The organism is Herbiconiux moechotypicola (genome assembly GCF_024979255.1).
In the GTDB taxonomy this organism is placed as follows: domain Bacteria; phylum Actinomycetota; class Actinomycetes; order Actinomycetales; family Microbacteriaceae; genus Herbiconiux; species Herbiconiux moechotypicola.
Genome location: NZ_JANLCN010000008.1, coordinates 56,219 through 168,373, shown reverse-complemented (window position 1 = coordinate 168,373; position 112,155 = coordinate 56,219). Strand labels below are relative to the sequence as shown.

The window sequence follows — 112,155 nt, the reverse complement described above, 5'->3', positions numbered from 1 at the left end:
TGACAGCCCACGGGGGGCGACCAGTGGCGTGGGCGGCGGTGAGGAGCGCTCAGCCGGCGTGTTCGGTCATGAAGGGCATGGGGTCGAAGCGGGCGCCGTCGGCGCCGTAGAGCTCGAAGTGGGTGTGCTCGGTGGTGGCGTTGCCGGTGCGGCCCGTGAGGCCGATCACCTGGCCCGCCGTCACCGCGTCGCCGACGCCGACCATCAGCGAACCGTCCTGGAAGTGCATGTACATGCTGCAGAGAGCCTGGCCACCCACCTTGTGCGCGATCGCGAGATACACCCCGCCAGTGCCCCCGTTGCCCGACGCGGCGATCACCGTGCCCGCCGCGATCGCGTGCACGGGCACCCCCGGGCCGTTGAGCATGTCGACACCCTTGTGGAACCCCTCGGCCCGAGGCCCGAACCCGTCGGACATGCGGAAGCCGTCGGGGTACACCCACGAGAACTCCGTGGCCTCGGGCGACGCGTCGGCGCCGGCCTGGCACTGCGCTCCCCCGTATCCGCCCTGAGACGAGACCGCCTTCGGCGTGGGAGTCGGAGTGGGGGTGTGGATGACGTAGCCGTCACGCGCCACCGCGGGCAGATCACCATCGCCCGACCCCGCGAAGACCTGGGCCGACGCCCCCTCGGCGTCGAACTGCACCGACCCGAAATCGCCGACCGTGGCCAGCGACGCGGCCGGCACGGAGGTGGCGACGGCGACCCCGAACACGAACGTCATGGCGACGACGCCGATCACACTGTCGCGGGCTCTCACCCGAACATTCTTCAACAGGCTCCCCACCAGCACAACCCGGCCCCTCGCCCCACCGTCTCGGCGATCAGGCCAGAATCGAACCATGCCCCTTCCCATCGAGGACTACGCCGTCATCGGCGACTGCCACACCGCCGCCCTGGTCGGCCGGGACGGCTCGATCGACTGGCTCTGCCTCCCCCGCTTCGACTCGCCCTCCACCTTCGGCGCGCTCCTCGGCGACCCCGACCACGGCCGTTGGCTGCTCGCCCCCACCCACGCGCAGGCCACGTCGAGCCGCGCCTACCGCGAGGGCACCTTCGTTCTCGAGACCCGGTGGGAGACGCCGGACGGCGTGGTCGTCGTGACCGACGCCATGCCCAAGGGCGACGGACGCGCCGACGTGGTGCGGCGCATCCGAGGTGTGTCGGGCACAGTGCGGATGCGCGAGGAGCTCACAGTGCGCTTCGGCTACGCCGACGCCCTGCCCTGGATGCGCCAGGCCCCCGGCCTCGGCGACAACGCGGTGGTCGGTGTCGCCGGCCCCGATGCCGTCGTGGTGCGGGGGCCCGCCCTGCACGCCGACGACGCGGCGAACGCGCACGTGGCCGAGTTCGACGTGGCGGCCGACGAGGTGGTCGACATCGTGCTCACCTGGTTCCCCTCGCACCGCACTCCTCCCGGCGCGCTCGACGTGTCGGAGCAGCTCGACGACACCGAGGCCTGGTGGCGCGAGTGGGCCTCCGCGGCGGACGTCACTGGTCCCTGGAGAGACGCCGTCGAGCGCTCGCTCCTCGTGCTGCGCGCGCTCACCCACGAAGACACCGGCGGCATCGTGGCCGCGGCCACCACGAGCCTTCCCGAGCAGTTCGGCGGGTCGCGCAACTGGGACTACCGCTACTGCTGGATCCGCGACGCCTCCCTCACCCTCAACGCCCTCATGGTGTATGGCTACGAGTCCGAAGCCAGCCACTGGCGGCACTGGCTGCTGCGGGCGATCGCGGGCGACCCGGCCGACATCCAGATCATGTACGGTCTCGCGGGCGAGCGGCATCTGCCCGAGTACGAACTCGACAGCCTGCCGGGGTATCTCGGCGCGAAGCCGGTGCGCGTCGGCAACGGTGCTTCGACCCAGTACCAGGGTGACATCTTCGGCGAGCTCATGATCGCCCTCCGCGAGGCCCGCCGCATCGGCGTCGACGAAGACGAGTACTCCTGGCCGCTGCAGCGGGCCCTGCTCGGCTTTCTCGAAGACACCTGGGACAGGCTCGACAACGGCATCTGGGAGATCAGAGGCCCCCAGCAGGCGTTCACGCACTCGCGCGCCATGATCTGGGCGGCGTTCGCCTGCGGGGTGGAGGCCGTCCGCCAGTACGGGCTCGACGGCCCGGTCGAGCGCTGGGAGACGCTGCGCGATCGCATCCGGGCCGAGATCGAGGAGAAGGGCTACGACGCCTCGCTCGGCACCTTCGTGCAGTACTACGGGTCGACCGAGGTCGACGCCTCGCTGCTGCTGCTCGCGCAGATCGGCTTCGTCGCCCCCGACGACCCGCGGATGCTCGGCACGGTCGCCGCCATCGAGCGCGACCTCCTGAAAGACGGGCTGCTCCTGCGCTACCGCACGAGTTCGGGGGTCGACGGCCTCGCCGGCACCGAGCATCCTTTTCTCGCCTGCTCGTTCTGGTTGGTGCAGCAATACGCCCGCTCGGGCCGGCTCGAGGATGCGCGCGCACTGATGGACCGGCTCGTGGGCCTCTCGAACGACGTGGGCCTCCTGTCGGAGGAGTACGACGTGGAGGGGGCACGGCAGGTGGGCAATACCCCTCAAGCGTTCTCGCACCTCGCGCTCATCAGGGCCGCCGACGCGATCGCACGGGCCTCGGTGTGAGGCACCGGGCCGCGGGCCGACCCGGTCGGCGCGGGATGGCTTAGGCTCGAAGGGATGCAGCCACTCACCGAGGCGGAGATCCGCGGCTCCTTCACGAACATCAGCGAGCACGACCTCGAGCGCATGACGCTGCCCGGACTGCACGAGATCGTGTGGGAAGACCGGGAGTTCCTCGGCTGGCGCGACGCACACGCGATCCACCGCGGGTACATCGTGTACTGGCGCGACGGTGTTCCCGTGGGCATCATGCTGAAGGCCGCCGGCGCGCGGTCACGGCCGGGAATCTCGGCGATGTGCACCTTCTGCCGCACTCCCCTGCCGGGTGGGCAGGTCACCCTCTTCTCGGCGCCGCGCGCGGGGCAGGCCGGGTTCGAGGGGTCGACGGTGGGCACCTACATCTGCAGCGACCTCGGGTGCTCGGCACTCATCCGCATCGTGCCGCCCAAGTCCGAGCTGCAGCCCGACCCCGACTCCGTGATCGCGCTCCGCGCCGAGGGCCTCTCCTCACGCTTGGACTCCTTCACCCGCTCGGTGCTGCGCGCGAGCTGACCCGCGCCCGCCCACCACAGCGGGCCGGCTCACCCACGTGCTGCCGCACCTCGCTGCGGGCCTGCTGCCGACGGGTGTCCGGCCGCTGTAGGCTGCGCGCCCGGGACTGCGGCGCAGGCGCGGACGGCGAGGCGCGGGTCACCAGGCGAGAGCCGGGCGGGGATCCGGGGCGGCCCGGCGGCCCGGCGCGGTGACGTCGCGGGAGGCAGTGAGCACCTCGGCGGTGGCCAAGGCGTCGAGGGCGGCCGCCGCGGCCTCGGCACTGGAGGCGGCGGCGCCGTACCAGCGGCCGCACGTGGCGACGATCACGCCGCGGTGGGTGAGGTACCACCCGCGGGTGCCTGGGCGGGAGCCCTGCACCGGCACGATCTCGAGTTCGCCGACCCTGTCGCGCAGCCGGAGCACGTGGGCTCGAGCTCCCTCGAAGGTGGGATAGAGGTGCGCCGAACGGCAGAGCTCACGGTTGTTCGTGGCGAGGAGCCGCCAGATTCCGGTGCGCGCGGGCGCCGCACCGGGCGCCGCCGCGGTGGGTGTGCGGGTCGATGCCCCCGTCACCCGCACGTGCGTCGCGCCCGCCGACGTGGGGCCCGGGACCGAGGCCGCGGCGGAGGACCCAGAGGCCGTCAGCACGGGAGCGGCGGCCGCCACCGACGGAGCCGCCACCGTTGAAGGCACCGCAGACGAGGGCGCCACCGACTCGCGGAACCGCCCCCAGGCGTCGAGCATCGGGTCGCCGCCGGGCCGGAACGACGAGAAGACGACGCGCGCGGTCTCGGGCATCCCGCTCCACCACCTCTGACTTTCCTGTGAATCCTCTTAGATCCTGGGACACCATCGAGGCCGTGGGTGACCGGCCGCCCCTCGCCCGGTGAAGAACGGGTGGACGGCAGATGAGCAGGTGGCTCAGCCGTCGTTCTCGACGATGACGTCGGCGTCGGTCGACACCTCGTCGGCCGGGTCTTCCGGCTCGTCGGCGACCGTGGGGTCGACCCCCGAGGGCACCGCCTCGGTCGTGGGGCCGTTGCCCACGACACCCTCGCCGTCGGGGTAGCCGGCATTGTCGGGGTACTCGATGTCGTGCAGATCGGGGTGGTCGGATGCGCTCATGCGGTGCACCCTACTCGCCACGAGCCCGGTGCCACCATGACCGCGGCACCGCCACGCACCCCATCCACGCACTCCCGTGGAGAACACGAAAGCCCCCGGCTTGCACCGAGGGCTTTCGCATGTTGTGACCCCAGCGGGATTTGAACCCGCGTTACCGCCGTGAGAGGGCGACGTCCTAGGCCGCTAAACGATGGGGCCGTTTGAACAACTCAACGAGTATGCCACACGCACTCGCCGCATCTCAAATCGAGCCCGGAACCGGCTCAGGCGAGCACCGCGAGCGCCCCCGGTACGAGTTCCACCGTGAGCGGCAGCTCGCCGAACCGCTCTCCGTCGGCGTAGCCCACGATGCCGTCTGCCGCTACCGAGACCGTCCGCCCGCGGCGGAACTCCACGATCGGCAGCCCCGCGTGCGTGCCTGAGAACACCTTCGGGAACAGCCGGATGAACCGCAGCCGCGACACCGGCTTCACGATGAACACGTCGAGCAGCCCGTCGTCGAGCAGGGCGTCGGGCGCCACGCGCATGCCGCCGCCGATGGTGGTGTTGTTCGCCACGGAGAGCAGGCACGAGTCGACCTCGACCGGCTCGCCGTCGATCTCGAGCCGGTACCGCCGCGCCTTCAACCCCACGAGCTCGGCCACGAGCGCGATCACGTACCGCGAGGCACCACGAGGAAAGCGCAGACCGTTGGCCCGCTCGTTCACCCGCGCGTCGAACCCGGCCGAGAGCACCCCGGCGAACCACCGCGGCTCCGCAAGCGAGAGCCCCGTCACCCGCGCCGCGTCGACCACCCGCGGCCCGCCGTCGAGGGCCGCGGCGATGCGGGCGCACGCGGCATCCGGGTCGCCCTCGGGCAGCCCCAGGCCCCCGGCGAAGTCGTTGCCCGTGCCGGCCGGCACGATACCGAGCGGGATGCGCGTGCCGGCGACGAGATTGACACCCAGGTTGACCATGCCGTCACCGCCCACCACCACGAGCGCGTCGGGTGCCGTGGCCAGCTCGGCGCGCACGACGCGCACGAGGCCGTCGAAGTCGGGGGCGCTCAGCGGCACCACCTCCAGCCCGTGCCCGCGGAGCGCCGCCACGACCTGGGGGCCGACGTGGCGGGTGGCCCCGAACGAGGCGTTCGGGTTGATCGCGACGACGACGCGCCGTGGGGTGTCGGGCATGCAGCCGATTATGGTGCATCAGGATGCGCAGGGGCGGCCCGGCCGTGTTGCGAGCGACGCCGGTTCGGTGTTGAGTCGGGATCCATGAGACTCACGAAGTTCGAGCACGCCGCCCTGCTCCTCGAGCAGTCGGGCAAGAAGCTCTTCATCGACCCGGGTGCGTTCACCACTCCCATCACCGACGCGGCGAACACCGTGGCCGTGGTCGTCACCCACGAGCATCCCGACCACTGGACGCCCGAGCAGCTCCGCCGCATCCTCGACGCCTCCCCCGACGCCGTGATCTTCGGGCCGGAGGGCGTGGTGAACGCCGCGAGCGACTTCGACGTGACGCGCGTCGACCCGGGCGACAGCGAGGAGATCGGCCAGTTCACGCTGCGCTTCTTCGGTGGCCGGCACGCGGTCATCCACTCCTCCATCCCCGTGATCGACAACGTGGGCGTGCTCGTGAACGACCTTCTCTACTACGCCGGCGACTCCTTCGCGGTGCCGGAGGGCGTGCAGGTCGACACCCTCGCCGCTCCCGCAGGGGCCCCCTGGATGCGCCTGGCCGAGTCCATGGACTACGTGCTCGAGGTGAAGCCCCGCCGCGCCTTCCCGACCCACGAGATGGTGCTGTCGGTGGCGGGCAAGAACCTCTCCAACGAGCGGCTCGGCTGGGCGACGACGCAGGGCGGAGGAGAGTACTTCCCTCTCGAGCCGGGCGATACGCTCGACCTGTGAGCAGCGCAGCCGACCCCACGGGTGAGTCACCCCTCTTCGACACCTCAGCCTTCCGGGAGGTGTTCGAGCACCACTTCACCTGGGCCTCCGCCGTGGAGCGCAACGTGCACCGCTTCGCCGCGCGCACCGCCCTCACCGACTCCACCACCGGCCGCACGTGGACGTACCGCGAGCTCGGCGCGGTGACCGGCGCCCTCGTGGCGGGCCTCGCCGCCCACGGCGTCGGACACCGTGACGTGGTGGGGTACCAGCTCACCAACCGGCCCGAGTTCGCCTTCCTCTACGTGGCGGCGCAGGGGCTCCGCGCGGTGTCGTCGCCGATGAACTTCAGGCTCGCGCCCGCCGAGACGGCGCACATCCTGAACCAGTCGCGCCCGACGGTGTTCGTGTACGAGACAGCGCTCACCGAGCAGGTGCGCACCGCCCTCGAGCTGGCCGATCACCGCCCGGCGACGCTCGTGGCGGTCGGTGCCGGCGAGGGCGCCAGCGACAGCGACCAGCCACTCCTCCCCGGCGCGATCCGCTTCGAGGAGCTCCTCCTCGACGGCGCCCCGAGCTTCACCGCCCCCGCCGACGGCTCGGTGTGGGACGAGACCTCGCGGCTCTACACCTCGGGCACCACCGGCATGCCGAAGGCCGTGCCGCTCACGAGCCTCAACGAGACCCTCAGCGCCCACGACGCCATCATGCACTTCCCGCTCGGCCCCACCGACAAGACCATGAACATGTCGCCCTGGTTCCACCGCGGAGGCAACTACTGCGCCGGCCCCAACACGGCGTTCTACGTGGGCAGCGAGGTGGTCACGCTCCCCCAGTTCGAGCCCGGACTCGTGCTCGACCTCGTGGAGCGGCACGGGCTCACCTACGTGATCGGCGCCCCCACCAACCTCGAGCGGCTCGCGGATGCACAGGAGGCCTCTCCGAGAGACCTCTCCTCGCTCTCGGGCATCGTGACGATGGGTGCACCCCTCGACCGCGCGGCGGCCCTCCGCTACCAGTCGACGCTCACGAAGCGCATCGCGAACGGCTACGGCACCACCGAGGCGTTCTGGAACACCTACCTCCGCCCCGAAGACCTCCCGGATGCGGCGGGCGCGGCCGGGCGGGCCTGCATCGACGACGACGTGGCGGTGGTGAAGGTCTACGACGACCGCTTCGCGGCCCCCGACGACCTCGCCGCGAAGGACGGCACCGAGGTGGGCGAGGTGATCATGCGATCCGTGAAGAGCGGTTACAGCTACCTCGCCAACCCGGAGGAGCAGGCGAAGAAGTTCCGCGACGGCTGGATGTACCCGGGAGACCTCGCCACCTGGACCGAGGACGAGATGATCACCATCGTCGGCCGCAAGGACGACATGATCATCTCGGGCGGCGAGAACGTGCATCCCGTGCAGGTGGAGGAGGCGCTGGCGGGGCACCCGGAGGTGGCCGACAGCATCGTGACCGGGCTCACCGACCCCGAGTGGGGCGAGCTCGTGGTGGCGTACATACTGCTGCGGCCCGGTGCGGGCGACCCCGGCGCGGCCGACCTCGTCGAGACCGCGCGCGAGCTCGACCGGTTCTGCCTCGCGAGCGACTCCCTCGCCCGCTTCAAGCGCCCACGGCGCTACGCCTTCGTCGACGAGCTGCCCTACACGGCCACGGGCAAGAAGCAGCACTTCGTGATGAAGCAGCGGGCCCCGCGTGACGCGGAGGAGGGTCTGTTCGTCACGCCGTGAACGTTTCATGCCCCCGCCGCGTTGTACCGGGTGGAGGTGCCATGAGCGACGAGCAGGCCGCGCTGCTGCGCGCGATCCACGACGCCCACGCGCCGTCGTTGCAGCGCTACGTGCTGCGGCTCACGCACGACCCCGAGCTGGCCGAAGACGTGGTGCAGGAGGCGCTGCTGCGCGCCTGGCGCTCCCCACGCATCCTGGAGCGGGGCGACGAGGAGGCGCGCGCCTGGCTCTACACGGTGTGCCGCAACCTCGTGATCGACGACCGCCGCAGCGCGCGCCACGGCCGCGAGTTCGCCACCGGCGAGGTGCCCGAGCGCCCCACCTCCGACCAGACCGACGAGCTGCTCGACCGCTGGTTGCTCGCCGACGCCCTGCTCTCGCTCTCGGCGGAGCACCGGCGCACCATCGTGAGCTCGTACTACCTCGGCCGGTCGGCGGGCGAGATCGCCGAGGCCGAGGGGGTGCCCGTGGGCACCGTGCGCTCGCGGGCGCACTACGCACTGCGGGCGCTGAAGCTCGCACTGCAGGAGAGGGGGGTGAGCCGATGAGCGATCACGGTGGGTTCAGGGAGTGGGACGCCGCGTACGTGCTCGGCATGCTGACGCCCGAGGAGCGCCGGCGCTTCGAAGAGCACCTCGACGACTGCCCGAGCTGTCAGGCCGCGGTGGCGGAGCTCGCGGGCATGCCCTCGATGCTGTCGCTGCTGACGAACGAGCAGGCGGTGGCCCTCGACGCCGACGAGACTCCGGATGCGCGGTCGCAGCCGGGCGGCGACACCGTCTCCGTGCAGCACCTGGCCCGAGCTGCGCGCCAGCGTCGCACCCGGGTGCGATGGCGCACGGCCGCCCTCGCGGTGGCCGCCGCGGTGGTGGTCGCCGTCGCCGGGGTGGCGGTGGGATCGATCGCGAGCGCACCGCCCCCGCGGGGCATGGAGCTGGCGATGGCGCAGGTCGAGCCGGGCTGGCTCGACGCCGACATCACCGTGTCGGAGAAGGGCTGGGGCACCCGCTTCGACTGGAACTGCAGCTACCGCGAGCGCCCGGCCTACGGCGGCGAACCGGCCGGGCAGCCCGAGGTCGGCACCACCTACGACCTCGTGGTGACCGACCGGGCCGGCGTGGAGACCCGGGTGGCGAGCTGGACCGCCTCGGGTGCCGAGGCGGGCAACCTGTCGGCCTCCACGAGCATCCCGACCGCCGAGATCCGCTCCGTCGACATCCGCGTGGCGGGCAGCGAACGGCCCCTGGTGCGCACCGAGCTCTGATCGCGGGCCTGCCACGGCACGGTGTCCACGAGGAGAACAGGCAGTGCCCCCTTCATATCGCCGAGACGGCATGTGGGCGTCTGCACAGGTGGCATCATGGAGACACACAACCTTTTTGATGCCCCTGTGAACGCGCCCGAGTGTTCCCCGGGCCGCGTTTTGGAGGTCACGCAGTGCACTTGTTCGTGAACGGGTCGTCGGGGGCGATCTCGGGGGAACTGAACATCCCGGTGTCGAAGTACCACGTGCATCGCGCGCTCGTGCTCGCCTCGCTCGCTCCCGGCCGGAGCGTCATCCACGGCCTCTCCGAGACACGTCAGGTGGTGTGGACGATCGGCGTGCTGCGCGCGCTCGGCACCCGCATCGAGGTGGAGGGCGACTCCTACGTGGTGCACGGCGGCCCTTACCGCACCGACGGCGGCGTGGTCGACCACGGGTCGAGCTCGGCGGAGGGCCTGCTCAACGTGGGCTCCTCGGGAACCACGCTCTACTTCATGACCGGACTCGCCGCCCTGGCCGACAAGCCGATCACGCTCACCGGCATGAAGTACTTCCGCCGCCGGCCCATCAAGGCGCTGCTCGACGCGCTCGGCCAGATGGGCGTGCGCTACGAGTCGACGAACGACTGCCCGCCCATCACCGTGCAGCCGGGCCGACCCACCGGTGGTCACGTCACCATCGCCGGAACGCTCTCGCAGTGGATCTCGGGGCTGCTGCTGCTCGCCCCGTTCGCCACTCGCGAGACGACGATCGAGGTGCTGGGCGAGCTCAACGAGCAGCCCTACGTGGAGCTCACGGTGCGCATGATGCGCCACTTCGGGCTCGAGGTCGAAGTCTCCGACGACTGGCTGCACTACACCGTGCGCCCGGGGCAGACGGCCCGCGCCGCCGACTACACCGTGCCGCCCGACATCGGGTCGGCGGCGTTCGGTCTCGCGGCCGCCGCCCTCCGCCCCTCCGACGTGCTGTTCAGGGGGCTCTCGGCCACCCGGGCGGCCGACACCGACCACCCCGAGGCCGAGTTCCTCGACATCGCGGCCGCGATGGGCCTGCCGATGCACCTCGACGAGGAGACCGGATTCGTGCGCGTGCGCCACGACGGAATCCGGCTCGCCCCGATCGAGCTGGACTGCCAGCCGATCCCCGACCTGCTGCCGGTGGTCTCGGCCATGGCGGCCTTCGCCGACGGCACCTCCCGGCTGCACAACGTCGCGCACATCCGGCTCAAGGAGTCCGATCGCGTGAACGCCATGCTGCAGCTCAACAAACTCGGCGGCCGGCTCGTCGACTCCGGCGTCGACCTCACGGTCACCGGGGTCGACTCGCTCGAAGGCGCATCGATGTCGTCGTTCAACGACCACCGGGTGCTCATGTCGCTGGCGGTGGCCGCCACCCGGGCCACCGGCGAGTCGCGCCTCACCTACCCCCGGGCGTACCGCATCTCGTACCCCACGTTCCTGCAGGCCATGACGAGCGTGGGGCTCGACATGAGCGTTCCGCCGCGCGAGACCGCCTCGGTGGCGGCGCGCAGCGAGGCCCTCGCCTCGTGAGCACGGCGGCGCCCGGCGAGGGCACGGGTGCGGGCGACTTCAGCGCCCTGGGCGGTCTCACCGAACCGGTCGACCTCCTGGCGGGCGGCACCACGGATGCGGAGGCCGCGGTCATCGAGGTGGGCGATCGCCCTCTCACGCTGAGCTGGGCGGAGCTCCGCGCCGAGGCCGACCGCATCTCGACACTGCTGCTCGAGCTCGGGGTGCAGCGCGGCGAGTCGGTGGCCTTCCAGCTGCCGAACTGGGCCGAGTGCGTGTCGCTGACGCTCGGGGTGCTGCAGATCGGCGCGGTCGTCGCCCCGATCATGCCGGTGTTCGGGGCGCGCGAGGTGGCCATGGTGCTCTCGCGCTCGAAGGCGCGGGTGCTCGTGGTGCCGCGGTCGTTCCGCAAGCGCCTGCACGCCGGCGAACTCGGAGCGGTGGTGGGCGAGGCGGCCGAGCGCGGGCTCCCGCTCCTGGTGGAGCACGTGCTGGTGCTCTCCGACCACGGGCCCGACGGCCGCGCGCGAGCGGGCGCCGAGGGCGTGGCCGAGCCTCTCGAGGCCGTGACCTCCACGACCGCCGCGGTGACCGCGGCCACCGGATGGGAGGCGCGCGACTTCGACGCCGCCCTGGCCGATGCCGCGACGCGGGTGGACGCATCCGCCCTTCTCGCACGTCGTCCCGGCGGCGACGACGTGGCCCAGCTGCTGTTCACCTCGGGCACCACCGGCGAGCCGAAGGGCGTGCAGCACCTGCACCGCACCCTCGGCACCGCCACCGCGATGGAGGTGGCGCACCTCGGGCTCACGGGCGGCGACCGCGTCTACATCCCCTCGCCGCTGGCCCACCAGACGGGCTTCCTCTACGGCCTCCTGCTCAGCTGGCGGCTCGGGGTGGCGAGCGTGGTGCAGCCGATCTGGAACCCCGATGTCGCGCTCGACCAGGTGTTCCGGCCACGCGACGACACCACCACCGTCGGCACGCCCGGAGCCGGGGCCGCGTTCGTGCAGGCGGCCACACCGTTTCTCATGGACCTCGTCGACCGGGTCGAGCAGGGTGCCGCCGCTCCCGCGACGCTCCGCATCTTCGTGGCGACCGGTGCCGCGGTGCCCCGCGAGCTCGCCGAGCGCGCCACCCGGGTGCTCGGCACCGCGGTCTGCGGCGCATTCGGGACCACCGAGACTTGCCTCGGCACGCTCTCGGCGCCCACCGACCCGCCGGGCTCCGCCTGGGGCAGCGACGGGCGTCCGCTCGCCGGCATCCGCATCCGTATCGTCGACGACGAGGGCGTGGAGCTCACCGCCGGCCGCGAGGGACACTACGAGCTGCACTCACCCACGATGTTCCTCGGCTACCTCGACCGGCCCGATCTCACCGCCGAGGTGTTCACCGCCGACGGCTGGTACCGCACCGGCGACCTCGCGATCGTCGACGAGGCCGGCTACCTGCACATCACCGGGCGCGTGAAAGACGTCATCAACCGGGGCGGTGAGAAGGTGCCCGTGGTCGAGATCGAGAACCTGCTGTTCGCCCACCCGCTCGTGCGCGACGTGGCCATCGTGGCCATGCCCGACGCTCGGCTCGGCGAGCGCGCCTGCGCGTTCGTGGTGCCCGCCGACCCCGCGCATCCGCTCGCCTTCGAGGTGATGCAGGCCTACCTGGCCGAGGCCGCGGTGTCGAAGTACTACTGGCCCGAGCGGCTCGAGACCATCGACGGGCTGCCGCGCAACCCGGTCGGCAAGATCCAGAAGAACCTGCTGCGCGAGCGGATCGCCGCGCAGCTCGCCGGAGAGGCGCGCGCCGCGGCCGGCGCGCGCGATGACACGGAACAGGAGAGCATGGCACTGTGAGCACCATCGACGAGGAGGCCTTCGCGGCCCTCAAGAGCGAGATCGAGGCGTGGGTGACCGGGCCCGGTGAGGCGTGGGCCGAGCGCATCGAGGCCGAGGGTGACGTGCCGCGCGAGCTCTATGAGGAGTTGCGCGACAACGGCTGGCTGAGCCTCGCCGCGCCCGCGGAGCTCGGCGGCCGCGGCATCCCGTTCTCGCGCTACCTCGAGCTGCTCGAGATCGTGTCGCGCTCGCACGGGTCGATCCGGATGCTCGTGCATGTGAACAACGGGCTGTGGCGCGCCCTCGAGCCCTTCGTCGACGAGTCGCAGCGGGCCGTGCTCGCCCAGTCGGTGTCGGGCGAGAAGCTCGTGGCGTTCACGCTCACCGAGGCCACGGCCGGCACCGGGGCCGACATCCGCTCGACCGTGCGCCGCGAGGGCGACGTGTACCTGCTGAACGGCGAGAAGCACCTCATCACCTTCGGCGTGAAATGCGACTACTGGCTGCTGTTCGCGCGGCTGGAGGGGACGAGCACGGCCGACGGCGCCGCCGGCACGGTCGCGCTGCTCGTGCCGAACACGGGGCTGCCGGGCGCCGAGGTGATCGACGACTCCGAGACCATGGGGGTGCGCGGCACCGACCACGCCATCCTGCGCTTCACCGACACCCCAGTGCCCGTGTCGGCGCGCATCGGCGAGGAGGGGCAAGGGCTCGACGTCGCGCTCGGCGGCTTCCTGCTGCCGAGCCGGGTGTCGGTGGCGATGAGCGCCGTGGGGCTCGCCGAGCGGGCCCAGGAGCTCGCGGTCGAGTACGCGCTCGCGCGAGAGACCTTCGGCAAGAAGCTCGCCACGAGGCCGGTCATCCAGGCCTATCTCGCCGAGAACTACGCCGACATCGCCGCGGCGCGGGCGCTCGTGCTCGAGGCCGCACGCGCCTATGAGGAGGGGCGTGCCGACGCGGCCGCGCTGTCGAGCGCGTCGAAGATCGTGGCCGTCGACATGCTCGCGCGGGTGACCGACAAGGCGCTGCAGGTGCACGGCGGCCAGGGTTACTGGCACCGCAACGCGATCGAGCGGGTGTACCGGGATGCGCGGGCGCAGCGCTTCGAAGAGGGCACGAACGAGATCCAGAAGACGGTGGTGGCGCGAGCGGTGCTCGCCGAGGCCGCCGCCGCAGCTGACACTGCTACAACCCGAAAGGCGACCTCATGACCGACGGCACCCCCGCATCCGCACCCCGCGTGGTGGTCATCACCGGAGCCTCGCGCGGCATCGGTCGCCTGCTCGCCCAGAAGCTCGGCGCGCAGGGTGCCGCCGTGGTGGTGAACTACAAGGTGAACGCCGACCTCGCCGAGGAGTCGCTCGCCGACGTGGTGGCCGCCGGCGGTTCGGGCATCACGGTGCAGGCCGACATCGAGCAGCCCGACGACATCGCCGCGCTCTTCGACCGGGTGGCCGAGGAGTACGGCCGCCTCGACGCCTTCGTGGCCAACGCCGCGGCGAGCGCCTTCAAGCCCGTGTCGCAACTGAAGACGCACCACCTCGACCGCAGCTACGCCACCAACACCCGCTCCTTCGTGCTGGGCGCCGTGCGCGCCGCCGAGCTGATGGACCGGGGCGGGCGCATCGTCACCATCACCAGCTACGGGTCGCTGCGCGCCTTCCCCACCTACGCGGCGCTCGGCGCGGCCAAGGCAGCGAACGAGGCCTACGTGAAGTTCATGGCGGCCGAGTACGGGCCCCGCGGCATCACGGTCAACGCGGTGAACGGCGGCCTCATCGACACCGACTCGCTCGACTACTTCTACAACCGCGTGCCGGGCATGGCTCCGATCGAGACGGTGTTCGAGAAGATCCCGCTGGGGCGCCCGGGCACGGCCGACGACATGGCCGACGCGGCCGACTTCCTGCTCTCGGCCAAGGCCGGCTACATCACCGGGCAGGTGCTGAGCGTCGACGGCGGGCTCACGGTCGTCGCGCCCCCGTACTGGGCCGACACCACCGGCGAGCTGCGCGCCGCCGTGTTCGGCTCCGGCGAGGCGTAACCTGAGCGTCATGCCGAAGCCGACGCCGGCGCTGGAGCGCACCTTCACGCCATGGCGGCTCAGGGCGCTCGAGCTGCCGCATCGGGTGGTGGCCGGCAGCATGCACACCGGCCTCGAGACCCTCGACGACGGCGGGGTCGCGCTCGCCGCCTACTACGCCGAGCGGGTGCGCGGCGGAGCGTCGCTGCTCATCACGGGCGGACTCGCCGTCAACCCGGAGGGGTGCGGCGCCCACGACTTCAGCGTGCTCGGCGACCCGGCCGGCGACGCCCGCTTCGCCCACGCTGCCGCGGCGGTGCACGAGGCGGGCGGGTTCCTGGCGGCGCAGCTCTTCCACGCGGGGCGCTACGCCCTGCTGGAGGGGGTGACGGATGCGGAGGGCCGGCCCGTGCATCCGGTCGCCCCGTCGCCGCTGCCGTGGCGGGCCGCGGGAGCATCGGTGCCCGTCGAACTCGACGAGGAGGGCATCGCGCGCACCATCGCCGACTTCGGGCGGGCCGCCGCGCGGGCGGTCGAGCTGGGGTTCGACGCCGTGGAGATCATGGCGTCGGAGGGGTATCTCATCAACCAGTTCTGCTCGCCGGTGACGAACCGGCGCGACGACGGCTGGGGCGGCGACGCCGTGCGCCGGCAGCGGTTCGCGGTGGAGGTGCTGCGCGAGGTGCGGCAGGCGGTGGGGTTCGACGTGCCCGTGATCGTGCGCCTCTCGGGTGCCGACCTCGTGCCGGGGTCCACCACGCCCGAAGAGACGGCGGCGCTGGCACGGGCGCTGGTGCGGGCGGGGGCGGATGCGCTGAACGTGGGCATCGGCTGGCACGAGTCACGGGTGCCGACGGTGCAGGCCGCGGTGCCGCACGGGGCGTGGCTGGGATACGCGGAGGCGGTGGCCGAGGCGGTGTCGCTGCCCGGCGACCCGTCGGCGCCGACCGCGGTGCCGGTGATCGCGAGCAACAGGCTCACCGATCTGCGCGACGTGGAGGCCGTGCTCGCCGGGGGACGGATCTCGGCGGTGGCGCTCGCGCGGCCGTTCCTGGCCGACGCGGCGATCGTGGGGCTCTCGCGGGAGGGACGCTTTCACGAGGTGAACTCGTGCATCGGGTGCAACCAGGCGTGCCTCGACCGGTCGTTCACGATGCAGCCGGTGTCGTGCCTGGTGAACCCACGGGCCGCGAACGAGTGGCGGTACCCGTTGCCGGCGTCGGTGGTGCGGGAGGGTGGCAGCGGCTCCGGGCGTCGGCGTGTGGCCGTCGTCGGGGGCGGACCCGCGGGATTGGTCGCCGCGGCCGATCTCGCCGAGCGGGGCGTCGCGGTCACGCTGTTCGAGGCCGCGCCCGAGCTGGGCGGGCAGTTCCGCCTGGCCGCGCGCATCCCGACCAAGGAGGACTACGCCCTCACCGTCGACCACTACCGCGACCGCCTCGCCCGGCTCGGCGCCGAGGTGCGCCTCGGGCACGCGGCCGACGCCGACGAACTCGCCGCGGCGGGATACGACTCGGTCGTGGTGGCCACCGGGGTGAGGCCACGCACGCTCGACATCGAGGGGGCCACGCTCCCCCACGTGCTGAGCTACGAGCGGGCGATCGACGAGGGCGTGCCCGAGGGGCGGGTGGCGATCATCGGCGGGGGCGGCATCGGGGTCGATGTGACGAAGCTGCTCGTGCTGCCGGGCGATCCGGCGGTGCGGGCGCGGGCGTTCGCGCGCCACCACGGGCTGCCGGAGGCGGGGGTGTCGCTCGAGGGGGCCGGACTGCCGCAGCGGGCGCGGGTCCGCGCATCCGTTCCACGGCCGGGTGAGCAGGTGACGCTGCTGCGGCGCACGGGCAAGTTCGGGGCGGGGATGGGCATCACCTCGCGCTGGGTCGCCCTCGGCGAGCTGCGGGATGCGGGGGTGCGCTTCGCGTCGGACCTCGCGTACGAGCGCATCACACCGTCAGGTGTCGAGGTTCTGCACGCCGACGGGCGGCGGGAGCTCATCGCCGCCGACACCGTCATCGTCTGCGCCGGGCAGGTGTCGCACGACCCGCTGAGCGCCCGTCTCGCCGAGCTCGGCGTCTCCCACGAACGCGTCGGCGGCGCCCTCGACGCCACCCGCGTCGACGCCGTCCGCGCCACCCGCCAGGCCCTCGACGCCGCCCGCCGCCCCGCCTGACCCGCCCGGGGCAGCCCCGCCGCGGGGGCCGCCGCACCGCCTGACCCGCCCGGGGCAGCCCCGCCGCGGGCCCCCGCCCGTCCCGCCTAGCTACGCTGCATTGCCTCCCGCACCTGCTCCTCACCCGCCCCATTCCCCCGCCGCGCCGCGCCGCGCGATCGACCCGTCACGAAGTGTCGCTTCGCGCGCAAAATGGCGGCATTTTGCGCCCTCTCGATCGGGAAGGGCCCGCGATCGGTTCGAGCCACGTGCATGGGGTGAGGCGAGAGGCTCGCGCGGGTGAGTGAGTCAGGCAGGCCGCGGGAGGGGAGAGGCAAGGCGGGAGGAAGAGGGGGCGAGTGGAGTGGGCGGGGTACTCCTGTGGGAGTAGGGCGGGGGCGCGAGGTGCGACGGGGAGAGGTGTCGGGGCAGGTGGGGCGGGGTTACGATCGTGGCATGCCGCATCCGGAGTCGCCGTGGTCAGGGCGGGGAGGGTGGAGCGGCGGATTCGGGCGGTGGTACGACGCCGACGGAGCGCCGCTCCCGGCACCCGAGCCCGGCAGCCCGGCCGCGGAGGCCGAGCAGCACAGGGCTCGCGTGGCGCGGCGGCTCACGCTGTGGGTGCCGGTGGTGGTGTCGTTCGTGGTGCAGGTGCCCGCGGCACTGTTCCGCTGGCGGCCGCGCGAATGGTTCACCGGGGCGGTCGACGACCCTGTGCAGTTCGCCGCGCGCCTCGCCCTCGCCGTCGTCGGAGCCCTCGCGCTGCTCTTCGCCCGCCGCTTCCCCGGCCCCACCTTCGCGGTGGTCTCCGCCTCGGCCGGCGCCTACGTGCTCGTCACGGCGGGCGAGTCCGCCCCGCCGTTCATCGCGCTCGCGTTCGCGATCGTGGGGGCCGTCGTGCGCGGCGCCCGGCTCTGGGCGTGGTGCTCGCTCGGCGCGGCGTGGCTCGTCACACTCGTGCTCGGGATCGCGCTCCGGGTGCCCTGGCAGCCGGCGCTCGTCGTGGCGGTCAGCCTCGCGCTGGTGCTGTGCGTGGCGGTGGGCGAGAGCGTGCGCACGCGCCGCCGGCGCTTCGCCGAGGCACGCCGGCTCGCCGCCGAGCGCCGCGCCACCGAGGCCCAGGCCGAACGGGTGCGCATCGCCCGCGAACTGCACGACGTGCTCGCCCACTCGCTCTCGGCCATCAGCGTGCAGGCGGGCGTGGGCCTGCACCTCATCGACTCCAAACCTGAGGAGGCGGCCAAGGCCCTCGCCGTCATCAAGGCCACCAGCCGCTCCGCGCTCGATGAGGTTCGCGCGGTGCTCGGCGTTCTCCGTGACGGGTCTCCGGATGCGCCGGCGGCCCGCGACGGCGACACCCACGCCCCTCTCGTGCCCGAACCCGACCTCTCCCGGCTGCCGTCGCTGATCGAATCCGTGCGAGCGCAGGGGGTGTCGGTGGAACTCGACGATCGTCTCACCGCAGCGGAGGCCCAGGCCGTCCCGCAGTCCGTGCAGCTCGCGGTCTTCCGCATCGTGCAGGAGTCGCTCACCAACGTGCTGCGCCACGCCCGCACGCCGCACGCCCGGGTGGCGCTCTCCGCCACCGCCGACTCGTACCGTGTCGACGTCGTCGACGGGCCGGATCGAGGTGCCGACCACGATCCGGATGCAGGCATCGATCGTCAGCATCACCAGGACGACCCGGCGGACCGCGCATCCGCAGCGTCCGCCGGATCCGGCCGCGGGCTCCTCGGCATGCGCGAACGCACCCTCCTGCTCGGCGGCACCTTCTCCGCCGCGCCCGTCACGGGCGGCTTCCGCGTCTCCGCGACTTTCCCCCGCGCATCCGCGCCGCCCGCCGCCGACGCACCCCGCGCATCCGCACCGCCCACCGCCACCGTACCGCCCGCCGCCGCCACCGCGCCGCCCTCCTCCCCCGGGGCCACCCCGTGATCCGCGTGGGCCTCGCCGACGACCAGCAGCTCGTGCGCGGCGGCTTCCGCGCCCTGCTCGAGTCCGAACCCGGGTTCGACGTGGTCGGCGAGGCCGGCACTGGCGCCGCCGCGGTCGAGCTCGTGCGGCGCCACCGCCCCGACGTGCTGCTCATGGACATCCGGATGCCCGACGGCGACGGGCTGTGGGCCACCGAACGCATCACGGCCGACCCGGCGCTCGCGGCCACGCGCATCGTGATCGTCACCACCTTCGAGCTCGACGAGTACGTGGCGCGGGCGATCCGCGCGGGCGCGAGCGGATTTCTCGTGAAGGACACCGAGCCCGTCGAGCTGCTGCGCGCCGTGCGGGTCGTGGCCGAGGGCGACGCCCTGCTGAGCCCCGGGGTGACCCGCCGCCTTCTCGAACAGCTCTCGCACGGCCTCGCGACGGCTCCGGATGCGGCACCCCTGGCCGTGCTCACGGCCCGCGAACGCGAGGTGCTCGCGCTGGTGGGCTCGGGCCTGACGAACGAGGAGATCGGCGCCCGCCTCCACCTCAGCCCGCTCACCGCGAAGACCCACGTGTCGCGCGTCATGTCGAAGCTGGGGGCGCGCGACCGCGTGCAGCTCGTGATCACGGCCTACGACACCGGTCTGGTGAAGCCCGGCCCGTGAGTGCTCCCGCGGGAGTACCCCCGTCGGGCAGATGACTCCTGCCGGCGGACGCCCCGTCCCGGCGCACCCGCGAGGCTCGTCGCACGGGTTCCGCCGGAGCCCGACTCCGACCGATTGGATCACCGTGATCACCGCCCTCGCCACCACCGCCGCCGTCGCCCACCCGTGGGGGTTCGGCGGCGGGCCCTGGTTCCTGCTCGTGCTCATCCCGCTGTTCTGGATCGCCGTGTTCGCGATCCTCTTCGCCACCGTCGGCCGCCGCTGGCGCCGCAACGCCTGGGCCTGGCGCTCAGGCGCCTTCGCCGCCGAGCAGCCCGGCCGCCGCGCCGAGGCGACCCTCGCCGAGCGGTTCGCGCAGGGCGACATCGACGAGGTGGAGTACCGCGCCCGGCTCGAGGTCATCCGCGCGAACAACCCCACGCCGCCGTCGTTCCCGGGCCGCTGAGCGGCGACATCCTGCCATTCCGCGACGGCAGACCGCCGGATGCGCGGTGCGGGGCCCGCAGACCGCGCCGCACCGCGCATCCGCTCGCCACACTGGAACCATGACCGCGCCGCTCACCCTCGCCGACCTCCCGTTCCCCGACACCGCCGCCGCACGCGGGGCGTACGAGGTGGCGGCACGGCACCACTCGCCGGCCATGCTGGGGCACGCCGTGCGGTCGTGGCTGTGGGCGGCGGAGCGCGGTCGCCGGGAGGGGCTCGCCGTCGACGACGAGCTGCTGTTCGTGGCGGCCCTCCTGCACGACGTGGCGCTCGAGCCGGCGTTCGACAGTCACACCGTGCCGTTCGAGTACGCGGGCGGCGAGCTCGCATGGGCGTTCGGTGCGGCCGCCGGATGGGCGCCGGAGCGCCGCGAGCACGCGCGCGAGGTGATCGTGCGGCACATGGGCGATCCGGTCGACCCGGCCGACGACGCCGAGTCGTACCTGCTCGAAGTGGCCACCTCGCTCGACATCTCGGGGAGGTCGCCCGAGGCGTGGCCTGCGGCGTTCCGCGCCGAGGTGCTGGGCGCGCATCCGCGGCTGGGGCTGCCCGGCGAGTTCCTCGGGTGCCTCCGCGCTCAGGCCGACCGCAAACCGGAGTCGTCGGCCGCCGCGGCTCTCGCGAGCGGCATCGCCGGCCGCCTCGCCGCGAATCCGCTCGACGCCTGAGCCTCGGCGACGGGCCGGCCGCGACCGCCCGCGCCTCCGTCCGCACCCGCCGACGAACGTGTGCTCGCGCAGCCGCTCGACGTGTCGCCCCGGCGCCGACCGCCGGCGACCGCCCGCGCCTCTGCCCGCGACCGCCGACGCCACCGCGCGCATCCGCCGGCCTGCACCGCTCGCCTCAGCGTCGGCCGAACAGCCTCCCGACCAGACGCCGGAGCAGCCCCCGGCGCGGGGCCGCCGCAGCCGGAACGGGCACCGTGCCCGTCCACCCGAAACGGCGCGTGAGCTCGCGGGCGACCACGGCGTACTTCTCCGGCGGGAGCGCCACGCCCGATCGCCGCAGCCCCCCTTGCCTCAGGCGGAACACCCGCTCCAGCCGCACCCAGCTCGGCCGGCCCGCCGCATCCCACGGCCCCGCGCCGATCGCGACGTCCCACTGGTCGTCGTGGGGCTTCGAGGTGAGCTGCAATCCGAGCAGCGACCCGTCGGAGGCCGCGGCCACCACGAGCACCGGGCGGTCCTTGCCCCGCCCGTCGGCCTCTTCGAACGGCACCCAGGTCCACACGATCTCGCCCGGGTCGGCCCTCGAGTCTGTGCGCGGGCGGTAGGAGATGTCGACCCGGCGCACCCGGCGCGGGTCGATCTCGATCGTCGCCGAGGCTCCTCGCCGGCCAGGGCTGTCCTCCGCACCCCGCCCTGCGGGCCCTCCGGTCGCTCTGCGCATGAGCCGACCCTATCGGCACCGGTCGATCGTTGCCCGAGCTTAACGATTCGCGAATTGCCGCGACCGGATGCGCGGATCACGCGGGACCGTGAGGTTGGATGAGGGGGCGCGGGCGCCCCGCCCGCCGAGTCCGAGGATCGATGAACCACCCCTCCCCGCCGTCCCGTTCCGGCCGAACCCCGAACCACTCCCGCCGCGTGTCGAGCCGCGCCGTGTCACGTTCCGGGCGCGCCGGTCGCCGCACGCGCATCCGCTCGCTCGCCGCGGGCCTGCTCGTGGTCGCCCTCACCGCCGCCGGCACCGTGCTCGGAGCACCCGCGGCCTTCGCCGACGACTACCCGAGCTGGGACGACGTGCTGGCGGCCCGGTCGAGCGAGAGCGCGAAACAGGACGAGATCGCACGCATCCAGGGCATCATCGCCGATCTCGAGCAGCGCGCCGAGGAGGCCAGGGCCCTCGTCGAGCAGCGCACCGCCGAGAACGAGGAGGCCGAGGCCGCCCTCGCCGCAGGTCAGGCGAAGGCAGATTCCCTCGCGGCCGCCAGCGCAGCGGCCACCTCGAAGGCGGAGGAATCGGAGCGCCGCGCCGCGGTGATCGCCGCCCAGTTCGTGCGCATCGGCGGCACCGATCTCACCTCGATGCTCCTCACGAGCACCTCGCAGCAGGCCGACGACCTGCTCGCCCAGTTGAGCTCGGCGGGCCAGCTCACCGAGGTGGTGAGCGCCGTCTACGCCTCGGCCGAGCTCGACAGCAACACCGCCCACACGCTCAGCGAGCAGGCCGAGGTGGCCGAGAGCGCGCTCACCGGACTGGCGGCGGCCGCCCAGCAGGCGCTGCAGGCCGCCGCCGAGGCCCAGGCGGCGATGGTGGCCGCGCTGCAGGAGCAGAACGCGCACCGAGAAGAGCTCGACGCCCAGCTGACCAGCCTGCAGCAGAACCTCGCCACGACCGAGCAGCAGTACCAGGCGGGGGTCGAGGCGCGCGCCGCGGCGGCGGCTGCGGCTGCAGCGGCGGCGGCTGCCGCGGCGGCGGCGGCCGCGCAGCAGGGGGGCGTGGTGGTGGGGCCCGTCTCCTCCGACGCGCAGGCGCTGGCAGAGGAGCTGATGGGCTACGTGGCGTCCGGCGCCTTCCACGGCTCGACCCCCGACCATGTGTTCGAGATCGCCTGGATCGCCCAGGGTCAGGATGTGTCGGGCTGCGGCATCGACGTCACCATCCTGCAGGCGATGGTGGCGGCGGTGCGGGCCTTCGGCAGCGCGGGCGTCTCCGACATCAACCGCCGGTGCACCGGGCAGATCGAGGGCGCGGGCACCGCGTCGGCGCACTACCGCCAGGGCGGAGGGCACGCCGTCGACTTCACCTCGGTGGGCGGCGTGCGGGTCACGGGCGCCAACGCGGCGTCGCTCCAGCTGATCGCCGTGCTCGATCCGATGATGCCGAACGGCTCGCGGGTGGGGCAGTCCAACTGCCGCTATGCCGCGGGCAACGAGCCGAGCTTCATCAACTTCGTCGACTTCGCCGACACCTGCAACCATCTGCACATCGATGATTTCTGACACCCCCGAGCGTGTCGAGGAGAAAGTGGCTAGAGTGTCTAACTAACCGGCCGCGTATCCTTCGGGGGAATCATGAGGCGCACCTACGACACGGCACTCGCCGACGTCGTCGTCGTGCGCCGTGAAGGCCCGAAGCGCTGGCGGCTCGCGGTGCACCGCTTCACGGGCGAGGTGCTGAGCACCACGGTGCTGCACGTCGAGGGCGACTTCCGCAGCTCGGTGCTGAGGCTCGTCGACCGCACGCTGGCCACCGTCGACCTCGGCGCGCATCCCGCCGCGTGGGTCGACGGCGGCGACACCTGGTCGGCTCCCCTCCGCGCCCTCGCCGACCTCCGCGGCTCGAACCGCGTGCTCATCTGACCGCTCCCGCCCGCAGCCCGCCCCGTTAGTCGACGCCCCGCCGGAGCCCACCAGCGCCACGCCCGTTCGGCCGCGCGCCAGCTACGGCCCACGCGCCATCCCGCCGCCGACGCGCCTCCTGGCGCGCATCCGTCAGTCACACCGCACCGGCGGACAGCGCGTTCGGTGGCGCGAGAATCACGCTCACCGGGGCACTCTGGGCGACGGACGCGCGGATTCCTGCGCCACCGGACGAACGGCGCGCGAGCGGAGCCGCGGTCGGCGGCGTGACAGAGCGCGAGCGCGCGACGCCGCCGACCGCGCAGCGCCGGCCGAGGGTCAGGCGAGCGTAGCGATGTCGATCACGAAGCGGTAGCGCACGTCGGAGGCCAGCACGCGCTCGTAGGCCTCGTTGATGGCCTCGGCCGAGATGACCTCCACCTCGGGCGCGATGCCCTTCTCGGCGCAGAAGTCGAGCATCTGCTGCGTCTCGGCGATGCTGCCGATGCTCGAGCCGGCGAACGAGCGCCGGTTGTTGAACAGGGTGAACACCTGGATGGGAAGCGGCTCCGGCGGCGCCCCCACGTTCACGAGCGTGCCGTCGAGGGTGAGCAGGCGCAGGTAGGAGGCCAGGTCGAGGTCGGCGCTGACCGTGTTGACGATGAGGTCGAAGCTGTTGGCCAGCTCGGCGAAGGTGGCCGGGTCGCTGGTGGCGTAGTAGTGGTCGGCGCCCATGGCGAGACCGTCGTCCTTCTTGCGGAGCGACTGCGAGAGCACGGTCACCTCGGCGCCCATGGCGTGGGCGATCTTGACGGCCATGTGGCCCAGCCCGCCGAGGCCGATGACGGCGACGTTCTTGCCGGGGCCGGCGTTCCAGTGCGCGAGCGGCGAGTAGGTGGTGATGCCGGCACACAGCAGCGGCGCCGCAGCCTCATAGGGGATGGACTCGGGCACCTTGAGCACGAAGTCCTCCACCACCACGATGTGGCTGGAGTAGCCGCCCTGGGTGATGGTGCCGTCGCGGTCGACGCTCGTGTAGGTCTGGGTGTTGCCGTTGAGGCAGTAGTTCTCCATGCCGGCGAGGCAGTTCTTGCACTCGCGGCACGAGTTCACCATGCAGCCGACGCCCACGCGGTCGCCGACGGCGTGCAGCGTGACCTCTGAGCCGACCTCGGTGACGACCCCCACGATCTCGTGGCCGACGACCTGCGGGTAGGTGATGCCTCCCCATTCGCCGCGCACGGTGTGGATGTCGGAGTGGCAGACGCCCGCGTAGGCGATCTCAATGAGCACGTCTTTCGGGCCCACGGCCCGGCGCTCGATGGTGACGGGGACGAGGGGCTCGGTGGCGGAGGGGGCGGCATAGGCTTTGACCAGCATGTCTTCAGCCTACGACCGGGCGGGACTCCCAGCGTGCACGGTGCAGCCGTTCGAAGGCGTCGAGCAGCAGGTCGAGGGTGAAGTCGAACTCGGCGTCGTCGTCGCAGGCACCGGTGGGGGTGCGCTCGGCGGCGCTCAGGGCGATGGCGACGACGTTCGGGAACCGCTCAGCCAGCTGCCGGGCGAGCTCGGCCTGAGCCGCGGGGTCGGGATGCGCGAGGCCGGCGGATGCGGCCGATGGCGACGCCGCGTCGCCCGCGGGCGGGGCGCTGAACGCTTCGGGGCTGAACCCCCAGATGCGGTGGCCGAGCGCGTGCATCGCGTGATGGGCGAGGTCGGGGCTGAGACCGCCGTGCAGCAGCTCGCCGGCCACCGCGTCCATGTGGCCCAGCACGGCCGGGGTGCGCACCGTGGCCGACTCGATCGCGGTGCGGAGCCACGGATGCGCGAGCAGCCCGGCGCGCGCCGAGTGGATGCGTGCCCGCACGGCGTCTTGCCAGCCGAGGCCGGGTCGGGGCGGCGCGTAGGCCTCGACGACGGAGTCGATCATGGCGGCCACGAGGTCGTCGCGCCCGGCCACGTGCTTGTAGAGGGCCATCGGTACGACGCCCAGTCCGGCTGCGAGCGATCGCATGCTGATCGACTCGAGTCCCTCGCGGTCGGCCCGCTCCACGGCGGCCTCGATCACCCGCGATCGATCGAGCGGCTGCCGGGTCATTGACACGGTGTACATCGTACACCTAGGCTCGGCGTCGAGAGGTGTACGCCGTACACCTCGCTTCGCCGCATCCGGGAGCCCACACCATGCCCAGCCCACGACTCGCCCGCCTCGCGGGCGTGCTGTACCTGCTCACCTTCGTGACCTCCATCCCGGCGCTCGCGCTCAAGACGCCCCTGCTCACCGATCCGGCATCGGCCGCGGCGGCGGGCCCGGCACGCTGGGCGGGGCTGCTCGAGATCGTGCTCGCGCTCGCCTGCGTCGGCACCGCCGTGGCGCTGTACCCACTCACCAGCCGCGTCGCCCCGGCGGCGGCGCTGGGCTTCGTGGCGTCGCGCGTACTCGAGGGCGCACTCGTGCTGGTGGGCGTGATGGCGCTCCTCGCGCTGGCGGCAGCCGCCACGGCGAGCGGGGCCGCGGATGCGGACACTGGCACGGCAGCCGCGGCGGCGGCCGATCCCCTGGCCGGCGCGCTCGTGGCCCTGCACGATCAGGCGTTCCTGCTCGGCCCGGGACTCCTCCCGGCGGTCAACGCCGTGCTGCTCGGCGGTGTGCTCTGGCGTGGGCGGCTGGTGCCGCGCATCATCCCGCTCGTCGGTCTCATCGGCGCCCCCGTGCTGGCCGCGTCGGCCGTCGCCTCGCTGTTCGGGGTACTGCCCCAGGTCTCACCCCTCGCCGGGCTCGCAGCCCTGCCGATCGCCCTGTGGGAGCTCGCCATCGGCCTGTGGCTCACATTCCGCGGTCTCCGCCTCTCGGCGGCATCGCCGACGGGAACAACGGGCACCTCCGCTCCGCGCCGAGGTTGAGCGCCGTCATCCCGAGTCAGGCCCGAAGGCCGCCTCGATGCGGCGGTGCCGGGCGATCACGGGCTCGAGCCAGCCGGGGTGCGTGACGGCGTAGCGCCGCCCGGCGCGCACGGCCTGCACGGCGATGTTCGCCACCTCCTCGGGCGCGAGCCACGGCAGCCCTCCCCCGTCACCCGCCGACAGATCGACGTCGACGAGTCCGGCCGCACCACCGCTCGCGGGACGGTTGCGCGAGCTCGACCCGAGCGCGGTGCGCACCGGACCGGGCGCGAGCAAGGTGACCGAGATCCCCTCGCCGGCCAGCTCGTCCGCGAGCACCTCGGCGTAGGCCGTGATGGCCGCCTTCGTCACGCCGTACCCGCCCATGCCCACGTCGGGCGCGAATCCGGCCACCGACCCGGTCACGAGGATGCGCCCTCCGGCGCGCCGCACCAGCGGGAGGAACTCCTGCACCGTGTGCGCCGTGCCGTAGAGGTTGACGCCGAGCAGCCACGCCCAGTCGGCGTCGGTCATCGCGTCGAGCCGCCCGGTGGAGGCGACGCCCGCGTTGCTCACGAGCACGTCGACCCCGCCGAACAACCGCTCGGCCTCGCCCGCCAGCGCACGCACGCCGTCCTGCGAGCTCACGTCGACCCGGGCCGCGTGACCGCCGATCGCCTCGGCGACCCGCTCCGCCGCAGCCAGGTCGATGTCGGCGGCGAGCACCCGCGCACCGTCCGCGGCGAACCGCTCGGCGATCGCGCGCCCGATACCGGAACCAGCCCCGGTCACCACCACGGCCTCCGGCCTGGCGCCCGCCGGCCCGGCACTCATCCGCCCGCCACCCGCCGGCCCGGCTCTCATCGCGCATCCCTTCGACTCGACTCGCAGTGGCGACACGCCTCGACGACTCGGCTCACCGCATCCGCCCGTCTCCGCCAGCCCCACCCCGCACGAAGTGCGGATACCATGGCCACATCCACGACCTGAACGCGGAAGACGCCGGCTGAGAAACACCCTCTCCACCGCGACGCCACACCACGCGACCCCGCGACGACGATGACGACGGAGAGCCCATGACCGCACCCGGCTTCAGCCTCCGCCAGCTCGAGACCTTCCTCGCCGTGGCCGACACGGGCTCGATCACGGCCGCCGCCGAGGCGCTGCACGGATCGCCCTCGGGCGTCGCCGCCGGCCTCGACGCCCTGGAGCGCACTCTCGGCGTGCAGCTGTGCGTGCGCCGCCGCGCCCACGGCGTGACGCTGACCGCCCGCGGCCGCGAACTGCAGCGCTCCGCCCGCGACCTGCTCGCCGAGGCGGCCGAGCTCGAACGCGCCATCGGCGGCGGCCGCACCGGGCTGCGCGGCGAGGTGACCATCGGATGCGCGGAGGAGATGGCCCCCGGCATCCTCCCGCCGATCGTCGAACGACTCGCCCTCGACCATCCGGGCGTGGCCCTCGAAGTGAGGATCGGGCTCGAGGAGTCGTTCTGGCCGCGGCTGCTCACGGGCGAGATCGATCTCGCGATCACCCTCGACCACCGGCAGCCGACCGAGCTGGAGTCGGTGCGACTCACCCCGCTGCCGCTCATCGTGGTGCTGCCGGCCGATCACCCGCTCGCCGCCGAGGAGCGCATCACACCGGCGCAGCTGCGCGACGAGCCCTGGGTCATGCTCGACACCGAACCGGGCGCCACCCACTCGCGCTCGGTCTTCCACGCCGCCGGTGTCGTGCCCACGGTCGCCTTCCGCTCCCCGAGCTACGAGCTCGCCCGCTCGCTGGTGGGGCGCGGCCTCGGCTACACCCTGCACATCCATCGCCCGGCCGGCGACCTCTCGCACGAGGGCCGGCAGCTTGTGGTGCGGCCGCTGGTGACGGATGCACCGGTCGAGTCGGCGACGCTCGCCTGGTCGGCGCGCATTCGGCCCTCGCCCCCGGCCCGCGCGGTCATCGCGGCCGCCCGCGCAGTGTGGGCCGACGGTCTCGCCCGAACCGATGGCACCCCGAAGCAGTCGGCCACGCCCGAGGAGCCGACCGCGCTCAGTGAACCAGCGCGGCGGGCACCCTACGGCGCGCACTAGACGACATCCTCGGCGCGTGCGGCGGCCTCGCGCAGCGGGTGCGCGAGCCCCGGCGGCCACGCGTCAAGGTGCCGACCGATGAGCCGCCATTCACCGCTGCGGCACTCCACCTCGTCGCGCAGGTAGCCGCTCATCTCGAACACGGCCTCGCCGGTGGCGGGGTGCCGCACGGTGGTCATCCAGTAGGCCCACACCGTCCATCCCTCCCGCGCGGCCGGGCCGGGCGCGGTGGATGCGGGCGGCAGCGGGGTGTAGAGCTGGTTCGAGAGGCGGTGCTGCCGCCCCGTTGGGCCTCCGGTGCGCGCGGCCGACACCGCACGGATGTCGTCGATGCCGCGCCACTCGTGGTGCACGCCGTCGGGAGCGACCTCGCTGAACACGGCGTCGGCCCAGTAGGTGCCGAGGTAGAGCTCGAGGTCGCGCGTGTCGAGCGCCCAGAGGCCCACCGCGATCACGTCGGCGATCGCCTGCCTGGCCTCCGGCGACGGCGACAGCGTCTCCCCGCTCATCTCGCCATCTCCTTCGCCGCGGCCTCCGGCCGGTCGAACGCGGAACGCTGCACCCCGAGCACCGTCGCCCCGATCCCCTGCATCCACGCCCCGTACTGCGCGGCCGCGTGCGTGCGGTACATCATCACGTCGCGGATGTACCGCTCGAACCGGCGCCCCGGCCTCGCCTCCGAGCTGCCTGCCGAGGCGAAGAGCAGCTCCACCGCCTCGGCCGCGAGCCGGCCCGCCTCGAGCGTGAGCCCGTTGAGCCGGGTGTCCATGCCGCGGGTGAGGGGCTCGCCCCGGCTCACGAACGCCTCCGACCACTCCGCGATCGTGTCGGCCACCTGCAGCAGGATCGCCTCGGCCGCGTCCGCCTTCACCACCGCCTCGCCGAACACCCGCTGGCTGGCCGGGTCGTGGTCGCGGGTGGCGAACGGCGGGAGCGGTGCTTTGCGCACCCGGGAGAGCTCCTCCCACTCGTCGAGCGCGGCGCGGGCGGCGCCCACGACCACTGCCGCGAGCTCCGCCCCGAGGAACGACTGCACGCTGCCGATGTACTTCGGGTCGCCGTGCAGCGCCGCGCCCGTGAGCCGGGCGTCGACCTCGCCCGCCCAGCGGTTGTCGACGAGGTGGTCGGCGGGCACCCAGACGTCGTCGAAGGCGACGGAGTTCGAGCCGCTGGCACGCATGCCGAGCACTTTGTCGCCGCCCCAGTCGTCGAGCAGCGTGTACGAGACCCTGGGCAGCAGGGCCTGCGCGGTGCGGGGCGCCCCCGACGCATCCGTCTCGCCCTCGACGGCGATCGAGACGATGGCGTGGGTGGAGTAGGGCGACCCGGACTGATAGCGCGAGACCCCCGTGAGCCGGTAGCCGTCGCCGTCACGCCGCGCGGTGCCGGCGGGGGCGAGGCTGTGCGAGGCACGGAAGTAGCCGGCCGCGTCGCCGAACGCCTCCACCTGCACCCGCTCGGGCCACGAGGAGGCGAGCTGCAGCGCGTGCGAGAAGCCGAGGCAGTAGCACCAGCCCGATCCGGGGTCGGCCGAGGCGATCTCGATCACGGTGCGGAGCCACGTGCGCAGCGACACCGCTTCGCCGCCGAACCGGCGCGGCGTGAGCAGGTGGCCGAGGCCCAGCTCGAGCATCCGCTCGTGCACCTCGGGCGGGTAGTGGCCGAGGCGCTCCGACTCGTCTTGGTGCTCGCGCAGCAGGTCTTTGAGCAGGCGCGCCCTCGCCACCGGGTCGAGGGCGGTGCGGGGGTCGGGGTGGGAACCGGGGTCCGGTCGGGTTTCGGGTGAGGTCATCGTGGCACTCCTTCGTGCTGGGTGGGGTGAGGATGCGCTGGGGCGGTGGGCGACAGCACTCCCGTGAGCTGGTGGGGGTCGTCGAGGGCGGCGTAGGCGCGGGCGGCGTCGGCGAGGCCGTAGCGCCCGGTGATGAGGGCTCGCGCGCTCAGGCGGCCGCGTGCCACGAGGCGCTCGAGGCGGGGGACGGAGCTGCGCACGTCTCCCCCGCCGCACTGGGCGCCCACGATCGTGCGCGAGCCGAGCGAGTACTGCAGGTTGTCGAGGCTCACGACGGCGCGCTCGCTCTCGAGACCGGTGGGCACGACCCGTCCGCCGTAGCGCGTGTAGTCGAAGGACTGGCGCATCGCGAGGGTGCTGCCGGCCGCCTCCATCCCCACGTCGACGCCCCGCCCTCCCGTGAGGGCGTGCACCCGGTCGACGACGTCGTCGCCGGCGTCGAGCGCGTGGTGCGCGCCGAGGGCCAGCGCGCGGGAGCGCCGCCAGGGGTCGGGATCGATCGCGACGACGGTCTCGGCGCCGGCGAGCACCGCGGCCTGCACCATCCAGAGACCGAGGTGACCGCATCCGGAGATGCCCACCGACTGTCCGGGGCCGACCCCCGCCACGTCGAACACGGCGCCCGCGCCCGAGGGTCCGCCGCAGCCGAGCAGGGCGAGCTCCTCGTCGGGCAGCGATCCCCGCACGCGCACGAGGTTGCTCTCGTCGTAGACCAGCCGGTCGACGTGGGCGCCGATCCCGCCGTCGCTGCCGATCTCCTCGCCGTCGGCGGTCTCGCCCACGCGGCGCTCCATGAGCGCGAAGATGCGGTCGCACGCGCCCGGCGCGCCGCGGCGGCAGAAGAAGCATTCGCCGCACTGGCGGGTTCCGGTCACGACGACGGCGTCGCCGGCCCGCACCCGGGTCACCTCGCCGCCCACCGCTGTCACCCGGCCGGCGGCGGCGTGGCCGAGCACCCGGCGCCGTCCGTCCGGCGCTCCCGCGACCGGGTCGGCGCGACGCCGGTCGATCGTCATGAGCTCGGTGCGGCACACCGCGGAGGCGCCGATCTCGACCAGCACATCGCGCGGCCCGAGCGGATCGAGCAGCACCTCCACGAGCTCGGGCACCGACCCGTCACCCCGCGCCACGACCGCGCGCGCGACCACTCGTGCCGGTCCCCGCGCATCCGCACCCGCGTCACCGCCCGGCACGTGTGTACCCGCCCGCGGTCCCCGCGCATCCGCACCTGTGCCCGCGTGCGCGCTCATCGCGGCCAGACCCCCTGCTTGCCCGGGGCGAGGATGCCCGCGGGGTCGACCGCGGCCTTGAGGGTACGGGTGAACTCGAGCAGGGCGTGGTCGTTCCACGAGAACTGCTCGGCCACGAGGTCCATGAACTCCAGGTGCGCCCGGTACTCGCCGTAGCCGGCCGCCGCGAGAAGCGGCACGAGCTCGGCGAAGGCCCGGCGCACCCGGTCGGACTCCGCGGGGTCAGCGGCGTCGAAGAAGATCATGAGCACGTTGACCGCGTGCCGCCCGGTGCCGAGCCAGCCGCCGATGTAGTCGAAGCCCGCCGCCTCGATGTGGTCGCGCATGATGCGGGAGGCGGCCGCCACGTGCAGCCCGGTGAACGGCGACACCGGGCACAGGCCGATGTGGGCGCCGGTGGGGCCGTTCGCCCGCCAGCGCACCCCTCCGGCCAGCAGCATGCCGGGGATGCCCGCCGCGAAGTGGTCCATCGGCAGCACCTCCTCGGCGGTCGCGGTGCCGTCGTACCGGTTGACCGACACCGCGCTGCCGGCGATCGCCCCGATCACCTCGCGCACCCGCCGCTCCTTGAGGTCGAGCAGCTCGTCGCCGCCGTAGAAGGCGCACTTCACGTTCCAGCGACCGAGGCCGAGGTCGGCGGCGATCACGTCGACCACCTCGTCGGGCACCACGCCGTCGCCGTCGAACCACCGCTCGCGTGACGACTGACCCGCCGCGACGCCGACCGCGTTGGCCGCGTTGACCACCCCGTCGATCACACCCTCGAGGGTGAGCTCGCGCATCGCGTCGACGAGCTCGGGCAGCCGCGCCTCGTCATCGATCGCGATGCGGCAGGCCGCGAAGCGCTCGGGGCGCGGAAGGAGCCACACCCCCATCTTCGTGACGATGCCGAGGTTCGACTGCAGGAAGAGCCCTTCGAGGCCGGGCCCGAAACCGCCGCGGTAGAGCGGCCAGGTCTCCGCGCCGGGCAGGGCCCCCATCCCGGTTCTGATCACCTCGCCGTCGGCCAGCACCACCTCGAGTCCGCACACGAACTGCTGGTGGTCGCCGTGGGCGGTGTAGCCGTAGCCGCGCTCGAGCGCGTTGCCCACGACGCTGCCCCACCCGAGGTCGGGCACCGAGGCCCAGAGCCGGGAGTCGCGCCGGCGCAGCTCGTCGTAGAGGTCGAAGAAGCTCACGCCCGGCTCGACGAGCGCGTAGGCCGACTCCTCGTCGACCTCGAGCACCCGGTTCAGCCGGCCGAGATCGACCACCACGCTGCCGGGCTGCCGGGGCGCGGGCCCGCCGTAGCCGAGGTTCTTGCCGCGGCCGATCGGCCACAGGGCCACCCCGGCCGCACCCGCCGCGCGCACCACGGCCTGCACCTCGGCCACGTCGGCGGGGCGCACGGCACCCGCGGGGCGGAAGGCGTCACGGTCGCCGAGCGCGTAGTCGTCGAGATAGGCGTCGACGTCGTCGCCGAAGGTCACGTGCTCCGCACCCAGCTCCACGGCGAGCCGCTCCAGCATCCCGCGCGCCGCCTCCGCCGAACCGGCACCCGCCGCCCGGCCCGCACTCGTACCGGCACCCGCACCCGCGCCCGTACCCGTACCGGCACCCGCACCCGCACCCGCACCCGCACCCGGCTCAGCCTCACGCATCCGCCCGGCCCTCCGCATCCGCCCGGCCCTCCGCATCCGCATCCGGCGCGACCCCCTCGCGCAGCGGGTGCGCCAGCACCCCCGGCCACCGTTCCACCCAGCGCTCGGCGAAGCGCCACCGCCCGTCGCGCAGCTCGACGACGTCGCGCGAGTGCCCCGTGGAGGTGAACGCCACCGACCCCGTCTCCGCATCGCGATGGGTCGTGAACCAGTAGGCCCGCACGGCCCACCGCCCCGCACCGGCCGCCTGGTACATCCGGTTCGACTCGCGGTGCTGATGGCCCCCGTAGCCGCCGAAGTGCGACGCCGAGAACTCCCGGATGCTCTCCGCACCCCGCCAGCTCTCGACCGTGCCGTCGAGCTGGGTCTCGCGAAAGAGCGCGTCGGGCCAGAACGCGTCCACGTAGAGGTCGATGTCCTGCGTGTCGAGAGCCCAGAGGTAGCCGTTGTAGAGGTCGTCGATCGCGCAGCGCTCCACCGCCGAGGGGGCGAGCGTCTCCCCGTCCGCGCCGCTCATCGCGCGCCTCCGAACCGCGAGAGCACCTCGCCCTTCCACGGCGCGATCCACCGCTTCACGAGCTTCCACTCCCCGTCGACGAGCCCGACGACGTCGCGGTAGTACCCGGCCCAGTAGAGCGTCGCGGTCTGCGTCTCCACGTCGAAGGCCGTGGCCGAGGTGTACGAGCGCACGGCCCAGTGGTCGGGCCGGCCCTCGGGGTCGGCGCTGAACAGCCTCGCCGTCTCACGGTGCTGGTGGCCGGGAAAGTGCGGATCGCCGTGGAACTTCAGGATGAGCTCCCTCAGCTGCTCCCGGCCGCGGCCCTTCCAGGTGGTGCCGTCGCGCTGGTCCTCCCACACCTCGGCGTCGGGGGCGAAGCAGTCGAGCCACCCCTCCGTGTCTCCGGTGTCGAGGGCCCAGAGGTACTCGCTGTACAGGTCGTCGATGGCGACCCGGTCGGCGAGCCCGGGCGCGGCAGGGCGGGGTGAGGTCATCGTGTGCTCCTTTGCGTGACGACGGGCGGCCGCGCGACGACCACCCGTCCTTCACGCTACGGAGCCGCCGAACCACGGTCAAAGAGTGCTTTGCGGTGATCTACCTCCAGAAGACCGTGGATAGGGCGAGCGGCTCCGACCCTCAGATGAGGATCGAGAGCGGATGCTCCACACGCTTCACGAAGGCCGCCAGCCACTGCGCGGCGAGCGCCCCGTCAAGCACACGGTGGTCGGCCGAGAGCGTGACGGTCATCACGGTGGCGACCGCCAGCTCGCCGTCGGTCACCACGGCGCGCGGGGTGGCCGCGCCCACGGCGAGGATGGCCGACTGGGGCGGGTTGATGATGGCCGAGAACTCGGTGATGCCGTACATGCCGAGGTTCGACACCGCGAAGCTGCCGCCCTCGAGCTCGTTCTGCTTGAGCCGCCCCTCCCGGGCCCGACCCGCCAGGTCGGCGACCGTGCGCGACACCTCGCTCAGCGAGATCTTCTCCACCGAGCGCAGCACCGGCGTCACCAGCCCGCCCTCGATGGCCACGGCGACCGACATGTCGACGGTGTCGTAGCGGCGCACCGCGGTGTCGCCCCAGGTCGCGTTCGCCTCGGGCACGTCGGTGAACGCCGCCGCGGCGGCCTTCAGCACGAAGTCGTTCACCGAGATCTTCACGGGTGACGACTCGTTGACCGTCTTGCGCAGCGCCAGAAGCTCGTCGACCCGGCAGTCCGCTACGAGGTAGAAGTGCGGCACGGTCGACTTGCTCTCGGTGAGCCGTCGCGCGATGGCGCGGCGCATGCCGGTGTGCGGCACCTCGGTGAAGCCGGCCCCGTGCGCGGATGCGCCCGACGGGCTCGCGGCGGCCGGTGCTCCGGATGCAGGGGCCGGGGCGGATGCGGACGGCGCGGGTGCAGAAGGCGCGGCGGCGGGCGTGGCGGTGCCCGCGTCCGAGCCGGCGGCAGCCGCGACCGGCACCGCGACCGGTCCGCGCTCGAGGTCGGCGCGCACGAGACGACCGCCCGGACCGGTGGGCCGGAGCATCGCGAGGTCGATGCCCCGCTCCTTCGCCAGGCGGCGCACGAGCGGGCTCGCGAACAGCCGACCGTTCGCCCCCGGCACGGCCGATCCGGTCGCGGTCGTGCCGGGAACGGCACCGGCGGAAGCCGCCGGCGCCCCCGCGTCCGGAGCCCCCGCCCCCGGTGCCTCAGCGCCCTGCGGCACCACTGGCGCTCCAGCCACGGGCGAACCCACCGGCTCGGGCGCCGTCTCGGGCTCGGGCGCCGGGGCCACGGGCTCTGCGGCGGTCTGCGCCGCGGAGGCCTCCGCATCCGGAGCCCCGCCCCCCGCATCCGCCGCACCCTCTGCATCCGGAGCCACGCCCTCGGCGCTCTCGCCCGGGGCACCCACCACCGCGATCGGGTCGCCCACGCTCACCGAGACGCCCTCGGCCACGAGCACCTTGAGCAGGGTTCCCTCGATCTCGGCCGCGTACTCCACGGTGGCCTTCTCGGTCTCCACTTCGGCGAGGGGCTCCCCCACCACGACGGGCTGGCCGACCTGCACGAGCCACGACTGGATGGCTCCCTCGGCGGCGCCCGCGAGCACCTCCGGCATGCGGATGAGCGTGGCCATCAGCGTTCCCCCCAACCCAGACGGATGCGTTCGAGCCCCGCCACGACCTCCTCGGTGCGCGCGATCGCCGCGCGCTCCAGCACCTTCGAGATGCTCGGCGAGGCCTCGGCCCCGGTGACCCGCTCGACCGGCTGATCGAGCCAGTCGAAGAACCGGCGCTGGATCTCGTCGGCGAGCCAGCCGCCGTAGGAGGTGCCTTGGGCGCCCTGCTCCACGATGAGCACCGAGTTCGTCTTGCGGATGCTCTCGCCGATGGTCTCCCAGTCGATCGACGCGCGGTCGAGCCAGCGCAGGTCGATCACCTCGGCGTCGACCCCGGTCTGCTCCACGGCCTCGAGCGCGTGACGCACCATCGAGAGGTAGCTGATGACCGTCACCTCGGAACCCTCGCGCCGCACGGCCGCCCGGCCCGGCGGGAGCACGTAGTCGAGCTCACCCTCGGGCACGCGGTCGGCGGTGCCGTAGAGGTCGACGTGCTCGATGACGAGCACCGGGTCTTCGAGGGCGAGGGCCGCGTTCATGAGGCCCACGTAGTCGGCAGCGGTCGAGGGTGCCACGATGCGCCAGCCGGGGCTCGTGGCGAACAGGCCCGCCGGGTCCATGAGGTGCTGCGAGCCGTAGCCCGAACCCATGGCCACCTTGGTGCGCAGCACGAAGGGCACCGGGGTGTTCGCGCCGAACATGTGGCGCGCCTTGCCGATCTGGTTGAACACCTGGTCGGCGGCCACCCACATGAAGTCGGGGTACATGAACTCCACGACGGGGCGGAACCGGCCGTCGAGCGCGAGCCCGCCGCCTAGTCCGGTGAACGCGTTCTCGCTGATCGGGGTGCCGAGCACCCGGCCGTGCGGGTCGTCGTTGGAGCCGTACTTCTTCGCCAGCCCCTTGGTGGCGCCGTTAGTGCCGCCGTTCAGGCGGTGCACGTCTTCGCCGAGCACCACGATGCGCGGGTCGGTCGCCATACGGCGGTCCATCACGCCCGAGACGGCGTCGACGAACTTGAGGTCGCGCCAGCCGCCGGTGTGCCGGGCGGGGTCGGAGTCGTCGAGGCCGGCGAGCTCGCTCGCGTCGCCGCGCACCCCCACGTCGACGTAGCCGGTGTCGGGCCAGAGCGAGGGGATGATGCGCCGCTTGCCCTCGGACTCGGGGTCGGCCTCGACCAGCTCGGCCACCGCATCCGCCATCGCCGACTTCGCGCGCTCACGGAGGGTCGCGATCGCCGCGTCGTCGACGAGCCCGAGCTTGGTCATCTCGCGCGCCATCCGGTCGAGCGGGTCGCGGGCGCGCCAGGCGGCCTCCTCGGCCTTGTCGCGGTAGCCGAAGGCGCTGCCCGGGTAGGGCCCGTTCTGGTGGAAGAAGCGGTACACCTCGGCCTCGATGATGGCGGGGCCCTCTCCGGCGCGCATGTGCTCCTCGGCGCGGGTCATGGCGAGGTGGACGGCGAGCGGGTCCATGCCGTCGACCCGCCAGGCGCGGATGCCGAAACCCTGCCCGCGCACCGAGAACCGCGTGTCGGCGGTGATCTCGTCGGAGCGGGTGGAGACCGCGTAGAGGTTGTTCTCGATGAAGAACATCACCGGCAGCTTCCACGCCGCCGCGAGGTTCATCGACTCGAGCACCGAGCCGATCTGGGCGGCGCCGTCGCCGAAGTAGTTGATGGTGAGGTCGGTGGTGCCCGAGTGCTTCTGGGCCCAGGCGTTGCCGGTGGCCATGGGGGCGCCGCCGCCCACGATGGCGTTGGTGCCGAGCGCTCCGGCCTCGAACCACTGCAGGTGCATCGATCCGCCGCGGCCCGAGCAGTAGCCCTGCGCGAGCCCGAGGATCTCGGCGAGCGTGCGCTGCAGCACGGCCTGGATGGCGGGGGTGACCGGCTCGGCCGGGTCGATGACGCCGCCCGAGACGTGCGTGAGCGCCTTGGCGAGGAACTGGTGGTGGCCGCGGTGCGAGCCGTTCACCGCATCCGTCGAGCGCAGCCCCACGATCGAGCCGACGGCGCCGCCCTCCTGGCCGATGCTCGAGTGGGCGGGCCCGTGCACGAGGCTCTCGCCGGCGAGCTCGAGCACGGTCTCCTCGAAGGCACGGATGAGGTGCAGCTCCGCGAGCATGGTCCCGAGCAGCGCGGGGTCGGCTGCCTTCCAATCGGCCGCGGTCGTCGTGAGCTCCTGCCACTCGACCCCGGTCTCCAGTCGACGCGTTCTCGGCATCTTCGCCATCCCTTCGCTTGCCGAGAACGATACGGATGATTGGATCCAATCGCAAGCTCCACCACGATCAATGGTCGCAAATTGCGATCATCCGGCGCATAATGGACGCAATCAAGCGTCGAGGAGGTCGCATGAGCAGCGCAATTCCCGGAGTCAGAGGGCTCGACCACGTGGGGTTCACCGTGCCCGACCTCGATCAGGCCGAAGAGTTCCTGGTGGGGGTGCTCGGTGCCGTGCACGTCTACACGCTCGGGGCCAAGCGCGCCGACGACGACTGGATGCAGGTGCACATCGGGGTCGACCCGCGCACCGAGATCCGCGAGATCCGCTTCTACCGCCTCGGCACCGGCACCAACCTCGAGGTGTTCCAGTACGACGCGGCCGGGCCGCAGGCACCGCAGCCGCGGAACAGCGACATCGGCGGGCACCACCTGGCGCTCTACGTCGACGACATGGATGCGGCGGTCGCCGCCCTGCGCGAGCGCGGCGTGGAGGTGATGGGCGACCCCACCGCCAGCAGGCAGGCGGCGGAGGGGCAGCGGTGGGTGTATTTCAGGAGTCCTTGGGGCATGCAGTTCGAGCTCGTGAGCTTTCCCGGGGGCAAGGCCTACGAGGTGGGGGCGCCGGTGAGGCTCTGGCATCCCGCGCACCCGGCAGAATGACAGCATGAGCCTCGATACCAGCACGACCGCCGACTCGAGGGGCGGGGCGGCCTCCACGGGTGCCGCCGATCGCGGCGCGCACGGGGCCGCGGGCGCCCGGGTCGCCGCCGAGCTGCGCGACGCCATCCTCGCCGGCGTCTACCCGCCCGGGGCGCGCATCCGCCAAGAAGACGTGGCCGGCCGGCACGGCGCGAGCCGGGTGCCCGCGCGGGAGGCGCTCCGGATGCTCGAGGCCGAGGGGCTCGTGACCGTCGTCGCGAACACGGGCGCCTGGGTCACCCGGCTCAACCTCGCCGAGTGCGAGGAGATCTACCAGGTGCGCGAGCGGCTCGAGCCGCTGCTGCTGCGCTACAACGTGCCGCTGCTCGGCGAGGACGGCATCGACGCCCTCGAGCTGCTCGCCACCCGCATGGAGGGCGCGGCCGACATCGAGGTGTTCCTGCGGCTCGACCGGGAGTTCCACCTCTCCTGCTACGAGGCGGCACCCACCACCATGCTCGGCGACACCGTGCTGCGGCTCTGGAACCGCACGCAGCCGTACCGGCGCGCCTACACCTCGGTGTTCCGCTCGGAGGGCGACCGCAGCGTGCACCACGAGCACCACCTGCTCGTGGCCGCGCTCCGCCGCCGCGACGCCGAGGAGGCCGAACGCGTGCTCGCCTCCCACATCCGCCGCACCCGCCTCGAACTCGCCCGCCACCCCGAGATCTTCGACACCCCCTGACCCCGCCCTGGCATCGAGTAGGCGCAATCAGTCGCATCCCGCGCGAGGAAGCGACCGATCCAGCCCACTCGCCAGCACCGGAGTGCGAAGTGCGGGGGTGGCAACCAACCTCGAGTAGGCACAATCAGTCGCATCCCGCGAGTCAAGACGACCGATCCAGCCCACTCGCCAACACCGGGGTGCGAGGTGCGGGGGTGGCAACGACCCTCGAGTAGGCGCAATCAGTCGTATCCCACGCGAGGAAGCGACTGATTGAGCCCACTCGAGGGGAGGTCAGTGTGGGGCGGGATGCGCGGGGCGGCGGGTCAGGGGACGAGGACGGGGGTGAGCTCGGTGCGGGTGCGGGAGGCGGTGAGGGCGTCGTCGATGCGTTCGAGGGGACGGACGGTTCCGAGCATCGCGTCGGCGTCGACGGCGCCCGAGGCGAGCCAGGGAAGGAACCGCTGCTGGTCGCGGCGCATGTCGAGGCGGCCGCTCTGCGAGCTGCGCACGTCGCGCCCGCGCAGGGCGAGGTCGAACAGCGGCAGCGCCACCTCGGAGTCACGGCGCACGTACGAGGTGACGACGACCGTGCCGCCCAGCCGGGTGCAGGCGAACGCCTGACCCACCGACTCGAGCGTGCCTCCCGCATCGAACCCGGTGTCGGCGCCGCGACCGTGCGTGGCGTCGAGCACAGCGTCGCGGGGCGCGACCTCGCCCGGGTCGACGGCGTGGGTGGCGCCGATCCGCAGCGCGAGCGCACGCCGTGACGCGATGGGGTCGACGGCGACGATCGTGGCGGCTCCGAGCATCCGGGCCGCCTGCACCATCCAGAGACCCTCCTGCCCGCACCCCACCACGACCACACTGCTGCCGGGAATCACCTCGCCCACGTTGACCACAGCGCCCATGCCCGAGACGATGCCGCAGCCGAACATCGCGAGGTGCGCATCCGCGAGCCCCTCGCCCTCGGGCAGCAGCGGGAACACCTGGATGTCGCGCAGCACCGTGAGCTCGGCGTAGGTGGCGGCGGCGCCGGGGGCACGCACCTCGCGACCGTCGGCGAGGCGGCCGATCACCGGCGGGGGCACGAAGAGCTGCTCGCACTGGTCGATGCGGCCCGCGCGGCACCAGAAGCACTCGCCGCACTCGGGCGTGGCGGTGATGAGCACGCGGTCTCCCGCACGATGCCGCGCGTCGCGGCCGGCCTCGACGACCGTGCCGACCGCGGAATGGCCGAGCACGACGGGGTACGGATCGGGGTCGAGCTCGGGCAGCCCAGAATCGCCGCGGAGTGCGATCCAGTCGCTGTAGCAGAAGGCGGTGGCGTCGATGCTCACCACGACGTCGCGCGGCCCGGGGTCGCGCAGCGCGACGGTCTCCAGCGTGAACTCGCGCGCGCCACGATGAGCGACCGCGGCCCGCACCTCGGAGCGGTCGACCGCGCTCACGGGAGGATCCCTGTCTCCGCCAGCGGGCTTCGACGGCGGGCACGGCGCGAAGACCGGCGCGGAGCGGAGCCGAGTCCCGCGATGCCGACCGCGGCCACCGCGAGCGCCGCCGCCACGATCGCGGCCGGGGTGAGGCCGACCGCGTCGACCGGCACCAGGAGGTCGAGCACGACCGCCGCGATGGCCTGACCCGCGGCGATGCACAGGATGGCGCTCAGCACACCGATGGTACGCACCGTGAGCGCGGTCACCACCCCGATCGCGACGCCGAGCGTGCCGCCCACCGGCGCCCACGGCGGCAGCGCCCCGAAGTCGATGGGCGCGACCGCGAGCGACACGAGCAGCGCGATCCCCACGAACACCCCCGAGGTGACGAAGTTGATGACCGACATCGCCGCGAACTCCCCCGTCACCACGATCAGCCAGCCGTTCGCCGCCTGCTGCACCGCGATCACGGCGCCGGCGAGCACGACCACCGGGATGACGAAGGCGTTGCCGAGGTCGAAGCGGCCGAGCGCCCCCACCACCACGGCGGCGACCGCGACGGCGAGCCCGACCGCGCGCAGCACTGAGAGCGGGCGACGCCCACCAGGGCCGAGCCCCGCCCCGTCGGCGAGCACCGAGCCGGCGAGCTGTCCGAGCGTCACCGCGACGGCCACCGCGACGACCCCGACCTCGGGGGTGACCGTGATGATCGCCAGCACGGCGACGAACCCCATCACCCCGCCGAGGAACCACCAGCGTCGAAGCTGCGCCCGCCGCGCTCTCAGATTGCGCGCCGCCCGCGGCAGCGCGCCCATCGCGAGCGCCACGACGAGGGCGATGAGCAACGCCGAACCGTGATTGACCGCGGTGGCGAGCACCGGCGAGCCCGTGGCCACGCTCACGTGCCCGTTCACCGAGGTCTGCACGGCGACCGCCGCGCCCGCCGCGAGCGTCGCGACGGTCGCCACCACCGCGGGTGCTCCCCTACCCGGGCGGCCAGACCGCGCATCCGGACCCTCGTCCGCAGCCGAGCCGCGCCCCGCGCCGCGCCCCGGGGCGACCCCCTCGGGCAGGGCCGCGGGCTGCTCCGAGGTCACGCCAGGGCCCGGGCCATCTCCGCCAGGTGCGCAGGCTCCGGCACGAGCTCGCCGCGCTCGATGCGGTGCGCGAGCTCGGTGACCGCGGCGTTCACCGGGGTCGGGATCCCGTGCACACGACTCCGCTCGACCACGTGCCCGTTCAGGTCGTCGACCTCGCTGTGCCGTCCCTTGCGCCAGTCCTGCAGCACGGTTGTGGTGGCGCCCGGCACCACGAACCCGGCGAAGAGCTTGTCGGTCATGATCTCGACCACCCGCTCGGGGTCGGCGATCTCCTCGGCGGTGAGACCGAAGATCGGCAGCACCGCGTGACCCTCCGCGCGCCCGACGGCGAGCGCCTCGTTGCCGGCCGCCACCATCAGCTCGCGGTACCCGGGCGTGTGCAGCGCGTCGAGCATGGGCAGCCCGAGCACCGCCGAGGTCACGAGCAGGGTGCTGTTGCTCACGAGCTTCATCCACTTCGCCGAGGCGATGTCGTCGAACCTCGCCACCGTGCCCGAGTGCGCGAGCAGCGCCGCCACCCGGTCGGCCTTGCCGGGGGCGGCGTCGACGGCGTACCAGGAGCGGTCGACGCCGGTGTGCCGGTGCACGATCCCGGGCTCGTCCATGGTCGCCGAGCACTCGATGACAGTGCCGACGGCGCGCTCGGCCCCCACCACGCTCGCCACCACCTCGGCGGTCATGCCGTTCTGCACCCCCGCCATCACGCCGTCGGCGGCGAGGTGGGGTCGGATGAGCTCGGCGGCCCAGCGGGAGTCGTAGGCCTTCATGAGCATGAGCACCACGTCGAAAGGACGCGTGAGCTCGGCGACCTGGCAGAGGTGGATGACCTCCGGCCGCACCCGCAGCTCGCTCTCGGGGGTGATGATGCGGAGCCCCTCGGCCCGCATCCGCTCCACGTGCGAGGGCCACTGCTCCACCAGCACCACGTCGTGACCGGCCACGGTGAGATCGGCACCGATCGATGCTCCGTTGGCACCGGCACCCAGCACGGCGATGCGCGGTCCGCTCATCCGCAACCTCCCTTGGTTTTGTCCGACAATACAGCAGAGATGTACACAAGAGGGTGCATCCGGGGATATTCTGGCCTCAACACCCCGGATGTGTAAGTCATTGCTGCACACCACCTCGACGAAGAGAGCTGAAGACGATGATCCTCCACCTCGCCGCTTTCCGATGGAAAGACGACGTCACCGACGATGACGTGGCGGCCCTGACCGCCGCCCTGAGCGAGATGGCGGTGGGGATCCCCGAGATCCGCTCCTACACCGCGGGCGCCAATCTCCACCTGCGCCCCGCGGGCGCCGACTACGGCGTGGCGGCCGTGCTCGACGACGCCGCAGGGCTCGACGCCTACCTCGACCACCCCGCGCACCTCGCGGTCTACGAGAAGCACCTCGGCCGCATGATCGCCGAACGCTCGGCCGTGCAGCTGCCGATCGAGGAGGGCTCGTTCCGATGAGCACGGCCGGCACCACCACCGCACCGGGCGGCACGACCGCCACGGCCGTGATGCCCTCCGCCGTGCTGCACGAGGTGGGCGACCTGCGCATCGGCGAGCAGCCGGTGCCGCAGCCGGGCCCGGGCGAGGTGCTCATCCGCGTGGCCGTGTGCGGCGTGTGCGGCAGCGACGCCACCGAGTTCGGCCGTGAGCTCGTGCTCGCCCGTCCTCCGGTGGCACTCGGCCACGAGTTCGCCGGGATCGTCGAGGCGGTGGGCGAGGGCGTGACCGCTCCCCCGGTCGGCGCCGTCGTGGTGAGCGGCGCGGGCATCTCGTGCGGCGAGTGCAAGCCCTGCCGCCAGGGCCGCACCAACCTCTGCCGCAGCTACTCCACCCTCGGTTTCGCGCACGACGGCGGGCTGGCAGGCTACGTGGTGTCGCCGGCCGCCATCACCCTCGACGTCACCGAGACGGGCCTCCCCCTCGACACGCTCGGGCTCACCCAGCCGATGGCCATCGCGGTGCACGCGGTGCGCCGCAGCGGACTCTCGGCGGGCGACGACGCGGTCATCGTGGGGGTGGGCGGCATCGGCGCGTTCATCACCGTCGCGGCCGCCGCCACGGGGGCTCGCGTGCTCGTGGTCGACCTCAACGACGACCGGCTCGAGCTCGCCTCCCGCCTGGGCGCGGCCGAGACCCTCAAGGCGGGCACCACCCCGCTGGCCGAGAGGCTCGACGAGCTGGGCATGGACGTGGACGTGTTCTTCGAGGTCAGCGGCTCCGCCCCCGGGCTGGCGTCGGTGCTCGACGCGGCGAAGCCCGGGGCCACGATCGTGCCCGTCGGCATCCAGCGCGGCGAACCCGCCCTGCCCCTCGGCCGCTGGACACTCAGCGAGTACACCATCCTCGGCACGGTCGCCCACGTCTTCCGCGACGATTTCCCCGAGGCCGTACGCCTCCTCGGCACGCGCGACGACTGGTCGGACATCGCCGGCGAGGTCATCCCCCTCGACGCGGTGGCGACGGATGCGCTGCAGCCGCTGCTGGAGGGCCGCTCGACCCAGATCAAAACGCTGGTCGACCCGTGGGCGACCGAAGCGCGCGCGGCGGTGCACGCGCGGGGCTGACCGCGGAGGGCTGGGCCGCGAGGCGGTCCGGCCCTCCGGTCATCCGGCGACCGGACGGTCCCGCCGCCCGGCGGCCGGCCCGCCCGCCCGGCACCGCTCAGGCCGTGAGGTCGTCCATCGCCCGCAGCACGTCGACCGCGGAGCCGGGCGGGGTCGCCGGCCCCGGCGCGGCGCCCGCGCCCGTCAGGCCCGCAGAGCCCGTGGGCGCATCCGGCATCGCCAGGTTCTGCTGCCGGCGGCCGAACACGAACCACACCCCCTTGGCGGGCACCGAGCCGCGGTTGGAGTAGAGGTGCGGGCGCACGGAGTCGAACTGCAGGGAGTCTCCCGGGCCGAGCACGTGGGTGTCGAAGTCGATGTGCAGGGTGAGCTCGCCCTCGAGCAGGTAGGCGTACTCCACCCCCGCGTGGCGCATGAGCTTGCCCTCGACCGAGCTGGCCGCCCCGGGCTCGTAGGTGACGAGCAGGGCGTCGATGGGCCCGCCGGCGCCCGCGGCGAGGCGCTCCCACCGCACCCCGTTCTCCATCTCGATGACCGGGTTCTCGGATGCGCGCTGCACGTCGGGCAGGGCGGGGCCGGCGTGGCCGAAGAGCTCGGGTGGCCGGGTCTCTCCCGCCGCGGGCTCGACGCTCGGCAGGCCGACGAGCTCGTCGAGCGACACGCCGAGGTGGCTCGCGAGGGCGTAGAGGGTGGAGACCGACGGCTGCGTCTTGCCGATCTCGACCTGCGAGATGAGCGAGGCGGAGACGCCGAGCGACTGGGCGACGCTGCGCAGACTGAGTCCGCGTGAGGTGCGGGCTTCGCGTAAGCGTGCACCGAGGCTTTCCGGCATAGAGACTCCCAAGGTTCTTCGTCATTGTAGAGCGCGAGGGCGGGTGCTGTAGTGTTAAGTAACACTGTACGCGCGTGCAGTGGGAAACGTCTCGCACACGCGTCGCACGAACCCCGACGAAGGAGGACTCGATGAAGAGCACCGGCACCACCGGCACGAACGCCGTCGACTGGGAGGAGCGGGTCGACTTCGACCGCTTGCGCGACGCGCGGCTGGCGCGCCTCAAGGCGGAGCTCGACCGGTCGGAGCTCGGAGCCGTGCTCGCGTTCGACTTCTCCAACATCCGCTACATGAGCGCCACGCACATCGGCACCTGGGCGATGGACAAGCTCATCCGCTTCGCCCTGCTCACCCGCAACACCGACCCCGTGGTGTGGGACTTCGGCTCGGCGGCGAAGCACCACAAGCTCTACAACCCGTGGCTCGACACCACCACCGCCGAGATGGACGCCGACCCCAACGCCCCGCACGAGGGCGCCAAGCGTCCCCGCCTGGAGACGGGCGCCCGCGCCGGCATCTCCACCCTGCGCGGCGCCTTCCCGCCCGAGGCCGAGATCGCCCAGGGCGTGGCGAAGAAGATCAAGCGCGAGCTCGAGAAGTTCGGGCTGGCGAACCAGCCGCTCGGCGTCGACGTGATCGAGCTGCCCATCCTGTTCGCGCTGCAGCAGGAGGGCATCCAGGTCGTCGACGGCCAGCAGGTGTTCATGGAGGCCCGGCGGGTGAAGACCCCCGACGAGATCCGGCTGCTCACCCAGGCCGCCTCGATGGTCGACGCCGCCTACGAGGACCTCTACCGCTTCCTCCGCCCCGGCGTGCGCGAGAACGAGGCCGTGGGTCTCGTGGCCAAGACCCTCTACGACCTCGGCTCGGAGTACGTGGAGGGCGTGAACGCCATCTCGGGCGAGCGCTGCTCCCCGCATCCGCACGTCTTCTCCGACCGGCTCATCCGGCCCGGCGACCCGGCGTTCTTCGACATCCTGCACTCCTTCAACGGCTACCGCACCTGCTATTACCGCACTTTCGCGGTGGGCTCGGCGAGCTCGGCGCAGCGCGACGCCTACACCCGCGCCCGCGAGTACATGGACCGCGCGATCGCCCTGGTGAAGCCGGGCGCCACCACCGCCGACATCGTGGCGGTGTGGCCCACGGCGCAGGAGTTCGGCTTCGCCGACGAGGAGGCCGCGTTCGCCCTGCAGTACGGTCACGGTGTGGGCCTGTCGATCTGGGAGAAGCCGATCTTCTCCCGCCTCACCTCGCTCGACCACCCCGAGACCCTGCAGGAGGGCAACGTGTTCGCCCTGGAGACCTACTGGCCCTCGGCCGACGGATGGGGAGCCGCACGCATCGAGGAGGAGGTCGTCGTGACCGCCGACGGGTGCGAGGTCATCACGAAGTTCCCCGCCGAGGAGCTGCTCGTGGCCGGCAAGCGCTACTACACGATCGACGGGCCGCTCAACCTCGAGCGCGACTCGCAGTCGCACCTCAACACCACCTGGGGGCGTGGGGAGGCGTGACCACGCTCGGATTCCTCGGCCTGGGCTCGATGGGCTCAGGGATGGCCCGGCGTCTCGTCGACGCCGGGCACGACGTGGTGGTGTGGAACCGCTCGGCGGCCGCCGCCGACGAGCTCGTGGCCGCCGGCGCGCGGCGTGCGGCGACCGCCGCCGAGGCGCTGGAGCCGGCCGTGTCGTTCTCGATGCTCGCGAACGACGAGGCCGTGGAGGCCGTGCTCGACGAGGCGGCGATCGCCGCCCTCGCCGGGCGCACCCACGTGATGATGGCGTCGATCAGCCCCGCGCTGGCCGAGCGGCTCGCCGGGGCGTTCTCGGACGCGGGGGCCGCCTACGTGGCGGCTCCCGTGCTCGGGCGCCCCACGGTGGCCGCCGCCGGGCAGCTCAACGTGCTCGCCGCCGGGCGCCCCGCCGACCTCGACGCGGTGGAGCCCTACCTCGCGGTGCTGGGCAAGCGCACCTGGCGGCTCGGTGAGCATCCGCCGGTCGCCAACGCCGTCAAGGCGGCGGTGAACTACAACATCATCCACGCCATGCAGGCCATCGGCGAGTCGGTCGCCATGACCGAGCGGCAGGGCGTCGACCCGGCGCTGTTCACCGAGCTGCTGTCGAGCACCCTGTTCGGCGGCGTGGTCTACACCGGCTACGGCGACCTCATCGCCCGGCAGGACTACACTCCGCCCGGCTTCCACATCGCCCTCGGCCGCAAAGACCTGGGCCTCGCCCAGCAGGTCGCCGAGGCCGGCGGGGTCACCCCCGCCACGCTCCCGGCCCTCCTCGCGGTGTTCGACGCGGCCCTCGCCGACCCCGAGCTCCGCGACGCCGACTGGAGCGCCATCGCCGAGGTCTCCCGCCGCGACCTGCTTTAGTCCCCTAGGTCTCATTCGAGTGGGCCCGATCGGTCGTCTCCCGGCAAGGGAAGCGACCGATCGGGCCCACTCGATGTGACAGGATGCGCGGCGCGGTCAGGCCCTGGGGCGGCGGAGGGTGGGGGTCGCGCGGCGGATGGCGGCGCCGCGCTTGGCGGTGCGCTCCCAGCGCGAGAGTCCCACGGCCGCCAGCAGCGCCACGCCGTTGAACAGGTCGCTCACCCAGTTCTGGGCTCCCAGCAGCTGCAGGCCCTTGATGCCCACGGCGAGCACGTACACCGAGATGACGGTGCCCCACACGTTGAATCGTCCGCCCTTGAACTGCGTCGAGCCGAGGAACACCGCGGTGAGCGCCGGCAGCAGCAGCCCCGGGCCCACGGTCGGGTCGCCCGCGTTGATGCGCGAGGCCAGCAGCACACCGGCGAGCGCCGCGATGATGCCGCCCGCCACGAGCGACGCGATCTGCAGCCGGGCCACGTTCACGCCCGAGAGCCGCGCGCCGTCGGGGTTGTAGCCCGCGGCGTACATGCGCCGCCCCACCGGGGTGCGCTCGAGCACGTACCAGACCACCACCGCCACGAGCAGCATGATGAACACGGGGTTCGTGATCTTGAACGCCGGGTTGTCGGGCACGAGCGGCAGACCGCCGGTGGCGAACAGCCGGAAGCCGTCTTCGAGCCCGATGATCTGCCGGTTCTCCGACAGGAACGCGAGCCCCGCGAGCAGGATCGAGCTCATGCCGAGCGTGGCGATGAACGAGTCGATGCGCCCCTTGGTGATGATGAGGCCCGACACGATGCCGATGAGCGCCCCCACCAGGATGGTGAGCGGGATGGCGATGCCCCACGGCAGCTGCAGCTTGGTCTGCAGCACCGCCACGAGGATGACCGCGAAGCCCACCTCCGCGCCGATGGCGAGGTTGAACACGCCGTTGACGAGCGGGATGAGCACGGCGATCGCCGCGAGCACGGTGATCGACTGGGCGTCGAGCAGCACGAGCCAGGTGCCCGGGGTGAGGAAGGTGCGCGGCGTGATGATCGCGAACACCGCGAACAGCACGATGAAGATGTAGATCGCACTGATGTTGCGGAACGACAGCGCGGCCAGCAGGCCGCTGCGGCGTTCGGGTGAGCCCGTCTGGGCGGGTTCCTCGACGAGCGAGATCGATTCGGTCTTCTTCACGGGTGGTCCTCGTTCTTCAATCCGTAGCCTTCCATCACGAGCCGCGTCTCCGTGAGCTCGTCTCCCGCCAGTTCGGCGGCGATCCTGCCGTCGCGCAGCACCAGCACCCGGTCGCACAGGCGCACCAGCTCCTTGGCCTCCGACGAGCACACCAGCACGGCGGCACCGCCCGCGGCCGCGCCGTCGATGGCGTCGTAGATGGCCTGCTTGGCACCGATGTCCACGCCCTGGGTGGGCTCTTCGAGCAGCAGCAGCTTCGGGTCGTTGCGCAGCCACTTGGCGAACACGATCTTCTGCTGGTTGCCGCCAGAGAACTGCTGGAACACCTGTTCCGCCCGGGGCGGCTTCACGTCGTAGGCCTTCACGAGCCCGGCGGCGTGCGCTTTCTCGCGCGAGGTCGAGATGGCCCCGAGGCGGTTCGTGAGCGACCGCAGCTCGGGCAGGGTCACGTTCTCGCGCGCCGTCATCGGCCGCACCGAGCCGAGCTTGGCCCGGTCGCCGGGCACGAAGGCGACACCGCGACGGATGCTCTCGCCCGGCGAGCGCTTGAGGTACGGCTTCCCCGCCAGGGTGAACCCGTCGACCTCGGCGTCGATCGACCCGAAGATCATGGCGGGCAGCGCCTCGCGGCCCGAGCCGAGCACACCGGCCACGCCCACGACCTCGCCTGCGGCCACCCGCAGGTCGACCCCCTCGAGGATCGCGCCGCTCAGCCCGGTGACCTCGAGCACGGTGTCTCCGTGCACGCGGGCGTTCTCGCCGTGCTCGGCCTCCCCCACGGGGATGCCGGTGACGTAGGAGACGAGCCGGTCGTGGTCGAGCCCGGCGCGCGGCTCGTCGGCCACCTTGCGGCCGTCGCGCAGCACGACGACCCGGTCGGCGAGGTCGAGCACCTCGTCGAGCCGGTGCGAGATGAAGATGACCCCGGCGCCGTCGGCGGCGAGCTTCTTCACCGCGTCGAACAGGATGCGCACCTCGGTCGCGTGCAGCGCCTCGGTCGGTTCGTCGAGGATGAGCACGTTGCGCGGGTGCTGCCAGCCGTCGAGCGCCCGGGCGATGCCGATGATCGACCGCTGCGCGGGCGCGAGCCTCGAGATCGGCACCTCCACGTCGAACGGCTCGCCGAAGCGGCCGATCAGCGCCCGCGCCTTCGCGCGCTCCGCCTTGCGGCGGAACGGCGCGAAGGACGCGGCGCCCTGGTAGTGCGTGATGCCGAGGTTCTCCACCGCGGTGAGCTCGTTGGCGAGCCCGAGGTCCTGGTGGATGATGTGCAGCTCGGTGTCGAACCCGCCCTGCGAGGCGAGCTCGACCTCTCCGCCGTCGCTCGTGTAGACCCCCGCGAGGATCTTCACGAGCGTCGACTTGCCCGAGCCGTTGTGACCCACCACGGCGACGATCTCGCCGCTGCCCACCTCGAGCGAGACGTCGTCGAGGGCCCGGTTGCCCGGGAAGTCCTTGATCATCCCGGTGATGGTGACCAGCGGCGAGGCGATGCCCGCCGCCGGGAGGGTCGGTGTGTCGACGGTCATCCGGCTACTTCCCCCACAGCTCGAGGAACTGGTCCTCGAAGCCCTCGAGAGCCACGTAACCGGCCGGGGTCAGGTAATCGCTGGCGTTGCGGATGGTGACGATGTGCGACACCGCCCGCGCGGCGGACTCCCAGTCGCCGTCGAGGTAGGGCACCTCCATGCCCTGCATCGCCCGCAGACCCTCGTCGACCTGCAGCCACATGAACATGTTGAAGTCGACCACGTAGCCGGCCACCTCGGTGCCGTCGGCGATCTGCTGGATGTTCTGCGGCAGCGACGACTGGCCCACGCCGAGCGCGTTCGTGAGCCCCGCGAGCTGCGCCTTCTCGTCGAGCCCGATCTGGTACTGGTCGGCGAGCGAGATGAAGAACTGGGTCTCGGGATGCGCCTGCAGGTCGCTGACGATCTTGTCGGCAGGGCTCGGGTCGGCGATCGAGATGTCGACGATGCGCAGGGTGCACTCGGGGCAGAGCTCGGCGAGGGCCGCGGGCACCGCCTCGTTCTGGATCTCGGAGGCCGGGATCTCGGGGATGGAGTACATCACGAACTCCGTCGCCGTACCGCAGGTGAGCGAGATGGCCGCGTTGGCGAGCACCTGGCTGTTCACCTCGATGCTGCCGGCGCCGCCGAGGGAGTCGCGCAGGCCGAACTCCTCGGCGTTGAGCTGCCCGCCGTAGACGATCGCGGCGCCCTGCTCCTCGAGCTGGGCAAGCTGGTCCTGGAAGAACCGGGCGTCGACCGACTGGTCGAACACGATGTCGGGCTGCATCTCCACCACCGAGTTGAGCGCCGAGTTGATGCTCTGCGCGTCGGTGCCGGTGTCGACGTTGACGAACTGGATGCCCGCCGCGTCGCTGGCCGCCTGGAGGCCGGCCTGGAACAGCGCCGCGATCGGCGTGCCGTTGTTGAGGTACACCGCCGTGGTGGAGGGGTCGATCGGCTCCTTCAGCGGCTCGGTGGCGAGGATGGCGGTGGCGGGCTCCTCGAAGGTCTCGACCAGGGCCTGCGCGGACTCGAAGTCGATGCCCTCGCGGGGGCCGGCGGCGCAGGAGCCGTCGTCGGCCATGTAGGTGAGCGGCACCTCGCCGCCCGCCGAGTCGCCGCCCGACCCGCCCGAGTCGGCCGAGCATCCGGCCGCCAGCAGCGCCACGGCGCCCAGCACGGCCGCGGCCCGGAGGCCGGTGGACAGACGGAGGGGACGGTGGCTCGTGATGCGTCGTTGCATGGGGAACTCTCTTTCTGACGTCGTCGTCGTGGTCGGGTCGGCCTATTTGCCCCAGAGGGTCTTGAAGTCGGCCTCCATGTCGGGGTAGGCGACGAAGCCGTCGAGGTACTCCCCGGCGTTGGCGGGGGTGAGCACCCGCGACACGGAGCGGTTGACGGCCTCCCAGTCGCTGTAGGGCTCGTAGACGCCCTGGATCTTGCGGAACGCCTCGTCGAGGGTGAGGTACATGTACATGTTGAGGTCGACCGCGAACCCGGCGGACTGCAGGCCGTCGGCCAGCTGTTGCACGTTCGGCGGCAGCGACGACTGGCCGAAGCCGTAGGCGTTGGTGAGACCGGCCAGCTGCGCCTTCTCGGCCAGTCCCACCTGGAACTGGTCGGCCGGGGTGACGAAGTAGTCGGTCTCGGGGTGCGACTGCAGGTCGCTCACGATCTTGTCGGCCGGGCTCGGGTCGGCGATCGAGATGTCCACGACGCGGAGGGTGCAGTCGGGGCAGAGCTCGGCGAGGTATTCCTGGGTCGACTCGAGCTGGATCGCCGAGAAGCCGAGCTCGGGGATGTTGTAGAACACGAACTCGTCGCCGGTGCCGCAGGTGAAGGCCACGGCTCCGGCGGCGAGCACCTTGCCGTTCACGAGCGAGCCGTTGAGGCCGCCGAGCGAGTCGTCGAGGCCGAAGTCCTCGGCGTTGGGCTGCGAGGAGTAGACGATGGCGACGCCGTTGTTCTCGAGCTCGGTGAGCTGGTCCTGGTAGAAGGTGGCGTCGATGGCCACCGAGATCACCGCGTCGGGGTCGAGCTCGACCACCGAGTTGAGTGCCGAGTTGATGCTCTGCGCATCCGTGCCCGTGCTGATGTTCACGAGGTTGATGCCCGCGGCGTCGGCCGCGGCCTGGATGCTCTGGTACATGATGCCGGCCACGGCGGTGTCGTTGTTGAGGAACGCGATCGTCGTGTCGGCGCCGACCGGCTCGGGGAGCGGCTCGGTCTGCAGCAGGCCCTCGGAGGGCTGCTGGAACGACTTGATGAGGGCGTCGGCGGTCTCGTAGTCCACGCCGTCGCGGGGGCCGGCGGCGCACTCGCCGTCGGGGCTCTGGTAGGTGAGCTCGACGTCTCCCCCGCCCGCGGCGGTGGTGCTGTCGGTGCCCCCGGAGGAACAGCCGGCGGCGAGGAGGGAGACGGCTGCGAGAAGAGAGGCGGTGCGCAGAGCTGCTGTGGTGCGTCGTTGCATGTGAATGCTCGCTTTCTGGGTGACATCATTGTCAGAGCGTCCGACAATAATTGTCGGACAATGGGATAATCATACACTCGCGGTGCACGAACACCAGGGCCAATTCCGCGGGTCGTGCACCCAGGCTTTACAGAGAGCGGGATGCGCGGGGAGCGTCGCCGCCGGAGGTGCGCAGCGCGGCGCGCAGGCGCTCGGTGGCCGCCTCGTCGACGGCCAGCCCCTCCGGGTCGTCGTGCGGGTCGCCCGTCACGACCACCCCGTACAGCCGCGCTGCACCCTCGATCGTGACGTACTCGTCGCGCACGTCCACGAGCACCCTCGCGGGCTCCCGCTCGAGCGGATCGCCCCACCCGCCGGCGCCGTTCGTGATGTAGCGCAGCACCGACTGCGGCGTGCTCACGTTGGCGCCGCCGAAGGGGTACACGTAGCGGCCCGCCGAGCTCGGCGCGTTGCTCTGCTCGTCGACCACGCCCGCCCAGGCCGTGCCCTCAGCGAAGGAGTCACGGCCGGTGCCGGGCACTCGGGCGTGCCCCGCTCCGTCGGGCGGGAACATCCACACCCCGCCGTTCACCCCGTGGCCGCCGCCGTGCACGCCGAACCCCGTCACCGACCGGTGCCGCAGCTCGATGATGGAGTGCGCCGCATCCGTCAGCCACAGCGTGTCGCGCAGCATCGCGTTGCCGCCGCGGTGGAAGCCGGGCCCCGCGGTGTCGGCTACCGGCTCGTGCCGCAGCATCACCACCGGGCTCTCCTTCTCCACCGCCTCCACCGAGGGGGCGACGCCGTTGGCGAGGTACGACATGCACTGGGTGTCGGCGTCGCCGTGCCGGTTCGCGCCGAACGGGCCGATCTCGCCGCCGCACTGCATCGCCGAGACCCAGGGTGTGCCGTCCGGATGCGCGCCGAAGGCGGTGTGCAGATTGGTGCCCGCGCGGTCGCCCGCGATGGCCCGCTCGCCCAGCGCCTTCTCGAGCGCCATGAGCACCGTGGCCAGGATGACCTGGCTCTGCTCGAAGTAGAGGAACACGGCGCCGTCGGGCGGCAGCGCCGACACCACGGAGCCCTCGGGGATGACCAGGTCGATCGACCGGAACAGCCCCGAGTTGAACCGGCCGCGCGGGTCGACATTGTATTTGAGCGCGACGCCGACGGCGGTCTTCACCTCCCAGGCGGTGGCGTTCACCGAGGTGCGGGCCTGCCGGTGGGTGCCCGAGAAGTCCACCTCCACCCGCGAGCCGCGCTTGCGGATGGCCACGTGCACGGGGTAGCTCTCGGTGTCGTCGATGCCGTCGCAGTCGATGCCGTGCTCGGCCTCCCAGTCGCCGTCGGGCAGCTCGGCGAGCCCCACCGCCATGCGCTCCGCCGCCACGTCGGTCGCGTAGCGCATCGCCCCGTGGAAGGCCGCGAGCCCGTAGCGCTCGATCGACTCGCGCACGAGGCTCTCGCCGAGCTCCAGGCTCGAGCACACCGTCATCATGTCGGGGTGGAGCACCTCGGCCATGCGCACGTTGTCGAAGATGACGTTCCAGGTCTCCGGCACGCGGCGCCCCTGATCCACGAGCAGTCGGGGCGACAGCACGAGCCCGTTCTCGAACACGTTCTGCTTGGTGGCGCTGAAACCGCCGGGCACGGTGCCGCCCATGTCGAGCTGGTGGGCGTTGAGCGTGACGAACGCGGCGATCCGGCCGTCGACGAACACCGGCCGCGTGAACACGAGGTCGTTGTTGTGGTTGCCCGTGCGGTAGGGGTCGTTGGCGATGAGCACGTCGCCCGGGTTCAGCCGGTCGGCCCCGTACTCGCCCACCATCGTCGGTACGGCGTCGATGGTGGTGCCAGCCATGAGCACGATGCCGTTGCTCGCCGCCGGCACCGGGAACCCGAGCTCCTCGGGGCCGGCGACCGTGCAGGCGAGGTCGTAGAAGTCGCGCAGCACGGGCGAGAAGGCGCCGGTGAGCAGCCGGGCGCTCATGTGCTCGACCAGGTAGTCGAAGCGGTTGCCGAGCACGGTGGCGGTGTAGCGGTCGCAGTCGTAGCGCCGGGCGAAGGCGGCCTCGTCGAGGTCGCGGATGAGCAGGGCGGAGTCGCTGCGCGAGGTGGAGCCGGTGCGCGGTGCGGTGAGGGTCATGAGGCGCTCCTGGTGATGACGAGCTCGCCCGAGCGGCCGACGACGGCGGTCTGGCCGACCGCGACGAAGGTGGTGCTGAGCTCCTCGCGGATGACGGCGGGACCGGTGACGGTGGCGCCCACGGTGAGCGCCGACCGGGTGAACCACTCCACCTCGACGGGTTCGTCGAGCAGGTGGCGCAGCGTGGAGGTGCCCTCGGGCACCGCCGGGAACGGCTCGGCAGCGGGGGCCGGCGTGTAGTCGACCTTCTGCGACGGCACCACGATCTCGACCCGGTAGGTGACGCCCTCCACGGGGAAGGCGTCGAAGCGGTTGCCGTTGCGCGCCTCGTAGGCGTCGTGGAAGGCGCCGACCACGGCGCCGATGCTCTCCGCCGTCACGGCGCCCTCGGGGATCTGCACGAACGGCGTCTCCCAGCTCTGCCCCACGAGCCGCCCGTCGAAACTCCGCCGCACCGGCAGCCCCTCGGCCACCGGGCCCAGCCGCTCGCGCAGCCGCTGCTCCATGCCCCGGTACACCTCGTCGACGCCCGCGGCGCTCTCCGGTCCGAACACCACGTAGGCGCTCTCGGCCTCGTAGTACACCTGGTCGGCCGAGAGCAGCCCGATCGCCGAGAACAGGCCTGGATGCGGGGGCACCACCACCTCGCGCAGCGGCAGCAGCTCGAGGGCGGAGGGCAGCAGCATCCCGCCCGCCGCCCCGTACGACATGAGCGAGAAGTCGCGGATGTCGACACCGTGCCGCACGGCCACGTTGAGGATCTCCTCGGCCATGTGCGCCACGGCGAGCCGGTAGGCGGTGCGCACCCGCTCGGCGAACGGCACCGGGCTTTCCAGCGCCTCGAAGGCCCGGCGCGACGCCTCGACGTCGAGCTCGAACTCGCCTCCCGCGAAGCCCGCGGGGTCGAGGATGCCGATGAGAAGGGCCGCATCCGTCACCGTCGGCTGGGTACCCCCGCGACCGTAGCAGGCGGGGCCGGGCTCCGCCCCCGCGCTGCCCGGCCCCACGAGGATGCCGCCCGACGACGACACCGTCACCAGGCTGCCGCCGCCCGCACCCACGCTCGACACCTCGGTGGAGAGCGCGTTGATGATGAGGTCGTGCTCGATCTCGAAGGTGTTCTGCACGAAGGGGGCGCCGTCGACGATGATCGACACGTCGGTCGAGGTGCCGCCGACGTCGGCGCAGAGGATGTCGCGCCGGCCGATGGCCGCACCCAGGTGCCCGCTCGACACCGTGCCGGCGGCGGGGCCGGCGAACAGGATGCGGAAGGGCCGGTCGAGCGCCTCCTCCCACGGCAGCAGGTTGGCCGCGCAGTCGGCGAAGTTGAGCTGGCCGCCGAAGCCGAGCCCGCCGAGCTCGGAGTGCAGCCGGCCGGCGTAGTCGGTGAAGAGGAGTTTCATCACCACGTCGATCACGGTGGTGGAGGCCCGCTCGTACTCCTTGGCCAGCGGCGAGGTGGCCGACGAGATCGACACCTCCACCCCGTCGCCGAGCACCTCGCGCACGAGCTCGCGCAGCCGCAGCTCGTGGCGGTCGTCGACGTAGGCGTTGAGCAGGCAGATGGCGACTCCGTCGACGCCGCAGCGGCCCAGCACGGCGATCTCGTGGCGCGCCTGCTCCTCGTCGAGCTCGATGAGGGTGCCTCCGTCGGCGGTGGTGCGCTCGACGATGCCGCGCCGGAGGTAGCGCGGTACGAGCGGCCGGGCCGCGTCGCCGAAGCTGCGCCGCCACGAGGGGTCGGTCTGCGCGCTGAGCGGCCGGTGCACCGAGCCGCGGTCGAGCACGTCGCGGAAGCCGTCGGTGGTGAGCAGCCCCACCTTCGGCAGGCGCCGCTCGAGCACGGCGTTCAGGCCCATCGTGCTCGCGTGGTTGAACACGGTGCTGCGGTCGACGCCGAGCCGGCGGGCGCCCTCCACCACCGATCCGGCGGGGTCGCGCCGGCTGCTCGGCACCTTCGTCACCTCCACCCGGCCGTCGGTGATCGACACCACGTCGGTGAAGGTGCCGCCGACATCCACTCCGATCATCACCGCCCCCCTCAGACCGTGGTGCCGAGCGGCACGAAGGAGCCGAGCGGGGGCGCGGGCGTGCGCTCGAGCGAGGCGAGGCAGTCCTGGCACTTCACCACGGTCCACCACCCGCCCTCGCTCAGCGCGCGGTACGACCGCACGTCGTCGCCACCGCACTCGGGGCAGCGCGCGTCGACGGGTTCGCGCGAGACAGCGAGGCGCTCGGACCTCGGCCGGGGAAAGGTGTGCACGATCGGTTTCTCCTTCGAAACGGTGCCATCGGGATGAGGTGGGGGCTGGTCACATGACCATGCCCCCGTTGACGTTGACGGTCTGGCCGGTGATGAACTGCGCCTCGTCGCTGCAGAGGTAGACGATGGTGGCCGCCATCTCGGAGGGCGGCACCACGCGGGCGATGGGCTGGAGCGCCACCATCGAGGCGAGCAGCTCCTCGTCGTCGGGCAGCATGGGCGTGCGGGTGGCGGCCGGCGCCACGGCGTTCACGCGGATGTTCTCGCGCCCCACGAGGGCGGCGATCGCCCGGGTCATGCCGAGCACGCCGGCCTTGGCCGCGGGGTAGGCGGCGGCGAGCGGATACGGGGCGAGCGCCCCGACACTCGAGATCGTCACCACCGCCCCGCCGCGCTCGCCGTTTCCGCGCAGCAGCGGCAGCGCCGCCCGCGTGCACACGAAGGTGCCGGTGAGATTCACCCGCAGCACGAGCTCCCAGGCCTCGTCGTCGATCGTGGCGGGGTCGGGGTCGCTGTTGCCCTGGGTGAGCCGCCACGGGGCGTCGGAGATCCCGGCCGCCGTGACCAGCGCATCCAGCTGCCCGTGATCGCGCCCGATGCGGGCGAAGGCGGCATCGACCTGCGCACTGTCGGCCACGTCGGCCGCGAGTGGAGCGACCCGGTCGACGCCCGACCACAGCGCTTCGAGCGCGTCGGCGGAGCGGTCGAGCGCGTACACCTCGGCGCCCTCGGCCACGAGGCGCTCCACCACGGCGCGGCCGATTCCCGAGGCGGCGCCGGTGACGGCGGCGACGCGGCCGCCGAAGCGGCGCGCGCCCCAGGTCGCGACGTCGGTGTCTCCTACCCGCACGACGGCGGGATGCTCGGGGGCGGGCGTCTCCGCGGCGCGGGTCGAGGCCGCGGGCATCAGACTGCGGCCCCGCCGTGGAGGGCCGACTCCCGCGCCTGCGACTCCTCGGCCCGCGTCTCCTGCGGCCGCCGGGCGTGGGCCCCGAGCGTGCGCAGCACGAGCTCCACGTCGCCGGTCTCGTACCCCTTCACGATCGCGCGGTGGTCGTCGTGCAGCAGGTGCGTGGCGCGGGTGGAGTGACGGATGGAGCGCTGCTCGAGCGCGGGGAGGCGCAGACCCTTGTAGGTCTCGGTGAGGATGACGCTGCCCGCCAGGCCCACGAGGTACTCGTGGAAGGCCGCGTTCGCGCGGATCCAGCCCTCGGGGTCGCTGAACTCCTCGTCGACCGTGAACTCGAGCGTGGCGTCGAGCAGGCGCCGCAGTTCGGCGAGCTGCTCCGTGTCGGTCGAGCCGACCGTCTGGGCCGCCGCACCGATCTCGATGGCGAGCTTGGCGGCGTAGTAGTCGAAGATCACCTGGTCGGGCACCGGCTCCACCTCGAAGGTGGCACCCGTGCGGCGCACCAGCCCCTCGGCCGTGAGCGCCACGAGCGCTTGGTAGGTGCGGCCCACCTCGATCTCGAGCGCGGCCGCGATGCCCTCCGCGTCGAGCGGCACCGACACGTCGCTCACCGCTCCCACCACGAAGTCGCGCACCGCGTGCAGCGCCGCCGCGTCGGGCGCCGTCTCCATGCGGCCGAACGAGCCGCGGAAGTACGCCAGCGGGCTGCCCGGGGTCGACGACACCCGCACCACCCGGGCGAGGAAGACGAGGTGGGTACCGCCGCGCACCGTCTCGTCGACGACGCACTCGAAGTGGGCGATGCATCCGGAGACCAGCGGCACGCCCGCGTGACCGCGCTCGAAGGCGACGGTCTCGAACTTGCCCGGCGCCTTGCTCGCGAAGCGCTGGGCGATGGGGGCCGAGTCCTCGGCGAGCACGTTGACGGCGAAGGTGCCGCTCTTCACGATGGCCTGCGCCGTGGTGGAGGTGACGTTGAGGCAGATGAGCAGGCTCGGCGGCTCGTCGCTCAGCGAGCTCACCGCGCTCGCGGCCGCCCCGTAGTCCTCACCGTCGAGGTGGGTCGTGATGACCGTCACCCCGCTCGCGAACCTGCCCATGACGTCGCGGAACTCGCCCTTGCTCGGGCTCTCCGGAAGATCGGCGGTGATAAGTGTCTCTGTCATGTCTCGCCCCTTTGCGCTGACTGAGGCGATGCTAGCATTTGGTTACAAGAGCTACAACTATCTCGAGGCTCGACCCAGAGACCGGACGACGACGTCCGGGAAAGGCAGAAGCATGCGCATCGTCTCCGGCCGTTCCGGCTCCCCTTCGATCACCGCGAGCGGCACCTTCACCGGCCAGGTGCTGCAAGACCCGGTCATCACCGACCGCGCCGACGTGAAGATCAACACGGTGCTGTTCACCCCGTGCTCCCGCACCTACTGGCACCACCACGAGCACGGGCAGATCCTGCAGGTGTTCCGCGGTCAGGGCTACGTGTGCGGTGGCGACGGGGTGCCCCGCCTCATCGGCGAGGGAGACACGGTCTGGATCGAGCCGGGTGAGCGGCACTGGCACGGCGGCACGCAGGAGTCGCTTCTCGGGCACACCGCCATCACGCTCGGCGGCACCGAGTGGCTCGAGGAGGTCTCCGAGGAGGAGTACGCGGCGGCGGCCGTCACGACCGGCGCACTCGACGCGCCAGGTGCCTCGTGAGCGGCGCATCCCGTACCATCCGCCCCGAGCCCGCGGTGCTCACCGACGCCGCGCGCGACGAGCTGATCGCGCTGCTCGGCCGCGAGCGCATCCTGCTCACCGAGGCCGAGCGCGACGGCTACCGCGACCCCTACTGGTTCCACGACGACCGCAGCTACGACTCCTCGGCCGTCGTCTTCCCGCGGAGCGTGGAGGAGGTGCAGGAGGTGGTGCGCATCGCGGGCCGCCACGAGCTGCCGGTGTGGACGAGCTCGCAGGGCCGCAACAACGGCTACGGCGGCCCCTCCCCGCGCGTGGCGGGGTCGCTGCTCATCAGCCTGCGCGAGATGAACCGCATCCTGCACATCGACACCGAGCTGGCCTACGCCGTGGTGGAGCCCGGCGTGCGCTGGCTCGACCTGCACGCGGCGCTGCACGAGCAGGGCGACGAGCTCATGCTCTCGGTGCCCGACATCGGCTGGGGCTCGATCATCGGCAACTCCCTCGACAACGGCATGACCTACCTGCCCCTCGGCGCCGACTTCCAGGCGCCCACGGGCATGGAGGTGGTGCTCGCCGACGGCTCGCTGCTGCGCACCGGCATGGGCGCCCTCCCCGACTCGAAGTCGTGGCACATCTACAAGCGCGGGCTCGGGCCCTCGCTCGACGCCCTGTTCACCCAGTCGAACTACGGCATCGTCACCCGGATGGGCGTGTGGCTGCAGCGCCGGCCCCGCGTCTACGCGCCGCTCTACCTCTCCGTGCCGCGCGACCACCAGCTCGCCCAGGCGGTCGACATCATCCGCGAGCTGCGGCTCGACGGGGTGATCCGCGGCGTGCCCAACCTGCAGAACCTCATCACGATGGGCACGCAGTTCCCCGAGCACATGGGCATGTTCCCGGGCGCCGACCCCACCTGGCCGGAGGAGCGGCTCGACCAGCTCGCCGACGCCACCGGCATCGGGCGATGGGGCGTGCGCACCGCGCTCTGGGGCGACGGGCCGGTCGTCGACCACCACCTGGCGCGCATCCGGGAGGCCTGGGGCGCGATCGAGGGCTCACGGGTCGACGAGCTCGGCCGGTTCACGCCCGAGAACTGGGGCGAGATCAGCACCTTCATGCAGAAGATCTCGGCGGGCATCCCGACCATGGAGATGATGGAGCAGATGCCCGACTGGGTGGGGCACGTGGGCTTCTCGCCGATCGTGCCGCTCCAGGGCGCCGAGGTCGTGAGGGTCGTCGAGCGCATCAAGGCGCGGGTGGTGGAGCGCACCGGGGCGAACTTCGTGTGCGCCATCTTCCCCACCGGAGACCGCAGTGCGATGATCGTGTCGGCGATGAGCTTCGACCGCACGAACCGAGAGCACGTGGAGCAGACCTTCGAGACCGTGCGCATGCTCATCGAGGAGGTCGCGGAGCTCGGCTACGGCGAGTACCGCGCCCACCTCGACGTGATGGACCTCGCCGCCGAGCAGTACTCCTTCGGCGACCACGCCTACCGGCGCTTCGTCGAGGCCATCAAAGACGCCGTCGACCCGAAGGGCATCCTCTCCCCCGGCCGGCACGGCGTCTGGCCCGCCCGCTACCGCCCCACCGTCGACTGAACGAGGGGCGGATGCGCGGGGCGGGGCGGGTCAGTGGTCGAAGACGATGACGCCGCAGACGTCGGTGAGGGCGGCGGAGTTGTCGCGGGCGAGGTCGAGCTCGGCGAGGGGGTAGCGGCGGGTGAGGATGGGGGCGGGGTCGAGCAGGCCCCGCTCGAGGAGGCCCGTGTAGCGCTGCAGGTCGCTCTTCATGTGCACCTGCCCGTTCTGCGAGCTCAGGATGCGGCGGCTCTGCAGGGCGGTCTCCACCTGCGGCAGCGGCAGAGTGGCACCCCCGATCTCGAAGCCCGTGAGCACGGTGCGACCGCCCCGGCGCGAAGCCTGCACGGCGAAGCTCTGCGACACGGCGGGTCCGGCCGCCTCGAGCACCACGTCGGCGCCGCGCCCACCGGTGGCCTCGCGTACGGCGGCCAGCGCCCCGGCGAGCGCCTCCGACTCCCCTGCACCGGTCCCCGGGTCGACGAGCACGTCGGCGCCGAGCGCGCCCGCGAGCTCGCGCCGGCCCTCGTGCGGCTCCACCACCACGACGGTGCCGGCCCCCGCGATCCGGGCGGCCTGCAGCATCCACAGCCCCAGGTGCCCCGCCCCCACGATCGCGACCGACTCCCCGGGCTGCACCCGCGCCACGTTGAACACCGAGCCCACTCCCGTGCTGATGCCGCAGCCGAGCATCGACAACACGTCGGAGGGCAGCTCGCTCTCGACCGGGAACACCTGGTTCCCCGAGATCGACATGTACTCCGCATAGCCGCCGACGCAGCCGGCGCACGAGATGAGCGCGCCGTCGTCGCCGCGCGCGACGTCGGGGTAGATGCCCCCGAGGTCGAAGAGCTCACCGCACTGCCACGGCTCACCGATCGAGCAGTAGTAGCAGGCCCCGCACTCCGGCGTGCCGGGCACGACCACGCGCTGGCCGACCCGCAGCCCCGACACGGCCGACCCCACCTCCACGACCTCGCCGATCGAGGCGTGCCCGAGCACGGTGGGCGGGATCTTGTAGAGCTGCCCCTTCCAGTTCTTCACGTCGGTGGAGCAGAACGGGCTCGCGTGGGTCTTCACCACCACCCGCGTGGGGTCGAGGGGCAGCAGCTCCACCTCCTCTATCGAGAACGGCTGCTTGATCTCCCGAAGCACCCCGGCCTCGCCGCGCCAGGTGCTCATGCGCCGGCCCCCGCATCCGCCGACGCCGCCGCGCCCGACGTCTCCACCGGGTATTTCTCGAACGCCTCGCGGATGGCCGTCTGCCGCCCCTCGACGATGTGCCACCAGTCGGGATGCGTGAGGGCGTAGAGGTCGTCGTGCCGGATGGCCCGGGTGACGATGCGCCCGGCGTCGATCGGGTCGATCCAGCGCAGCCCGGCGGCGGCGCCCTCCGAGATGTCGACGTCTTCGAGCGCCCCCTCGGCGCCGGCGGGCCGGTTGCGCAGGCTGGTCTTGATGTTCGTGCGCACCGTTCCGGGTGCCAGGAGGGTCACGTGCACGGGCGAGCCGTCCTCGGCCAGCTCGAGCGCGAGCGCCTCGGTGAGCGCGGCCACGCCGTACTTCGTCACCGCGTAGGCTCCGGCTCCGGCCATCGGCGAGAACGACGCCATCGAACCGGTGTTGACGATGTGCCCGCCGTCGGGGTTCTTCTGCAGCAGCGGCAGGAAGGTGGTGACCCCGTGGATGACGCCCCAGAGGTTCACGTCGATGAGCCACTTCCAGTCGGCGAGCCGCAGGTCTGCGATGCGCGCGAGCGGCCCCACACCGGCGTTGTTGACGAGGATGCCCACGCTCCCGAAGCGCTCGACGGTCTCGGCCGCGAGCGCCTCGACGCTCGCGGGGTCGGTGACGTCTACCCGGATGCCTGTGGCGCCGATCTCGGCGGCCGTCGCGTCGAGCGCATCCTGTTGCACGTCGGCGATCACGACGGTGGCGCCCTCGGCGATGAGCTGCTCGGCGATGCCGCGGCCGATGCCCGAGGCCCCGCCCGTGACGACGGCGACGCGCCCTGCGATGGTGGTCATGGTGTGGATCCTCTCTGCAGCGCCCGGCCTCAGTTGCCGAAGCCGAAGGTGCCGGCCGGGTCGTAGCGCCGCCGCACCTCGGCCAGCTTCGCGGCCGTCTCGGCCGGCCAGAGCCGGGCGAACACGGCCGGGCTCGGGTGCCCCGCCCAGTTGTAGTTGATCTCGTCGTGGGAGTACTGCGCCACGGCGTCGAACAGCGCGGGCCCTGCCACGGGCAGCGCCTCGTCGTTGAGCCCGGGCACGACGGCGGCGATCACGAGCAGCGAGTACGCCGCACCCCGCCCGCCGATGGCGTTCGGCAGCACCGTGTCGCGGGCGATCGCGCCACCCAGCAGCCGCGTCTCGACGGTGGCGAAGGGCGACTCGGCCGACCCGCCCGCCTGCTCGAGGATGCGCTCCACGTAGTCGGCGTCGATCTCATCGAGGAACTCGCCCCGCTCCCAGATCGGCAGCGGCCCGAACGGTTCCGCGTGGATGGTGCCGCACTCCACGGTGGGCATCACACCGACCCCGTCGAGGTAGACGGGTGCCACGGCGCGCATCGGCGCGAGCAGCTCGGCGCCGCGGGTGCCGAGGCGCTCCGCATCCGCCCCCTCCTCCACGTAGGCGAAGCGCACGTGCGCGACGGTGCGGCCGAGCAGCGGCTCGGGCACCCCCTCGGGCGGCAGGCGCAGGATGGCGATGGAGGTGTTGGCCGACTCGGGCAGCGTCTTCGCCCAGTCGAGCCAGGCGCGGTGCACCTCGTCGATGTGCTCCTGCTCGAAGAAGAGTCCGCCTCCGTAGATCTCGGGCAGGGCGAGCACATCGAGCGTGAGTTCGGTGACCACGCCCAGGCCGACCTTGCCGCCCTTGAGCGCCCAGAACAGCTCGGGCTCGCTCTCGGCGCTCGCCACCACCACGCTGCCGTCTCCGATCACCACGCGGAACGCCACCGCGCGGTCGGCCGCCCAGCCGAGGGTGCGGCTGAGCGGCCCCACTCCCCCGCCGAGCACGAGTCCGACCGCGCCGACGCTCGGAGACGAGCCGGTCACGGCGGCGAGCCCGTGCTCGCCGAGGGCGGGCAGGATGTCCATCCAGCGCGCGCCCGCACCGATCGTGACGGTCGGCGCCGACGGGTCGACCACGATCGAGTCGAGACGGTGGGTGCGGATGAGCAGCCCGCCGTCGACCCCGCGGTACGAGCCGTGGCCGGTGGCCTGCACCACCACCTCGAGCCCGTGGGCCGCGGCGAAGCGCACGGCGGCCTGCACGTCGGCCTCCGAGGTGGCGCCGACGACGAGGTCGGGTGCCATGGGCGAGAGCGAGTTGAAGCCGTCGATCTCGGCCTGGTAGCCGTCGTCGCCGCGTTCGAACAGGGGTCCGCCGAGCTCGGACCGGAGGGCGGCGAGATCGGCCGCGGAGATCTGGTGGGGCATCGTTGCTCCTCGACTGCAGGAAAGGGTGGGTGGCGGACTGGTCAGGGGGTGCGCCGGTTGGCGGGCCAGATGCCGTGCCGGCCGGGAGAGAGGATGCCCTCCGGGTCGACGGCGTCTTTGATGCGCTCGACGAAGCGCCGGTAGGCGTGGTCGCCGAAGGAGTACTCGGCCGCGGCCTCGTCCATGAAGTCGAGGTGGGCCCGGTACTCGCCGTAGCCGCGCTCGCCGAGCTCGCGGATCATCGTCTTCACGGTGCGGTAGGCCGCCCGGGTGTCGGAGTCGTTGCCGGTGTCGAAGCCGAACCCGCCCACCACGAGGGCGGTGCGCTCGTTGGCGACGCAGATGCCCACGAGAAAGCTCGCGGTGGTCTCGCGCTTCACGATCGACTCCATCAGCCCGATCACCTCGGCCATCTGGCTGCCCACCAGCGGCACGGCCGGCGAGAAGCCCACGTGTCCGAAGCCGGGCGGCATCGACTCGAGCATGTCGAGGTTCGGGATGCCCGCCTGCACCTTGTCGGCGAACTCCTCGATCTGGTCCCACTCCCCGCGGAGGAAGGTGCGGTGGTGGTCGACCCGCGCCCCGTCGATGGCCGACCAGGCCTCGGTGATGCGCTCGATCTGGCGGGCGACCACGACCTCGTCGCCCCAGACGGCGGTGCGCATGCCCCACCGGCCGACCCCGGTGGCGTCGGCCAGCGCATCCAGCTGCTCCTCGCCCAGCGTGCCCTCGGCCTGCATGGGGCCGAGGAGCTCTGGGAAGTGGGAGGCGAGCGTGAGGGTGTTCTGCATCACGGGCACGCCGCGCACGAGGCCGCTCAACCGCAGTTCGCGCAGCACGTCGATCGCCTGCTCGAGCTGGTGCGTGCGCGGCACGGTGAGGAAGAGCGGCGCGTAGGCGTCGGGCTTGCGCATGAGCCAGTAGCCCATCTTCGTGACGATGCCGAAGTTCGACTGCACGAACAGCGGGTCGAGCACGGGGCCGAGTCCGCGTTTGTAGGTGTGCCAGGCCTTCGAGCCCGGGATGCCGCCCATGCCGGTGCGCAGCAGCGAGCCGTCGGCGAGCACCACCTCCATGCCCGTGGGCGCCTGGAAGTCGACGCCGAGCGGCAGGTACGTGAGGCCGCTGTCGAGCGAGTTGCCCACCACCGAGCCCCAGCCGAGGTCGGGCACCGACACCAGCAGGTCGTCGTGCCCGGCCTCGGCCAGGGCGGCGTGCAGCTCCATCCAGCTCACACCCGGCTCCACCACGGCGTAGGCGAGAACGGGGTCGATCTCGAGCACGCGGTTCATGCGGCGGAGGCTCACGAGCACCGAGCCGGCGACCCGCGGCGAGGGGCCACCGTAGCCGTTGTTGCGGCCCTGCGACGAGACCCACAGCGGCACCCCCAGCTCGCCGGCGAGGCGCACCACGCCCTGTACCTGCTCGGTGCTCGACGGGTAGAGCACCGCCGAGGAGTCGTAGCTGCGGTCGCCCTTGATCCAGTACGGGTCGGCGTACTCGTCGCGGCCGGCGCGGTCGGTGACCACGGCGTCGTCGCCGAGCAGCTCGCGGAAGCGGCGCTCCGCCTCGGCGCTCAGCTCGTAGGGAGTGGCATCGGGGGTCATGACCGTCTCCGCGCCTCCTCGGCGAGCACCGGCGCCGCCTCGAACACCCCGTGCATCCCGAGGGTCGCGGCGATCTCCATCACCTCGACGATCTCGGCCGCGGTGGCGCCGTAGCGCACCGCGTTCTCGATGTGAAGGCGCAGGCCCGAGGTGTAGAGGTGGGTGGCCGCAGTGTCGAAGGCGATGTACATGAACTCCTTCACCTTGGGCTCGAGCGGCCCGCTCACCCACGGCACCGACGAGAACTCGGTGTAGGCGTCGAAGAACTCGGGTGCGAGCTCGAGGATCTCGTTCCAGAAGCTGTGCCAGTAGCCGCGCTTCTCGGTGAACTCCGCCTTGAGCCGCTCCTGGTACTCGTCGAGCTCGGCGGCGCCGTCGCGCAGCCCCTCCTGCTCGAGCACGTCGACGAGGATGGGCACCCCGATGTTCATGGAGTGGATGCCGAGGGTGGCGCAGCACTCCAGCACCTCCATCACCTCGGCGGGCGTGGCTCCGGCCTCGAGGGCGCGCCGGATGTGGCCGCGCACCGGGGGCAGGTAGAGGTGCGTGGAGTTGGCCGCCACCGCGAGGCGCACGAAGTGCCGCACCTTCTCGGGGAGCGCGCCGACCCGGTCGGGCACCGCGGCGAGGCGGGAGTAGGCGGCCAGGAACCCGGGGTCGAGGTCGAGCACGGCCTGCGTGCCGGCGTCCCACTCGCCGTGGGCGGCCTCGTAGTCGCGCCGGATCTCCGCCCGGCGGTCGTCGTCGCTCATGCCGCGCTCCCCTCGGCCGTCCCGTGCGCGCCCGAGTCGGCGCGCGCATCCGCCCGGCCCTGCTGCCGCAGCCACTTCGCCACCTCGGTGTGGTCGGCCCCCTGTCCGAGCTCGGCGTCGGCGGTGCTCCAGTGCTCGACCGCCCGGTCGCTGAGGGTGTGCGGCACGCCGAGGCTCTCGGCGAGGCCGGTGGCGATGCGCATGTCCTTCAGCATCAGTCCGAGCCCGAAGCCCGAGTCGTAGCTCTCGCCCACGATGAAGTTCGGCCACTTCAGCTGGGTCGAGCCGCTGCGGCCGCTCGAGGTGTTGATGGCGTCGAGCATCACGGACGGGTCGAGCCCGAAGGCGATGCCCGTGAGCATCGCCTCGCTGGTGACCCAGAGGTGCGCCGCCGACATGAGGTTGTTGATGGCCTTGAGCGCGTGGCCGGCCCCCACCGGGCCCACGAGCGCCGGCTTGCCGAGCACCTCGAGCACGCCCCGCGCCTCGGCGAGATCGGCCTCGGCACCGCCGACCATGATGGTGAGCGTACCGGCCACGGCTCCCTTGACTCCGCCGCTCACGGGGGCATCGATGAGTCTCGCCCCGCCGGCCGCGACCGCCTCGGCCAGCGCCCGGGTGCGCAGGGGCTCCGAGGAGCTCATGTCGATGAAGAGGGTGCCCGGCCGCACCGCGGCGAGCACGCCGCCGTCGCCGATCGTGACCGCCTCGACGACGCCCGAGTTCGGGAGCATGAGGATGACGAGGTCGGCCTGCGCGGCCGCCTCGGCGGCGGTCGCCGCGGTGCGCCCGCCCGCCCGCTGCAGCCGCTCGCGCGCCGCCTCCGCCAGGTCGAAGCCGATCACCTCGTGGCCCGCCGCCACGAGGCGCTCGGCCATGGGCGTGCCCATGTTGCCGAGCCCCACGAAGGCGACGGAGGCGCGGGAGCCGCTCACAGCTCCCCCGCCGTCTTCATCTCGGTGAGCTTGGCCTCCGCGACCCGGAACGACTCCAGGGCCGCGGGCACCCCCACGTACACCGCGGTCTGCAGCAGCGCCTCCTGGATCTCCTCGACCGTCACGCCGTTGCGCACCGCGCCGCGCACGTGCACACCCAGCTCGTGCGGGCGGTTGAGCGCCGTGAGCATCACGAGGTTGAGCAGGCTCCGGGTGCGCCGGTCGAGGCCCTCCCTGGTCCAGGTGGCCCCCCAGCAGTACTCGGTGACGAGCTCCTGGATCGGCCTCGAGAACTCGGTCACCTGACCGAGCGACCGGTCGACGTGCGCCGCACCGAGCACCTCGCGGCGCACCGTGAGGCCCGCCTCGTAGGTCTCCTGCCTGGTCGACTCGCTGTTGGTCATCTGTTCAGTCCTTCGTGTCGGTGGTTCGGTCGGCGTCGCCGCCGGCGGAGCCCGGGTCGGGGTCGTGCAGCCGCACACCGCCCGAGACGTCGCCGATCGCGTCGACGACGGTGTTGCTGATCTGGTCGGCGTAGCCGAGGGCCTGGGCGAGACCGAAGCTCGCGAGCGGGCCCGAGGAGTTGGGCGAGGCCACGCCGAGCTCGTGCAGATGGTCGACGTAGAGCACGACGTCCTTCATCATGAGCGCGTTGGTGAGCCCGCCCTTGAGGTAGTCGCCCGTGATGATCTTCGGAAAGCGGTTGAGCGTGGCGAAGTTCACCCCCGAGCTGGCGTTCAGCACGTCGAGCACGGTGGCGAGGTCGAGGCCTGCCTTCTTGGCCGCCACCATCACCTCGGCCGTGGCGGAGAGGCTGATGGCGTTGAGGAAGTTGTTGAGCAGCTTGGTGCTGTGCCCGGCGCCCGGGCCACCCATGTGGAACACGTTCGTGGCGAAATGCGCGAGCGCGGGCCGCACCCGGTCGAGCGCCTCGGTGTCACCGCCCACCATGAGGGTGAGCGCGCCTTTCTCGGCCGCCGCGGCGCCGCCCGAGATGCCGGCGTCGAGGTAGTCGACGCCCACCTCGGCGAGCCGGGCCTGGATGCGCTGGGTCGAGGCCGGCGAGGCCGTGCTGAGGTCGACCACCACGGCCCCCTCGGCGAGTGCCGGAATGAACGAGCCGTCCTGCAGCACCACCCGCTCGACCACTTTGCTGTCGGGGAGCGAGAGGAACACGACGTCGCTGGCGCCCGCCACCTCCGCCGCCGAGTCGGCCGGGGTCGCCCCCGCCGCCTCGACGGCGGGCCGTTGCATGTCGAAGCCGAGCACCTCCACCCCGCCGTCGACGAGGCGACGGGTCATGCGGCCGCCCATGTTGCCGAGGCCGATGAAGCCGATGCGGTCTGCCATCTCAGGCGTCCTTTCCGGTCTGTGCGGGAGTCGAGGGCGCGTCCGCCGGCCCGCCGATGGTGGCCGCGATGCCCGCGAGCGGGCCCGAGGTCACGGGGGTGAAGCGGTCGAGGGTTCCGGGGTCGTGACCGCACACGAGGTGCCTGACACCCGCATCCAGCAGGTCCCGGATGCGGTCGAAGCCGGAGTACATCGCCGGCAGGTCGGCCACGAAGGCGAACGGCATGTCGTCGTCGAGCTCCTCGTAGTAGTGCACGGCGTCGGAGGCGAGCAGCACCTCGCCCTCGCTCGTGGAGATGCGTGCGATGGCCTGGCCGGGCGTGTGGCCGCCCACCTCGATCAGCTCGATGCCCGGCGCCACCTCGTAGGAGCCGGTGAACGCGGTCACCCGTCCTTCGTCGAGAGCGGCGCGGAGCGCGTCGATCTCCTCGGGCTCGGTCGACCAGGCGAACTGGACGCGCGTGCCCATGGCCGAGAGCCAGAAGTCGAGCTCGGCCTGGGCGATGACGATCTGCGCCTTCGGGAAGAGCGCGAGGTTGCCGATGTGGTCGTAGTGCGCGTGCGTCACCACGAGGGTCTGCGGCGCCTCGACGTCTATGCCCAGGGCGGCATACACCGAGGCGACCTCGGCCACGAAGGTGCGGTTGCGGTTCTCGGCGCCCGCCGGCGAGAAGCCGGTGTCGAAGAGCACGGTGCGCTCGGCGTTCCGCGCGATCCACACGAAATAGTCCATGTCGATCGGGCTGTCGGGAAGGCCGTGCACGTGATAGTTGAGAAAGACCTCGGCGCGGTGACCGTGCCGGGTGCCGTACTTGACGATGGTGAACTCGTACTCCGACCCGGCGCTCATGCGGGCTCCCCCTGCGGCACCGGCGGCCAGCCCGCGCGGCGTTCGAGCATGAGGTCGCGGAGCGCCACCGGCGGCCGGCCCGTGAACCGCTCCACCACATCCGTCAGCCGGCCCAGGTGACCCGCGCGGATCATGCGGCCGAAGGTGACCATGCCGTCGCTGGCCCAGGGCACGGGCGAGTTCGAGAAGTCTCCGGAGGCGTCGCGGGGCACGCCGAGGGCGTCCCACATCGCGTACATCTCGTCGTCGCTGAGGTCGACGATCTCGATGGTGGCGCCGCTCAGCTCGGCGATCATCTCGCCCACCTGGCGGTAGCTCAGCAGCTCGGGGCCCGTGACGTCGTAGGCGGTGTCGGGTTCGCCGGCGCCGGCCATGATCGCCGCGGCGACCGCGGCGACGTCGGAGCGTGCGACGAACCCCACGAGGCCGTCCCCCGCGTTGCCGATGCTGCGGCCCGAGGTGATGGCGATGGCCGCCTGATTCTCGGCCATCGCGTCCGCGTACTGGTTGTTGCGCAAGAAGTTCCAGGTGAGGCCGCTCTCGCGGATGAGGGCCTCGGTGACCTTGTGGTCGGCCACCTCGACCGAGTTCACCTCGGGGCGCTCGGTGCCGATGAAGGAGGTGTAGACCACGTGCGAGACTCCCGCCTCCACGGCGGCTTCGACGGCGGTGCGGTGCTGCCGCTGGCGGTTCGGGCCCGCCTCCATCGCCGAGACGAGGAAGAGACGGTCGCCCCCGCGGAACGCCTCCACCAGGGCCTCGCGATCGTCGTAGCCCGCCCGGCGCGCGTCGACGCCGCGCGCCCGCCAGCGGTCCAGCACCGCCTCGTCGCGGCTCGTGACGATGAGCCCCGAGGGCCCGCTCTCCGCCAGCAGCTGCTCGGCGACCGCGGCGGAGACGAAGCCCCCCACGCCGGTGACGATGTTCATGCGGTTTCCCCTTCGAAACTGCTCCCCCGCGTCGGTGCGGGTTCCATCCCATGCTTGCTCACAGATTGTATGATGTCAATATCGTATGACAATCTGACTCCGCCTCCATCAGCGACTCGCGGCGAACGCCTCGAACAGCCCGGCATCGACCGAGGCCGTGTCCCAGAGCCCCGCTCCTCCGCCGTAGCGGTTCGTGTTCTGCACGCTCGCCCCGCCGTCGACGCTGAGCACCGCGCCGGTGATGTACGACGAGTCATCGGAGAGCAGGAAGGCGACGGCCGCCGCCACCTCGTCGGGCTCCCCGGCGCGGCGCAGCGGCGAGGTGCTCGCCCTTTTCTTCATGTCCTGGATGCCCGCCTCACCGAAGATGGGGGTGGGCACGATCCCCGGCGCCACGCCGTTCACGCGCACCCCGATGGGGCCGGCGTAGACGGCGGCGCCGTGCACGAGTCCCACCACTCCGTGCTTCGAGGTGGTGTAGGCGAGCAGGTCGGCCGCCCCGCGCAGGCTCGCGATGGAGGCCGTCACGACGATCGACCCCGTGCCGCCGGTCTCGGCGAAGTGACGCAGGGCGCCGCGGGTGCCGAGGAACGGGCCGCGCAGATTCACCGCCATCACCGCATCCCACTCGTCGACCGCGGCGTCGGTGAGCTGCACGCCCGGGCGGCCGGCGATGCCGGCGTTGAGGTGGTGCAGGTCGGCCGAGCCGAAGGTCTGCACGGCGGCCTCGAGGTAGGCGTCGACGCCGGCCTCGGTCGAGACGTCGGCGCCCACGCCGATCGCGTCGCCGTCGAGCGCGTCGGCGGCGGCCTTCGCCCGGTCTCCGTCGAGGTCGACGATCACGAGCTTCGCGCCCGCCGCCGAGAGCCGCTCGACCACCGCCGAGCCGATTCCCCCGACACCGCCGGTCACGATCGCGACCTTGCCCTCGAGCCCTGCGTACGTCATCGTGCCGCCCTTCCGATCAGCCGCCTTCGGCTGCCTCCGAGGGGCCGGATGCGCCTTCGCACCCCGTCACCGACCCGGATTGTCTGACAATAGTATATTCTCGATCGGAGTCGCCGCCGCAAGCGGCAGTCCTCCCGGCGTGATGCGCAGCCCCGCTGTATGATCGGCACACATCTCGCTGCAAGGGAGTCTCATGTCCGCTCCGAACACTCTCGCCCAGGCCTGGTCGAGCGCCCACGTCGACCGCGTGGCGGCGCCGCTGCGCGAGCAGGTCATCTCCGCCCTGCGGGCTGCGATCCTCGACTTCACACTCCGCCCCGGTCAGCGACTGGTGGAGCGGGAGCTCATCGAGCAGCTCGGCGTGTCGCGCACCACCATCCGCGAGGCGCTGCGCGAGCTCACCAGCGAGGGGCTCGTCACCGTGGTGCCGCAGCGCGGAGCCATCGTCAGCGCGCCGTCGCTGGCCGAGGCCGAAGACCTTTACGACATCAGGGCGGTGCTCGAGTCGGTGCTGGTGGAGCGCTTCGTCGAGCGCGCCACCGACGAGCAGATCGCCCGCCTGCACGACGCCGTGGAGTACTTCGCGGTGACGACGGCGGGCACGGCCGAGATCCGCGTCGTGCTCGACGCCAAGGACAAGCTCTACGAGGTGCTCATCGAGGGGGCGGGGAGCCCCGCTCTCACGAACATCATCGAGGGCATCCAGGCCAGGGTGCGCATCCTGAGGGCCACCTCGATGAGCGAGCCGGGCCGCGCCGAGGAGGCTGCGGAGGAGCTACGGTCGATGGCTGCCGCCGCCGACCGGCGCGATGCGAGCGAGGCGGCGAGGCTCTGCGCCACCCACGTGCGGAACGCCTCCAAGACCGCGCTGAAGCACCTGCGCGAGGCGGAGAAGTCCCCCGCGTTCGACTGAGCGGCGGCACGCCGACGGCTTGACCATTCAGCCTGATCATCATATTGTCTGACAAACACATGATCAGTGACTCAATGGAGAGGAAGACGTCATGCCTGCACGCCCACAGCACTCCCGGGCCCTGCGATCCGCGATCGGAGGGGCGCTCGCGATAGGACTGGCCGCCTCGCTCGCCGCCTGCTCGGGAGGCTCCGCCTCCCCCGACTCCACCACCGGCTCAGGCTCCGGTTCGGGTGACACCGGCTTCGTCGCCGGCGACCCCAGCGCCCCCGAGATCACCGAGGTGGCGCTCACCGGCATCAAGGGGCCGGGCACCATCCCCCTGCAGTACGCCGCCGACGAGACCGGGCCCGAGTTCGGGCTCACCATCGAGCCCTTCTTCGTCGACAACAGCGGCGTGGCCGTCACCTCGGTGATCTCGGGCGACGCCGCCGCGGCCAACACCTCGTACTTCGGCGTCATCGACGCTATCAACCAGGGCCTTGAACTCGTCGTCATCGCCGAGGGCTGGGCGTCGACCCCACTCACCGGGTCGCTCGAGGCGCTCCCGTCGTCGGGCATCACCGAGCTGGCCGACCTCGAGGGCAAGACCGTCAACGTCATCTCGCTGAGCAGCAGCCACGCCATCAAGCTGCGCGACGCCATGCTCACCGAGGGTCTCGACCCCGACGCCGTGAACTGGGTGGAGCTGCCCTACGGCGAGGTCGCCGCCGCGCTCGAGCAGGGCACGGTCGACGCCTCCAGCGCCGTCGGGCCCACGCTCGCCGCGGTGCGGGCGCTCGGCAGTGTGAACGTGTTCGACTACGGCTCGGGCGAGTACGAGGGCATGGCCGAGTCGGGCTGGGTCGCCTCGCGCGAGTTCGTGGAGCAGAACCCCAACACCGTCGCCGCCATCCAGTGCTCTCTGTTCGCCGCGCAGGGCGCCATCGCCGCCGACCGCGCGCTGTTCGAGCAGCAGTTCTCGGCCTTCCTCGGGGCCCCCGAGGCGGTCGCCGCCGCCGAGGTCATGCTGAACTACCAGAGCGAGAACCGGCTCGACGAGATCCAGCGCAACGCCGACGTGTACTTCTCCAGCGGCAGGCTCGACGAGGAGTTCGACTTCTCGGCGCACGTGCTGCCGGCGCCCGAGAGCTGCTGACGGTGGCGTTCGCCGTGCAGCCCTCGATCGCCGCACCGCCCGGGCGCGCACCGCGCGCCCGGCGGTCGCCGCGGCGCACCGCGCTCTGGCGGGGGCTCGCCGGCGTGGTGGGCCTCGCGCTGGTGCTCGAGATCGTGTCGCGCTCCGGCCTGGTGAACCCGGCCTTCCTCCCCCCGTTCTCGAGCGTGCTCACCAAGTCGGTGCTGCTCTGGGGCGAGGCCGACTTCCGGGCCGACGTGCTCGCGACCCTCCTCACCTACCTCTACGGCATGCTCATCGCGGCGGCGATCGCGATCCCGCTCGGCATGGTGCTCGGGCTGTTCGGGCCGGCCTACCGGGCCGCGCGCGCCGTCATCGAGCTGATGCGGCCCATCCCGCCCGTCGCCCTGGTGCCGCTGGTGCTGCTCGTGCTCGGCGCCGGGCTCGAGATGAAGCTCGTCATCGTGGTGTTCGCCGCGGTGTGGCCCATCATGTTCAACACGCTCTACGGCGTGCACGACGTCGACCCCTACGCCAAGGAGATGGCGCGCAGCTTCGGCGTCGGCCGCTTCGGCGTCGTGCGCCGCGTGGTGCTGCCGTCGGCCGCCCCGTTCGTGATGACGGGCATCCGCATCGCCTCGTCGATCGCGCTCATCGTGGTGATCACCGTCGAGCTCATCGCGGGCGGCGCCCAGGGCATCGGAGCGTTCATCTCGCGGGAGCGTGCCTTCAGCGACGCCGAGTCCTACCTCGCGGTGCTCGCCGCGACCGTGACGGCGGGGCTGCTCGGCCTCGTCATCAACCTCGTCATCGGCTGGGTGGAGCGACGCTGGTTCAGTTGGGACTCGACCACGAGGGAGATGAGCTGATGGCCGCGACCCTCCCTGCCGGCGCCGCGTCCGCGGGCCGCGCACCCCGCGCATCCGGAGACCGGGCGGGAGCACGGCACGCCCGCAGCGCCCTCGTGAGCGTGGCCTACTTCGTGGTGCCGCTCGCCGTGATCGTGGTGCTCTGGCAGCTGGCGACCACGGCGAACCCGTCCCCGTTCTTCCCCCCGCCGATCGCGATCGCCGAGAACCTGGTGGGGCTGCTGTTCGGGGGCGGTCAGATCGTCACCCCGGTGTTCACGGGCGACTTCCTCACCACGGTCGGGCGGATGCTCGCGGGCTACGCCATCGGCGCGGCCTGGGGCGTGGTGGTGGGCACCGCGATGGGGCTCAGCCGGGCCTCGCGCGAGACCGTCACGCCGATCGTGGAGTTCCTGCGATCGATCCCGGCCACGGCCACGCTGCCGCTGTTCATCATCCTGCTCGGCGGCGGAGACGACATGCGGGTGATCTTCATCGCCTACGGCGTCTCGTGGTTCGTGCTCATCAACACAGCCTCCGGCGTGGGGTCGATCCACCGCACGCTGCTCGACGTGGGGCGCGTGTTCCGCGTCTCGCCCGCGCGGCGGCTGTTCTCCATCGTGCTGCCGGCCGCGAGCCCCAAGATCTTCGCGGGGCTCCGCATCGCGAGCACGGCGGCGCTGCTGCTCGCGATCGTGTCGGAGTTCATCCTCGCCACGAACGGCATCGGGTTCCAGCTCATCCAGGCGCAAGGGCGGTTCCAGCTGCTCGACATGTGGTCGTGGATGCTCGCACTGGCGCTGCTCGGACTCCTCCTCAACACCCTCCTCGACCTCATCGAGCGGCGCACGCTGTCGTGGCACCGCCTGTCTCGGCAGAAGCTCTGAAAGGGGCCAGCATGACCGACACCTCCCTCTCCCGTTCGTCCGCCGGCGCCGCCTCCGCGTCCGGTGGGCCGGCCGCCGGCGTCGCCACCGCCGCGGTGCTCGTCGACCACGTCTCGCACACCTACGGGCGCGGCGACAGCGCCCACCACGCCATCCGCGACCTCGCGTTCTCGGTGCAGCCGAAGGAGTTCGTCTCCATCGTGGGCCCCTCGGGCGCGGGCAAGACCACGCTGCTCCGCACGCTCGCCGGGCTGCTGCAGCCCACGGAAGGGGCGGTGTGGGTGAACGGCGTGCGCAACACCGGGGTGCCCGAGGGCATGGCGATGGTCTTCCAGGATTACAGCCGCTCGCTGCTGCCGTGGCTCTCCGTGGAGCGGAACGTGGCGTTCCCGCTCGCCGGCAGCCATCACGTGCCCAAGCCCGAGCGCCGCGCGATCGTGGCGGAAGCCCTCGAGGCCGTGGGGCTGAAGGGCTTCGAGAAGCGCTACCCCTGGCAGCTCTCCGGCGGCATGCAGCAGCGCGTCGCGATCGCGCGGGCGCTGGCCTACCGGCCGAAGCTGCTGCTCATGGACGAACCGTTCGCCTCCGTCGACGCGCAGACCCGCGAGGGACTCGAAGACCTCGTGCTGAGCATCCGCGACCGCTACGAGATGACCATCCTGTTCGTCACCCATGACATCGACGAGAGCGTGTACCTCGCCGACCGCGTGCTCGTGCTCTCGCGGCCGCCGGCGACGCTCGTGGAGGACATCCGCGTGGTGCTCGCCGAACCGCGCGACCAGATCACCACGCGGGAGGACCCCGAGTTCATCCAGCTGCGCGGGCACGTGGCGCGCCTCATCCACGGATCGCACTGAGCGTGCGCGCCCGGGCGGCGGTGCTCACCGAGTTCGAGAGCCCGTTCCACGTCGGCGAGGTGGAGCTCTCCGGCCCCGGGCCGGGGCAGCTCGTGGTGCGCATGACCGCCGCCCCGTTCTGCTCCACCGACTGGATGGGGTGGCGCGCCATGCGGCGCAAGGTGCCGCCCGTCATCCTGGGCCACACCGCCGTGGGCGTGGTCGGCTCCGTCGGTGCGGGCGTCACCGATCTCGCAGCGGGCACCCGGGTGCTCGTGGCGGGCACGCCGCAGTGCGGCGAGTGCTTCTATTGCGGCATCGGTCGGCCCGACCAGTGCTCGGTGCTGCTCGAGGGCGGCGACCCCGTGGTGGGCGCCCTGCCCGACGGCCGGCCCGTGCGGGCGGCCGGCCGCGTCGGGGCGTATGCCGAGCACCTGCTCGTCGACCGCATCCAGGTGCACCGCCTGCCCGACGAGCTCGGCGACGAGGTGGCGTGCCTGCTGGGCTGCGGCATCTCCACCGCGCTGGGCGCCGTGTTCACGATCGCCGAGGTGCAGCCGGGACAGTCGGTCGCGGTGGTCGGTCTCGGGCATCTGGGGCTCTGGGCCGTGCAGGGCGCCCGCCTGGCGGGTGCGGGGAGCATCATCGCGGTCGACGGGCACCCGGCACGGCGTGCGCTCGCCGGGCGGCTGGGCGCGACCGCGCTCGTCGACGCCTTCCGGGGCGATCCCGTCGAGCACGTGCGGGCGCTCACCGAAGGCCGCGGCGCCGACGTCGTGATCGAGGCCGCCGGCCCTGCCCTGGCCACCCGGCAGGCGGTCGAGATGGCGCGCCGCGCCGGTACCGTGGTGCTCGCGGGGGTGGCGCACTCCGCCACGGAGGTGCCGCTGCCCCAGCTGCAGCTCACCGTGCACGGCAAGCGCCTGCTCGGCTGCCAGAACGGTCAGATGACGCCCGACGTCGATCTGCCGCGGTGGATGGCGCTGCTCGCCTCGGGCGAGCTCGACCCCACCCCGTTCCTCGGACGCGACTACCGCCTCGACGAGATCGACACCGTCGCCCGCCGCTCGCTCGCGCTCGACGACCTCACGGGCGTGCTACACCCCTGAGTCAGCCTGCTGCGGTGCGCCCCGCCGCGACTCGGCGGCGAGCGCCTCCGCGATCTCGCCGAGCACCTCCACCGCCACCTGCAGCCGCGTGTCGTCGGCGCTCGACAGCGGCGCCAGGTGCTCCGCCCACACCCTCCGGTACCCCGCCAGATTCGCCACGGCCTGCTTCGTCGCGTACACCCGCACCTCGCGCCCGTCGCCCTCGGCGGTGCCCTTCTCGGCGAGCCCCTTCTCCACCAGCGCCGCGATCCGCGCGCTCGTGTTGCTCTTGTGCTGCCCGAACGCCCGTGCGATCTCGGTGACGGTGGTGCCGGGCTCCTCCATGATGATGCGCATGATGTCGGCCTCCGACCGCGTCACGTGGATGAGCCCCGGATGCGGCACGGTCACCTCCCGCTGCAGGTAGCGGAACGAGTCGATCACGCGCTCGCCGAGCTCGCCCAGGAGCTCGTCGCGGGGCCGGGTGCCGGTCATTGCACGAGTGTATCCCCGCCCCCGTGCGGATCGCTTGCAGGCTCACCGGGCGATCTATATAGTTATAGTTACTATAATTACCGTTGCCGCGACAGCCGCAACCACCACCGCCCCGACCACCGCAACGACGCGATTCGGAGAACCACCCATGTCCCTTCTGCAGGATCCCCCGCTCACCACGAGCCCCACGCCCGACGAGCTCGTCGAGTACGCCAGAGGCCTCCGCGACCGGCTCCGCGACCTGCAGCCCGAGCACGCGAAGCTCGGCACCTACTCCGCCGAGATCCACGAGGCGTTCATCGCCGGGCGGCTCTACGACATCCTCCGCCCGAAGCGCTACGGCGGGCTCGAGCTCGGTCTCGAGACCTACTTCCGCGTCGCGATCGAGATCTCGCGCGGCGACCCCGGCGTCGGCTGGTCGTGGGAGCTCGGCTCGAGCCACGCCTACCAGTTCGCCAGCCACTTCCCCGAGCGCTCGCAGGAGGAGGCCTTCGCCGCGCATCCGTTCGTCTCGGCCTCGCGCGCCTTTCCGCAGAAGGCGACCGTCACCCCGGCGGAGGGCGGCTACCGCCTCACCGGCCGCTGGGACTACAACAGCGGATGCACGTTCAGCACCCACTTCATGCCGGTCGCCTTCGTCGAGCAGCCCGACGGCTCGAAGCTGCCGTACATGTTCATCCTCCCCCGCGAGGACTTCACCATCATCGACGACTGGGGCGAGGGCCGCACCATCGGCCTGCACGCGTCGAGCTCGAACTCCATCGAGATCGACGACGCGTTCGTGCCCGCCTACAACGCGGTGCCGTTCGACTTCAAGGACATCGAGTGGGGCTCCGAGGGCACGCCGGGCTACCGGCTGCACGGCAACGCGCTCTACCTCGGCCGCACCTCGTCCATCTTCATCGCGGGTCTCACCCAGACGATGGTCGGATGCGCGCTGGCCTGCCTGGACGAGTACGAGCGTCTCATGGCGCGCGGCTCGAGCTTTCCCCCGCGCATCCCGCGCAGCGAATCGCCCGAGTACCAGCTCTGGTACGGCAAGGTGGTGTCGCTCGCCGAGGCCTCGCAGCAGCTGCTGCTCGCCGCGGTGCGCGAGTTCGAGCGGCTCAACCAGGCCTGGGTCGACGGCGGGCCGGAGTTCACCACGAAGGACGACGTGCGCATCCGCGGCCAGATCGTGCAGGCCGCGCGCCTCGCCCAGGAGGCCATCGAGGTCGCGTTCACCACGGCCGGCACCAGTTCGGCCGCCCTCGCCGGAACCCGCATGGGCAAGTACTACCTCGACGCCGCGATGTACCGCACCCACATCGGAGCCCAGCACGACGTGCTGCTCGCGTCGCTCGGCCGGGTGCTGCTCGGCCAGCCGCTCACGATGTGACGCAGGCGTCCAGCGCGCCGCACATCCCCACGCACCCGGCGTCGCACGCAGAACAGCGCCCGCACTCCCCTCAAGGGGTGCGGGCGCTGTCGTGTGCGGGCGCTTCCGCCCGGTCAGCGGATGCGCGCGATCCAGTCGAGGATGGGCACGACCGCGGCGTCGGAGTTGCGCTCCAGCATCATGGCGTGACCGTTGCCGTGCACGCCGTGGTCGCCGAGGTTCAGGAACTCGGCGCTCCCCCCGGCCGCGTTGACGTACTCCACCATGAGCGGCGCCCAGGCCGTGAACGGCGAGGTCTCCCCCACCACGACCACCACGGGCAGCCCCTCGAGCGCCGGCAGCCGGTGCTCTCCCGGCGACGCCTCGAGCTCGGCCGGGTCGGTCACCGGCGGATCGTAGGTGAGCGGCGCGGCGGCGATGCCCCAGTCCAGCCGCACCCCCGGTCCGAACTCGTGGAACGGCGGGCCCATCGGTTCGATGGCCACGTGCGCCTTCACGAGGCCGGGCCGCGCATCCGCCACCAGCCAGCCCGACGGGCCGCCCGCCGAGTGCGTCACGAGCACGGCGGGGCCGATGCGATCGAGCAGGCGGCTGATGCGGTCCTGGTCCATGCGGTGCGACTCGGCGAGGTCGGCGGGGAGGAACCCCATGCCGGCGGTGAGCTGGTCGAGCATCGGGTCGCCGATGCCCCCGCTCCACAGCGACTGGTCGTGCCCCGGGATCTCGGTGTCGAACAGCCCGATGGCCATCTCGTAGCTGAACTGCGCACCCGGCTCGCCGACGACCTCCGGATGCGCCCAGGAGCGCCCGTGGGCCGGCCGGTCGACGAGGTACACGAGGTAGCCGGCGTCGACGAAGAGGTCGGCCCAGCCGGGCCGGCCGTCGGGCGTACCGCGCCAGTCGGTGATCTGCCCGCCGCCGCCGTGCACGAGCACGATCGGGTAGGGGCGGGTGATCTCGGCGGGAGCCTCCCACTCCACGAAGAGCGGGGCGCGCTGCACGGTGCCGCGCTCGCCGGGCACCCGCTCGCCGGCGATCCAGAAGTGCCCGCGGCGGGTGGTGCGCAGCGGGTAGTGCGCGAACTCCTCGGGGAGCGCGGCCGGGGCGGCGGGGGCCTCGGGCGCGGCGACCGCTCCGGCCGCCACCTCGGCGCTCACGCGTCCGCCAGCGCTTGACGCGCGATCATCTGGAACGTCGCATCCCGCAGCTGCGGATTGCGGTGCCCGGCGGCCTGCGCCATGTCGCGGAAGATCAGTTCGAACCGCTCGCCCTTCTTCGAGGCCGAGGCGCCGACGGTGCGGTAGAGGTCGCGCTCCACGACCTCCCACACCTGGATGATGACCTCGCGCCCGATCGCGCCGAGCAGCGCATCCGTCTGGTCGCTGAACGACGCGACCCCGGCCACGTTGTCGCGCGCGGCGTCCTGCCACATCTCGAGCGCCTTGTAGGTGGCGGCCTCGGCGGTGGCGAGCTTCGCGATCGCCCCGCCGAAGTAGCGCAGGAAGTCGGGGTCCTGGCTCCGCAGCACGAACGGTGGGATGGTGGTCTTGCGCGTGGTCATGAGCGACTCGTACTCGTCGAGCGCGGCGTAGGCTCCGCCCAGGCAGAGCACCGCGAGCGCGAGCCCGAACGAGCTCATGTGCCGCGCCGAGTACATGGAGTTGCCGTAGGCGCGCGAACCCGGGCTGTCGCCGTCGAAGCCGTAGTCGATGAGGTTGGCGTCCTCCACCATGAACCGCGCGGGCAGGAATGCCCCGTCGAAGCGGATGCTGTTGGATCCCGAGGAGTTCAGCCCGATGGTGTTGCCCCAGTCGTCGAGGATCTCGAAGGTCGACTTCGGAGCGATGTACAGCCCCACCCGCGGGCCGCCGTTCTCGGCCTTGCCCGGCAGCATGCACTGGCCGAGGAAGTAGGTCGACCACGGGATGCCCGAGCAGTAGTTCACCACGCCGTCGAGCTGGTACCCGCCGTCGACCGGGGTGGCCTTCACGGTGGGCGCGTACATCGAGGCGGCCCTGAAGTCGCCGCCGTCGTAGACCTCGGCGTGGATCTCCTCGGGGAACCAGTTGGCGAACATGAGCGCGTGGTTGGCCGAGAGGCAGAAGCTCCAGGCGATGCCCATGTCGGCCCGCGCGATCTCCTGCACCACCTTGAAGAAGGTCACCGGCGGCACCTCGAGCCCGCCGTGCGCCCGCGGGATGTAGAGGCGGTAGAACCCCTCCTCCTCGAACCGGCGGTGCAGCCCCTCGGGGATGTGGGTGATCTCCTGCCCCTCGGCGGAGTAGGAGATGATCTCGTCGCGCATCCCCCTGGCCGTGGCCACGAGTCGCGCCTCGAGTTCTGCGGGGTCGTCGTGGAGCTCGCCCACTCCGACCGGCTGGGTTGCAGTCATCGCGTGTTCCTTTCGTCGTTGAAAGTCGTGCTCCGGCGAGGGGCGGGATGCCCGGGGCCGGGGTCTGGATGCGCCCGCGTCGAGCCGCGCCCGCACCGGGGTGGGGTCAGGTGATGGCCCATCCGCGGTCGACGTAGAGGTTGACGGCCGACACGCCGCGGTTGCGCAGCAGGAACTGCGTGGCGTCGACGACGTCGGCCATGGTGGCGAGCTTGCCGCCCGGCGTGCGGCTCTCGTAGGCGTCGAGCACGCCCTCGGGCTTGTTCGCCCAGAACGGGCTGTCGCCGATGATGCCGGGGTGCAGTGCGTTCACCCGGATGGGTGCGAGTTCGAGGGCCAGGGTGTTGAGCAGGCCCATGACGCCGCCGTTGATGGAGGAGACGGTGGTGGAGCCCGGGTAGGGCAGGTCTTTCGCCCGGCCGCCGAAGAGCACGATGCCGGTGTCGACCGAGGGGTCGAGGCGGTCGAGCAGCGCGTGGACGGTCTCGGTGTAGCCCACGAGCTTGAGGGTGACGAGGCGGATGGCGCGCTCGATGTCGTAGTCGCGGATGGTGTTCTGGTCGCGCTCGATGGCGGCCAGCACGAGCCCGTTCACCGGGCCGATCGAGGCGAGCTGGCCGGCGATCGTGCGCGGTTCGGAGATGTCGAGCGCCACACCCGAGGCCGCGGGGCCGAGGGAGGCGGCGATCTCCTCGGTGCGGGCCTGGTCGCGCCCCGTGATGACCACGCGGTCGCCCCGGGCGATGCAGTCCTTCGCGATCTCCACACCGATACCGGAGGTACCTCCGACGACGACGATCGTCTTGTCGCTCAACTCTGACCCAGCCCTTCTTCGCGCCCAGTGGTTTTAGCTAGTATAACCATTTATCACCGCACTATTGTCAGACAATATAGCCAAGTCTCACTGGACAAGGCGTGCAGCACCGCTTAATCTGAGCGCACGAGTGAAACGCAAGTCAAGGAGGATGAGCGCACCCATGACCGACACCCCGAAGCCGCAACCCGGCCAGCCGATCGTGTTCCGCAACGGCATCGTGCTGACGATGGACGACGCCCACACGGTCATCCCGCGCGGCGACGTGCTGGTCGTCGACGGGAGGATCGCCGAGGTCGGCACCGGCCTGGCCGCACCCGACGGGGCCTTCGAGATCGACGCGTCGGGCGGCATCCTGCTGCCGGGCATGGTCGACACCCACCGGCACATGTGGCAGACCGCCATGCGCGGCTACGGCGCCGACTGGACCCTCACGCAGTACTTCGTCTGGTACTACCTCGAGCACGGCATGAAGTTCCGCCCCCAGGACGTCGCGGCGGGCAACCTCATCTCGGCGCTCGACGCCGTGGAGTCGGGCGTCACCACGAGCGTCGACTGGTCGCACGGCCTGCGCACCCCCGAGCACGGTGAGGCAGCCCTCGAGGCGCTGGCCGGCTCGCCGGGCCGCTTCGTGCTGGCCTACGGCAACCTCGCCGCCGCCCCCTGGGAGTGGACGCAGGACCCGGAGGTGCGCCGCCTGGTCGAGCGCGCCCGCGACGACTCGCGGCTGTTCGGCGCGCAGCTCGCGTTCGACGTGCCGGCCGCCGAGGAGTCCTTCCCCGAGCGCGCCGCCTTCGAGACCGCCCGCGAGCTCGGCGTGGGCGTCACCACCCACGCCGGCGTGTGGGGAGCCACCAACGACACCGGCATCCAGCGCATGTACGAGCACAAGGTGATGGACCCGGGCACGGTCTACGTGCACGCGGCCACCCTGAGCGACGAGTCGTACCAGATGATCGCGGGCACCGGCGGCACCGTCTCGCTCTCCACCGAGAGCGAGCAGACCTGCGGCCAGGGCTACCCGCCGGCGCACGCACTGCGCCGCCACGGCATCCAGGCCTCGCTCTCGGTCGACACCAGCGTGTGGTTCAGCGCCGACATGTTCTCGGCGATGCGCACCACCATCGGCGCCGACCGCTCGCTCGAGCACCTGCACGCCCACGAGCACGGCGACACCGTCACCCACGCGATGCTGCGGGTGGAGGACGTGGTGGACTGGGCGACCCGCGGTGGCGCCAAGGCGCTCGGCAAGTTCGACCAGATCGGCAGCCTCGAGAAGGGCAAGCTCGCCGACATCGTGCTCGTGAAGAACGACGACTCCCCCACCATGACGCCGATCGTCAACCCCTACGGCCACGTGGTCTACCAGGCCGGCCGCGGCGACGTGCACACGGTGCTCGTGGGGGGCGAGGCCGTGAAGTTCGACGGCAAGCTCACCGGTGGGTCGCTGCCGGATGTGCGACGCAAGCTCGAGGACACGGTCTCCTACCTGCAGTCGGAGCTCGGCGACGCCACCTGGAAGGCGGGCATGAACCCCGAGATCCCCGAGGTCGAGATCCTCACGAACCCCTACCAATACCTCAAAGAGGACGCGTAGGGGCGTCGCCCTCCGTCAGTCGCAGAGACTCGAGGTCGCGGTCGCCACGGCGGCCGCGACCTCGCTCGTGAGGGCGCTCGCGGCGAGCACCTCGGCGGTGTCGTCGGCGAGCGCCGCCCCGCATCCGGGGTCGGCCGCGAACGGCGCGGTCGCGGCGAGCGCCGGCACGAGCTCGGTCGTGATGCGGTCGAGCACGGGCCGCACCTCCGTGGCGAGGTCGGGCGCCTCGGCCGGTGCCGCGGACTCGCCGGCGGCCCACTGCGCGAGCAGCGACTCCTGCACCTCTTTGCTCGCGGCGATCTGGTCGGCGAAGACGGCGACGACGTAGGCCGGGTCGGCCCCTGCCTCGGTCGCGGCGGCGGAGGCCGCGTCGAGCACCGCCTGCTCGCGGGCGGCGTCGGTGACGGGCTGCCCGCTGAAGTACTTCGACGCCGCGACCTCGGGCGCCAGGTCGAGCCGCTCGATCACCAGCCGCAGCACGGGCGCGAAGTCGACGGCGGGCCCGGTGGGCGTGCTCGACGGCGCGGCTGTCGCGGTCGCCGAGAGCGTCGGCGCGGGCGCCGAGCACGAGGCGAGGGCGATAGCGGCGATCGCCGCAGCGGCTGAGAGGGCGAGACGCGATCGGGCGGAGGGCATCCCGTCAGGCTAGCGCGTCGAGGATCGGCAGCTGGCCCTTCACCATCTTCTCGGCGGCGGCCTCGCGCCCGAACCATTCGAGCCGATCGATCTCGGGAAAGCTCTGCGTGCGCCCCGACCGCGGCGGCCACTCCAGCTCGAACGTGCTGCCCGCACCGCCCGCCCGCAGCGGGGGCACCTCGTCGAGCTCGACCGCGAACACCACGATCCGCTTGCCCGAGGGCTGCCGGAACTCCCCGAGCGGCCGGCACCCGGCGGCGACCGCGGCGGGGAGCGCGCTGCCCGTCTCCTCGGCGTACTCCCGCAATGCCGCCGCGAGGTCGCCCTCGCCCTCCTCGACGAGACCCTTCACCACCGACCAGGCGCGGGCGTCCTTCGCCGCCCAGAACGGACCACCCATGTGCCCGAGCAGCACCTCGAGGCCGCCCTCCCGCCTCCGGAACGGCAGAATCCCGGCACTCCGAACGGGCATGAGCTCACCTCCGTGCCCAGAATCGTACCCGGCGGCCGCCCGACCACGGTTCTGCATAGGATTCCGGGGGTGCATCGACATAATGTGGATGCACCCCCGGAATCCTATGCAGAACTGCGGGCTGCGCCGCGCGACGCGAGCGCGTACGCCGGCACGGCGACGGCGGCCACCACCACGTGCATGAGCATGAGCGCCACCACCCCCGCGACCGTGGTGCCCGGGATGAACCCGATCGCGAGCAGCAGCACGTTCGGCACCAGTGACAGCACCACCACGACGGGCACCAGCACCGTGAGCACCCGCCGCGGGTGGCGGGCACGCCGCTGCACGAGGCTCCAGCCGACCCACCCCACCACCACTCCGATGACGGTGAAGAGCGTGAAGGCCGGGAAGGTCAGCGGCCCGTAGTCGGACGGGGCGCCCGACGCCGCGGCCACGGCGGAGATCAGCGTGTTGACCGCCACGGCGGCCACCACCGCTGCGGCGAGGATGAGGACGGTGCGGAGCCGGGAACGAGACGCGGTGGTCTCGGTGAGGACGGACGAGGTCATGACAACTCCTTGGTCGGATCGAGAGAGCGCGAACGGGCGGTAATACGGTTCCAATAAGAACCGTTATGCATAACGGTACCTCGCGGTACCGAAAGGTACAATGCCTCTCGTGGAACTCCTCGACTCCCCCAGGTCCGCGGGCCGGCCGCGCGACCCCGAGGTGGAGCGCGGCATCCTCACCGCCACCCAAGACCTCCTCGTCGAGACCGGCTACCAGGGCACCACCATCGCCGCCGTCGCCGCGCGCGCCCATTGCGGCAAGTCGGCCATCTACCGCCGCTGGCCCACGAAGGAGGATCTCGTCGTGGCCGCCGTGCACGCCGTCCAGGTTCCGGCGACGATGCCCGACACCGGCGAGCTGCGCGGCGACCTGCTCGCCGCAGCGCTCCACTTCTCCGGCGACGACTCGCGCGACGGCGCCGTGCTCGCGAGCCTGCTGGCCGAGATCGGCCGCAACGCCGCCCTGCGCGAGGTCGCCTACCGCACCATCGGCGGCCCACCCGTCGCCACCCTCTCCGCTGTCATCGCCCGCTGGATCGAGCGCGGCGAGGTCGCCCCCGACACCCCGGTCGACCTCATCGCGAACATCGTGCCCACCGCGGCCTTCGGCAGCGTCACGCTCCGGCAGCGCTCCCTCGAGCCCGAGACCGTCGCCGCCCTCGTCGACCATGTCCTCCTCCCGGCGCTCCGCGCACCCCGCGACTGAGACGCACCTCGCCATGGCCTGGAGCACCCGCGAACTCGCCGAGCTGGCCGGCACCACCGTCAACACCGTGCGGTACTACCACCGCCTCGGACTCCTCGACCAGCCCGAGCGCGAAGACAACGGCTACAAGCAGTACCAGGTGCACCACCTCGTCACCCTCCTCCGCATCCGGCGCCTCGCCGCCCTCGGCGTCCCGCTCGCACAGATCGAGGCGGTGAGCACTCCCGGCGACGCACCCGGTGAGGGCGGTGCGACGGATGCGCTGCTCGCGCTCGATCGCGAGCTCGCGGCCAGCATCGAACGGCTGCAGCAGGCGCGCGAGGGCATCGCGGCGATCCTCCGCGACCACGCCCCGGCCGACGTGCCGGCCGGGTTCGAGGCCGTCGCCTCCCGGCTGTCGAGCGCCGACAGCTCGATGATCCACATCTACTCCCAGCTCTACGACGCCGAGGCCCTGGCCGACGTGCGGGCGATGGTGGAGACCGACGACGACCCCGTGAACCGCGAGATCGACGCCCTCCCCGCCGATGCCGACGACGCCGCCCGGCAGCGGCTCGTCGACCTGCTCGTGCCGACGCTGGCGCAGAACCTCCGCGACTTCCCCTGGCTGAGCGAGCCGGAATCGCGGCTCTCCAAGAGCGTCGGCACCACACAGCGGGCGATCGTGGCGGCCGTCGTCGAGCTCTACAACCCGGCCCAGCTCGACGTGCTGGCGCGGGCGAGCATCCTCGCCGCCGAGATCGTTCGCTCTGAGCGTGAGAACGGCGCTTGACCCTGTTCTAAGAACATGGTTTCTACTGGACGCTGTCGAGGCACCGCGCCTCGCACCGCTAAGGAGAATCCCCATGAATCCCGTCGAGAACATCGTGCTCGGCTTCCAAGACCTGGTCGCCCAGGTTCCCGCACTGCTCCAGCCCTTCATCGTGATGCTGGCCGGCGCCGTGCCCTTCGTCGAGGGCGAGGTGGCGTCGATGATCGGCATCATCGGCGGCCTCAACCCGATCGTCGCGGGGATCGCCGCCGCCGCGGGCAACTTCGCGGCCGTCCTGATCGTGGTGCTGGTGGGCTCCCGGGCCCGCACGGCGGTGACCGCACGCCGGGCGCCGCGCCCCACGAAACCGCCGTCGAAGGGCCGTCAGCGCTTCGGTCGCTGGCTCGTGCGCTTCGGCGTGCCGGGGGCGAGCATCCTGGGTCCGCTCGCCATCCCGACCCAGTTCACCTCGGCGATCCTCGTCGCCTCGGGCACCCCGCGCGGCTGGGTGCTGCTGTGGCAGGCGGTCGCCATCGCGATCTGGACCACGATCGCGGTGGTGCTCACCTGGCTCGCCCTCGACGCCGTGCTCCTGGCCGGCACCGCCGCGTGACGCGGCGCGCGGCGCGCAGCGCGGAGGAGGGCCGACGGCCGGGACCGGTCCACGGCGCGGAGGCTCACCCGGTCGCGACCCGCCGCCCCGTCTCGAGCGACTCGATCGCCGCGAACGCCAGCGCCAGCGCCCGCCGCCCCGCCCGCGCGTGCACGGGCGGCGGGTCGCCGGCCCGCAGGGCCCGCACCACGTGCTCGGCGTGCCGGTCGAAGGTGCCCGCGAAGTACCGCGCCTCGTCGTTGAAGTAGCCGGCGCGCCAGCGCTGCTCCACCTCGTCGCCGGCGCGCGAGAACGACAGCGAGCCAACCGTGTCGTGCACCACCACCCGGCCGAGCGTGCCGTTCACCTCGATGCGCTGCGTGTCGGGGTAGGCGTACGACGAGTCGTAGCTGCCGAGGAAAGTGCCCACCGCCCCGTTCGCGAACGACAGCGCGAGTGCGAGCGTGGTGTAGGTGCCGTGGGAGCGGTTGGTCATCTCGGCGCTCACCGAGGCGATCGGCCCCACCAGGTGCTCGAGCATGTCGAGCCCGTGGCACTGGGTCTCGATGAGCCCCGCGTGCTCGGGCCCGCCGGGGATGACCTCGCCCCCGAACCTCCAGGATGCGAACACCGCCTCACCGAGCTCCCCCGCGTCGATGAGGGCCTTGGCCCGCACCACCGGCTCGGCGTAGCGGTGGTTGAAGTTGATCGCGAAGAAGAGATCGCGCGCCTCGGCCTCGGCGATCAGCTCGTCGGCCTCGCCGAGGTGGAACACGAGCGGCTTCTCGACGAACAGCGGCACCCCGGCCCGGATGAGCTGCAGCGTCGGCTCGAAGTGCCCCTCGTTGGGCAGGCACACGCTCACGAGGTCGGGCCGCACCTCGTCGAGCATCCGCTCGAGGTCGGTGTACGCCGCCGCCCCGTAGCGCTCGGCCCGCTCGCGGGTGCGCTCCGGGGTGCGGCCGACCACGGCGGCGACGGTGGTGTCGTCTCGCGCACTGAACACGCGGGCGTGCTGGCGGCCCCAGTCGCCCGCCCCCACCACCGCCACCTTCAGCGGCGGCGGACCGCTCGCATCCGGCGCACCCGCACCACCCGCATCCGGCGCACCCGCACCATCCGCATCCCGCACTCCGCCGATCACAGCACCCCCTCCTGCACCACCACGACCTTGCCCGACTCCCCCGAGAAGAACCGCGCGAACGCCTCTTCGATCTCGCTCACCGGGTACCGGTGCGTGATCACGCGCGAGATGTACTCCTGGTGCTGCTGCAGCAGTGCGAGGTTGTCGCCGAACTCGTCGAACCGGAAGTACTCGCTGCCGAGCACCGCGTGCTCGGGCTGCAGCAGATCGCCCACCACGTTGAGCGTCAGCCCCTCCCCGTGCCCGAGGCACAGCAGCGCCCCTCGTTTGCCGAGGATGTCGAGCGCCAGCCGCCTGGCCGACTCCCGCCCCGAGGCGTCGAACGCCACGTCGGGCTGCGGGATGCCGAGCACCGCCCGCGGGTCGGTCGCGTCGACGGGGATCGCCCCGAGCGACTCGGCGAACTCGAGCCGCCACGGCGAGATGTCGCTCACGTGCACCGGAACCTCCGGCCCGTAGCGCAGGCGGCTCATGACGAGCAGCCCGAGCCCGATGGGCCCGGCTCCGGCGATGTAGATGCTCTCGATGTCGCTGTGCACGAGCTCGGCCCGGCGCAGCGCGTGCGAACTCGTGCCCATCACGTCGAGCAGCATGGTGGCGTTCGCGATGTCGATGTCGTCGGTGATGGCGAAGAACACGTTCTCGCTCACCAGCTCGTAACGCCCGTAGCCGCCGTCGTGGGTGAACCCCATGTCGGCGCGCTTGGCGAAGCACTGGTTGGTGGCGCCCACCCGGCAGCTGCGGCACTGCCCGCAGTAGTCCATGAGGAAGACGGCGCCCCGCGTGCCGACCGGCGTCGAGGTGCCCGGGCCGGCGGCGATCACCGTGCCCGCAGCCTCGTGCCCCGGCACCACGGCCGAGCCCTCGAGGTACTGCGTGCGGTCGGTGCCGCAGATGGCGTTGGCGCCCACGGCGAGCAGCAGCTGGCCCTCGCCGGGCTCGGGGTGGGTGCGTTCCTGCCAGCCGATCCTCCGGTCGCCGAGAAAGGCGGGGACGGTCGCGGTGTAGGTCATCGTTGTTCCTCGGTTCTGGTCGTGTGGGTCGAGTCGGTGGTGTCCGGATGTGCGGGGGCGGGATGCGGGGTCACGGCGGGCAGCACGGGCGGCAGGATGCGAGGCAGCCACACCCGCATCGTCGACGGCCCGCGCTCCCCCCAGTCGAAGTAGGGCACGAGGGCCACCGGATGCGCGGCCGGCGCCGGCGCGGCGGTGGTCGCCTCCCCGTAGGGCCAGACCCGCGGGGGCGGTTCCAGCACCGACACGGCGGCGAACACCCGGCCGTCGCGCTCGACGAGCGGCACACCGGGATCGACCACGGCCGCGTCGACGTCGGCGCCGAGGTCGACCGATTCGAGCGCGAGCACGAGCGGCCCCCGCTCCACCGCGACGCTCCCCCGCACCCCGTCGATCCGCGGATCGGGCTCGCTCCACCGCGGCACCATCGGCAGCCGCAGCTCCACCACGTCGCCCGTCGCGAACACGCGCCGCAGCCCGAACACCCCCGGCTCCGCCGCGAACTCCTCGACCTGCTGCCCGCGCGCGAACGTCACCCGCGCATCCTGAGCCCAGGCCGGCACGCGCAACGACAGCGTCCATGGAGCGTCCGCCCCCTCCACCACGGTCACGCGCACCACCCCGTCGGCCGGGTACGCCGTCTCGACGTCGACGGCGACGACGCGCCCGTCGCCGAGTGTCGTGCGCACCTCGGCCGTCGCGTACTGGTGCAACTGCAGTCCGTCGTCGTCGACCGTCGCGAGCACCGTCGCGAGCGACGCCAGCGTGCGCGCGATGTTGGGCGGGCAGCACGACACCTCGAACCACGTCGCGCGCGAGGCGTCCGACGCCCCGAGCGAGTAGTCGGCCGAGGCCTCCCCGGCCTTCCGCCGGTGCAGCGTGTTGGAGTAGAAGAACGACGTGCCCGCCCGCGAGGGCGAGGCCGCCACCACGTTGAACAGCGTGCGCTCCATGAGGTCGGCGTACTTGGCCTCGCCCGTGGCGAGCAGCAGCCGCCAGCTGAACATGGTCGAGCCGATCGCGGCGCAGGTCTCGGCATAGGCCCGGTCGGCGGGCAGCTCCCAGTCCTCGCCGAAGGCCTCGTCCTGGTGATGCGAGCCCTGGCCTCCCGTGAGGTAGGTGCGCCGCGCCACCGTCTCGTCCCACTGCCGGCGCAGTGCGGTGAGCAATTCGGGGTCGTCGCGCTCGATCGCCACGTCGACCCCCGCCGCCGCCAGGTAGTTCGCCCGCACGGCGTGCCCGCGCAGTGCCGTCGCCTCGCGCAGGGGCAGCTCGTCTTGGAAGTACGACGCCCCCCACTCGATCTCGCCCAGACTCCCCCGCCCGTGGCGCTCCACGAACACCCGGGCCTGGTCGACGTAGCGCGGCTCGCCGAGCGCGCGCCCGAGCTCGGCCAGTCCGAGCTCCACCTCGGCGTGCCCGCAGATCGCATCGCGGCCCCCCGCGCCCGGCCCGAACACCTCGCACACCAGATCGGCGGCGCGGCGGGCGATCCCCACGAGCCCGTCGTCCGCATCCGGTCGCGTGCGCACCCGGGCCACCGCGGCCTGGAACAGATGCCCCAGGCTGTAGAGCTCGTGCCCCCACTCGAGGTCGCTCCACCGCGCGGGCTGACCGGCGCGGCCGAACGCCGTGCAGAGGTAGCCGTCGGCCTCCTGCACGCGTGCGATGCGCTGCACCAGTCGCCGGAACTCCGCCTCGAGCCCGGCGTCGCCGCTGCGCCCGATCTCCCAGGCCAGCCCCTCGAGCAGCTTGTACACGTCGGAGTCGGAGAACACGCGGCCCCGCCGCGCCGACCCCACCGTGCCGGCCGCCGCGGCATCGAAGTTGGGCAGCGTGCCGTCGAGCTCGAGCTGCCGCACGATGTGGGCGAAGGTCGCCTCGCGGTTCACCCGCTGGCGCTCGTGCCAGAAACCTCCTGTGATGCGCACTTCGCCGAGCCCGAGCGGGCGCAGCACGCCCCGGCTCGGCAGCACGGGTGCCGCCGCCGCCGGCCCGGTCATCCCGTTCATCCCGCTCTCGCTCATCCCGCTCATCCCGCTCATCCCTTGAACGCTCCCGACATGAACCCGCGGATGTAGTGCCGCTGCAGCACGAGGAACAGCAGGATGCACGGCACCGCCAGCACCACCACGCCCGCCGAGGTGGCCCCGTAGTCGATCACGCCCATCACCTGGCTGCGCATGTTCGCCACCGCGAGCGGCAGCGTCATGCGCGAGGCGTCGTTGAGCAGGATGAGCGGGGCGAAGAAGTCGTTCCACGCCGCCAGGAAGGCGAACAGCCCCACCGTGATGATGCCGGGCTTCACCGCCGGCAGCAGCACCCGCCAGAGCGTGCTGAAGGTCGAGCATCCGTCCACCAGCGCCGCCTCGTCGAGCTCGGGCGGCACCGACTCGAACGAGATGCGCATCATGAACACCGAGAACGGCAGCTGGAACATGGTGAGCACGAGCCCCACCCCGAGCAGCGAGTTCTGCAGGCCGACCGAGTTGAGGATGACGTAGAGCGGGATGAGCAGGGTCGCGTAGGGCACCATGAGGATGGCGAGCGTGGCCATGAAGAGCACGTTGCGGCCGCGGAAGCGGAACCGCGCGAAGGCGTAGCCGCCGAGGATCGACACCACCAGCGTGAGCGCCACCGTGATGAGCGACACGATGAACGAGTTCGCGAGGTAGGTCCAGAGGCCGGCCTGGAACTCGGCGAGCGCCGTGTAGTTGCCGATGCCCCAGCCCTCCGACTGGCCGGTGCCGGGCCGTGGGCTGAACGAGGTGATCGCCGTCCACACCAGGGGGTAGAGGAACACCGCGCCCAAGACGCCGGTGAGGGCGAGGAAGACCCCCGTGAGCAGGGGGTTGCGCCGGGCCGTGGCCATCAGTTCTCCTCCTTCGGGCGGCGGAACGCCCGCAGCTGCGCGGCGTTGATGGCCACGAGCGCGAGCAGGGCGAGCACCGAGAGCGCTCCGGCGAGGCCGAGGTCGTTCTGGCCGCGGAAAGCCACGCCGTAGATGAGCTGCACCACGGTCATGGTGCTGTTGTCGGGCCCGCCGGCGGTGAGGATGTAGAACTGCTCGAAGGCGAGCAGCCCGCCGGTGATCGAGAGCACGAGGCACAGCGCGATGGTGGGCCGCAACAGCGGCAGGGTGATGTACCTGAAGTTCTGCCAGCGCGACGCGCCGTCGATGCGGCCGGCCTCGTAGACCTCCTCGGGGATGCCGTTCAGGCCCACCAGCATGAGCAGCATGTAGAACCCGGTGAAGCGCCACACCATGAGGAACACGGTGGAGAACAGGGCCCCCGTCGGGGTGCCGAGGAAGGTGGTGCCGGTGGCCTCCATGAGCCAGGCGAACGGACCGGCCTGCGGCGAGTACAGCACGTAGAACAACAGGGCGGCCGAGGCGAGACCGAGGGCGCTCGGCACCAGGATGGCGGTGCGCAGGAGGCTCTTCCAGCGCGTGGCCTCCTGCACCAGCAGCGCGAGGCCGAGTCCGAGCCCGAGCAGCAGCACGGTCACGATCGCCGCGTAGAGGACGGTGAAGCCGACGGCCTGCCAGAACAGGCGGTGGTCGAAGGCCTCCACGAAGTTGTCGGGGAAGTTCCAGCCCTGGTTGCCGCGCAGCAGCGGCCAGTCGGAGGCCGACATCTGCAGCACGAGCACGAGCGGAACGATGAACAGAGTCAGCACGAACAGGGCGGTCGGGGCGGCGTAGAGCCAGCCGACCGCGTGGCGGCGCCCGGGGGCGCCGCCACGCTTGACCGCCGTGCTCTTCAGGACTGTCGTCACTGGTCGAGCACCGCGGTGATCTCGGCGTTGTCCTCCACGATCGTCGTGCCGTCGCCGAGCACGGCGTTGCGCACGAGCGTGAGCCACGGGCTGCCGGGTGAGTTGAACGCCTGCTGCGAGTTGATGGCGATCGGCAGCTGTCCTTCGGCCGCCACCTCGTTCACCGTCACCAGGCGCGGGTCGGCCGCGGCGTACTCGTTGTCGGCGAGGTCGGAGCGCGAGACCGCGTTGCCGCCCTTGGCGAGCACCTCGACCTGCGTGTCCTCCGAGAGCAGCCAGCTCAAGAAGTTCCAGGCCTGGCCGGTGAGCTTCGAGTCCTTCGAGATGCCGATGCCGTCGCCGCCCACGAAGGTGGAGGCGCCGCCGTCGATGCCCGGGATGCCCGCGAGACCCGCGTCGAACTCGAGCGACGGCAGCAGGGTGGCCGGGTAGGGCATGATGCCCACCTTGCCCTCCTGGAAACCCGCCACCCAGGTGGCGCCGGTCTCGTCGGCCGAGCCCTCGGCGAGCGCCCCGGAGTCGTAGAGGTCTTTCCAGATCGCGAACACCTCCTGCGAGGCCTCGTTGTCGAGCAGCGACTCGGTGCCCTCGGCGTTCATCACCTCGCTGCCGGAGGCCCAGACCATCGGCATCCAGGTGAACATGAGGCAGCCGCCGCAGTTGAGGCCGGCGGCCGTGCCCGAGACACCCGGCTTGCCGAGCGCCTGGATGGCCTTGGCCGCGTCGGCGAACTCCTGCAGTGTGGCCGGTGCCACCTCGGGGTCGAGTCCCGCCTCGGCGAACAGCTCCTTGTTCCAGAGCATCATCGAGAGGTCCATCACGAACGGCACCACGTAGGGGTCGCCCTCGTAGGTGCCGGCGGCGATGTGCGCCTGGTTGATCTCGTCCTTGTAGTCGAGCTGGTCGATCAGCGGCGCGATGTCCTGATACATCCCCTGGCTCACGAAGTTGGGCACGTAGGCGATGTCGGCGGCGAACAGGTCGGGCAGCTGTCCCGAGCCGGCGGCCGCGCCCACCTTGGCCACGTAGTCGTCGTTGGCCACGATGGTGAGCTCGACCTGGTTCTCGTGCGAGGCGTTGTAGGCGTCGACGAGCAGCTCGGCCTGGGCCTGCAACGGGGCTCGGGTCCAGAGCGTGAGGGTGGAGCCGTCGTCGATCCCCTCGGCGGGGATGTCGGCGTCGGCCGGGGCCGTCCCGCCACTCCCCGGGGCACAGGCGGCGAGGGTGGCCGCGACCACGGCGGCGGTGGCGAGAGCGACGGCGGCGCGGATGCGCGGTCGTCGGCGGTGCAGGCTGTGCATGGTGATCTCCTTGGCTCGTCGTTGAGCAATCCCGAGGACCGGTGCTGGGATTGGCGAGGTCTGAAAGTCTTTCGAAACCCCTTTCGGTAGGTTATGGGCGGGAATAGGCTTCCGTCAAGCGCCGATTCCGATAGCGTTTACGAAAGGAGGTCGGCAGATGGCACCAGTGGATGCGGTGGTCACCCTGAGCGATGTGGCGCGCGAGGCCGGGGTGTCGATCGCCACCGCCTCGAAGGCGCTCAACGGCAAAGACGACGTGGCAGCCGAGACGCGCCGGCGCGTGCTCGCGATCGCCGAGGCCATGTCGTTCCGCGCGAATCCCATGGCCAAGGGCCTCAACACCCGCCTCAGCGGAACCGTGGGTCTGCTCACGGGCGACCTCGAGGGCCGCTTCATGATCCCCATCCTCACCGGCGCCGAGAACGCCTTCGTGAACGGCCGGGTCGACGTCTTCCTCTGCGACGCCCGGGGAGACGCCATCCGCGAGCAGCATCAGCTGCGCGCCCTCCTCAATCGCCGCGTCGACGGCATCATCGTGGTGGGGGCGAGCACCAACCCCCGCAGCTCGCTGGCGCACGACATCCCGGTTCCGGTGGTCTACGTCAACGCCCCCTCCGAGAACCCCGACGACCTCTCGCTCGCCCCCGACGAGTTCATGGGCGGCCGCATCGCCGTCGAGCACCTACTGGCCTGCGGCCGCACCCGCATCGCCCACATCTCGGGCGACCCCGCCTACACCGCGGCCCACGGGAGGGCCGCGGGTGCCCGGGCGGCCCTGCGCGACGCCGGGCTCGACTTCGTGGCCGACCCGGTGTTCTCGGAGTGGTCGGAGCAGTGGGGCCGCTCCGCCACCGCCATGCTGCTCGGCCGGCATCCCGACGTGGACGGCATCTTCGCCGGCTCCGACCAGATCGCGCGCGGCGTGCTCGACACCGCGCGCGAGCTGGGGCGCGAGGTGCCCGACGACCTCTCGGTCATCGGCTACGACAACTGGGAGGTGATCGCCACGGGTTCCCGCCCGGGTCTCACCACCGTCGACGCCCAGCTGCAAGACCTCGGCCGGCTCGCCGCCCAGCGCATCTTCGAGGGAATCGACGGCGCCGACATCGGTGCGGGCGTGCGCCAGCAGCCCGTGCGCCTCGTCGTGCGGGGCTCCACCGTGCCGGGTCGCGCTCCGGCGGGGCGCGGCTGAGGCCCGCTGCCGGCCGGCGGAGAGCGGTCGCCCGACGGGGAGCCATGGTCGCCAAACCCAGCACACTGGGCGACGTCGCCCGACTGGCGCAGGTGTCGATCGGCACCGCGTCGAAAGCCCTGAACGGGCGCGGGTCGATGCGCCCGGCCACCCGGCAGCGCGTGCAGGAAGCCGCCGCGGCGCTGCGCTTCAGCGTGGCGGGGCCGGTGCTGCAGGCCGCGCTGCGCCCGCGGAGCGGCACCGTGGGCCTCCTCACCGACGACCCCGGCGGGCGGTTCGCCCTCCCCATCCTCACCGGGGTCGAGGATGCGCTCGGTCCCGATCACCTCTCGGTGCTGCTCTGCGACACCCGGGGCGACCTCGCGCGCGAGCAGCACCACCTGCGCGCGCTGCTCGCCCGCGGGGTCGACGGCCTGATCGTGGTGGGGCACCGCGGCGATCCTCGCCCTCCGCTCGCGACTCCCCCGCCGGTTCCGGTCGTCTACGCGCTCAGCCCGTCGCGCGATCCCCGCGACGTCTCGGTGGCCGGTGACGACCACGCGGCCGGCGCCCTGGCCGCCCGTCACGTGCTCGCGCTCGGCCGGAGGAGGGTCGTGATCGTCGGCGGCGACCCGCGCTACGCGGCCGCGCTCCGCCGGGCCGACGGGGCGGTGGCGGCGCTCGCCTCGGCGGGTCTCGAGGCCGCCGCCCCTCCGGTGTTCGGTGCCTGGTCGGAGGAGTGGGGCCGGGCGGCGGTGCACCGCCTGCTCGATCGCGGCACCGGTCTCGACGCCGTGCTCTGCGGCAGCGATCAGATCGCCCGCGGGGCGGTCGACGCCCTCCTCGCGCGGGGCCGGCGCATCCCGCTCGACGTGGCGGTCGTGGGCCACGACAACTGGGAGGAGCTGGCCGCGCACGCGAGCCCCGCGGTCACCTCCGTCGATCTCAATCTGGCGGGCATCGGCGAACGTGCCGCGGAGCTGCTGACCGAGGCGTGGGCCGGGGCCGGTCAGCGGGCGGGCACAGAGCTCGTGCCCGCCCGCCTGGTGGTGCGGGCGACGACCGTCACGGGGTCGTGATCGCCGACCAGCCCGACCAGCTCGTGCCGTTCCAGGTCTTGCGGTGGATGTCGCCGCTGCCGTCGCGCACGAACACGTCGATGAGGTCGTTCGCCCGCGAGACGACTCCCGGCGACGAAGCGGCACCGCCGCTCGGGGCGCCGAGGCTCTGCCAGGTGCTCCAGCCGCCCGCCGTCGTCCAGTAGCGCTCGTAGACGTTGCCGTCTCGCGCGGTGCCGTAGACGTGGATGCGGTCGGCGCCCCAGTCGGCCGCGGACAGGTTGGAGACGATGCCACCGCCGGCCGAACCCAGGTTCTGCCACGAGCTCCAGTTCGCGCCGTCCCAGCGGGTGACCGCGATGGTGTTGCCGGCGGTGCGCACGAACACGTCGGTGCGGTCGAAGGTGCGCGAGACCGCGGCGGGTGCCGAGAGGGCCCCTCCCGTCGGCGCTCCGAGGTCGCGCCACCCCGACCATCCGGTGCCCGACGACCACCAGCGCTCGTAGATGCGGCCCGACAGCTCGTTCGTCGAGGGATTGAGCCCGGTGCCCCGCACGTACACGTTCTGGCGGTCGATCCCCCAGGTGGAGGCCGAGGGCGCCGAGGTGGCCCCACCCGAGGGGGTGCCGAGGGTCTGCCAGGCCGACCAGGCGCCTCCCGTGGTCCAGGTCTGCGCGATCGAGCCGTCGAGGCGGGTGGTGTAGAGATCGATCACGTTCGTGGTGTGGGAGTGGGCGGTGGGGTTCGCGATCGTGCGCACCCCGCCGTCGCCCATGGCGGTCCAGCCGCTCCACCCGCCGCTCACCGTCCAGGTGGAGCGCCGCACCTGCCCGTCGCCGGTGCGGGTGAACAGGGCGAGCGAGTCGGTCGCGGCCGAGGTCACCGCGGGCGCGGCGTTCACCGTGCCGGGGTCGCCTGAGGGCAGCGCGATCGTGCTGCCGACCGCCTGCGGCGAGCCGAACACGGGGGTGTCGCCCGACCAGGTCACCTGCTTGGCCATGAGTCGCCGGTCGTTGCCGTCGAAGGTCGTCGCCGTCGTGGTCTTCACGTGGTAGGCCACCCAGTCCTGCGTGCCGTCGGGCGACTTGAACCAGGTCATGGAGCCGGGCCCGTACGAGCCGACGGCGTCGTTGCGGCTGATCACGCAGCCGGGCGACTCCGTCCACGACCCCGGCAGGGTGAGGTCGGCGCCGAGCGTCGCGGTCATCATGCCCACGCAGTAGTTCGGGTCTTCGTAACCCCCGGCCGAGAAGATGTTGTACACCTTCGTGCCGCGCACGAGGATGTTCGACCCCTCGTTGAAGCACCGGCCGCCCGCGCACTCCCAGCCCGACGACGCCGGGGCGTTGATCTCGGTCCAGCCGGTCGTGAGGGTCCATGGATCACTCGCCTTGGCCGCCCAGATGCGTTCGCCGTAGGTCTGGAACATGTAGAGCTGGCTGCCCACCAGCGCCGGCCCCGCGGCGTAGCCGTTGTTGTTGACCACACCAGGGATGTAGGCCTTGAAGCTGTAGGTGCTGAGCGGGTCATTCGTCGCGCTCTCCACCACGAACGAGCGCGACTGGGCCTGGTTTCCGTTGTCGCCCTGCATGTAGATGTACCAGTGACCGCCGTAGGGGAAGAGGTAGCCGCCCCAGCCCACCCGGCAGCAGATGTCGGGCATCGACGGCGGCGGCGACCACACGCTGATGTCGGCGCCGTCGGCCAGCCCCGAGAGGCTCGCGGCCACGCGCATCCGCACCTCGGCGCCGGAGTGGTCGCCGTTGTAGAGCATGTAGTACTTGCCGTTGTAGGTGTGGATGTCGGGGTCGGCGCCGGTGCCCGGCACGAGCGGCAGGGTGGCGACGGTCGTGGGCGTGGCGGCGACGGCCGCCTGCGGCACGGCCGGTGCCACGATCAGGGCCGCGACGAGCGCGAGCAGCGCGGCGAGGAGGGGAATGCGTTTCTTCATCGAAGCTCCCGGGGTTCGGCCGCCGGGCGTCGGCGGCGCGACCACGGTACGAATCCGCGCGCTCGGGGGTCAAGGAAAAGGTGGGAAACCCTCACGCCCCCGCGGGTGCGGGCGGCGCGGTGGGCGCGGCCGGCGCGGTGAAGCGTTGCGCGAAGTCGAGCGACACCTGCGCCACCTCCTCCTAGCCGTGGTCGATCACGAGCGAGTGCCCACGGTCGGGAATCTCGACGTATTCGGTGACCCCCGGGTTCTTCGCCTGGCGCGCGAAGGCCGCCTTCTGGATGGCCGGCGGCGCCGTGTTGTCGCCCACGCCGGCGATGATGAGCAGCGGGCCCCTGGCCGGTGTGCGGTAGTCGGCCTTGGCCTCGGTGAAGGGGTTGAGGTTCGCGGTCGCGGCCTGGAACAGCGGGGCGCCGGACGCGGGCACGTGGTAGGTCTCGTAGAGTTCGCGCGCCTCGGCCTCGTCGAGGTGGTTCGCCCATCCGAAGCGGAACTGCTCGAAGGTGAGCGTGACGGCGCGCTTGCGGTTGCCGAGATCACCCAGCACCGGCCTGGCCGACTTGAGCGATTCGGGCGGCAGCGGCAGCACCCCGCGAAAGGGAGCGCCGTCGATCGACACGGTCGCGGCGGCGACGCCTTCGCCCGCGATCTTCTGAGCGATCAGTCCCCCGAAGGAGTGACCGATGACGACGGGAGGGCGCTCCAGCGCCCGGATGCAGTCCAGGAAGTGGTCGGTCACCCCCTGCACCATCTTGTGGGCGAACACCTCGGGGTCGGCGAGCGCCTCCTCCACCGTCGCCGGGTCGTCGGGCCAGCCGGGCGCGACCGCGACGAAGCCGTTGCGCTCGTACAGCTCGCACCACCGCTGCCAGCTCGAGGCCAGCAACCACAGCCCGTGCACGAACACGACGGGCGGGCGGCCCGAGTCGTTGGCCCGTTCGACGGCCGCTGTCTCGCGCTCGGTGACGACGGATCGCATAATCTCCCCCTGGGTGTCGGTGACGGTTCAGGAGGACGCTATCGACGGGCGGCGACCCCTGTCGTTGACCCGTCGTGCAAGGCGCTGTGCCCACTGTGCACCGAGTCCGCGGCCGCGGCCCTCCACTCGCTGGGGGTCACTCCGTAGCGGGTGCGGAACGCGCGCGAGAAGGTGGAGTGCTCGGTGAACCCGCATCGCCGGGCGACGGCGCTCACCCCGAGATCGGCGCAGGCGGGATCGTGCAGGGCGGCAGCGGCCCTCCGGAGGCGCTCGGTGCGCACCCACTCGCCGAGCGGCACGTCGAGCTCGGCAAGCACGAGGTAGAGGGTGCGGCGGGAGATGCTGAACCTCGTCGCGATCGATTCGGCCGAGAGCTCGGGATCGGTGACGTTCGATCGCAAGTGCTGCATCACGCGCATCCCGAGCGTCTCGCGCAGCGCGCCCCGGCCCACCGCGTCGTCGCCCGCGGCGGTGGCCAGCAGGGCGCGCACGAGCGCTGCGGTGGGTTCGGTCACCGCGGCGTCCGCCTGGCGATCAAGTGCGGGCAGGGCGGCGAGCGCTGCGAGGTGCGCGCGCAGCACCGGCGCCAGTGGAGCCGTTCCGAGGTCTCGTCCGACGAGACCGCCGAGCAGCCGGTTCGGCAGCCCCACGCGGTCGAGAGACAGCGTGAGGGAGCTCAGCTCCGCTCGCGCGCTCACCGCGGTGCGCCAGGGGCGGATGCTCCACGTGGCGCAGATCGACCCGTCGCGCCCGCGCAGCTGCCGGCCGCCCTGCTCGAGACGTGCCGCTCCGTGGAGCACCATCAGCGACAACTGGGGCTCGGACTGGTCGCGGGCGAGCTTCTCGGTGCGCTCGCTCACCACGTTGCGGATCGTCATGTCGGCCATGCCGAACTCTCCGAAACCACGTGACGCGAGGTCGAAGACCACGGGCTCCGCGGCGTCGACGGTGGCGAGGTCGAACGGCACCAGACTCCGGTGCGCCGCCTCGGTGATGACCTGCAGGCCCTCGTCGTGCCCCAGCGCCCCGATGCTGAACCGCTCCACCGGTGGGCGCGGCAGGGAACCGGATGCGGATGAGATGGTGGCGCCCATGCCCCCATCCTGAGGCCATCGACGCTCGCCGTCGAGGGCGACCAGGCTCCACCCACCCTGCCCACCCGGGCGCTCGCCCTAGCCCGACGCCGTCGCGCGGGCCTCTCCCGCGACCCGCCGCAGCGCATCCGTGGCCGTCGCCACCGCCGCAGAGATCCGGCCGGCGGCGGTGCGGGCGGCGATGCGGCGGTGTCCGAGATGGCCGATCTCGAGCATCGCGACCCCCTCCTCGCGCCCGTGCGGCAGCGCGAGCGCCGGGAGGACGGCCGCCGCGAGACCCGCTCGCACGAGCGCCAGCGCCACCGTGTACTCGGTGCACTCGTGCTCGACGCGCAAGGTCGCCCCTTCGGCGGCTTCGAGCCTGGCCAGCGGCTCGCGGCCCGGCGAGCCTTCGGGGTGTCCCACCCAGGGCACGTCCATCAGCTCGGCCGCCGTGGCCGGCCGCGGCCAGTCGGCGGGGATGACTATGCGATACGGGTCGTCGCACACCAGGGTCTCGGCGATGCCGTCGGGCAGCGTATCGTCGCCGTGCTTGACGAGGGCGAGGTCGAGGGTTCCGGCCAGCAGCGCCGCGTGGGTGGCCGCGAGGTCGCCCCGCGACTCCGTCACGCGCAGGTGAACGGGATGCTCCGACTCGCGCAGGAGCCGGGCGGCGGGCACCGCGAGGGCGTCGACGACCGACGGGAAGGCCCCGACGGTCACGGTGCGCTGCCGCTCACCGGCGAGTTCGCGCAGGTCTTCCCGGGCGTCGCGGAGCTCGGCGGCGATCGCGTCGGCCCGCTCGCACAATCGCGTGCCCGCCACCGTGAGCCGCGCCCGGCCGGAGGTCGAGCGGTCGACGAGGCGGAGCCCGGTCTCGCGCTCGAGCTTCGCGAGCTGCTGCGACACCGCAGAGGGACTGATGTGGAGGGCGGCGGATGCGGCGAGCACGCCCCCGCAGTCGCGCACGGCCCGCAGGGTCATGAGTCGTCGGACATCGAGTTCCATGAAGCCCACCTTCACTCCTGCTTCACGAGATCGAACTACCTCTGAAGCTCATCTGAATGCAAGTCTGGTCGAGACCGGCGAAAGGGGCAAGCGATGGACGTTCTCATCAGCATCATCGGATGGTGCGGCACCATCCTGCTGCTGCTCGCCTACGCCCTTCTCACCGCTCGCCGGCTCCGCGCATCCGGAGCCCTCTACCAGGCGATGAACCTCGTCGGCGGGCTCGCGCTGCTGCTCAACACGGCCTACGCCGGCGCCTGGCCGTCGGCGGCGCTCAACCTCGTATGGTTCGGCATCGGTGCGGCGGGCCTGCTCCGCACGCGGCGGATCCGGGGCGATCTCGGTGTCAGTGACCGGCCTCCGGCAGCGGCGCGCGAAGAGCGGTGACCATGCTGCGCAGGATGCGGAGGGCGGCCGTGCGGTCCGCCTCGCCCAGCCCCGCGAGCATCCGGAGTTCGACCGAGCGCACGGCGGCGGTGGCCCGCTCGAGGCTGGAACGGCCCGCGGGAGTGAGCCGGGCGGGCAGCGCCTTGCCGACCGGGGCCTCGGCGGGGCGGGTGACGAAGCCGTCGCGCTCGAGCGACTGCAGCAGCACGTTCATCGACTGTCGGGTGACGAAGGCTCCGCGTGCGAGCTCGGAGTTCGACAGGCCAGGCCGCTGGGCGAGGAGTTCGAGGCAGGAGTAGTGGGTGATGGTCATGCCGAGCGGCTTGAGCACCTCCTCCATCGCGGCGCGCAGGGCGCTGGAGGCCTCCTTGAGGAGGTAGCCCAGGGAGGTGTCGAGATCGATGCCGTCTTGACTCATGTCAGTATTCTGACATAGTGTTGTGGGTGTCAGCTAACTGACACAGATTGCAAGGAGCATCCATGCCCGTCACCGGCCCCGACTTCCTCTCCCTCCAGGTGCGCGACCTCAGCGCCTCGCAGGCGTTCTACGAGCACTACCTCGGTCTCGTCCGCTCGCCCGCCGGGCCCCCGCACGCCGTGGTGTTCACGACCGCGCCCATCGCCTTCGCGCTCCGCGACCTGGTGCCGGGCACCGACCTCGACGCCGTCGAGCAGCCCGGTGTGGGCACGGCGCTGTGGATGCACGCGACCGACGTGCAGGCCGTCCACGACGCGCTCGCGGCCGACGGGCACCGCATCGTGTCGGCCCCGATCGACGGCCCGTTCGGCCGCACCTTCACCTTCGCCGACCCCGACGGCTACCACGTCACCCTGCACGACCGCTCCTGAGCCGCGCCGGGTGCGGGTGGGCTGCGCCGGGTACGGGTGGGGGTGCGCCGCACCGATAGGCTCGGGGTGCAGGTAACAGGATGCGAGTCGCGACGCGCTCGCCCAGCACCCAGGGGGCATCGTGACCGTATTCCGGCGCGCGGCGACGGCGACCGTCGCACTGGTAGTGATCGCGGGGGCGTTCAGCGCGACACCGGCGATGGCCGCATCCGTCACCACCACAGCCCCCGCGACACCCGCATCCGTCGCCTCCGTCGCCGACGGCACCACCCACGCCGAGAACCCCTCCGTGCCCGAGGGCGCCGCCTGGACGGAGCACTACTTCCCCTCCCCCGTCGCCTCCTCCAACGGCGACCCCGTCACCCTCCACGCCGACGTGCTGCGCCCCGAGGGTCTCGCCGCCGACGCGCAGACCCCCGTGATCATGTCGATCGGCCCGTACTTCTCGCACTCCGGCATGAACGAGGACACCCACCCCAAGCACACCGGCCCCTCGGCCCGCTTCACCGACCTCATCGAGGGCGCCGGCCTCATGGAGCGCGGCTACACCTTCGTCTACGTCGACCTGCGCGGCTTCGGCGGCAGCACCGGATGCATCGACTGGCAGGGCCCCGGCGAGCAGGCCGACGTGGTGGCCGCGGTCGAGTGGGCGGCGCAGCAGTCGTGGTCGACGGGCGCCGTCGGACTGTACGGCAAGTCGTACGACGCCTCCACCGGCCTCATCGGCATCAACGAGCAGCCCGAGGGCCTCAAGGCCGTCGTCGCCCAGGAGCCGTCGTGGAGCGGCTACGACTACCTCGTCACCAACGACGTGCCGCGGCCCCAGCAGGTGGCGAGCCCCCAGGCCTACCTCGACATCGCGAACCTGCCCGGTGTCGACCGGTCGTACCAGAAGGACGGCTACGACATCGCACCCGACACCGACACCTACCTCACCAACGCCGCCTACGAGAAGACGCACCCCGAGTGCGCCACCACCCTCATGAGCGAGACCAAGGAGACCGACCGCACGAGCGCCTTCTGGAGCGTGCGCGACCTGCCGGCCAACGTGGGCGGCTCGAGCATCCCGCTCGTCTTCACCCAGGGCCTCACCGAGCAGAACACCAAGCCCGAGAGCATGCAGGAGTACCTCGACAACCACACCGGCGAGGTGCGCTCGTGGCTCGGCCCGTGGGACCACGTGCGCGGCAACGAGCGCGACGGCGACGGCGTGCTGCAGATGGGCCGCAGCACCTGGTTCGACGAGGTGATCGACTTCTACGACGACCACCTGGTGTCGAAGACGACCGAGCTCGACTCGTACGCCTACATCCAGGACAACTTCGGCCACTGGCGGGCTCAGGATGCGTGGGGCACCGCCACCAAGGACGTCTCGGTCGCGCTGCGGCCAGGCTCCTACCTCGACACCGGCCGCGGAACGGTCACCGACCCCGACCCCGGCACGCCCGAGCCGAGCCCGAACCCTCTGCTCGTGCTCGCCGACGACGCGACCGATCCCGACTCCACCGACCCCGGCGCCGCCGAGGACGAGGGCCCGCTCACCAACGACCAGGCGCTCGGCAACCTCACCATCTCGGCCCCCGTGCGCACCGAGGTGCGCCTCACGGGCACCCCGACCGTCGAGCTGCACACCGAGGGCACCGGCAACGTGGCGGTGCAGCTGTGGGACGTGGCGCCCGACCGCACGGCCGTCACGATCAACAGCAGCGTCTCGAAGCTCTCCGCCGACGGCGTGACGAGCTTCGGCCTGCTCGGCATGGACTGGACCCTCGCGCCCGGCCACGCGCTCGGCGTGACCTTCGACTCCATCGACTGGGGCTTCTGGGTGCCTCAGCCGAGCGGCGAGCGGGTGACGGTCACGAGCGGCACGGTGTCGCTGGCCGTGGAACCCACCACCGCCGACGTGCCCGCCGACGGTGGCCGTGCGCCGTACCTCGACGAGTACATCCAGCACAACACCTGGGACGACCCGATGCCGGCCGCCCCGGCCACCTTCGTGCTGTCGGCGGCGACGGGGTCGCTCGCGTCGGCGTCGGATGCGTCGTCGGTCACGGCGGGGACCGCCGTCGAGGTGACGGGGGCGGGCTACGACCCGGGCGCGCCTGTGGCGCTGTCGGCGTCGTTCGCGGGCGGGGCACCCGAGACCGTGACGACGGATGCGGACGGGACGTTCCGCGCATCCGTCACCGTTCCGTCGGAGACGGCTCCCGGCGCCGCGACCCTCACCGCGACGGCCGAAGACGGGGGCACGTCGTCCGTGCAGGTGATCGTGGTGGCCGCCGAGGTGCCGACACCGAGCCCCACGCCCACCCCGTCGACCAGCCCGGCGTCCGACGCCGGAACTCAGCCGGCCGCGCTGGCCGCCACCGGCGCCGCCGCCGGCCCGCTGGCGCTGGGCGCCGGTGCGGCCGCGCTCGCGCTCCTCGCCGGCGCCGGTCTCGTGCTGCTACGCCGACGCGCCGCCTCGCGGCAGTAGCGTCCACCCCGACGGGCGCTGGCGCTCCACACCGCCGCGAGGCAGTCATCACACCCGCACGTGGTTCGACCGCAGCGCGACGATCTCGCCCCTCAGAACCTCGACCCGCTCGGCTCCGAGCGGCCAGACCGACAGCGGCCACCCGCCGAGCACGGCCGACTCCACCTGCATCGTCGTCGCACCCCACCGCACGACGAACCGGAGCGAGTGGGTGCGCAGAGCTCCGTTCCACGTCGTGACCGTGCGGACGTCCACGACATCGCTCCAGGGGAACACCAGTTGAGCGACGGGCTCCGCGCGACCGGAGAAGAACACGAGGTGGCGGTCGTCGGCCGCGAGCGTGAGCGCCCACGGGAGGTCGTGCCGCACCGGCGGGTGCACGGTGCGCCGTAGCTCGTCGGCGAGTCGGCCGGTGCGGTGCACTGCCACGAGGATCTGCCAGTCGTGGGCACTCGCGAGTCGGCGCGCCCGCGCGGTCCAGCCACCGGCGACGGACATCACGGCAGACACCAACACCATCAGGACGGGAACAGCGACCACGATCCCGGCGACGAGCACCGCTGTCTCCGCCGCAGCCCAGCCCTCCGCCCGCGATCGCACCATCCGCGCGGCCAGGAACCACCCCGAACACGACACGACGGCAGCGCAGACCGCCAGCAGAAAGCTGCGCTTGTCGGTCACATCGCCGCCTTCCCCCGGTGGTCGCACGTGACACCATCATGCGGCATGCATGCCGCTGTATGAGGCGATGGTGGCGCGTGCTCAGCTCTGCGGCACCGAGATCACCTGCACGGCGAGCGTGGCCGTGCGAGCGCCGGGAGCCGCGATCGAGAACTGCACCACGCCCACCACGGTGGCGAAGCCGAGTCCGCTCGCGGATCCGAACCTGCACGAGAACGCGATGCTGTCGCCGTCGGCGAGGGGATCGGTGCTGACCAGCGTGGCGAGACCGTCCCCGGCCGAGAGTGCCCACGCGGCGCCGACGTCGAACGAGCCGACGGAGACGTCGTCGGTGTCGGACTGGTAAGGAACACTGACCGTCACCGGTCCCTGGGTGGCGCGGCCGGTGTTGTTGCTCACCGTCACCTGGACGGGCGCGCTGAGTGACGACGACCCTCGGCGGATGAACGCCGACGATGGGTTCGCCGCCACACCCAGCGGGTTCGTCTCGCCTCCACTGGCCGCGGCGGCCGGCGCGCTTGCCGCGGCGAGCACCACGGGCACCGCCCACACGGCTCCTAGTACCGTCCGCCTCGTCGCCCCGGTCGCCAAGGCCTTCTCGTCGTCCGCCATGCATCCGCCCCCATTTCGCTAGAGTCACACTCTAGTGGAAATGAGCGAATGGTGCGCAGCCCATCACGAGTTGCCCGCCAGCGTCGCCGCGCGCAGCAAAAAAGGCCCTCCGGAGAGGGCCTTCGCTTGCTGGGGTACCTGGACTCGAACCAAGAACAACTGAACCAGAATCAGCCGTGTTGCCAATTACACCATACCCCACCAGCCCCCACCGGAGCGTGGGCCGTCGAATACTCTAACCTATCGCGGCGCTCCCACCAAAAGCACCCCGGTACCGGTGCGGAGCGCCGCGATCGGCTCCGCGAGCCAGAGCTCGCCGGCTCGTCACAGGTACGGCCGGGTGATGAGCTCGAGGTAGTGTCCCGACGGGTCGAGCAGATACACCCCACGGCCGCCGTGCTCGGAGTTGGTCTCGCCCGGCCGGGTGCGCTGGGGGTCGGCCCAGTGCTCCTGGCCCCGGTCGACGATGGCGGCGTACGCCCGCTCGAAGTGATCGTCATCGACGAGGTAGGCGTAGTGCTGAGGCGGGAAGTCGATCGGTGGGGCGGCGAACTGCAGCAAGACGCCGTCGGCGATCTGGAGGTTGAGAAAAGGACCCCACGACGGCGCCTCCTCGGCTTCGAGCAGGTCACGGTAGAAGGCGGCCATCTCGGCGGCGTCTCGCGAGGCGATGATCGTGTGGTTGAAGCGGGCGGGCATCGTGGTCAGAATACCCGTCGGCGCGGCGGTGTCGAGGTCAGCCGCCTTCACGGGGCGTGATCCGCCGTCGTCGGGCGGGCGCCGAACGCCGACCGGGGTCGAGGGGGATGGGAGGTCGCACGGGGCTCTCCGCCGGCCTGAGCCGGTGGAAGAGACCGGGGTAGTCGACGACGAAACCCTCGTCGTCGACCACGATGTCGCGTGCGAACTCACTGTCGAGCGACTCGTACCGGTACAGCAGCGGTGCCAGCCGGGTGTATCGCTGGGGATCGGCGTGCACGTGCAGGGCGGGAACGTCGATCCAGGCGGTCACGATCTCGGCCGACTCACCGACCTCGAGGTCGAGACGGTGCACGGGCAGGGCGTTCGTGAAGGGCGTCGCGGCGATGTCGACGTCTGCGGCGCCGAGAAGCCCCGAGAGCACGTCGCCGTGGTCGTCGATCCACTGCCCCTCGGCCGAGACGTCGAGTTCGATGCTGCGGCGGGTGAGCGTCTCGGCCACGCTCACATAACGCGTTCGCCAGTGGGCATCGCACTCCACGCGGTAGTACACCTCGTAGCGGTCGGGTTCGAAGGCGGTGACGTGGCCGACGGCGACGCATCCGTCGGGTGTGAGGGTGACCGTCACGTCGTCGTGACCGATTCCGGAGGCATCGATCCACGAGATTTCGTGCAGTCCTGCCTCCACGCGCATCCTCTCCGGTGATCCCTCGTCGACCGTCTGCCCAGGAACCTACTCCTGCCGCAGGCGTTGCGGAGGATGATCCTCCGGGAGTCAGGCGTGTGGATCGGTCGCGGCGTCGGGGTCGGGGTCGGGGTCGGTCGTGGCGTCGGGGTTGGTCGGAGTCTCGCCGCGAGCGCGGCGGCGTTGCCGGAGGAACGTCACCAGCGCCGAGCCGACCGTCACGACCACGAGGCCGATGAGCACCCACTCGAGGTACTGCTCGACCACCGATGCGACGGCGGGAACGGAGCCGAGGGCATACCCGACGAGCAGAAGCCCGGCCGACCAGATCACCGCGCCGAGCGCGTTGAACCCCACGAAGTGGGTGTACCGCATCTTGCCCACACCCGCCGCGACGGGCGCGAAGGTGCGCACCACGGCGACGAAGCGTGCGAGCGTGACCGCCCATCCGCCGAATCGCGTGAAGAAGGCCTGGGTGCGCTCGACGTTCTTGCGGCTGAAGAAGCCGCTGTCGCGGCGCTCGAAGATCCCGGGGCCTGCGCGTCGGCCGATGACGAAGCCGAGCTGGTCACCGAGGAAGGCCGCCGCGCTGACCGCCAGCACCACGAGCGCGATCGGAACGGGGATGGCGCCCGTGTAGGTGAGGAGCCCGGTGAAGAACAGCAGGGTGTCTCCGGGCAGGAAGAACCCGATGAGCAGGCCGGTCTCGGCGAACACGATGGCGCACACGAGCAGGAGGCCCCAGGCACCGGCCCCTTGGATGGCGCCCTCCATGCCGAAGAGGTCTGCGGGTGCCATGTTTCGAGCCTACGCTTCTCGTGTCGGCTGATCGCTCAGCCGCGGTCCACCTGGCCGTTCACCTGCCACTCGTCGGCTCCTCGTCTGCCGCTCAGCGGCCCTTCAGCCGGCCTTCCACCCCGCCATTCAGGCATGCAACCCCGATGTGCTGCGCAGCCGGCCTAGGCCAGAGCTCCGAGCAGATGCCTGTTCACCGCGGCGGCCGTTCGCGCGCCCGCACCCGCAGCGACGATGAGCTGTTGCGGTCCTGGTGTCGTGAGGTCGCCGACCGCGAACAAGCCCTCCACCTCGGTCGCTCCGCCGTCGCCGACGACCACGTAACCGTTGCTGTCGAGCACCAGCTCGCCGGCCAGCGACTCGGCAAATCCGAGCGGAACCGACCACGACGGCCGCACGAATCCACCCGTGCGCTCGACGACCGTGCCGTCGGCGAGCACCACTCCGGTGAGACCCGAGCGGTCTCCCACCACGTCGGAGATCTCACGCCGTTCCACGGCGATCCCGCGCGCCGCGAGTCCCGCCTCTTCTTCCGCGGTGACGACCTCGGCCCCTCCGGTGAAGACGATGAGATCGTCGGTCACCTGCGAGACGAACAGCGCCCGCTCGGCGAGGTCGGGTGTCGAGCCGATGAGGGCCAGCGCTCCGTCGCTCTTCTCGAAGGCGTCGCACTCGATGCAGCTGTGAAGGCTCGTGCCGTAGTAGGCGCGGATGCTCGGCAGCGCGGGGAGGGTCTCCGCGAGCCCGCTCGCCAGCACCACCACGCGGGCGGTGACCTCACGATCGGCCGAGCCCCGCACGCCCCGCGCGGAGAGTGCGAATCTGGCCTCCGCAGAAACGTCGCCGGATACTGTCGCGGTGTCGTCGCTCCCTGGGTCCGGGTCGCCGCCATCGTCGTGAGCACCGTCGATCCGCCGGAGAGACGACACGAGACCCTGATGGAACTCCGCCGTCTCGTACGCCGCGAACTCCTCGCGCCCCAGACCTCGCAACTCGAGCGGCGACACACCGTCCCGCGTGAGGAACCCGTGCGAGACGAGGGTGGCCGAGTGTCGCGGCCGGTTGCTGTCGAGGATGAGCACCCTCCGGCGAGCGCGGACGAGGTTCAGCCCCGCGGACAGCCCCGCGGGGCCACCGCCGACGATCACGACGTCGTAGTGCTCGCTCACAGGGTGTTCACCAGGCGATCGAGGCGGGCGACCGTCTCGGCCTTGCCGAGGATCTCCATCGACTCGAACAGCGGCGGAGAGATGCGTCGGCCCGAGAGCGCCACCCGCAGCGGCCCGTAGGCCACTCGCGGCTTCAGCCCGAGTCCCTCGATGAGCGCCGAGGCGAGCGACCCCTGAATCGACTCCGTCGTCCACTCCGACACCGGCACCTCCTCGAGCGCGCCGATCGCGGCCGTCAGCACGAGGCCGGCGTTCTCGGTGAGCGAGCCCAGCGCATCCGGAGCGTACTCGAGCGCCTCGGCGGTGACGAAGAACGAGGCCAGGAGGTCGGGGGCCTCGCCGAGCAGGGCCATCCGGGTCTGCACGAGGGGCGCCACCGCCGCGAGCACGGCCGACTCAGACTCGCTGAGCGACTCACCCACGACCCCCGCCGCCTGCAGGTACGGCACCAGCCTCGACGCGAAATCGCTCACGTCGAGCAGCCGGATGTGGTCGCCGTCGATCGACTCGGCCTTCTTGAGGTCGAAGCGCGCCGGGTTGGGCAGCACGTCGACCACGTCGAACGCCGCCACCATCTCGTCGAGGGTGAACACGTCGCGGTCGGCCGCCAGCGACCAGCCGAGGAGCGCGAGGTAGTTCACGAGGCCCTCGGGGATGAAGCCGCGGTCTCGGTGGTGGAAGAGATTCGACTCGGGGTCGCGCTTGGAGAGCTTCTTGTTGCCCTCACCCATGACGTAAGGAAGATGACCGAAGCGCGGCACGAAGGTGGTGAGGCCGATGTCGATGAGCGCGTGGTACAGCGCAATCTGCCTGGGCGTCGACGAGAGCAGGTCTTCGCCGCGCAGCACGTGCGTGATGCCCATGATCGCGTCGTCGACCGGGTTCACGAGCGTGTAGAGCGGGTGCCCGTTCGGGCGCACGACCACGAAGTCGGTGAACGACCCGGCGGGGAAGGTGATCTCGCCACGCACGAGATCGTCGAACGAGAGATCGGTGTCGGGCACGCGCAGCCGCAGGGCGGGCTCGCGGCCCTCGGCACGGAACGCCGCACGCTGCTCGTCGGAGAGGGTGCGGTCGAAGTTGTCGTAGCCCAGCTGCTTCGCGCGGCCCGCGGCCTCGTTGCGGGCGTCGATCTCCTCGGCGGTCGAATAGCTCTCGTAGACGTGACCCGACTCGACCAGCCGGGCGATCACGTCGCGGTAGATCTCGGTGCGCTGCGACTGCCGGTAGGGCGCGTGCGGACCGCCGACATTCACCCCCTCGTCCCAGTCCAGACCGAGCCAGGTGAGCGCGTCGATGATCTGCTCGTAGCTCTCCTCGGAGTCCCTGGCCGCATCCGTGTCTTCGATGCGGAAGACGAGCTTGCCGCCGGTGTGCCGCGCGTAGGCCCAGTTGAACAGGGCTGTGCGCACGAGACCGACGTGGGGGGTGCCGGTGGGCGACGGGCAGAACCGAACGCGCACGTCGGGCCCGGAGGCGTTGGAGAAGGGGTGGGATGCTGTAGCGCTCATGACC

General features: G+C 72.1%; 108 protein-coding genes and 2 tRNA genes. 43 read left to right on the top strand and 67 right to left on the bottom strand.

Features of this window, described 5'->3' with window-relative positions; all coding sequences use genetic code 11:
• Window positions 1-49: 49 nt before the first annotated feature.
• Complete coding sequence (locus N1031_RS14020) at window positions 50-760, bottom strand: M23 family metallopeptidase (RefSeq protein WP_259480316.1); 711 nt, start codon at window positions 758-760, stop codon at window positions 50-52.
• An 82-nt stretch (window positions 761-842) separates the two neighbouring features.
• Here N1031_RS14020 and N1031_RS14015 point away from each other — a divergent pair, with 82 nt between their 5' ends.
• Entirely contained in the window at window positions 843-2,624 is a 1,782-nt protein-coding gene (locus N1031_RS14015; protein WP_259480315.1) for a glycoside hydrolase family 15 protein, read from the top strand.
• A 54-nt stretch (window positions 2,625-2,678) separates the two neighbouring features.
• Window positions 2,679-3,173 carry an FBP domain-containing protein gene (locus tag N1031_RS14010; protein ID WP_259480314.1) on the top strand — a complete coding sequence of 165 codons (495 nt, stop codon included), beginning with the start codon at window positions 2,679-2,681 and terminating at the stop codon, window positions 3,171-3,173.
• A 138-nt stretch (window positions 3,174-3,311) separates the two neighbouring features.
• Here the strand turns inward: N1031_RS14010 and N1031_RS14005 are convergent, their stop codons facing one another.
• The 4 genes from N1031_RS14005 to N1031_RS13990 form a co-directional block, all read right to left on the bottom strand.
• Entirely contained in the window at window positions 3,312-3,953 is a 642-nt protein-coding gene (locus N1031_RS14005) for a hypothetical protein (RefSeq protein ID WP_259480313.1), read from the bottom strand.
• Window positions 3,954-4,076: 123 nt separating this feature from the next.
• Complete coding sequence (locus tag N1031_RS14000) at window positions 4,077-4,280, bottom strand: hypothetical protein (RefSeq protein WP_259480312.1); 204 nt, start codon at window positions 4,278-4,280, stop codon at window positions 4,077-4,079.
• A 125-nt stretch (window positions 4,281-4,405) separates the two neighbouring features.
• Window positions 4,406-4,478, bottom strand: a tRNA-Glu gene (locus tag N1031_RS13995).
• A 65-nt stretch (window positions 4,479-4,543) separates the two neighbouring features.
• A complete protein-coding gene (locus N1031_RS13990) occupies window positions 4,544-5,452 on the bottom strand; it encodes a diacylglycerol kinase family protein (RefSeq protein WP_259480311.1) in 909 nt (302 codons plus the stop codon).
• A gap of 84 nt (window positions 5,453-5,536) precedes the next feature.
• Between N1031_RS13990 and N1031_RS13985 the strand changes: the two genes are divergently transcribed.
• The 13 genes from N1031_RS13985 to N1031_RS13920 all read left to right on the top strand — a co-directional run bounded on the left by N1031_RS13985 (window position 5,537) and on the right by N1031_RS13920 (window position 20,438).
• Complete coding sequence (locus N1031_RS13985; RefSeq protein ID WP_259480310.1) at window positions 5,537-6,175, top strand: MBL fold metallo-hydrolase; 639 nt, start codon at window positions 5,537-5,539, stop codon at window positions 6,173-6,175.
• Window positions 6,172-7,893: a class I adenylate-forming enzyme family protein gene (locus N1031_RS13980; RefSeq protein WP_259480309.1), complete on the top strand. Its 1,722-nt coding sequence runs from the start codon at window positions 6,172-6,174 to the stop codon at window positions 7,891-7,893. The genes N1031_RS13985 and N1031_RS13980 overlap by 4 nt, the downstream gene beginning before the upstream one ends.
• A 41-nt stretch (window positions 7,894-7,934) precedes the next feature.
• Window positions 7,935-8,441, top strand: a complete 507-nt coding sequence (locus N1031_RS13975; protein WP_259480308.1) for a sigma-70 family RNA polymerase sigma factor — start codon at window positions 7,935-7,937, stop codon at window positions 8,439-8,441.
• Window positions 8,438-9,157, top strand: coding sequence for an anti-sigma factor family protein (locus N1031_RS13970; protein ID WP_259480307.1), 720 nt, complete (start codon window positions 8,438-8,440; stop codon window positions 9,155-9,157). The genes N1031_RS13975 and N1031_RS13970 overlap by 4 nt, the downstream gene beginning before the upstream one ends.
• Window positions 9,158-9,330: 173 nt before the next feature.
• A complete protein-coding gene (gene aroA, locus N1031_RS13965; protein WP_259480306.1) occupies window positions 9,331-10,707 on the top strand; it encodes a 3-phosphoshikimate 1-carboxyvinyltransferase in 1,377 nt (458 codons plus the stop codon).
• The gene (locus tag N1031_RS13960; RefSeq protein ID WP_259480305.1) at window positions 10,704-12,539 is read left to right on the top strand and encodes an AMP-binding protein; all 1,836 of its coding nucleotides are present in this window, start codon (window positions 10,704-10,706) and stop codon (window positions 12,537-12,539) included. The genes aroA and N1031_RS13960 overlap by 4 nt, the downstream gene beginning before the upstream one ends.
• Window positions 12,536-13,732, top strand: a complete 1,197-nt coding sequence (locus tag N1031_RS13955; RefSeq protein WP_259480304.1) for an acyl-CoA dehydrogenase family protein — start codon at window positions 12,536-12,538, stop codon at window positions 13,730-13,732. Before N1031_RS13960 ends, N1031_RS13955 begins: the two co-directional genes overlap by 4 nt.
• The gene (locus N1031_RS13950; RefSeq protein ID WP_259480303.1) at window positions 13,729-14,565 is read left to right on the top strand and encodes an SDR family oxidoreductase; all 837 of its coding nucleotides are present in this window, start codon (window positions 13,729-13,731) and stop codon (window positions 14,563-14,565) included. Before N1031_RS13955 ends, N1031_RS13950 begins: the two co-directional genes overlap by 4 nt.
• A 10-nt stretch (window positions 14,566-14,575) precedes the next feature.
• A complete protein-coding gene (locus N1031_RS13945) occupies window positions 14,576-16,714 on the top strand; it encodes an oxidoreductase (protein WP_310795698.1) in 2,139 nt (712 codons plus the stop codon).
• 435 nt (window positions 16,715-17,149) lie between these two features.
• Complete coding sequence (locus N1031_RS13935; RefSeq protein ID WP_259480302.1) at window positions 17,150-18,628, top strand: ATP-binding protein; 1,479 nt, start codon at window positions 17,150-17,152, stop codon at window positions 18,626-18,628.
• Window positions 18,625-19,284 (top strand): response regulator, encoded by a 660-nt coding sequence (locus N1031_RS13930; RefSeq protein ID WP_259480301.1) that lies wholly within the window; start codon window positions 18,625-18,627, stop codon window positions 19,282-19,284. Before N1031_RS13935 ends, N1031_RS13930 begins: the two co-directional genes overlap by 4 nt.
• A gap of 124 nt (window positions 19,285-19,408) precedes the next feature.
• A complete protein-coding gene (locus tag N1031_RS13925) occupies window positions 19,409-19,729 on the top strand; it encodes an SHOCT domain-containing protein (RefSeq protein ID WP_259480300.1) in 321 nt (106 codons plus the stop codon).
• 100 nt (window positions 19,730-19,829) lie between these two features.
• The gene (locus tag N1031_RS13920) at window positions 19,830-20,438 is read left to right on the top strand and encodes an HD domain-containing protein (RefSeq protein WP_259480299.1); all 609 of its coding nucleotides are present in this window, start codon (window positions 19,830-19,832) and stop codon (window positions 20,436-20,438) included.
• Between the two features lie 175 nt (window positions 20,439-20,613).
• Here N1031_RS13920 and N1031_RS13915 read toward each other — a convergent pair whose 3' ends face one another.
• The gene (locus N1031_RS13915; protein ID WP_259480298.1) at window positions 20,614-21,159 is read right to left on the bottom strand and encodes a type II toxin-antitoxin system PemK/MazF family toxin; all 546 of its coding nucleotides are present in this window, start codon (window positions 21,157-21,159) and stop codon (window positions 20,614-20,616) included.
• 212 nt (window positions 21,160-21,371) lie between these two features.
• On the opposite strand from N1031_RS13915, the gene N1031_RS13910 reads away from it, so the two are divergent.
• Window positions 21,372-22,715: a hypothetical protein gene (locus N1031_RS13910; protein ID WP_259480297.1), complete on the top strand. Its 1,344-nt coding sequence runs from the start codon at window positions 21,372-21,374 to the stop codon at window positions 22,713-22,715.
• Between the two features lie 72 nt (window positions 22,716-22,787).
• Window positions 22,788-23,075 carry a hypothetical protein gene (locus N1031_RS13905; RefSeq protein ID WP_259480296.1) on the top strand — a complete coding sequence of 96 codons (288 nt, stop codon included), beginning with the start codon at window positions 22,788-22,790 and terminating at the stop codon, window positions 23,073-23,075.
• A gap of 318 nt (window positions 23,076-23,393) precedes the next feature.
• Here the strand turns inward: N1031_RS13905 and N1031_RS13900 are convergent, their stop codons facing one another.
• Entirely contained in the window at window positions 23,394-24,434 is a 1,041-nt protein-coding gene (locus tag N1031_RS13900; RefSeq protein ID WP_259480295.1) for an NAD(P)-dependent alcohol dehydrogenase, read from the bottom strand.
• A 4-nt stretch (window positions 24,435-24,438) separates the two neighbouring features.
• A complete protein-coding gene (locus N1031_RS13895) occupies window positions 24,439-25,152 on the bottom strand; it encodes a TetR/AcrR family transcriptional regulator (RefSeq protein ID WP_259480294.1) in 714 nt (237 codons plus the stop codon).
• Window positions 25,153-25,238: 86 nt separating this feature from the next.
• On the opposite strand from N1031_RS13895, the gene N1031_RS13890 reads away from it, so the two are divergent.
• Window positions 25,239-25,958 carry a DUF4386 domain-containing protein gene (locus tag N1031_RS13890; protein ID WP_259480293.1) on the top strand — a complete coding sequence of 240 codons (720 nt, stop codon included), beginning with the start codon at window positions 25,239-25,241 and terminating at the stop codon, window positions 25,956-25,958.
• Window positions 25,959-25,964: 6 nt separating this feature from the next.
• On the opposite strand, the gene N1031_RS13885 is transcribed toward N1031_RS13890, so the two are convergent.
• The gene (locus N1031_RS13885) at window positions 25,965-26,801 is read right to left on the bottom strand and encodes an SDR family oxidoreductase (protein WP_259480292.1); all 837 of its coding nucleotides are present in this window, start codon (window positions 26,799-26,801) and stop codon (window positions 25,965-25,967) included.
• Window positions 26,802-27,013: 212 nt separating this feature from the next.
• Between N1031_RS13885 and N1031_RS13880 the strand changes: the two genes are divergently transcribed.
• Complete coding sequence (locus N1031_RS13880; RefSeq protein WP_259480291.1) at window positions 27,014-28,018, top strand: LysR family transcriptional regulator; 1,005 nt, start codon at window positions 27,014-27,016, stop codon at window positions 28,016-28,018.
• Here the strand turns inward: N1031_RS13880 and N1031_RS13875 are convergent.
• The 8 genes from N1031_RS13875 to N1031_RS13840 form a co-directional block, all read right to left on the bottom strand.
• Window positions 28,015-28,527 (bottom strand): nuclear transport factor 2 family protein, encoded by a 513-nt coding sequence (locus N1031_RS13875; RefSeq protein WP_259480290.1) that lies wholly within the window; start codon window positions 28,525-28,527, stop codon window positions 28,015-28,017. The two genes, N1031_RS13880 and N1031_RS13875, sit on opposite strands and share 4 nt — an antisense overlap.
• Window positions 28,524-29,810, bottom strand: coding sequence for an acyl-CoA dehydrogenase family protein (locus N1031_RS13870; protein ID WP_259480289.1), 1,287 nt, complete (start codon window positions 29,808-29,810; stop codon window positions 28,524-28,526). The genes N1031_RS13875 and N1031_RS13870 overlap by 4 nt, the downstream gene beginning before the upstream one ends.
• Entirely contained in the window at window positions 29,807-31,060 is a 1,254-nt protein-coding gene (locus tag N1031_RS13865; RefSeq protein ID WP_259480288.1) for a zinc-binding dehydrogenase, read from the bottom strand. The genes N1031_RS13870 and N1031_RS13865 overlap by 4 nt, the downstream gene beginning before the upstream one ends.
• On the bottom strand, window positions 31,057-32,700 hold the full coding sequence (locus N1031_RS13860) for an FAD-binding oxidoreductase (RefSeq protein WP_259480287.1): 1,644 nt from the start codon (window positions 32,698-32,700) through the stop codon (window positions 31,057-31,059). Before N1031_RS13860 ends, N1031_RS13865 begins: the two co-directional genes overlap by 4 nt.
• Window positions 32,693-33,217 carry a nuclear transport factor 2 family protein gene (locus N1031_RS13855; protein WP_259480286.1) on the bottom strand — a complete coding sequence of 175 codons (525 nt, stop codon included), beginning with the start codon at window positions 33,215-33,217 and terminating at the stop codon, window positions 32,693-32,695. The genes N1031_RS13860 and N1031_RS13855 overlap by 8 nt, the downstream gene beginning before the upstream one ends.
• Window positions 33,214-33,693: a nuclear transport factor 2 family protein gene (locus N1031_RS13850; protein ID WP_259480285.1), complete on the bottom strand. Its 480-nt coding sequence runs from the start codon at window positions 33,691-33,693 to the stop codon at window positions 33,214-33,216. Before N1031_RS13850 ends, N1031_RS13855 begins: the two co-directional genes overlap by 4 nt.
• Before the next feature lie 142 nt (window positions 33,694-33,835).
• Window positions 33,836-35,320, bottom strand: coding sequence for a dihydrolipoamide acetyltransferase family protein (locus N1031_RS13845; protein ID WP_259480284.1), 1,485 nt, complete (start codon window positions 35,318-35,320; stop codon window positions 33,836-33,838).
• The gene (locus tag N1031_RS13840) at window positions 35,320-37,524 is read right to left on the bottom strand and encodes an alpha-ketoacid dehydrogenase subunit alpha/beta (RefSeq protein WP_259480283.1); all 2,205 of its coding nucleotides are present in this window, start codon (window positions 37,522-37,524) and stop codon (window positions 35,320-35,322) included. The genes N1031_RS13845 and N1031_RS13840 overlap by 1 nt, the downstream gene beginning before the upstream one ends.
• Before the next feature lie 131 nt (window positions 37,525-37,655).
• Between N1031_RS13840 and N1031_RS13835 the strand changes: the two genes are divergently transcribed.
• Together N1031_RS13835 and N1031_RS13830 are read left to right on the top strand one after the other, a co-directional pair.
• On the top strand, window positions 37,656-38,186 hold the full coding sequence (locus tag N1031_RS13835; protein WP_259480282.1) for a VOC family protein: 531 nt from the start codon (window positions 37,656-37,658) through the stop codon (window positions 38,184-38,186).
• 4 nt (window positions 38,187-38,190) lie between these two features.
• Window positions 38,191-38,910 carry a GntR family transcriptional regulator gene (locus N1031_RS13830; protein WP_259480281.1) on the top strand — a complete coding sequence of 240 codons (720 nt, stop codon included), beginning with the start codon at window positions 38,191-38,193 and terminating at the stop codon, window positions 38,908-38,910.
• A 305-nt stretch (window positions 38,911-39,215) separates the two neighbouring features.
• On the opposite strand, the gene N1031_RS13825 is transcribed toward N1031_RS13830, so the two are convergent.
• Genes N1031_RS13825 through N1031_RS13815 form a run of 3 tightly spaced genes read right to left on the bottom strand, consistent with a single transcriptional unit; the run spans window position 39,216 to window position 42,435 of the window.
• A complete protein-coding gene (locus N1031_RS13825; RefSeq protein WP_259480280.1) occupies window positions 39,216-40,340 on the bottom strand; it encodes a zinc-binding dehydrogenase in 1,125 nt (374 codons plus the stop codon).
• Complete coding sequence (locus N1031_RS13820) at window positions 40,337-41,422, bottom strand: DMT family transporter (protein ID WP_259480279.1); 1,086 nt, start codon at window positions 41,420-41,422, stop codon at window positions 40,337-40,339. Before N1031_RS13820 ends, N1031_RS13825 begins: the two co-directional genes overlap by 4 nt.
• Window positions 41,419-42,435, bottom strand: coding sequence for a ketopantoate reductase family protein (locus N1031_RS13815; RefSeq protein ID WP_259480278.1), 1,017 nt, complete (start codon window positions 42,433-42,435; stop codon window positions 41,419-41,421). Before N1031_RS13815 ends, N1031_RS13820 begins: the two co-directional genes overlap by 4 nt.
• Before the next feature lie 137 nt (window positions 42,436-42,572).
• On the opposite strand from N1031_RS13815, the gene N1031_RS13810 reads away from it, so the two are divergent.
• Together N1031_RS13810 and N1031_RS13805 are read left to right on the top strand one after the other, a co-directional pair.
• Entirely contained in the window at window positions 42,573-42,884 is a 312-nt protein-coding gene (locus N1031_RS13810; RefSeq protein WP_259480277.1) for a Dabb family protein, read from the top strand.
• A complete protein-coding gene (locus tag N1031_RS13805; protein ID WP_259480276.1) occupies window positions 42,881-43,990 on the top strand; it encodes a zinc-dependent alcohol dehydrogenase in 1,110 nt (369 codons plus the stop codon). The genes N1031_RS13810 and N1031_RS13805 overlap by 4 nt, the downstream gene beginning before the upstream one ends.
• Before the next feature lie 97 nt (window positions 43,991-44,087).
• Here the strand turns inward: N1031_RS13805 and N1031_RS13800 are convergent, their stop codons facing one another.
• Window positions 44,088-44,822, bottom strand: coding sequence for a helix-turn-helix domain-containing protein (locus N1031_RS13800; RefSeq protein ID WP_259480275.1), 735 nt, complete (start codon window positions 44,820-44,822; stop codon window positions 44,088-44,090).
• A 131-nt stretch (window positions 44,823-44,953) separates the two neighbouring features.
• Here N1031_RS13800 and N1031_RS13795 point away from each other — a divergent pair, with 131 nt between their 5' ends.
• Entirely contained in the window at window positions 44,954-46,336 is a 1,383-nt protein-coding gene (locus tag N1031_RS13795) for a M24 family metallopeptidase (RefSeq protein WP_259480274.1), read from the top strand.
• Window positions 46,333-47,202 (top strand): NAD(P)-dependent oxidoreductase, encoded by an 870-nt coding sequence (locus N1031_RS13790; RefSeq protein WP_259480273.1) that lies wholly within the window; start codon window positions 46,333-46,335, stop codon window positions 47,200-47,202. Before N1031_RS13795 ends, N1031_RS13790 begins: the two co-directional genes overlap by 4 nt.
• A 96-nt stretch (window positions 47,203-47,298) precedes the next feature.
• On the opposite strand, the gene N1031_RS13785 is transcribed toward N1031_RS13790, so the two are convergent.
• The 9 genes from N1031_RS13785 to N1031_RS13745 form a co-directional block, all read right to left on the bottom strand.
• Window positions 47,299-48,384, bottom strand: coding sequence for an ABC transporter permease (locus N1031_RS13785; RefSeq protein WP_259480272.1), 1,086 nt, complete (start codon window positions 48,382-48,384; stop codon window positions 47,299-47,301).
• Window positions 48,381-49,913 carry a sugar ABC transporter ATP-binding protein gene (locus N1031_RS13780; RefSeq protein WP_259480271.1) on the bottom strand — a complete coding sequence of 511 codons (1,533 nt, stop codon included), beginning with the start codon at window positions 49,911-49,913 and terminating at the stop codon, window positions 48,381-48,383. The genes N1031_RS13785 and N1031_RS13780 overlap by 4 nt, the downstream gene beginning before the upstream one ends.
• 4 nt (window positions 49,914-49,917) lie before the next feature.
• On the bottom strand, window positions 49,918-51,138 hold the full coding sequence (locus N1031_RS13775) for a type 1 periplasmic-binding domain-containing protein (protein WP_259480270.1): 1,221 nt from the start codon (window positions 51,136-51,138) through the stop codon (window positions 49,918-49,920).
• Between the two features lie 42 nt (window positions 51,139-51,180).
• Window positions 51,181-52,365: a sugar ABC transporter substrate-binding protein gene (locus N1031_RS13770; protein WP_259480269.1), complete on the bottom strand. Its 1,185-nt coding sequence runs from the start codon at window positions 52,363-52,365 to the stop codon at window positions 51,181-51,183.
• A gap of 127 nt (window positions 52,366-52,492) precedes the next feature.
• Entirely contained in the window at window positions 52,493-54,490 is a 1,998-nt protein-coding gene (locus N1031_RS13765; RefSeq protein WP_259480268.1) for a hydantoinase B/oxoprolinase family protein, read from the bottom strand.
• Window positions 54,487-56,520, bottom strand: a complete 2,034-nt coding sequence (locus N1031_RS13760; protein ID WP_259480267.1) for a hydantoinase/oxoprolinase family protein — start codon at window positions 56,518-56,520, stop codon at window positions 54,487-54,489. Before N1031_RS13760 ends, N1031_RS13765 begins: the two co-directional genes overlap by 4 nt.
• 11 nt (window positions 56,521-56,531) lie before the next feature.
• Complete coding sequence (locus N1031_RS13755) at window positions 56,532-56,753, bottom strand: hypothetical protein (RefSeq protein ID WP_259480266.1); 222 nt, start codon at window positions 56,751-56,753, stop codon at window positions 56,532-56,534.
• A gap of 49 nt (window positions 56,754-56,802) precedes the next feature.
• Window positions 56,803-57,660 (bottom strand): SDR family NAD(P)-dependent oxidoreductase, encoded by an 858-nt coding sequence (locus tag N1031_RS13750; RefSeq protein WP_259480265.1) that lies wholly within the window; start codon window positions 57,658-57,660, stop codon window positions 56,803-56,805.
• The gene (locus tag N1031_RS13745; RefSeq protein ID WP_259480264.1) at window positions 57,660-58,829 is read right to left on the bottom strand and encodes a flavin reductase; all 1,170 of its coding nucleotides are present in this window, start codon (window positions 58,827-58,829) and stop codon (window positions 57,660-57,662) included. The genes N1031_RS13750 and N1031_RS13745 overlap by 1 nt, the downstream gene beginning before the upstream one ends.
• Before the next feature lie 112 nt (window positions 58,830-58,941).
• Here N1031_RS13745 and N1031_RS13740 point away from each other — a divergent pair, with 112 nt between their 5' ends.
• Complete coding sequence (locus tag N1031_RS13740) at window positions 58,942-59,361, top strand: cupin domain-containing protein (protein WP_259480263.1); 420 nt, start codon at window positions 58,942-58,944, stop codon at window positions 59,359-59,361.
• Complete coding sequence (locus tag N1031_RS13735; protein ID WP_259480262.1) at window positions 59,358-60,944, top strand: FAD-binding oxidoreductase; 1,587 nt, start codon at window positions 59,358-59,360, stop codon at window positions 60,942-60,944. The genes N1031_RS13740 and N1031_RS13735 overlap by 4 nt, the downstream gene beginning before the upstream one ends.
• A 30-nt stretch (window positions 60,945-60,974) precedes the next feature.
• Here the strand turns inward: N1031_RS13735 and N1031_RS13730 are convergent, their stop codons facing one another.
• The 11 genes from N1031_RS13730 to N1031_RS13680 form a co-directional block, all read right to left on the bottom strand.
• Window positions 60,975-62,105 (bottom strand): alcohol dehydrogenase catalytic domain-containing protein, encoded by a 1,131-nt coding sequence (locus tag N1031_RS13730; RefSeq protein ID WP_259480261.1) that lies wholly within the window; start codon window positions 62,103-62,105, stop codon window positions 60,975-60,977.
• Window positions 62,102-62,950, bottom strand: a complete 849-nt coding sequence (locus N1031_RS13725; protein WP_259480260.1) for an SDR family NAD(P)-dependent oxidoreductase — start codon at window positions 62,948-62,950, stop codon at window positions 62,102-62,104. Before N1031_RS13725 ends, N1031_RS13730 begins: the two co-directional genes overlap by 4 nt.
• 29 nt (window positions 62,951-62,979) lie before the next feature.
• The gene (locus N1031_RS13720) at window positions 62,980-64,365 is read right to left on the bottom strand and encodes an FAD-binding oxidoreductase (protein WP_259480259.1); all 1,386 of its coding nucleotides are present in this window, start codon (window positions 64,363-64,365) and stop codon (window positions 62,980-62,982) included.
• Between the two features lie 41 nt (window positions 64,366-64,406).
• Window positions 64,407-65,972 carry an FAD-binding oxidoreductase gene (locus N1031_RS13715; RefSeq protein WP_259480258.1) on the bottom strand — a complete coding sequence of 522 codons (1,566 nt, stop codon included), beginning with the start codon at window positions 65,970-65,972 and terminating at the stop codon, window positions 64,407-64,409.
• Window positions 65,969-66,724 carry a carboxymuconolactone decarboxylase family protein gene (locus N1031_RS13710; RefSeq protein ID WP_259480257.1) on the bottom strand — a complete coding sequence of 252 codons (756 nt, stop codon included), beginning with the start codon at window positions 66,722-66,724 and terminating at the stop codon, window positions 65,969-65,971. The genes N1031_RS13715 and N1031_RS13710 overlap by 4 nt, the downstream gene beginning before the upstream one ends.
• Window positions 66,721-67,659, bottom strand: coding sequence for an NAD(P)-dependent oxidoreductase (locus N1031_RS13705; protein WP_259480256.1), 939 nt, complete (start codon window positions 67,657-67,659; stop codon window positions 66,721-66,723). Before N1031_RS13705 ends, N1031_RS13710 begins: the two co-directional genes overlap by 4 nt.
• Complete coding sequence (locus N1031_RS13700) at window positions 67,656-68,063, bottom strand: carboxymuconolactone decarboxylase family protein (RefSeq protein WP_259480255.1); 408 nt, start codon at window positions 68,061-68,063, stop codon at window positions 67,656-67,658. Before N1031_RS13700 ends, N1031_RS13705 begins: the two co-directional genes overlap by 4 nt.
• Window positions 68,064-68,067: 4 nt before the next feature.
• Entirely contained in the window at window positions 68,068-69,009 is a 942-nt protein-coding gene (locus N1031_RS13695) for an NAD(P)-dependent oxidoreductase (protein ID WP_259480254.1), read from the bottom strand.
• Between the two features lies 1 nt (window position 69,010).
• Window positions 69,011-69,859 carry an N-acyl homoserine lactonase family protein gene (locus tag N1031_RS13690; RefSeq protein ID WP_259480253.1) on the bottom strand — a complete coding sequence of 283 codons (849 nt, stop codon included), beginning with the start codon at window positions 69,857-69,859 and terminating at the stop codon, window positions 69,011-69,013.
• A complete protein-coding gene (locus tag N1031_RS13685) occupies window positions 69,856-70,788 on the bottom strand; it encodes an NAD(P)H-binding protein (protein ID WP_259480252.1) in 933 nt (310 codons plus the stop codon). The genes N1031_RS13690 and N1031_RS13685 overlap by 4 nt, the downstream gene beginning before the upstream one ends.
• A gap of 108 nt (window positions 70,789-70,896) precedes the next feature.
• A complete protein-coding gene (locus N1031_RS13680; protein ID WP_259480251.1) occupies window positions 70,897-71,736 on the bottom strand; it encodes an SDR family NAD(P)-dependent oxidoreductase in 840 nt (279 codons plus the stop codon).
• 193 nt (window positions 71,737-71,929) lie between these two features.
• Between N1031_RS13680 and N1031_RS13675 the strand changes: the two genes are divergently transcribed.
• The 6 genes from N1031_RS13675 to N1031_RS13650 all read left to right on the top strand — a co-directional run bounded on the left by N1031_RS13675 (window position 71,930) and on the right by N1031_RS13650 (window position 77,446).
• Window positions 71,930-72,649, top strand: coding sequence for a GntR family transcriptional regulator (locus N1031_RS13675; RefSeq protein WP_259480250.1), 720 nt, complete (start codon window positions 71,930-71,932; stop codon window positions 72,647-72,649).
• Window positions 72,650-72,740: 91 nt separating this feature from the next.
• The gene (locus tag N1031_RS13670; RefSeq protein ID WP_259480249.1) at window positions 72,741-73,787 is read left to right on the top strand and encodes an ABC transporter substrate-binding protein; all 1,047 of its coding nucleotides are present in this window, start codon (window positions 72,741-72,743) and stop codon (window positions 73,785-73,787) included.
• Window positions 73,788-73,789: 2 nt separating this feature from the next.
• Window positions 73,790-74,635 (top strand): ABC transporter permease, encoded by an 846-nt coding sequence (locus N1031_RS13665; protein ID WP_259480248.1) that lies wholly within the window; start codon window positions 73,790-73,792, stop codon window positions 74,633-74,635.
• Window positions 74,635-75,501 (top strand): ABC transporter permease, encoded by an 867-nt coding sequence (locus N1031_RS13660; RefSeq protein WP_259480247.1) that lies wholly within the window; start codon window positions 74,635-74,637, stop codon window positions 75,499-75,501. Before N1031_RS13665 ends, N1031_RS13660 begins: the two co-directional genes overlap by 1 nt.
• Before the next feature lie 11 nt (window positions 75,502-75,512).
• Window positions 75,513-76,358 carry an ABC transporter ATP-binding protein gene (locus N1031_RS13655; protein ID WP_259480246.1) on the top strand — a complete coding sequence of 282 codons (846 nt, stop codon included), beginning with the start codon at window positions 75,513-75,515 and terminating at the stop codon, window positions 76,356-76,358.
• Window positions 76,359-76,360: 2 nt separating this feature from the next.
• Entirely contained in the window at window positions 76,361-77,446 is a 1,086-nt protein-coding gene (locus tag N1031_RS13650; protein WP_259480245.1) for a zinc-binding dehydrogenase, read from the top strand.
• Here N1031_RS13650 and N1031_RS13645 read toward each other — a convergent pair.
• Window positions 77,435-77,920, bottom strand: coding sequence for a MarR family winged helix-turn-helix transcriptional regulator (locus N1031_RS13645; RefSeq protein WP_259480244.1), 486 nt, complete (start codon window positions 77,918-77,920; stop codon window positions 77,435-77,437). The genes N1031_RS13650 and N1031_RS13645 overlap by 12 nt on opposite strands.
• 148 nt (window positions 77,921-78,068) lie before the next feature.
• Here N1031_RS13645 and N1031_RS13640 point away from each other — a divergent pair, with 148 nt between their 5' ends.
• Complete coding sequence (locus N1031_RS13640) at window positions 78,069-79,298, top strand: acyl-CoA dehydrogenase family protein (RefSeq protein ID WP_259480243.1); 1,230 nt, start codon at window positions 78,069-78,071, stop codon at window positions 79,296-79,298.
• 113 nt (window positions 79,299-79,411) lie between these two features.
• On the opposite strand, the gene N1031_RS13635 is transcribed toward N1031_RS13640, so the two are convergent.
• From N1031_RS13635 to N1031_RS13625, 3 genes are all read right to left on the bottom strand, one after another.
• Window positions 79,412-80,455: an alpha/beta fold hydrolase gene (locus N1031_RS13635; protein ID WP_259480242.1), complete on the bottom strand. Its 1,044-nt coding sequence runs from the start codon at window positions 80,453-80,455 to the stop codon at window positions 79,412-79,414.
• A complete protein-coding gene (locus tag N1031_RS13630) occupies window positions 80,452-81,690 on the bottom strand; it encodes an acyl-CoA dehydrogenase family protein (protein ID WP_259480241.1) in 1,239 nt (412 codons plus the stop codon). The genes N1031_RS13635 and N1031_RS13630 overlap by 4 nt, the downstream gene beginning before the upstream one ends.
• Before the next feature lie 106 nt (window positions 81,691-81,796).
• On the bottom strand, window positions 81,797-82,504 hold the full coding sequence (locus N1031_RS13625; RefSeq protein ID WP_259480240.1) for an SDR family NAD(P)-dependent oxidoreductase: 708 nt from the start codon (window positions 82,502-82,504) through the stop codon (window positions 81,797-81,799).
• Between the two features lie 163 nt (window positions 82,505-82,667).
• Here N1031_RS13625 and N1031_RS13620 point away from each other — a divergent pair, with 163 nt between their 5' ends.
• Window positions 82,668-84,101 (top strand): amidohydrolase family protein, encoded by a 1,434-nt coding sequence (locus N1031_RS13620; RefSeq protein ID WP_259480239.1) that lies wholly within the window; start codon window positions 82,668-82,670, stop codon window positions 84,099-84,101.
• Between the two features lie 15 nt (window positions 84,102-84,116).
• Here the strand turns inward: N1031_RS13620 and aroQ are convergent, their stop codons facing one another.
• From aroQ to N1031_RS13605, 3 genes are all read right to left on the bottom strand, one after another.
• On the bottom strand, window positions 84,117-84,737 hold the full coding sequence (gene aroQ / locus N1031_RS13615) for a gamma subclass chorismate mutase AroQ (protein WP_259480238.1): 621 nt from the start codon (window positions 84,735-84,737) through the stop codon (window positions 84,117-84,119).
• Window positions 84,738-84,741: 4 nt separating this feature from the next.
• Window positions 84,742-85,209, bottom strand: coding sequence for an NUDIX hydrolase (locus N1031_RS13610; RefSeq protein WP_259480237.1), 468 nt, complete (start codon window positions 85,207-85,209; stop codon window positions 84,742-84,744).
• A 104-nt stretch (window positions 85,210-85,313) separates the two neighbouring features.
• Window positions 85,314-85,760 carry a DUF6069 family protein gene (locus N1031_RS13605; protein ID WP_259480236.1) on the bottom strand — a complete coding sequence of 149 codons (447 nt, stop codon included), beginning with the start codon at window positions 85,758-85,760 and terminating at the stop codon, window positions 85,314-85,316.
• A 109-nt stretch (window positions 85,761-85,869) separates the two neighbouring features.
• Between N1031_RS13605 and N1031_RS13600 the strand changes: the two genes are divergently transcribed.
• The 3 genes from N1031_RS13600 to N1031_RS13590 all read left to right on the top strand — a co-directional run bounded on the left by N1031_RS13600 (window position 85,870) and on the right by N1031_RS13590 (window position 87,830).
• On the top strand, window positions 85,870-86,466 hold the full coding sequence (locus N1031_RS13600; RefSeq protein WP_259480235.1) for a TetR/AcrR family transcriptional regulator: 597 nt from the start codon (window positions 85,870-85,872) through the stop codon (window positions 86,464-86,466).
• A gap of 13 nt (window positions 86,467-86,479) precedes the next feature.
• A complete protein-coding gene (locus N1031_RS13595) occupies window positions 86,480-87,238 on the top strand; it encodes a helix-turn-helix domain-containing protein (RefSeq protein WP_259480234.1) in 759 nt (252 codons plus the stop codon).
• Between the two features lie 73 nt (window positions 87,239-87,311).
• Window positions 87,312-87,830 carry a small multidrug efflux protein gene (locus tag N1031_RS13590; protein ID WP_259480233.1) on the top strand — a complete coding sequence of 173 codons (519 nt, stop codon included), beginning with the start codon at window positions 87,312-87,314 and terminating at the stop codon, window positions 87,828-87,830.
• A 64-nt stretch (window positions 87,831-87,894) separates the two neighbouring features.
• Here N1031_RS13590 and N1031_RS13585 read toward each other — a convergent pair whose 3' ends face one another.
• From N1031_RS13585 to N1031_RS13560, 6 genes are read right to left on the bottom strand one after another with little or no spacing between them, the layout of a single operon-like run.
• A complete protein-coding gene (locus N1031_RS13585; RefSeq protein WP_259480232.1) occupies window positions 87,895-88,953 on the bottom strand; it encodes a Gfo/Idh/MocA family protein in 1,059 nt (352 codons plus the stop codon).
• Window positions 88,950-89,966 (bottom strand): alcohol dehydrogenase catalytic domain-containing protein, encoded by a 1,017-nt coding sequence (locus N1031_RS13580; protein WP_259480231.1) that lies wholly within the window; start codon window positions 89,964-89,966, stop codon window positions 88,950-88,952. Before N1031_RS13580 ends, N1031_RS13585 begins: the two co-directional genes overlap by 4 nt.
• Entirely contained in the window at window positions 89,963-92,002 is a 2,040-nt protein-coding gene (locus N1031_RS13575; RefSeq protein WP_259480230.1) for a glycoside hydrolase family 127 protein, read from the bottom strand. Before N1031_RS13575 ends, N1031_RS13580 begins: the two co-directional genes overlap by 4 nt.
• A 5-nt stretch (window positions 92,003-92,007) precedes the next feature.
• On the bottom strand, window positions 92,008-92,838 hold the full coding sequence (locus tag N1031_RS13570) for a carbohydrate ABC transporter permease (RefSeq protein ID WP_259480229.1): 831 nt from the start codon (window positions 92,836-92,838) through the stop codon (window positions 92,008-92,010).
• On the bottom strand, window positions 92,838-93,746 hold the full coding sequence (locus tag N1031_RS13565; protein WP_259480228.1) for a carbohydrate ABC transporter permease: 909 nt from the start codon (window positions 93,744-93,746) through the stop codon (window positions 92,838-92,840). The genes N1031_RS13570 and N1031_RS13565 overlap by 1 nt, the downstream gene beginning before the upstream one ends.
• A complete protein-coding gene (locus tag N1031_RS13560; protein ID WP_259480227.1) occupies window positions 93,743-95,047 on the bottom strand; it encodes an ABC transporter substrate-binding protein in 1,305 nt (434 codons plus the stop codon). The genes N1031_RS13565 and N1031_RS13560 overlap by 4 nt, the downstream gene beginning before the upstream one ends.
• Before the next feature lie 157 nt (window positions 95,048-95,204).
• Between N1031_RS13560 and N1031_RS13555 the strand changes: the two genes are divergently transcribed.
• Together N1031_RS13555 and N1031_RS13550 are read left to right on the top strand one after the other, a co-directional pair.
• Window positions 95,205-96,239, top strand: a complete 1,035-nt coding sequence (locus N1031_RS13555) for a LacI family DNA-binding transcriptional regulator (protein WP_259480226.1) — start codon at window positions 95,205-95,207, stop codon at window positions 96,237-96,239.
• 44 nt (window positions 96,240-96,283) lie between these two features.
• Window positions 96,284-97,297: a LacI family DNA-binding transcriptional regulator gene (locus N1031_RS13550; RefSeq protein WP_259480225.1), complete on the top strand. Its 1,014-nt coding sequence runs from the start codon at window positions 96,284-96,286 to the stop codon at window positions 97,295-97,297.
• On the opposite strand, the gene N1031_RS13545 is transcribed toward N1031_RS13550, so the two are convergent.
• The 4 genes from N1031_RS13545 to N1031_RS13530 form a co-directional block, all read right to left on the bottom strand.
• On the bottom strand, window positions 97,284-99,227 hold the full coding sequence (locus N1031_RS13545; RefSeq protein WP_259480224.1) for a family 43 glycosylhydrolase: 1,944 nt from the start codon (window positions 99,225-99,227) through the stop codon (window positions 97,284-97,286). The two genes, N1031_RS13550 and N1031_RS13545, sit on opposite strands and share 14 nt — an antisense overlap.
• A gap of 181 nt (window positions 99,228-99,408) precedes the next feature.
• Complete coding sequence (locus tag N1031_RS13540; protein WP_259480223.1) at window positions 99,409-100,206, bottom strand: alpha/beta hydrolase; 798 nt, start codon at window positions 100,204-100,206, stop codon at window positions 99,409-99,411.
• Between the two features lie 38 nt (window positions 100,207-100,244).
• Window positions 100,245-101,300 (bottom strand): helix-turn-helix transcriptional regulator, encoded by a 1,056-nt coding sequence (locus tag N1031_RS13535; RefSeq protein WP_259480222.1) that lies wholly within the window; start codon window positions 101,298-101,300, stop codon window positions 100,245-100,247.
• Between the two features lie 78 nt (window positions 101,301-101,378).
• On the bottom strand, window positions 101,379-102,287 hold the full coding sequence (locus N1031_RS13530) for a LysR family transcriptional regulator (RefSeq protein ID WP_259480221.1): 909 nt from the start codon (window positions 102,285-102,287) through the stop codon (window positions 101,379-101,381).
• Window positions 102,288-102,380: 93 nt separating this feature from the next.
• On the opposite strand from N1031_RS13530, the gene N1031_RS13525 reads away from it, so the two are divergent.
• Window positions 102,381-102,674: a CBU_0592 family membrane protein gene (locus N1031_RS13525; protein ID WP_259480220.1), complete on the top strand. Its 294-nt coding sequence runs from the start codon at window positions 102,381-102,383 to the stop codon at window positions 102,672-102,674.
• Here the strand turns inward: N1031_RS13525 and N1031_RS13520 are convergent.
• Entirely contained in the window at window positions 102,634-103,092 is a 459-nt protein-coding gene (locus N1031_RS13520) for a MarR family winged helix-turn-helix transcriptional regulator (protein WP_259480219.1), read from the bottom strand. The genes N1031_RS13525 and N1031_RS13520 overlap by 41 nt on opposite strands.
• 62 nt (window positions 103,093-103,154) lie before the next feature.
• Here N1031_RS13520 and N1031_RS13515 point away from each other — a divergent pair, with 62 nt between their 5' ends.
• The gene (locus tag N1031_RS13515; protein WP_259480218.1) at window positions 103,155-103,523 is read left to right on the top strand and encodes a VOC family protein; all 369 of its coding nucleotides are present in this window, start codon (window positions 103,155-103,157) and stop codon (window positions 103,521-103,523) included.
• A gap of 121 nt (window positions 103,524-103,644) precedes the next feature.
• Entirely contained in the window at window positions 103,645-105,999 is a 2,355-nt protein-coding gene (locus N1031_RS13510) for a CocE/NonD family hydrolase (RefSeq protein ID WP_259480217.1), read from the top strand.
• Window positions 106,000-106,047: 48 nt separating this feature from the next.
• Here the strand turns inward: N1031_RS13510 and N1031_RS13505 are convergent, their stop codons facing one another.
• The 8 genes from N1031_RS13505 to gltX form a co-directional block, all read right to left on the bottom strand.
• On the bottom strand, window positions 106,048-106,680 hold the full coding sequence (locus N1031_RS13505; RefSeq protein ID WP_259480216.1) for a hypothetical protein: 633 nt from the start codon (window positions 106,678-106,680) through the stop codon (window positions 106,048-106,050).
• 81 nt (window positions 106,681-106,761) lie between these two features.
• Entirely contained in the window at window positions 106,762-107,292 is a 531-nt protein-coding gene (locus N1031_RS13500; RefSeq protein ID WP_259480215.1) for a hypothetical protein, read from the bottom strand.
• A gap of 129 nt (window positions 107,293-107,421) precedes the next feature.
• Window positions 107,422-107,493, bottom strand: a tRNA-Gln gene (locus N1031_RS13495).
• A gap of 123 nt (window positions 107,494-107,616) precedes the next feature.
• The gene (locus N1031_RS13490; protein ID WP_310795697.1) at window positions 107,617-108,042 is read right to left on the bottom strand and encodes a VOC family protein; all 426 of its coding nucleotides are present in this window, start codon (window positions 108,040-108,042) and stop codon (window positions 107,617-107,619) included.
• Window positions 108,029-108,679 carry a putative glycolipid-binding domain-containing protein gene (locus N1031_RS13485; protein WP_259480214.1) on the bottom strand — a complete coding sequence of 217 codons (651 nt, stop codon included), beginning with the start codon at window positions 108,677-108,679 and terminating at the stop codon, window positions 108,029-108,031. Before N1031_RS13485 ends, N1031_RS13490 begins: the two co-directional genes overlap by 14 nt.
• Before the next feature lie 87 nt (window positions 108,680-108,766).
• The gene (locus N1031_RS13480) at window positions 108,767-109,474 is read right to left on the bottom strand and encodes a DedA family protein (RefSeq protein ID WP_310795696.1); all 708 of its coding nucleotides are present in this window, start codon (window positions 109,472-109,474) and stop codon (window positions 108,767-108,769) included.
• 161 nt (window positions 109,475-109,635) lie between these two features.
• A complete protein-coding gene (locus N1031_RS13475) occupies window positions 109,636-110,640 on the bottom strand; it encodes an NAD(P)/FAD-dependent oxidoreductase (protein ID WP_259480213.1) in 1,005 nt (334 codons plus the stop codon).
• The gene (gltX, locus tag N1031_RS13470; protein WP_259480212.1) at window positions 110,637-112,151 is read right to left on the bottom strand and encodes a glutamate--tRNA ligase; all 1,515 of its coding nucleotides are present in this window, start codon (window positions 112,149-112,151) and stop codon (window positions 110,637-110,639) included. Before gltX ends, N1031_RS13475 begins: the two co-directional genes overlap by 4 nt.
• Window positions 112,152-112,155: the final 4 nt, after the last annotated feature.

Excerpts from the sequence above, each read along its gene's own strand:
- N1031_RS13540 (WP_259480223.1), bottom strand. The coding sequence starts at position 100,206 with ATGCGATCCGTCGTCACCGAGCGCGAGACAGCGGCCGTCGAACGGGCC.
- N1031_RS13710 (WP_259480257.1), bottom strand. The coding sequence starts at position 66,724 with ATGAGCGACGACGACCGCCGGGCGGAGATCCGGCGCGACTACGAGGCC.
- N1031_RS13750 (WP_259480265.1), bottom strand. The coding sequence starts at position 57,660 with ATGCCCGCGGCCTCGACCCGCGCCGCGGAGACGCCCGCCCCCGAGCAT.
- N1031_RS13520 (WP_259480219.1), bottom strand. The coding sequence starts at position 103,092 with ATGAGTCAAGACGGCATCGATCTCGACACCTCCCTGGGCTACCTCCTC.
- N1031_RS13810 (WP_259480277.1), top strand. The coding sequence starts at position 42,573 with ATGATCCTCCACCTCGCCGCTTTCCGATGGAAAGACGACGTCACCGAC.
- N1031_RS13655 (WP_259480246.1), top strand. The coding sequence starts at position 75,513 with ATGACCGACACCTCCCTCTCCCGTTCGTCCGCCGGCGCCGCCTCCGCG.
- N1031_RS13885 (WP_259480292.1), bottom strand. The coding sequence starts at position 26,801 with ATGAGAGCCGGGCCGGCGGGTGGCGGGCGGATGAGTGCCGGGCCGGCG.
- N1031_RS13950 (WP_259480303.1), top strand. The coding sequence starts at position 13,729 with ATGACCGACGGCACCCCCGCATCCGCACCCCGCGTGGTGGTCATCACC.
- N1031_RS13725 (WP_259480260.1), bottom strand. The coding sequence starts at position 62,950 with ATGACCACCATCGCAGGGCGCGTCGCCGTCGTCACGGGCGGGGCCTCG.
- N1031_RS13550 (WP_259480225.1), top strand. The coding sequence starts at position 96,284 with ATGGTCGCCAAACCCAGCACACTGGGCGACGTCGCCCGACTGGCGCAG.
- N1031_RS13555 (WP_259480226.1), top strand. The coding sequence starts at position 95,205 with ATGGCACCAGTGGATGCGGTGGTCACCCTGAGCGATGTGGCGCGCGAG.
- N1031_RS13575 (WP_259480230.1), bottom strand. The coding sequence starts at position 92,002 with ATGAGCGGGATGAGCGAGAGCGGGATGAACGGGATGACCGGGCCGGCG.
- N1031_RS13605 (WP_259480236.1), bottom strand. The coding sequence starts at position 85,760 with ATGACCTCGTCCGTCCTCACCGAGACCACCGCGTCTCGTTCCCGGCTC.
- N1031_RS13870 (WP_259480289.1), bottom strand. The coding sequence starts at position 29,810 with ATGACCTCACCCGAAACCCGACCGGACCCCGGTTCCCACCCCGACCCC.
- N1031_RS13595 (WP_259480234.1), top strand. The coding sequence starts at position 86,480 with ATGGCCTGGAGCACCCGCGAACTCGCCGAGCTGGCCGGCACCACCGTC.
- N1031_RS14010 (WP_259480314.1), top strand. The coding sequence starts at position 2,679 with ATGCAGCCACTCACCGAGGCGGAGATCCGCGGCTCCTTCACGAACATC.
- N1031_RS13515 (WP_259480218.1), top strand. The coding sequence starts at position 103,155 with ATGCCCGTCACCGGCCCCGACTTCCTCTCCCTCCAGGTGCGCGACCTC.
- N1031_RS13660 (WP_259480247.1), top strand. The coding sequence starts at position 74,635 with ATGGCCGCGACCCTCCCTGCCGGCGCCGCGTCCGCGGGCCGCGCACCC.
- N1031_RS13850 (WP_259480285.1), bottom strand. The coding sequence starts at position 33,693 with ATGACCTCACCCCGCCCTGCCGCGCCCGGGCTCGCCGACCGGGTCGCC.
- N1031_RS13760 (WP_259480267.1), bottom strand. The coding sequence starts at position 56,520 with ATGATCGGAGTGGATGTCGGCGGCACCTTCACCGACGTGGTGTCGATC.
- N1031_RS13700 (WP_259480255.1), bottom strand. The coding sequence starts at position 68,063 with ATGACCAACAGCGAGTCGACCAGGCAGGAGACCTACGAGGCGGGCCTC.
- N1031_RS13840 (WP_259480283.1), bottom strand. The coding sequence starts at position 37,524 with ATGCCGAGAACGCGTCGACTGGAGACCGGGGTCGAGTGGCAGGAGCTC.
- N1031_RS13680 (WP_259480251.1), bottom strand. The coding sequence starts at position 71,736 with ATGACGTACGCAGGGCTCGAGGGCAAGGTCGCGATCGTGACCGGCGGT.
- N1031_RS13645 (WP_259480244.1), bottom strand. The coding sequence starts at position 77,920 with ATGACCGGCACCCGGCCCCGCGACGAGCTCCTGGGCGAGCTCGGCGAG.
- N1031_RS13765 (WP_259480268.1), bottom strand. The coding sequence starts at position 54,490 with ATGACCCTCACCGCACCGCGCACCGGCTCCACCTCGCGCAGCGACTCC.
- N1031_RS13780 (WP_259480271.1), bottom strand. The coding sequence starts at position 49,913 with ATGACCGTCGACACACCGACCCTCCCGGCGGCGGGCATCGCCTCGCCG.
- N1031_RS13945 (WP_310795698.1), top strand. The coding sequence starts at position 14,576 with ATGCCGAAGCCGACGCCGGCGCTGGAGCGCACCTTCACGCCATGGCGG.
- N1031_RS13895 (WP_259480294.1), bottom strand. The coding sequence starts at position 25,152 with ATGACCCGGCAGCCGCTCGATCGATCGCGGGTGATCGAGGCCGCCGTG.
- N1031_RS13535 (WP_259480222.1), bottom strand. The coding sequence starts at position 101,300 with ATGGGCGCCACCATCTCATCCGCATCCGGTTCCCTGCCGCGCCCACCG.
- N1031_RS14015 (WP_259480315.1), top strand. The coding sequence starts at position 843 with ATGCCCCTTCCCATCGAGGACTACGCCGTCATCGGCGACTGCCACACC.
- N1031_RS13695 (WP_259480254.1), bottom strand. The coding sequence starts at position 69,009 with ATGGCAGACCGCATCGGCTTCATCGGCCTCGGCAACATGGGCGGCCGC.
- N1031_RS13730 (WP_259480261.1), bottom strand. The coding sequence starts at position 62,105 with ATGAGCACCTGGCGCGGCGAGGCCGGGGTGCTTCGGGAGATCAAGCAG.
- N1031_RS13745 (WP_259480264.1), bottom strand. The coding sequence starts at position 58,829 with ATGACAGAGACACTTATCACCGCCGATCTTCCGGAGAGCCCGAGCAAG.
- N1031_RS13770 (WP_259480269.1), bottom strand. The coding sequence starts at position 52,365 with ATGCAACGACGCACCACAGCAGCTCTGCGCACCGCCTCTCTTCTCGCA.
- N1031_RS13630 (WP_259480241.1), bottom strand. The coding sequence starts at position 81,690 with ATGACTGCAACCCAGCCGGTCGGAGTGGGCGAGCTCCACGACGACCCC.
- N1031_RS13480 (WP_310795696.1), bottom strand. The coding sequence starts at position 109,474 with ATGGCACCCGCAGACCTCTTCGGCATGGAGGGCGCCATCCAAGGGGCC.
- N1031_RS13690 (WP_259480253.1), bottom strand. The coding sequence starts at position 69,859 with ATGAGCGCCGGGTCGGAGTACGAGTTCACCATCGTCAAGTACGGCACC.
- N1031_RS13860 (WP_259480287.1), bottom strand. The coding sequence starts at position 32,700 with ATGCGTGAGGCTGAGCCGGGTGCGGGTGCGGGTGCGGGTGCGGGTGCC.
- N1031_RS13875 (WP_259480290.1), bottom strand. The coding sequence starts at position 28,527 with ATGAGCGGGGAGACGCTGTCGCCGTCGCCGGAGGCCAGGCAGGCGATC.
- N1031_RS13920 (WP_259480299.1), top strand. The coding sequence starts at position 19,830 with ATGACCGCGCCGCTCACCCTCGCCGACCTCCCGTTCCCCGACACCGCC.
- N1031_RS13580 (WP_259480231.1), bottom strand. The coding sequence starts at position 89,966 with ATGACCTACACCGCGACCGTCCCCGCCTTTCTCGGCGACCGGAGGATC.
- N1031_RS13845 (WP_259480284.1), bottom strand. The coding sequence starts at position 35,320 with ATGGCCACGCTCATCCGCATGCCGGAGGTGCTCGCGGGCGCCGCCGAG.
- N1031_RS13740 (WP_259480263.1), top strand. The coding sequence starts at position 58,942 with ATGCGCATCGTCTCCGGCCGTTCCGGCTCCCCTTCGATCACCGCGAGC.
- N1031_RS14000 (WP_259480312.1), bottom strand. The coding sequence starts at position 4,280 with ATGAGCGCATCCGACCACCCCGATCTGCACGACATCGAGTACCCCGAC.
- N1031_RS13670 (WP_259480249.1), top strand. The coding sequence starts at position 72,741 with ATGCCTGCACGCCCACAGCACTCCCGGGCCCTGCGATCCGCGATCGGA.
- N1031_RS13890 (WP_259480293.1), top strand. The coding sequence starts at position 25,239 with ATGCCCAGCCCACGACTCGCCCGCCTCGCGGGCGTGCTGTACCTGCTC.
- N1031_RS13815 (WP_259480278.1), bottom strand. The coding sequence starts at position 42,435 with ATGAGCGGACCGCGCATCGCCGTGCTGGGTGCCGGTGCCAACGGAGCA.
- N1031_RS13975 (WP_259480308.1), top strand. The coding sequence starts at position 7,935 with ATGAGCGACGAGCAGGCCGCGCTGCTGCGCGCGATCCACGACGCCCAC.
- N1031_RS13990 (WP_259480311.1), bottom strand. The coding sequence starts at position 5,452 with ATGCCCGACACCCCACGGCGCGTCGTCGTCGCGATCAACCCGAACGCC.
- N1031_RS13500 (WP_259480215.1), bottom strand. The coding sequence starts at position 107,292 with ATGGCGGACGACGAGAAGGCCTTGGCGACCGGGGCGACGAGGCGGACG.
- N1031_RS13985 (WP_259480310.1), top strand. The coding sequence starts at position 5,537 with ATGAGACTCACGAAGTTCGAGCACGCCGCCCTGCTCCTCGAGCAGTCG.
- N1031_RS13530 (WP_259480221.1), bottom strand. The coding sequence starts at position 102,287 with ATGGAACTCGATGTCCGACGACTCATGACCCTGCGGGCCGTGCGCGAC.
- N1031_RS13715 (WP_259480258.1), bottom strand. The coding sequence starts at position 65,972 with ATGACCCCCGATGCCACTCCCTACGAGCTGAGCGCCGAGGCGGAGCGC.
- N1031_RS13915 (WP_259480298.1), bottom strand. The coding sequence starts at position 21,159 with ATGCGCAGAGCGACCGGAGGGCCCGCAGGGCGGGGTGCGGAGGACAGC.
- N1031_RS13545 (WP_259480224.1), bottom strand. The coding sequence starts at position 99,227 with ATGAAGAAACGCATTCCCCTCCTCGCCGCGCTGCTCGCGCTCGTCGCG.
- N1031_RS13620 (WP_259480239.1), top strand. The coding sequence starts at position 82,668 with ATGACCGACACCCCGAAGCCGCAACCCGGCCAGCCGATCGTGTTCCGC.
- N1031_RS13610 (WP_259480237.1), bottom strand. The coding sequence starts at position 85,209 with ATGCCCGTTCGGAGTGCCGGGATTCTGCCGTTCCGGAGGCGGGAGGGC.
- N1031_RS13775 (WP_259480270.1), bottom strand. The coding sequence starts at position 51,138 with ATGCAACGACGCATCACGAGCCACCGTCCCCTCCGTCTGTCCACCGGC.
- N1031_RS13880 (WP_259480291.1), top strand. The coding sequence starts at position 27,014 with ATGACCGCACCCGGCTTCAGCCTCCGCCAGCTCGAGACCTTCCTCGCC.
- N1031_RS13865 (WP_259480288.1), bottom strand. The coding sequence starts at position 31,060 with ATGAGCGCGCACGCGGGCACAGGTGCGGATGCGCGGGGACCGCGGGCG.
- N1031_RS13800 (WP_259480275.1), bottom strand. The coding sequence starts at position 44,822 with ATGCCGGAAAGCCTCGGTGCACGCTTACGCGAAGCCCGCACCTCACGC.
- N1031_RS13720 (WP_259480259.1), bottom strand. The coding sequence starts at position 64,365 with ATGCCCCACCAGATCTCCGCGGCCGATCTCGCCGCCCTCCGGTCCGAG.
- gltX (WP_259480212.1), bottom strand. The coding sequence starts at position 112,151 with ATGAGCGCTACAGCATCCCACCCCTTCTCCAACGCCTCCGGGCCCGAC.
- N1031_RS13570 (WP_259480229.1), bottom strand. The coding sequence starts at position 92,838 with ATGGCCACGGCCCGGCGCAACCCCCTGCTCACGGGGGTCTTCCTCGCC.
- N1031_RS13935 (WP_259480302.1), top strand. The coding sequence starts at position 17,150 with ATGCCGCATCCGGAGTCGCCGTGGTCAGGGCGGGGAGGGTGGAGCGGC.
- N1031_RS13525 (WP_259480220.1), top strand. The coding sequence starts at position 102,381 with ATGGACGTTCTCATCAGCATCATCGGATGGTGCGGCACCATCCTGCTG.
- N1031_RS14005 (WP_259480313.1), bottom strand. The coding sequence starts at position 3,953 with ATGCCCGAGACCGCGCGCGTCGTCTTCTCGTCGTTCCGGCCCGGCGGC.
- N1031_RS13590 (WP_259480233.1), top strand. The coding sequence starts at position 87,312 with ATGAATCCCGTCGAGAACATCGTGCTCGGCTTCCAAGACCTGGTCGCC.
- N1031_RS13795 (WP_259480274.1), top strand. The coding sequence starts at position 44,954 with ATGAAGAGCACCGGCACCACCGGCACGAACGCCGTCGACTGGGAGGAG.
- N1031_RS13685 (WP_259480252.1), bottom strand. The coding sequence starts at position 70,788 with ATGAACATCGTCACCGGCGTGGGGGGCTTCGTCTCCGCCGCGGTCGCC.
- N1031_RS13835 (WP_259480282.1), top strand. The coding sequence starts at position 37,656 with ATGAGCAGCGCAATTCCCGGAGTCAGAGGGCTCGACCACGTGGGGTTC.
- N1031_RS13905 (WP_259480296.1), top strand. The coding sequence starts at position 22,788 with ATGAGGCGCACCTACGACACGGCACTCGCCGACGTCGTCGTCGTGCGC.
- N1031_RS13970 (WP_259480307.1), top strand. The coding sequence starts at position 8,438 with ATGAGCGATCACGGTGGGTTCAGGGAGTGGGACGCCGCGTACGTGCTC.
- N1031_RS13830 (WP_259480281.1), top strand. The coding sequence starts at position 38,191 with ATGAGCCTCGATACCAGCACGACCGCCGACTCGAGGGGCGGGGCGGCC.
- N1031_RS13640 (WP_259480243.1), top strand. The coding sequence starts at position 78,069 with ATGTCCCTTCTGCAGGATCCCCCGCTCACCACGAGCCCCACGCCCGAC.
- N1031_RS13560 (WP_259480227.1), bottom strand. The coding sequence starts at position 95,047 with ATGCACAGCCTGCACCGCCGACGACCGCGCATCCGCGCCGCCGTCGCT.
- N1031_RS13900 (WP_259480295.1), bottom strand. The coding sequence starts at position 24,434 with ATGCTGGTCAAAGCCTATGCCGCCCCCTCCGCCACCGAGCCCCTCGTC.
- N1031_RS13675 (WP_259480250.1), top strand. The coding sequence starts at position 71,930 with ATGTCCGCTCCGAACACTCTCGCCCAGGCCTGGTCGAGCGCCCACGTC.
- N1031_RS13855 (WP_259480286.1), bottom strand. The coding sequence starts at position 33,217 with ATGAGCGGCGCGGACGGGGAGACGCTCGCCCCCTCGGCGGTGGAGCGC.
- N1031_RS13805 (WP_259480276.1), top strand. The coding sequence starts at position 42,881 with ATGAGCACGGCCGGCACCACCACCGCACCGGGCGGCACGACCGCCACG.
- aroQ (WP_259480238.1), bottom strand. The coding sequence starts at position 84,737 with ATGCCCTCCGCCCGATCGCGTCTCGCCCTCTCAGCCGCTGCGGCGATC.